This window comes from Bacteroides sp. AM44-19, from assembly GCF_003603395.1.
GTDB classification, from domain to species: Bacteria; Bacteroidota; Bacteroidia; order Bacteroidales; family Bacteroidaceae; genus Bacteroides; species Bacteroides uniformis.
Genome location: NZ_QTNB01000003.1, coordinates 173,015 through 288,357, shown reverse-complemented (window position 1 = coordinate 288,357; position 115,343 = coordinate 173,015). Strand labels below are relative to the sequence as shown.

89 protein-coding genes (2 of these 89 running past the window's edge) are annotated in these 115,343 nt (G+C 44.6%); 68 read left to right on the top strand and 21 right to left on the bottom strand.

Annotated elements, in window-relative coordinates; genetic code table 11:
• The 20 genes from DW947_RS21985 to DW947_RS21555 all read left to right on the top strand — a co-directional run.
• On the top strand, nucleotides 1–415 hold the 3' portion of the coding sequence (locus DW947_RS21985) for an acyltransferase family protein (RefSeq protein WP_119958478.1). It extends 32 nt beyond the left edge of the window; only the last 415 of its 447 coding nucleotides appear in the window; its start codon lies off the left edge, out of view; its stop codon occupies nucleotides 413–415.
• 10 nt (nucleotides 416–425) lie between these two features.
• A complete protein-coding gene (locus tag DW947_RS22100; protein ID WP_158561369.1) occupies nucleotides 426–947 on the top strand; it encodes an acyltransferase family protein in 522 nt (173 codons plus the stop codon).
• A gap of 12 nt (nucleotides 948–959) precedes the next feature.
• Complete coding sequence (locus tag DW947_RS07720) at nucleotides 960–1,199, top strand: acyl carrier protein (protein WP_117652659.1); 240 nt, start codon at nucleotides 960–962, stop codon at nucleotides 1,197–1,199.
• Nucleotides 1,200–1,203: 4 nt separating this feature from the next.
• Nucleotides 1,204–2,097, top strand: coding sequence for an aldo/keto reductase family protein (locus tag DW947_RS07715; RefSeq protein WP_227201711.1), 894 nt, complete (start codon nucleotides 1,204–1,206; stop codon nucleotides 2,095–2,097).
• Nucleotides 2,094–2,993, top strand: a complete 900-nt coding sequence (locus tag DW947_RS07710; protein ID WP_117652660.1) for a hypothetical protein — start codon at nucleotides 2,094–2,096, stop codon at nucleotides 2,991–2,993. Before DW947_RS07715 ends, DW947_RS07710 begins: the two co-directional genes overlap by 4 nt.
• A gap of 165 nt (nucleotides 2,994–3,158) precedes the next feature.
• A complete protein-coding gene (locus DW947_RS07705) occupies nucleotides 3,159–4,427 on the top strand; it encodes a glycosyltransferase (protein WP_117652661.1) in 1,269 nt (422 codons plus the stop codon).
• A 14-nt stretch (nucleotides 4,428–4,441) separates the two neighbouring features.
• Complete coding sequence (locus DW947_RS07700; RefSeq protein ID WP_117652662.1) at nucleotides 4,442–5,947, top strand: oligosaccharide flippase family protein; 1,506 nt, start codon at nucleotides 4,442–4,444, stop codon at nucleotides 5,945–5,947.
• The gene (locus DW947_RS07695) at nucleotides 5,944–7,089 is read left to right on the top strand and encodes a polysaccharide pyruvyl transferase family protein (protein WP_117652663.1); all 1,146 of its coding nucleotides are present in this window, start codon (nucleotides 5,944–5,946) and stop codon (nucleotides 7,087–7,089) included. Before DW947_RS07700 ends, DW947_RS07695 begins: the two co-directional genes overlap by 4 nt.
• Nucleotides 7,067–7,444, top strand: coding sequence for an acyltransferase (locus DW947_RS21560; RefSeq protein ID WP_165859463.1), 378 nt, complete (start codon nucleotides 7,067–7,069; stop codon nucleotides 7,442–7,444). Before DW947_RS07695 ends, DW947_RS21560 begins: the two co-directional genes overlap by 23 nt.
• 143 nt (nucleotides 7,445–7,587) lie before the next feature.
• Nucleotides 7,588–8,817: a glycosyltransferase gene (locus tag DW947_RS07685; RefSeq protein WP_117963434.1), complete on the top strand. Its 1,230-nt coding sequence runs from the start codon at nucleotides 7,588–7,590 to the stop codon at nucleotides 8,815–8,817.
• A gap of 1 nt (nucleotide 8,818) precedes the next feature.
• A complete protein-coding gene (locus DW947_RS07680) occupies nucleotides 8,819–9,913 on the top strand; it encodes an EpsG family protein (protein WP_117963433.1) in 1,095 nt (364 codons plus the stop codon).
• A gap of 42 nt (nucleotides 9,914–9,955) precedes the next feature.
• Nucleotides 9,956–10,759 (top strand): glycosyltransferase family 2 protein, encoded by an 804-nt coding sequence (locus DW947_RS07675; protein WP_117963432.1) that lies wholly within the window; start codon nucleotides 9,956–9,958, stop codon nucleotides 10,757–10,759.
• A gap of 141 nt (nucleotides 10,760–10,900) precedes the next feature.
• A complete protein-coding gene (locus DW947_RS07670) occupies nucleotides 10,901–11,725 on the top strand; it encodes a glycosyltransferase (RefSeq protein WP_117963431.1) in 825 nt (274 codons plus the stop codon).
• Between the two features lie 201 nt (nucleotides 11,726–11,926).
• Nucleotides 11,927–12,709: an acyltransferase family protein gene (locus DW947_RS22095; protein ID WP_410492089.1), complete on the top strand. Its 783-nt coding sequence runs from the start codon at nucleotides 11,927–11,929 to the stop codon at nucleotides 12,707–12,709.
• Nucleotides 12,710–12,957: 248 nt separating this feature from the next.
• Nucleotides 12,958–13,281 carry a hypothetical protein gene (locus DW947_RS07660; RefSeq protein ID WP_117963429.1) on the top strand — a complete coding sequence of 108 codons (324 nt, stop codon included), beginning with the start codon at nucleotides 12,958–12,960 and terminating at the stop codon, nucleotides 13,279–13,281.
• On the top strand, nucleotides 13,278–14,708 hold the full coding sequence (locus DW947_RS07655; protein WP_117963428.1) for an HD domain-containing protein: 1,431 nt from the start codon (nucleotides 13,278–13,280) through the stop codon (nucleotides 14,706–14,708). The genes DW947_RS07660 and DW947_RS07655 overlap by 4 nt, the downstream gene beginning before the upstream one ends.
• Before the next feature lie 91 nt (nucleotides 14,709–14,799).
• A complete protein-coding gene (locus tag DW947_RS07650) occupies nucleotides 14,800–15,453 on the top strand; it encodes a sugar transferase (protein ID WP_117963427.1) in 654 nt (217 codons plus the stop codon).
• A 28-nt stretch (nucleotides 15,454–15,481) separates the two neighbouring features.
• A complete protein-coding gene (locus tag DW947_RS07645; protein WP_117963426.1) occupies nucleotides 15,482–16,789 on the top strand; it encodes a DegT/DnrJ/EryC1/StrS family aminotransferase in 1,308 nt (435 codons plus the stop codon).
• A gap of 441 nt (nucleotides 16,790–17,230) precedes the next feature.
• Nucleotides 17,231–17,734, top strand: coding sequence for an HU family DNA-binding protein (locus DW947_RS07640; protein ID WP_005827604.1), 504 nt, complete (start codon nucleotides 17,231–17,233; stop codon nucleotides 17,732–17,734).
• Nucleotides 17,735–17,774: 40 nt separating this feature from the next.
• Nucleotides 17,775–17,867 carry a smalltalk protein gene (locus tag DW947_RS21555; RefSeq protein WP_005837261.1) on the top strand — a complete coding sequence of 31 codons (93 nt, stop codon included), beginning with the start codon at nucleotides 17,775–17,777 and terminating at the stop codon, nucleotides 17,865–17,867.
• A gap of 68 nt (nucleotides 17,868–17,935) precedes the next feature.
• Here the strand turns inward: DW947_RS21555 and asnB are convergent, their stop codons facing one another.
• From asnB to gltB, 3 genes are all read right to left on the bottom strand, one after another.
• Entirely contained in the window at nucleotides 17,936–19,663 is a 1,728-nt protein-coding gene (gene asnB, locus DW947_RS07635) for an asparagine synthase B (protein WP_117963425.1), read from the bottom strand.
• A 41-nt stretch (nucleotides 19,664–19,704) separates the two neighbouring features.
• Nucleotides 19,705–21,063 carry a glutamate synthase subunit beta gene (locus tag DW947_RS07630; RefSeq protein WP_035449289.1) on the bottom strand — a complete coding sequence of 453 codons (1,359 nt, stop codon included), beginning with the start codon at nucleotides 21,061–21,063 and terminating at the stop codon, nucleotides 19,705–19,707.
• An 84-nt stretch (nucleotides 21,064–21,147) separates the two neighbouring features.
• A complete protein-coding gene (gltB, locus tag DW947_RS07625) occupies nucleotides 21,148–25,701 on the bottom strand; it encodes a glutamate synthase large subunit (protein WP_374938692.1) in 4,554 nt (1,517 codons plus the stop codon).
• A 365-nt stretch (nucleotides 25,702–26,066) separates the two neighbouring features.
• Here gltB and glmS point away from each other — a divergent pair, with 365 nt between their 5' ends.
• The 5 genes from glmS (at nucleotide 26,067) to DW947_RS07600 (ending at nucleotide 35,066) form a co-directional block, all read left to right on the top strand.
• Nucleotides 26,067–27,911, top strand: coding sequence for a glutamine--fructose-6-phosphate transaminase (isomerizing) (gene glmS, locus DW947_RS07620; RefSeq protein WP_055288634.1), 1,845 nt, complete (start codon nucleotides 26,067–26,069; stop codon nucleotides 27,909–27,911).
• A 146-nt stretch (nucleotides 27,912–28,057) separates the two neighbouring features.
• Nucleotides 28,058–29,941, top strand: a complete 1,884-nt coding sequence (locus DW947_RS07615; RefSeq protein ID WP_119958476.1) for an amidophosphoribosyltransferase — start codon at nucleotides 28,058–28,060, stop codon at nucleotides 29,939–29,941.
• 8 nt (nucleotides 29,942–29,949) lie between these two features.
• The gene (gene carA, locus DW947_RS07610; RefSeq protein ID WP_005827621.1) at nucleotides 29,950–31,026 is read left to right on the top strand and encodes a glutamine-hydrolyzing carbamoyl-phosphate synthase small subunit; all 1,077 of its coding nucleotides are present in this window, start codon (nucleotides 29,950–29,952) and stop codon (nucleotides 31,024–31,026) included.
• A gap of 217 nt (nucleotides 31,027–31,243) precedes the next feature.
• The gene (carB, locus tag DW947_RS07605; protein ID WP_035448620.1) at nucleotides 31,244–34,480 is read left to right on the top strand and encodes a carbamoyl-phosphate synthase (glutamine-hydrolyzing) large subunit; all 3,237 of its coding nucleotides are present in this window, start codon (nucleotides 31,244–31,246) and stop codon (nucleotides 34,478–34,480) included.
• A gap of 37 nt (nucleotides 34,481–34,517) precedes the next feature.
• Entirely contained in the window at nucleotides 34,518–35,066 is a 549-nt protein-coding gene (locus tag DW947_RS07600; RefSeq protein WP_005837253.1) for a methylated-DNA--[protein]-cysteine S-methyltransferase, read from the top strand.
• Nucleotides 35,067–35,068: 2 nt separating this feature from the next.
• Here DW947_RS07600 and DW947_RS07595 read toward each other — a convergent pair whose 3' ends face one another.
• Complete coding sequence (locus tag DW947_RS07595) at nucleotides 35,069–35,962, bottom strand: helix-turn-helix domain-containing protein (protein WP_034529753.1); 894 nt, start codon at nucleotides 35,960–35,962, stop codon at nucleotides 35,069–35,071.
• Between the two features lie 191 nt (nucleotides 35,963–36,153).
• On the opposite strand from DW947_RS07595, the gene DW947_RS07590 reads away from it, so the two are divergent.
• From DW947_RS07590 to DW947_RS07565, 6 genes are all read left to right on the top strand, one after another.
• Nucleotides 36,154–37,416 (top strand): TolC family protein, encoded by a 1,263-nt coding sequence (locus tag DW947_RS07590; RefSeq protein ID WP_005827630.1) that lies wholly within the window; start codon nucleotides 36,154–36,156, stop codon nucleotides 37,414–37,416.
• Nucleotides 37,417–37,450: 34 nt separating this feature from the next.
• Nucleotides 37,451–38,341 (top strand): HlyD family secretion protein, encoded by an 891-nt coding sequence (locus DW947_RS07585; RefSeq protein ID WP_005827632.1) that lies wholly within the window; start codon nucleotides 37,451–37,453, stop codon nucleotides 38,339–38,341.
• Nucleotides 38,319–39,776 (top strand): ATP-binding cassette domain-containing protein, encoded by a 1,458-nt coding sequence (locus tag DW947_RS07580; RefSeq protein ID WP_005837247.1) that lies wholly within the window; start codon nucleotides 38,319–38,321, stop codon nucleotides 39,774–39,776. The genes DW947_RS07585 and DW947_RS07580 overlap by 23 nt, the downstream gene beginning before the upstream one ends.
• Before the next feature lie 47 nt (nucleotides 39,777–39,823).
• On the top strand, nucleotides 39,824–40,927 hold the full coding sequence (locus tag DW947_RS07575; protein WP_044468708.1) for an ABC transporter permease: 1,104 nt from the start codon (nucleotides 39,824–39,826) through the stop codon (nucleotides 40,925–40,927).
• Nucleotides 40,928–41,039: 112 nt separating this feature from the next.
• Complete coding sequence (locus tag DW947_RS07570) at nucleotides 41,040–42,155, top strand: ABC transporter permease (protein WP_117963423.1); 1,116 nt, start codon at nucleotides 41,040–41,042, stop codon at nucleotides 42,153–42,155.
• Between the two features lie 311 nt (nucleotides 42,156–42,466).
• Nucleotides 42,467–43,603 carry an acyltransferase family protein gene (locus tag DW947_RS07565; RefSeq protein WP_016273867.1) on the top strand — a complete coding sequence of 379 codons (1,137 nt, stop codon included), beginning with the start codon at nucleotides 42,467–42,469 and terminating at the stop codon, nucleotides 43,601–43,603.
• Between the two features lie 80 nt (nucleotides 43,604–43,683).
• Here DW947_RS07565 and DW947_RS07560 read toward each other — a convergent pair whose 3' ends face one another.
• A complete protein-coding gene (locus DW947_RS07560) occupies nucleotides 43,684–44,127 on the bottom strand; it encodes an Hsp20/alpha crystallin family protein (protein WP_005827646.1) in 444 nt (147 codons plus the stop codon).
• Nucleotides 44,128–44,373: 246 nt separating this feature from the next.
• Nucleotides 44,374–44,853 (bottom strand): hypothetical protein, encoded by a 480-nt coding sequence (locus DW947_RS07555; protein ID WP_057281028.1) that lies wholly within the window; start codon nucleotides 44,851–44,853, stop codon nucleotides 44,374–44,376.
• 46 nt (nucleotides 44,854–44,899) lie between these two features.
• Here DW947_RS07555 and DW947_RS07550 point away from each other — a divergent pair, with 46 nt between their 5' ends.
• Nucleotides 44,900–46,930: a recombinase family protein gene (locus DW947_RS07550; protein WP_229077958.1), complete on the top strand. Its 2,031-nt coding sequence runs from the start codon at nucleotides 44,900–44,902 to the stop codon at nucleotides 46,928–46,930.
• 99 nt (nucleotides 46,931–47,029) lie between these two features.
• On the opposite strand, the gene DW947_RS07545 is transcribed toward DW947_RS07550, so the two are convergent.
• Together DW947_RS07545 and DW947_RS07540 are read right to left on the bottom strand one after the other, a co-directional pair.
• Complete coding sequence (locus DW947_RS07545; RefSeq protein ID WP_117962558.1) at nucleotides 47,030–48,409, bottom strand: hypothetical protein; 1,380 nt, start codon at nucleotides 48,407–48,409, stop codon at nucleotides 47,030–47,032.
• A 361-nt stretch (nucleotides 48,410–48,770) separates the two neighbouring features.
• Nucleotides 48,771–49,013, bottom strand: a complete 243-nt coding sequence (locus DW947_RS07540) for a hypothetical protein (RefSeq protein WP_117962556.1) — start codon at nucleotides 49,011–49,013, stop codon at nucleotides 48,771–48,773.
• A 142-nt stretch (nucleotides 49,014–49,155) separates the two neighbouring features.
• On the opposite strand from DW947_RS07540, the gene DW947_RS07535 reads away from it, so the two are divergent.
• The 6 genes from DW947_RS07535 to DW947_RS07510 all read left to right on the top strand — a co-directional run bounded on the left by DW947_RS07535 (nucleotide 49,156) and on the right by DW947_RS07510 (nucleotide 54,689).
• On the top strand, nucleotides 49,156–49,455 hold the full coding sequence (locus DW947_RS07535; protein ID WP_165859462.1) for a hypothetical protein: 300 nt from the start codon (nucleotides 49,156–49,158) through the stop codon (nucleotides 49,453–49,455).
• 89 nt (nucleotides 49,456–49,544) lie between these two features.
• Nucleotides 49,545–50,213, top strand: a complete 669-nt coding sequence (locus DW947_RS07530; protein ID WP_117962554.1) for a recombinase family protein — start codon at nucleotides 49,545–49,547, stop codon at nucleotides 50,211–50,213.
• A 387-nt stretch (nucleotides 50,214–50,600) separates the two neighbouring features.
• Nucleotides 50,601–52,286, top strand: a complete 1,686-nt coding sequence (locus DW947_RS21795) for an energy transducer TonB (RefSeq protein WP_229077959.1) — start codon at nucleotides 50,601–50,603, stop codon at nucleotides 52,284–52,286.
• A gap of 34 nt (nucleotides 52,287–52,320) precedes the next feature.
• The gene (locus DW947_RS07520; RefSeq protein ID WP_117962552.1) at nucleotides 52,321–53,130 is read left to right on the top strand and encodes a WG repeat-containing protein; all 810 of its coding nucleotides are present in this window, start codon (nucleotides 52,321–52,323) and stop codon (nucleotides 53,128–53,130) included.
• Between the two features lie 132 nt (nucleotides 53,131–53,262).
• On the top strand, nucleotides 53,263–54,141 hold the full coding sequence (locus tag DW947_RS07515) for a hypothetical protein (RefSeq protein ID WP_117962550.1): 879 nt from the start codon (nucleotides 53,263–53,265) through the stop codon (nucleotides 54,139–54,141).
• Between the two features lie 17 nt (nucleotides 54,142–54,158).
• Nucleotides 54,159–54,689, top strand: coding sequence for a hypothetical protein (locus tag DW947_RS07510; protein WP_117962548.1), 531 nt, complete (start codon nucleotides 54,159–54,161; stop codon nucleotides 54,687–54,689).
• Between the two features lie 361 nt (nucleotides 54,690–55,050).
• On the opposite strand, the gene DW947_RS07505 is transcribed toward DW947_RS07510, so the two are convergent.
• On the bottom strand, nucleotides 55,051–56,352 hold the full coding sequence (locus DW947_RS07505; RefSeq protein WP_117681135.1) for a GNAT family N-acetyltransferase: 1,302 nt from the start codon (nucleotides 56,350–56,352) through the stop codon (nucleotides 55,051–55,053).
• A 205-nt stretch (nucleotides 56,353–56,557) separates the two neighbouring features.
• Here DW947_RS07505 and DW947_RS07500 point away from each other — a divergent pair, with 205 nt between their 5' ends.
• From DW947_RS07500 to DW947_RS07470, 7 genes are all read left to right on the top strand, one after another.
• On the top strand, nucleotides 56,558–58,216 hold the full coding sequence (locus DW947_RS07500; protein ID WP_008664452.1) for a DUF6377 domain-containing protein: 1,659 nt from the start codon (nucleotides 56,558–56,560) through the stop codon (nucleotides 58,214–58,216).
• Between the two features lie 249 nt (nucleotides 58,217–58,465).
• A complete protein-coding gene (locus DW947_RS07495) occupies nucleotides 58,466–61,468 on the top strand; it encodes a SusC/RagA family TonB-linked outer membrane protein (RefSeq protein WP_009038352.1) in 3,003 nt (1,000 codons plus the stop codon).
• Nucleotides 61,469–61,482: 14 nt separating this feature from the next.
• Nucleotides 61,483–62,973, top strand: a complete 1,491-nt coding sequence (locus DW947_RS07490; RefSeq protein ID WP_165859033.1) for a RagB/SusD family nutrient uptake outer membrane protein — start codon at nucleotides 61,483–61,485, stop codon at nucleotides 62,971–62,973.
• A gap of 19 nt (nucleotides 62,974–62,992) precedes the next feature.
• Nucleotides 62,993–64,489, top strand: coding sequence for a SusF/SusE family outer membrane protein (locus tag DW947_RS07485; protein WP_016273861.1), 1,497 nt, complete (start codon nucleotides 62,993–62,995; stop codon nucleotides 64,487–64,489).
• A gap of 13 nt (nucleotides 64,490–64,502) precedes the next feature.
• Nucleotides 64,503–66,308, top strand: a complete 1,806-nt coding sequence (locus tag DW947_RS07480) for a glycoside hydrolase family 66 protein (RefSeq protein ID WP_117962546.1) — start codon at nucleotides 64,503–64,505, stop codon at nucleotides 66,306–66,308.
• Nucleotides 66,309–66,342: 34 nt separating this feature from the next.
• Nucleotides 66,343–68,841: a glycoside hydrolase family 31 protein gene (locus tag DW947_RS07475; protein WP_117962544.1), complete on the top strand. Its 2,499-nt coding sequence runs from the start codon at nucleotides 66,343–66,345 to the stop codon at nucleotides 68,839–68,841.
• Between the two features lie 21 nt (nucleotides 68,842–68,862).
• Entirely contained in the window at nucleotides 68,863–71,016 is a 2,154-nt protein-coding gene (locus DW947_RS07470) for a glycoside hydrolase family 97 protein (RefSeq protein ID WP_117962542.1), read from the top strand.
• Between the two features lie 343 nt (nucleotides 71,017–71,359).
• On the opposite strand, the gene DW947_RS07465 is transcribed toward DW947_RS07470, so the two are convergent.
• From DW947_RS07465 to DW947_RS07440, 6 genes are all read right to left on the bottom strand, one after another.
• Nucleotides 71,360–73,027: a long-chain fatty acid--CoA ligase gene (locus DW947_RS07465; protein ID WP_057256487.1), complete on the bottom strand. Its 1,668-nt coding sequence runs from the start codon at nucleotides 73,025–73,027 to the stop codon at nucleotides 71,360–71,362.
• 115 nt (nucleotides 73,028–73,142) lie between these two features.
• On the bottom strand, nucleotides 73,143–74,594 hold the full coding sequence (locus DW947_RS07460; RefSeq protein ID WP_005827676.1) for a potassium/proton antiporter: 1,452 nt from the start codon (nucleotides 74,592–74,594) through the stop codon (nucleotides 73,143–73,145).
• A 94-nt stretch (nucleotides 74,595–74,688) separates the two neighbouring features.
• Nucleotides 74,689–75,996 carry a sensor histidine kinase gene (locus tag DW947_RS07455; RefSeq protein ID WP_117962540.1) on the bottom strand — a complete coding sequence of 436 codons (1,308 nt, stop codon included), beginning with the start codon at nucleotides 75,994–75,996 and terminating at the stop codon, nucleotides 74,689–74,691.
• On the bottom strand, nucleotides 75,986–77,356 hold the full coding sequence (locus tag DW947_RS07450; protein WP_035448589.1) for a sigma-54-dependent transcriptional regulator: 1,371 nt from the start codon (nucleotides 77,354–77,356) through the stop codon (nucleotides 75,986–75,988). Before DW947_RS07450 ends, DW947_RS07455 begins: the two co-directional genes overlap by 11 nt.
• 243 nt (nucleotides 77,357–77,599) lie before the next feature.
• Nucleotides 77,600–78,337: a hypothetical protein gene (locus DW947_RS07445; protein WP_044468800.1), complete on the bottom strand. Its 738-nt coding sequence runs from the start codon at nucleotides 78,335–78,337 to the stop codon at nucleotides 77,600–77,602.
• Nucleotides 78,312–79,118, bottom strand: coding sequence for a metallophosphoesterase family protein (locus DW947_RS07440; protein WP_034525553.1), 807 nt, complete (start codon nucleotides 79,116–79,118; stop codon nucleotides 78,312–78,314). Before DW947_RS07440 ends, DW947_RS07445 begins: the two co-directional genes overlap by 26 nt.
• 284 nt (nucleotides 79,119–79,402) lie before the next feature.
• On the opposite strand from DW947_RS07440, the gene DW947_RS07435 reads away from it, so the two are divergent.
• Genes DW947_RS07435 through DW947_RS07420 form a run of 4 tightly spaced genes read left to right on the top strand, consistent with a single transcriptional unit; the run spans nucleotide 79,403 to nucleotide 87,075 of the window.
• Entirely contained in the window at nucleotides 79,403–81,718 is a 2,316-nt protein-coding gene (locus tag DW947_RS07435) for an ABC transporter permease (protein ID WP_009038362.1), read from the top strand.
• A gap of 25 nt (nucleotides 81,719–81,743) precedes the next feature.
• Complete coding sequence (locus DW947_RS07430) at nucleotides 81,744–82,427, top strand: ABC transporter ATP-binding protein (RefSeq protein ID WP_008664472.1); 684 nt, start codon at nucleotides 81,744–81,746, stop codon at nucleotides 82,425–82,427.
• Between the two features lie 21 nt (nucleotides 82,428–82,448).
• Nucleotides 82,449–84,752, top strand: coding sequence for an ABC transporter permease (locus tag DW947_RS07425; protein WP_117962538.1), 2,304 nt, complete (start codon nucleotides 82,449–82,451; stop codon nucleotides 84,750–84,752).
• 19 nt (nucleotides 84,753–84,771) lie between these two features.
• The gene (locus DW947_RS07420) at nucleotides 84,772–87,075 is read left to right on the top strand and encodes an ABC transporter permease (RefSeq protein ID WP_117962536.1); all 2,304 of its coding nucleotides are present in this window, start codon (nucleotides 84,772–84,774) and stop codon (nucleotides 87,073–87,075) included.
• Between the two features lie 151 nt (nucleotides 87,076–87,226).
• Here the strand turns inward: DW947_RS07420 and DW947_RS07410 are convergent, their stop codons facing one another.
• Nucleotides 87,227–88,582: an MATE family efflux transporter gene (locus DW947_RS07410; protein WP_005827703.1), complete on the bottom strand. Its 1,356-nt coding sequence runs from the start codon at nucleotides 88,580–88,582 to the stop codon at nucleotides 87,227–87,229.
• A gap of 118 nt (nucleotides 88,583–88,700) precedes the next feature.
• On the opposite strand from DW947_RS07410, the gene DW947_RS07405 reads away from it, so the two are divergent.
• The 3 genes from DW947_RS07405 to DW947_RS07395 all read left to right on the top strand — a co-directional run bounded on the left by DW947_RS07405 (nucleotide 88,701) and on the right by DW947_RS07395 (nucleotide 91,204).
• The gene (locus DW947_RS07405) at nucleotides 88,701–89,348 is read left to right on the top strand and encodes an HAD family hydrolase (RefSeq protein ID WP_005827705.1); all 648 of its coding nucleotides are present in this window, start codon (nucleotides 88,701–88,703) and stop codon (nucleotides 89,346–89,348) included.
• Between the two features lie 76 nt (nucleotides 89,349–89,424).
• Complete coding sequence (gene panB, locus DW947_RS07400) at nucleotides 89,425–90,246, top strand: 3-methyl-2-oxobutanoate hydroxymethyltransferase (protein ID WP_025832138.1); 822 nt, start codon at nucleotides 89,425–89,427, stop codon at nucleotides 90,244–90,246.
• A complete protein-coding gene (locus DW947_RS07395) occupies nucleotides 90,227–91,204 on the top strand; it encodes an MFS transporter (protein ID WP_044467729.1) in 978 nt (325 codons plus the stop codon). Before panB ends, DW947_RS07395 begins: the two co-directional genes overlap by 20 nt.
• Here the strand turns inward: DW947_RS07395 and DW947_RS07390 are convergent.
• On the bottom strand, nucleotides 91,180–91,551 hold the full coding sequence (locus DW947_RS07390) for a diacylglycerol kinase family protein (RefSeq protein WP_005827712.1): 372 nt from the start codon (nucleotides 91,549–91,551) through the stop codon (nucleotides 91,180–91,182). The two genes, DW947_RS07395 and DW947_RS07390, sit on opposite strands and share 25 nt — an antisense overlap.
• 16 nt (nucleotides 91,552–91,567) lie before the next feature.
• On the bottom strand, nucleotides 91,568–93,787 hold the full coding sequence (locus DW947_RS07385) for a RelA/SpoT family protein (RefSeq protein ID WP_117962534.1): 2,220 nt from the start codon (nucleotides 93,785–93,787) through the stop codon (nucleotides 91,568–91,570).
• 105 nt (nucleotides 93,788–93,892) lie between these two features.
• On the opposite strand from DW947_RS07385, the gene DW947_RS07380 reads away from it, so the two are divergent.
• Both DW947_RS07380 and purT read left to right on the top strand, forming a co-directional pair.
• Nucleotides 93,893–95,410, top strand: a complete 1,518-nt coding sequence (locus DW947_RS07380) for a DUF4301 family protein (RefSeq protein WP_016273801.1) — start codon at nucleotides 93,893–93,895, stop codon at nucleotides 95,408–95,410.
• Nucleotides 95,411–95,548: 138 nt separating this feature from the next.
• Nucleotides 95,549–96,715 (top strand): formate-dependent phosphoribosylglycinamide formyltransferase, encoded by a 1,167-nt coding sequence (gene purT / locus DW947_RS07375; protein WP_005827720.1) that lies wholly within the window; start codon nucleotides 95,549–95,551, stop codon nucleotides 96,713–96,715.
• A gap of 69 nt (nucleotides 96,716–96,784) precedes the next feature.
• Here purT and DW947_RS07370 read toward each other — a convergent pair whose 3' ends face one another.
• Both DW947_RS07370 and ispE read right to left on the bottom strand, forming a co-directional pair.
• On the bottom strand, nucleotides 96,785–97,279 hold the full coding sequence (locus DW947_RS07370; protein ID WP_117962532.1) for a PepSY-like domain-containing protein: 495 nt from the start codon (nucleotides 97,277–97,279) through the stop codon (nucleotides 96,785–96,787).
• Nucleotides 97,280–97,362: 83 nt separating this feature from the next.
• Nucleotides 97,363–98,196: a 4-(cytidine 5'-diphospho)-2-C-methyl-D-erythritol kinase gene (ispE, locus tag DW947_RS07365; protein WP_016273799.1), complete on the bottom strand. Its 834-nt coding sequence runs from the start codon at nucleotides 98,194–98,196 to the stop codon at nucleotides 97,363–97,365.
• Between the two features lie 297 nt (nucleotides 98,197–98,493).
• Here ispE and dnaB point away from each other — a divergent pair, with 297 nt between their 5' ends.
• A complete protein-coding gene (dnaB, locus tag DW947_RS07360; RefSeq protein ID WP_008664493.1) occupies nucleotides 98,494–100,065 on the top strand; it encodes a replicative DNA helicase in 1,572 nt (523 codons plus the stop codon).
• A gap of 157 nt (nucleotides 100,066–100,222) precedes the next feature.
• Here dnaB and DW947_RS07355 read toward each other — a convergent pair whose 3' ends face one another.
• Nucleotides 100,223–104,695 carry a translocation/assembly module TamB domain-containing protein gene (locus DW947_RS07355; protein WP_117962530.1) on the bottom strand — a complete coding sequence of 1,491 codons (4,473 nt, stop codon included), beginning with the start codon at nucleotides 104,693–104,695 and terminating at the stop codon, nucleotides 100,223–100,225.
• Nucleotides 104,696–104,899: 204 nt separating this feature from the next.
• On the opposite strand from DW947_RS07355, the gene tsaD reads away from it, so the two are divergent.
• The 13 genes from tsaD to DW947_RS07290 form a co-directional block, all read left to right on the top strand.
• Nucleotides 104,900–105,922 carry a tRNA (adenosine(37)-N6)-threonylcarbamoyltransferase complex transferase subunit TsaD gene (tsaD, locus tag DW947_RS07350; RefSeq protein WP_005827731.1) on the top strand — a complete coding sequence of 341 codons (1,023 nt, stop codon included), beginning with the start codon at nucleotides 104,900–104,902 and terminating at the stop codon, nucleotides 105,920–105,922.
• Between the two features lie 15 nt (nucleotides 105,923–105,937).
• The gene (locus tag DW947_RS07345; RefSeq protein WP_117962528.1) at nucleotides 105,938–106,405 is read left to right on the top strand and encodes a CinA family protein; all 468 of its coding nucleotides are present in this window, start codon (nucleotides 105,938–105,940) and stop codon (nucleotides 106,403–106,405) included.
• A 121-nt stretch (nucleotides 106,406–106,526) separates the two neighbouring features.
• Nucleotides 106,527–106,787, top strand: coding sequence for a 50S ribosomal protein L28 (gene rpmB / locus DW947_RS07340; protein ID WP_004291052.1), 261 nt, complete (start codon nucleotides 106,527–106,529; stop codon nucleotides 106,785–106,787).
• A 20-nt stretch (nucleotides 106,788–106,807) separates the two neighbouring features.
• Nucleotides 106,808–106,996, top strand: a complete 189-nt coding sequence (gene rpmG / locus DW947_RS07335) for a 50S ribosomal protein L33 (protein WP_002560155.1) — start codon at nucleotides 106,808–106,810, stop codon at nucleotides 106,994–106,996.
• Nucleotides 106,997–107,010: 14 nt separating this feature from the next.
• Entirely contained in the window at nucleotides 107,011–107,169 is a 159-nt protein-coding gene (locus DW947_RS07330) for a DUF4295 domain-containing protein (protein WP_005827735.1), read from the top strand.
• A gap of 250 nt (nucleotides 107,170–107,419) precedes the next feature.
• Complete coding sequence (ftsY, locus tag DW947_RS07325) at nucleotides 107,420–108,379, top strand: signal recognition particle-docking protein FtsY (protein ID WP_117962526.1); 960 nt, start codon at nucleotides 107,420–107,422, stop codon at nucleotides 108,377–108,379.
• On the top strand, nucleotides 108,376–109,674 hold the full coding sequence (rimO, locus tag DW947_RS07320; protein ID WP_005837204.1) for a 30S ribosomal protein S12 methylthiotransferase RimO: 1,299 nt from the start codon (nucleotides 108,376–108,378) through the stop codon (nucleotides 109,672–109,674). Before ftsY ends, rimO begins: the two co-directional genes overlap by 4 nt.
• A gap of 78 nt (nucleotides 109,675–109,752) precedes the next feature.
• On the top strand, nucleotides 109,753–110,025 hold the full coding sequence (locus DW947_RS07315) for an HU family DNA-binding protein (RefSeq protein WP_005827742.1): 273 nt from the start codon (nucleotides 109,753–109,755) through the stop codon (nucleotides 110,023–110,025).
• A 26-nt stretch (nucleotides 110,026–110,051) separates the two neighbouring features.
• Nucleotides 110,052–111,233 carry an HU family DNA-binding protein gene (locus DW947_RS07310; protein ID WP_117962524.1) on the top strand — a complete coding sequence of 394 codons (1,182 nt, stop codon included), beginning with the start codon at nucleotides 110,052–110,054 and terminating at the stop codon, nucleotides 111,231–111,233.
• Nucleotides 111,234–111,426: 193 nt separating this feature from the next.
• Nucleotides 111,427–112,422: an AAA family ATPase gene (locus DW947_RS07305; RefSeq protein ID WP_005827745.1), complete on the top strand. Its 996-nt coding sequence runs from the start codon at nucleotides 111,427–111,429 to the stop codon at nucleotides 112,420–112,422.
• A gap of 168 nt (nucleotides 112,423–112,590) precedes the next feature.
• Entirely contained in the window at nucleotides 112,591–113,460 is an 870-nt protein-coding gene (locus DW947_RS07300; protein WP_005827747.1) for a DUF58 domain-containing protein, read from the top strand.
• 7 nt (nucleotides 113,461–113,467) lie between these two features.
• On the top strand, nucleotides 113,468–114,547 hold the full coding sequence (locus DW947_RS07295; protein WP_016273797.1) for a hypothetical protein: 1,080 nt from the start codon (nucleotides 113,468–113,470) through the stop codon (nucleotides 114,545–114,547).
• A 95-nt stretch (nucleotides 114,548–114,642) separates the two neighbouring features.
• Nucleotides 114,643–115,343: the 5' portion of a vWA domain-containing protein gene (locus tag DW947_RS07290; RefSeq protein ID WP_117681144.1), read on the top strand. Its footprint extends 283 nt past the window's final position; only the first 701 of its 984 coding nucleotides appear in the window; its start codon is at nucleotides 114,643–114,645; its stop codon lies beyond the right edge, outside the window.

Here is a 115,343-nt window from a genome sequence, read left to right as displayed (position 1 = left end):
TGGCATTGCCATACTTCTTGTGATTGCAATTCATACTTATCCAGGAGGAGATTTTGAGACTGCAGAAGGTTTTGTCAATATATGCTTAAGGGAATGTTGTAATGTGGCAGTACCTCTTTTTCTTGCAATATCTGGCTACTTTATTGGGAAAAAAGATTTAAGTACAAGAGGTAAATACATTTCTTTTCTAAAGAAACAGATTCCAAGAGTGTATTTTCCTTGTATTTTATGGTCTATACCAATATTAGTTTATGGAATATATGCTGGACGCTCTATTATTAGTGCTGCAGCAATATTATTTTCTTGTTCCGCATTTGCACCTTATTACTTTATTGCATTGATTATTCAGCTTTATATCTTAACAGTGTTTTTTAAGTTTTTAATAATCAGTGGGTTACGATTATGGGGGGGGTAGCGTCTTGTTTATGAACACGATAGCTGTAATCTTTCTTAATTATTTTATTATCGGCAAGTTTGAAATGCCTTTTGTTTTTCTGGTTGGTCCATTTTTCTATTGGATGTCATTTTATTATCTTGGTCTGTATATTTCTCAGAACCAAGATGTAATTATCTGTCGAAAGATGATTCTTTGGGCAATTATGGTATTATTTACTTTTCAGTTGTTAGAATGTTATCACATAGGTGTTGGAATAAAAGTGACTTCATGGGCTTGGGCCTTTTTAATCATAGTTGTCTTATTCAGTAATAAGTTGAGAGAATGGTTTAAGAATCACGAGAATAAGTTTACTCCATTCGCGTTCCTAGGTAAGTACTCTTTTGGTATTTATCTCAGCCATGTATATGTTTTGATAGTGCTTAATAAACTGCCTATAGAAACCTATTGGTTTGTTGATTGGCTATTTGTTACAATTGCGACATTTTTATTAGTTTGGTTGATGGGCAGAATACTGCCAAAGCAATATATTAAACTTTTTGGAATAAACTAAAATATTTTTACAATGAAAAAGAATGAACTTTTGATAAGATTGCAGGAGATTTTCCGTGACGTTTTTGATAATGAAGATATCGTGATATCTAATGATACTGTAGCTGAAGATATCGAAGAATGGGATAGTCTTGCACATATACAGCTCATCAAGGAGCTTGAGTCTGTATTTGGCATTAAACTCACATCAAAGGAGATTCTTTCGTGGGATAATGTTGGAGAAATGGTTGACGCTATTCAGGCTAAACGTTAATCATATGAAGCTTACAAACATAAAAGGTGTTGAAATTCCTATGATTGGTCTTGGTACTTTTCCTTTTCAAGGGAGAGTTATGGCTGATATGGTACTCAATGCTTCAAAAATTGGCTATCGGCTCTTCGATACAGCTGATGACTACAGAGGCGAATCAGGAATCGGTCTAGCAGTTTCTGAACTTGATTCCATTGGCCTTACACGAGAAGATTTATTTCTCCAAACTAAAATTTCAGATAATAATGCTCATACAGATGAACCTTTAAAAGGTATTTTCTTTAATCCCAACAGTAAGTTTATGAAACGTCATACTGTTGACGAAATTGTACGAGAGAAGATTGCAACATCACTTCGTGAAATGAAGACGAACTATCTAGATTCTCTTCTTATTCATTATCCATTTCCTGGTTATATTGTTGATATCTGGAAAGTAATGATAGAGTTGAAGAAAGAAGGATTGGTAAGGTACATTGGAGTTTCCAATTTTCATGAAAGGCATATTCAAAAGCTTATTGACGCGACAAACGTAGTCCCTGATATTAACGAGTGTTACATCAGTCCAATTGGCACGAAGCAAACATTAGTAGATTATTGTAATAGTATTCAGTGCCTTTTTATGACGTATTCGCCATTGATGGATATGGCGGCTGGAAGAGTCCAATCCGAACCAATCAATAACTTGACAGAAAAATACAGAAAAAGCGTTGCTCAAATTATTCTAAGATGGAATATTGATAGAGGTTGTTTGCCTCTTCCTAAAACAAAGAATGTTCAAAGATTGCAAGAGAACTTTGAAGTGTTCGATTTTGAACTGACTGGTGAGGAGGTTGATGCTATCTCATCACTCAACTTTGATTATCAATATATTGTTGAATCAAAAACATGTCCAGAGATATGATAAAACATATAATAAACAGTGTTATCCGCAAAGGATACTGGTTCAACAATGTATCTTTTGATGGATGCAGTAGGCTAATAAAATATAAAGTTTTTAATACAGATGTTGTGAATCTTGGATCAACCTCAGCAGTACATGCTTTTAATTATGAAGGTATGGGAATAAAAGGTGGTAATTGGGCTATGCCTCGCAATCCGCTTCTTGGTGATTACGCTATACTAAGGAATTATAGTAGTTTCTTAAAAAAAAAGGGATCCATAGTTATTATTTCTTTATGTCCGTTCAGTGCTTTTTCTGGAAGTTATGATTATTTAGATGATCGATTTTATACAATTTTATATCCTACTACTATTCCAAATTATTGTTATAGTCATGAATTACAAGTACGTTCAAGGTGGAATAATCCTTTATTAACTTATCCAATATTTGCACTATTCTTGGATATTTGGCATATATTCATCAGAGGAAGAAAAAAGAAAATCACTGAAGAAGAGTTGCAAAGAGATGCAGAATATCGAATGAAAAGTTGGATGCACGAATTTTCTATAAAAGATTTTTCTTTAGAATTATCATTGAAGAATAAGGATGCAATAGAAGATGCTGCAGGATATTTAAATAATATAATTGGTTATTGCCGAGATAATGGTGCATCGCCTGTTATTGTTATACCTCCTGTTTATCATACACTTAATGAAATGTTCTCTCCTAAAATTAAAACTATTTTGTTTGATAAATTGCTTGGTAAGATTGATGATAAGTCTGTTCCTTTTTTAAATTATATGGATTCAAAGCATTTTACTAATGATATTTCTCTATTCAGAGATAGTTTCCTTCTGAATAATTCTGGTGCAAAAAAGTTTACTAAACTTGTCCTTGAAGATTTAAGAATAATCTAATATTTCATACTGTACCATTAAAAATCATTAATGTTAAGCGACTGTTGGTAAGCATTCATTATTTGCAAAAATCTGTCAAGGAGAAAGATGAGAACTCGCATACTTTCATTCTTTGGTTAATTGTAACAATTTGGAGCATTTTACTGGGCAGTAGTAATTGTTGATATGAATAAAATAGTTATTATAAACCATGTTTTCACAAGTGAATATGTTAGAAAACGTTGGTTGTTATTTGCTAAAGAGCATAAAGATATTGATTTGACTTTAATTGCGCCCAAAGATTGGCAATATGGAGGAGTAGGTGCAATGGCAACTGGCGGTAAAGAATTGTTTTATTGTCCAAAAATTGACGATAATAATTATCATGTATTGCCTGTAAGTTATTCAATTGATAGAACTGGTTCTTGGCTGTCAACTGAAATGTTATGCGAAATCGAGAAAATAAAACCTCAATTAGTATATCATATAGGAACTCATCTTCAATCATCTTTATTCCCAGTTTTGAAGTTATCCAAAATACTACCCAATACTAAGTTTGTAACTTTTAGCATGAGGGGGCCAAATTGGGATGTTTTTTATAATTGGGAAAAACATCCAATAAAATCTATGCTTAAATTCTTTTACCACTTCAATCATTTAAGGTGCTTAAATAGTAATAGTGATGCTATTATATGTCATTATCCAGACGCAATAAAAAGTTTTAAGAAGGAGGGTTATAAAGGTCCAATTTATATGTGCACACAAGTTGGTGTTGATACTGACGTATATAAACCTAATGATGACTTTAGAACTGAAATCCGGGAAAAATACGGATTAGGGGATTCTTTTGTATTTGGGAGTGCAACAAGATTCACTGCTGACAAGGGACTTGATGATATAATCGACGCATTGCCGAAAGACAAGGATTGGAAATATCTGATGATTGGTGGCGGTCTCAAATCTGATGAAAACCGTTTATTGCAACATTTAAAAGCGAGAGGTATTAAAGACAAGGTTGTTATGACAGGACATATTAATCAGCAAGAAATGTGCAAATATTGGAATGCAATGGATTGTGCATTACACACACCTAGGACTGCTGATTGGGTTGAGACCTTTTCTGTCGCTCTTGTTCAAGCGATGGCAACAGGGCTTCCTGTTATAGGATCAGATTCAGGATCTGTACCTTATCAGTTAGGTCCTGATGCATTAATTGTTAAAGAAAGAGACACTATAGCTTTAAAAGATAAAATGCTTTGGGTGCTTAATAATCAAGATGAAGCAAAAAAAATTGGATTTAAAATGAAATGGCGAGCAGAACATTGTTTCTCAACTCATCATCTTAACGATTGTATCTATGATATATTCATGGATATTATCAATGGTACTTTTGATCCCAATAAGGTGGATCAAGCACAATATAAAGTGCCAGTAGGAAATTCGTCTATTATCTAGTAATTTGCTATTCAATGAAGTTAGATAGTAAAAAGCAGATAGCTTTGGGAGCTATTATGTCGTACATATCTATAGGAATAAATATTGTTACAGGATTAGTGTTTACTCCTTGGATGATTCATTCTATTGGAAAGGAGAACTATGGACTGTTTACATTAGCCCTCTCTGTAATTTCTCTTTTTGTATTTGATTTCGGGTTAAGTTCTGCGATTACTCGATTTTTGTCTATCTATATAGCTGATGGAAAGAAAGAGAAAATAGAACAGTGTCTTGGACTTGTACTTCGTATATATCTTGTTATTGACATATTCTTGTTTTTAGTTTTATGTAGTGTATATTTTTTTATTCCATATATATACAAAGAGTTAACCTTGGAAGAGATAGAAAAGTTCAAGGTTATCTATATAATGGCAGCTTCATTTTCTATTTTTTCTCTGCCATTTATTCCTGCAAATGGAATTTTAACAGCTAATGAGAAATTTGTGCAAAATAAGGTGTGTGACATAATTCACAAAATATTAGTTGTTTTGACTATGACAGTTGTATTGCTATATAATGGCGGTTTATATACCCTTGTTATGGTTAATATTTGGTCTGGGATGATTGCATATTTGGCAAAATTGTGGTGTATATATAGGTTTACAGATACAAGAATTGATTTACACTATTTTAATAGATTGGAAATTAAGGAAATACTCCAATTTTCTGGTTGGATTACAATTGTATCTATATGTAAAAGGTTAATTTTCACTATAGCTCCTACGATATTGGGTTTTTTTTGCGGTTCAGCCAGTATTGCAATATTCGGGATTGCTAATGCCATAGAAGGGTATGTGTTTTATTTTGCAGACGCTTTAAGTGGATTGTTATTGCCACGAGTTTCTAGGGTATATATTAAAGAACATGGAAATGTTCTGCCTCTGATGATAAAGGTTGGGCGTATACAACTTTATATAGTTTCCGCTATTGTTTTTGGATTTATAGTCCTTGGTCAAGATTTTTTAAATTTATGGTTAGGCGAACAGTTTGCCGATTCGTATATTTGTATAATATTGTTAATTCTTCCATGTGTATTTCAACTACCACAAGAAGTAGGATCTCACGCGATAATAGTTCAAAATAAGGTTAAAGAACAAGCGAAGGTTTTTATAATCATGGGATTGCTAAATATAGTATTTGGGGTTATATTAACTTCATTGTTTGATGTTTTAGGTATGTGTCTATCTATATTTATCTCTTCCTTTGTGAGGACAATAGGACTAGATATAATAATGTACAGGAGCCTTAAAATAGATGTTTTTAAGTTCTTTAAATCTACATTTATAAAACAAACGGCACCTCTTCTCTTGGCCATGGGAATAAGCATATACATCAATACAATATTTGAATGTAGTGGTTGGTTACTATTTGCTGTAGAGAGTTTGCTCTACTGCATATTATTTTCAGTCTGTTCGTTTGTTGTTATGAATGAAGACGAAAAAAGAATAGCCAGTAATTTTTTGTCTAAAGTAAAAATATGAAAATAGGTATTATGACAATGTGGAATGCTATTGATAATTATGGTGGCATTCTACAAACATATGCACTTCAACGATATTTGCGAGATTTGGGACATGATGCCTATGACATTCGGTTCACAAAAATAGAAGGAAAAAATGTACGTTTAAAATTCTACATTAAAAGAATAATATCTTTTTTACATATTAGATTGAGAGATGTGGATCGTGCTGAATATGATGCAAAAAAAAGACGATTTGGTGATTTTAGAAGAAAATACATAAACTTAAGTAAAGAGGCCTACGTCTCTCTACAAGAACTTCAAACGAATGTTCCTACCGCAGACGCTTATATAACAGGTAGTGATCAAGTTTGGGCCAGATCTTTGAAAAAATCTATAAATGAAAGAGCATGGTATTTGGATTTTGGATTAAAGAATACAATTCGAATTGCCTATGCTGTAAGTTTTGGACATAGCTATTGCCCAGTAGAAGATGATGTATTATTTAAACAATTGGTAAGTAGATTTTCCTATGTTTCTACAAGAGAGATAAACGGAATTCGATTCTGTCGAGAAAGAGGTATAAACGCAGAAAGATGTATAGACTCAACTTTTCTTTTGTCAGCAGATCATTATATAGGGTTAGCGACAAATAGGAAATATCAATCTGATTTCGCATACCTTTATTTATTAAACGTAGGGACTCCAAACGAAATCCATTTCAATGAGGTTCTCAAAGAAATTAATAAAAAAGGCTATAAAGCCATTTGTACGACAGCTTCTGGTTATAGTCCAGCAAAAGAGATTTATGAAGGAGTTGTCTATGATTATGCATCGGTAGAGGAATGGTTAAGTAATATTTTATACTCAAGTATTTTTTTTACCACATCATTTCATGGTATAGTTTTCGCACTGATGTTAAAAAAACAATTTATTTATTTGCCATTACAAACTAATGGTTCTGGTAATGACAGAGTGTTTGATCTATTGGATTGTGTTAAACTAAAGAACAGAACAGCATCAATAAATAATATTGTTGAATTGATGGAAAATTCAATAAATTATGATGATGTGGATTTTTCATCTATTATTTCAATGATAGCCCAATCTAAATATTTTTTAACTAAATCATTAAGCGTTAATGATAAAGAAAATTTTGATTAAGATATATAATAGAGTCTCTAACTTTCAATCCCTTTTGTTGACTATTTTGTATAAGAATATTTTCGGACAGGTCGGTTCTATTAGAATTTGGGGAAGTATAAAAGTTTTGTATCCTCAAAATATAAGCATAGGTGATAGATGTAGCATTAATCATGGCGTGTATTTAAATGCATATAATCCTATTATTATAGGAGATGATGTTACTATTTCTGCAAACTCAATGCTTGTTGCTACAGGTATAAATATTCAGTCATGGCTACGCAAAGAAACAGGTGACAAACACTTGCACAATACAACGATTAAGATAGGAAATAATGTGTGGATAGGTGCTAACTCATTGATATTAGGGGGGTAAATATTACTGGTAGTAATGTAGTCATTGCAGCCGGCTCAATTGTTACTAAGTCTTTTAGTGAATCCAATGTTGTTTTGGCTGGATGTCCTGCAAGGATAATCAAGCAAATTAATGAATAAATTAACAGTGTAATAAATGATAGTATGAAAGTAATACAAGTTAACTGTATGTATAAAAGGGGAAGTACAGGTAAAATTGTATTTGATTTACATAACGAATTGTTATCAAAAGGGTATCACGATTTAGTTTACTATGGTAGAGGAGCATCCTCCCAAAGCGATAATGTAAGAAAATTCTGTTATGAAATAGAAGCTCATATTCATCATTTTTTTGTTAAGTATTGTGGAATATTAAGATATGGAGGTAATTTTATATCAACTTATCGTGTAATAAAAGCGATTGAAGAGCAGAAACCGGATATAGTACATATTCATTGCATTAATTGTTATTGTATAAATATATATAGACTGTTGTATTATCTTGGTTCGAATGGCATCAAAACAGTTATTACGCATCATGCGGAGTTTCTTTATACGGGCAATTGCCCTCATGCATACAACTGTAATAAATGGCAGAAACCTAATGGATGTTTTGATTGTAATAATTTGGAGGAAGCCACAGGTACTAAGATAATAGATAGATCCCATATATCTTGGTTAAAAATGAAGAAAGCATTTGATTCTTTTCAAGAAGACAAATGTATAAATGTTGCAGTATCTCCTTGGGTGAAAAGCAGAATTAAATTATCAGTTATAGCGAAAAGGCTGAATTGTGTTGTAGTCAATAATGGCGTTGATACGGATATATTCAAATATAAGCCGGGTGGGAAATTGCATTTTGAGGGTGATTATGACGCAACAATCTTGCATGTAACATCATCGTTTTCTCTAGACAGAAAAGATCCTAAAGGAGGGTGGATGATTGTTCAACTAGCAAATATGTTGCCTAACATTCGTTTTGTTGTGGTTTGTTTGAATAATCAAGTAAAAGAAGATGAATTGCCAATCAACATTCATTTATGGGGGGCTGCAAAAAATCGAGAAGAATTAGCATCTTTGTATAGTGCTGCTAATGTTACTTTAGTGTTATCAAAAAGAGAAACTTATTCTATGGTAACGGCAGAGTCTCTTTGTTGCGGAACTCCAGTTGTGGGATTCTTGGCAGGAGGACCAGAGAGCATAGCAATAGAGAAATTCAGTACCTTCGTTGAGTATGGTGATTTAAATGCAATAAAGGAATCAATATGTAAAATTATTATTGCTAATATACAAAAAGCGGATGTTGAGCGTGAAGCAAAAAAAATATATGCAAATTCTACAATGCTAAGTAATTACTTAAGTATATATAATTCCTTATATAAAGCAGAACAATAAGATGAATTTTGATATATTTTTTTTTCTATTTCTGTATCTTATTCTAGTTGGTTTACTTGTTAGCAACGAGAAGAAAATATCAAAAATTATATTATTATGTCTTGGACCGGTTTTACTACAGTCCTTAAGATCTCCAACTTGTGGTACAGATGTTTGGGGTAATGGGTATGGCTATTATCAAAAATTTACATTAATAGGTGAAATACCATTAAGTGCAATATTTACTACAAAAATAAATAGTTTTGAACAAGGTTATGTCGTTTTTAACAAATTAATATCTTTCATATCTGATAATCCTCAGATATTTTTGGCTATAACGTCGTTATTTATTTTTTCCTTAATTGGTTATATATATTACCGTTTCTCTGTTAATGTTTATTTGTCAACAATTATTTTTGTATGTTTTGGTCTTTATACGTTTAGCTTTACGGGGTTAAGACAAGCTATAGCATTTTCAATAACATTCTTTTCGTTTAAATTTATTGTAGAAAGAAAAATCAAACATTTTTTAGTTAGCGTATTTTTGGCTTTTTCTATTCACTCTTCAGCTATTATTTACTTTTTTGTGTGGCCTTTATGGAACATAAGGCATACGAATAAACTTGCAATTAGTTTATTAGGTATTACACTTCTTTTATTGCCTTTCTATGGCGCAATATTTTCGTTTGTTGTACCATTATTATTTAGAGAAAAATACCTCACATATATGAATGGAGGAAGCGCTATTAATCTAATAATTTTATATTTGTTTATATATCTATTGCCGCTATTTATTAAGACTAACGATTTCTCTGTTAAAAATGATATTTATAAAAATAACTTAGAACTTCAAATAGAAAATTTTATAAGATGGATGGCATACTGTTCTTTTTTATTTCAGAGCTTAGGTTTAATAGGTGGAGATTCGATAACTCGTATTGCTTTTTATTTTAGCGTTTTTTTACCACTATATATACCGATAATCTTCAAACGTGCGAAATTCAAATCACTGATATATACATGTATAACAATATTATTTATAGCTTTTTTTTATCATGATACATCCAAGGAATTTTACAATATTGTTCCGTATATATTTTTTTGGGAATTAATATAACCATAATGAATAATAATCAATTTTTCAATAATTTCTTTTTGAATGTTTTTTTCAATAATAACAATTTGTTTTAATAGCGAAAGAACTATTGAACGCACAATAAGGTCAGTATTAACGCAGACTTTTACGGATTATGAATATATCATTGTAGATGGGGGATCAAAGGACTCAACTCTTGATATAGTCAAGAAATATGAACCTCTGTTTAAAGGTCGTATGAAATGGAAGAGTGAGCCTGATAGAGGAATATATGATGCCATGAATAAGGGTATTATGCGATCCTCTGGCATCATCATTGGTATTGTGAATAGCGATGATTGGCTAGAACCAGAAGCTCTGGCTTATGTATATAGAAAATTTGAGGACAATGGAAAACGAGAAGATGTAATTTATGCTGGTGATATGTATTTTCATCATAGAAATGGTAAGAAAAGTGTATTGAAAGCTAGTTTAAAGAAACTTGCGCAATATGCAAAAATAGGTGATATTGCAGGAATTCGGCACCCTGCAACTTTCGTTCCAATGAAATTATACGATAAATATGGAATGTTTGATATACGAATGAAGATTTCCGCAGATGCAGATTTCTTGTTAAGAATTTTTAGAGCTGCTGGCGTTGATGGGTATGTACTTATAAATCAGTGTGTTACTAATATGTCTGATTGTGGCACATCAAATACTCTTTCTTTGGATTTTATATCAAATAAGATGTTGCCAGATAGAAAATATCTTATGGGAAATATGAACTTTTCTAGCCTTAAGCAAATTTTTTGTATATCAATTTGGTATATAAAAATGATTGTGAAAGTATTGTTAAGTAATATTGGAGCATTTCATGTCAGGTAGGTTTCTGCTATATAATGAGGCGGTTTGCTTTGATTCAATTTTCGAAGGTCACCGTGGATTATACATCGTGAACTTGGATTAGGACGAACAGACTTCGATTAGTTCGGTATAAACGGAGTTGAAGAATCAATTACTTCAATCATGGAAAGAATAGCGGTAATATTACCAGTATACAAGAACGACAAAGTGCCTTATGTGCGCTTGTCTTTTGATAGTATTTTAAAACAGACTTACAAAGGATCCTTCAAACTTATCATTGGAGTAGATGGTCCTGTGGGAGAAGAACTGGTTTCTTGTTTGAAAGATTATGAAATCAAGGACAATGTATCAGTACAGTGGTTTCCTAAAAACAGAGGCTTAGCTATTGTGCTGAACGACCTACTTGATATCTGTTTCAAGGAGGGCTATGAATACATCGCTCGTATGGATGCGGATGACATCTCAATGCCTCAGCGTTTAGAGAAACAGATGGCGTACTTGTTGGCTCACCCTGAGATAGATGTGGTGGGTGGTGCCATTGAGGAAATTGACGAGAATAGCGAGAGTCGTGGTAAGGTGATTGTCTATCCTGAAGGTCCGAAGGAGTGCTATGAGTTCTTTGCTCGCAGAAATCCTCATGCGCATCCGGCGGTTCTGTTTCGCAAGAGCTTCTTTGATAAGGCTGGATGCAGGTATCGTCCAGAGTACCGACAAAATCAGGATACAATGTTGTGGCTTGATGGTATGAGGAAGGGAACTCAACATGCTAATGTACAAGATGTGATTCTTCGTTTTCGATTTACCAATGCTCTCTTCAAGAAGAGACGCAACGGTTGGGCTTTTGCCAAGAAACAACTCAAAGACCGCAAGATGATCAACAAGACTCTTGGCTATGGTTTTAGTGCTACGGTTTTCGGATATATGATGTTCATTATGCTGGTAAGCCCTGCATGGGTGAAAAAAATTGCGTATAAGGTATTCAGATGACAGATAAGTGCTCAATTTATGACTCAAAAAGGCCATTCCCATTTAGAAGTAGAATTTATAAATATGAAACGTGAATTGTTTAATAGACAGGATACTATATACTTACGTGGTTTAGCAATTATAGCAATTGTTCTTCATCATGTTTTTTAGTTTACATCTTCAAAATACGGAGTAGTATATCCGTTTTTTCTATCAATATTATTGAGTAATTTGGGAAATATGGGATGTGCTGTATTTTTCTTACTATCAGGATACGGTTTGTCTTGTTCTGTTGAAAAGAATTTTCCCATTTCTATATCATACGTTTATAAGCACTTAATAAAACTACTTGAACCATTTCTGTTTATTTGGTTAATAGATACATTTTTTGTTCATTATTTGGATAGTATTTCAATAACAAACCTATTTACTCTATCAATATATAGCAATCAATATTGGTTTCTTAAAGAGATATTGCTGCTTTACATAATATTCTTATGTCCTTGTGTGCTGTGTGAAAAAATTACCCCCCCCCCCCTAAAAATGACTATATTGCCAACAATCCTTGTAGTTGTTTTTATTATCCTCAAACCTGATAGTTTTTGGTGGAACACTACTTTATGTTTTCCAATGGGTGTGTTATGTTCATTATACAAAGAGAATATTGCCAACTTTTACATAAAGAATCGTGGTGCTTTAATATCATTATCATTTGTTCTCTTTATAATTTCATTTATTTTGTCACATTATGTTTCTTATTTTGAGATTTTGAGAGCGATTTCGTTTGCTACCTTTGTAGTAATGATTGTTCCCTACCGCAGATATAATATTAAGCTCTTTGAAATTTGCAGTACAGAGAGTTTGAAAATATACATTTTTCATGTATTCTTATTGCAGTTTTACGTCTTACAAAATCCAATTATATATTTCGCCATGGTTGTTGTTGGAACAATTATGCTTCTTGTAATTTATAATCTTATTGAAAGATGTATAGCACTAATATAATATCTCAGCTTATGGCACAAATTACAGTTTTGACAGATGATTTGAAGCATTTCAGACTGCGTGAGGAGGAAGCTCGCAATTCTAGTATTTAGGTGAGCTGATATAGAAATTTGTAGAGAAACCTGTGAATAAAACTCGCTTTATTTAGTATTATCAATAAAAGCTAATCCCAATCATTTATTTTTTTTAGTACTTCTGCAGCATCTCGATAAAAGAGATGGTTAAAGTAATGAATTCATCAAAATAGTATGTACAAGAATATTGAAATAGCTGATGTTATAGGCAGTGCGTTTTTTTATGGAAGAACAAAGACTCAGTTTACTTTTGAAGAAATTGAGATAGTATTTACAGAGATAAGGCAGAAAGATCAGTTTATCAGCATTGAAAACAAGAACAGATCACTTCGACATATAATGGATCTGATAGAGGTTGATAACATTGAAGTTGATAGAACTATTGTTCTCCCCAAGAACAAAGCTATACAAGATCGCTTTGAACGTCAGTTCTATCGTCTTGATATCGAAACGCGGGATTTGCTTTCTGAAATCGTTAAAAGCATTTTTGAATTATGAGAGAAAAGAAATTTTTAGACACAGTACATGGGTATATCTCGGTTCCTGAAACTTATTGTGATAAGTTGGTTGATACTCGATATTTTCAGAGATTGAGACGTATTGAGCAGACCTCAGCACGTTCATTATTTCCTTGTGCACGACATGACCGTTTTGTACATTCATTGGGTGTGTTTCATCTTGGCAGAAAGATTGTAGCTTCTATATTACGTCAGGTTGAGATACCCGAACCTCTTAAACACACATTTCAAATAGCGTGTCTTCTTCATGATTGCGGACATTCACCTTTCTCTCATACACTGGAAGAGCTGTTTGGAACACGTGAGGAACTTTTTGAAGCATATAAGCAAGAAATTCATGATAGAAAACTTGATGTAAGAATTGCGGATGTAGATATTGCGGATAAGGCATACGATACCAAGCAGCACGAGATTCTTTCTGCCCTTTTGAGTGTAACAGTCTTTTATGAAAGGATAATTGAATTAGGTGGAAATCCAAGCCTTGTTGGGCGTATGATTATGGGCATTCCTTACAATACAATTGAAGAATCTTTAGAAGATTGTTTTATTTCTTTGCTCCACGGAGATGTAATCGATGCTGATAAATTGGATTACATCTGTAGAGATAAATGGGCCTCTGGTTATTTAGCAGATTCTGTTGACTTGGATAGACTAATAGACTCAATTGTTTTACATAAAGGCATAGAAGGAAGATATAAAATCGCATATAGCAAAAGTTCTATCAATGAGATACAGGCTTTGATTGATAGTAAGAATTTTCAGACGAATTGGGTTTTCTTGCATCATCAAGTAGTTTACGAACAGAAGTTGTTAAAAGATTCTGTTACAGAACTTGTCAAGTGCTTACAGAATGATGGTCAGCTGCACCCCCAAGCCGTTTTTAATTACAAAGCATTCTATGAAAAGCAACTAATTTGTGGCAACCCAGAAAAAGGGTTTACAGAAATCTATATGCCAGCAGATGATGATATTGTTTATTTGATGAAAGTACATCATAATAAAATTCCTCATTTGGATGAATGGCTTTCTAGAAATTACAAGTATTTTCCGATGTGGAAGTCGCATCCTGAACTTGTGGCATTATTGGGTAACGAATTAAGCAAAAAACTTTTGACTGATAAAGGTGCAATTTATGATAAAATCTGTAACTTGATTGATGAACGATTCGGTTACACAGCTTTTGCTTTGGATGCAACTCCTCGAATAAAAGAGGTAAAGAAGGGACAGATTGATATTCAGTTCGCTGAGGATTCGTTCATTGATTATGCAGATCTTGGTCTACCCAAAGCTGAGAATGTATATAAGGATCAAACCTTTAAGTATCTGTTTGTTAAAAATGAAGTTAAGCCAAAGATGAAAGAAATAGTTGAAGGGATTAAGAAGCTCATTCAAGATTACGGCAAATAGTCCCCAAATATCTTTTGATGAATACTGACAGGCTTGATGTATACATCGCTATGGTGATGAAGTTTCAAAGTTTAAATAAATACAAGATAAAATGATACTGAAATGGTTCTTTGACCGAATAATTGCTTTATTCAGCCTGCTATTTCTTTGGCCTGTATTGCTTGTTGTGGCAATCATGGTGAAGGTGAAGATGCCCGGAGGTCCGGTATTCTTTGTTCAAAAGCGCGTGGGTAAAGATGGTAAGTTGTTTGCTTGCCATAAGTTCCGTACAATGACTGTCAAACATAATGGTTCTACTGTTTCTGTAGCAGGTGATAGCCGTATTACCCCCTTTGGTGTAACTCTTCGTCACTATAAGTTGGACGAGTTTCCCGGATTGTGGGATGTGCTGATTGGCAACATGTCTTTTGTGGGGCCACGCCCTGATGTGCCTGGGTATGCCGATAAACTGATTGGCGATGATAGGGATGTGTTGAAACTTCGCCCGGGTATTACCGGCCCAGCAACGTTGAAGTATCGACTGGAAGACGAAATGATTAGTGAATATGTGGCGAAACGTCAGGCGGAGGGGGATACTCGCCCTATGCAGGAGATTGCCATTGAATATAACGATACGGTTATCTATCCTGATAAGGTACGCCTGAACTGCTATTATTATCGTCATTATAGCTTTGTCAAGGATATTGAGATGATTTTTGCTACGGTACTTGGACTCAAAGTAAAATTTGCCGGTGAGGAAGTATAATTGATTGGAAATGAATAATCAAAATATGATGTCTACAGAAGAAAGAAAAACTATATACCTTTGTCTAGCACACATGTCAGAAGAAGGTTTTGAACAGAAATACGTAAAAGAAGCATTTGATACCAATTGGGTGGTTCCTATGGGCCCGAATGTGAACGCATTTGAGCAGAATCTTGCAGATTTTGCCAATGCAAATTTAGATGGCTCAAAGCTTGACCGAAAGGTGGTATGCCTTTCAGCCGGTACTGCTGCCGTTCACTTGGCATTGATTGCCTGTGGCGTGAAGGCGGGTGATGAGGTGTGCGTGCAATCGTTCACTTTCTGTGCTTCTTCGCACCCGATCACTTATCTGGGCGCGAAGCCGGTGTTCATTGACTCGGAGCGTGAAACTTGGAATATGGATCCGGAATTGTTGGAGAAGGCTATTGTTGAGCGCAAAGCTGTTACAGGTAAGTATCCGAAAGCGATAATCCCTGTAGCGCTCTATGGTATGCCATACGATTGTGAGCGGATTATGGCGATAGCGGACAAATATGGTATTCCTGTGATTGAGGATGCTGCCGAGGGAATGGGCTCTCGCTTCAACGGTCAGGTGTTAGGTACGTTCGGTCGCTTCGGTGTGTTGTCGTTCAACGGCAACAAAATGATTACGACTTCGGGCGGTGGTGCATTGATTTGCCGCAACGAGGAGGATGCGAACAACATTATGTGGCACGCTACTCAGGCACGTGATGCGTATCCTTATTATCAGCATACGGAAATCGGTTATAACTACCGTATGAGTAACGTGTGTGCCGGTATCGGTCGTGGGCAGATGACGGTACTTGATAAGCATATTGCGCATCACAAGCATGTGCAGGCATTGTATAAGGAGCTGCTGGAGGAGGTTAAAGGTATACATCTGCATGAACAGCCTGAAACCATGAATCCCAAAACCGGTGAACGCAAATTCGATTCCAATTTCTGGCTCTGTGCTGCCACTCTTGACGAGGATGTAAAGATTCAGGGGCAGGAGAGTGCTTACAAAGAAGTCATAAAGACTGCCGTGGGTGGTGCTGCGGGTGTGATTAAAGCGGTGGATTCAGCCGTAACCGATTGCCAGCCCAACGCCAATGTAGAGGCTCTTCGCGTGTTTATGCTTTCGAAAAGGATTGAATGTCGCCCCGTGTGGAAGCCGATGCACAAGCAACCGGTATATGCTGACGCTGTGGCATACGTGAATGGCGTGTCGGAAGAGATTTTTAAGGTTGGTTTCTGCTTGCCAGCAGGTCCGTATGTGACGGAAAATGATGTACGTTATATTGTAGATTGCATCAAGGAGGCGATTATCAATTAATATGAAACAGTTGCTTATAGGTGTTTGGCAGTTCATCAGCTATTTGTTTTGGCCTCAGAAGACGGATAAATCAAGGTATGATGTTGAATAGTTGATTATGATTTTACTATTATTCGTAAAATCAACACTTTATAAATCATTTTCAGAAAACAGCTCCTGCAGGGCTGTTTTCTTTGTTTAGTACCGGAAAATGAAGAACTATGGAAATAAAAGTAGCCGGATTGATAGACTTGTGAAATTTAGTATGATATCTGTTTCATGAAGAGGTTCTTTGTTCTGCATCAATTATCTTATAATTAATACTTTATCACTTTTCTCAGAAAAACTACTCCCAAGCACCTTTTTTCTTTGGCTACATAGTTTTTAATCCTCACCTTTGCATCGTTGATCAACGAAACGTGTGAATAGTAAAACGAATTTAAATCTCTAAAGAAAAAAAGTATGAGTGTAATTTTTAGGACGGTGGAGAGACCGTCGGACCCCAGGGTTGAAAACTCTCCCAAGAAGTATTATCCGCAGTTGGTGACATTGGGGCAAAGCGTGGATTTGGCATTTATTGCACAGAAGATGCAGGACCGCTCTTCTCTGTCTATCGGTGACATCAAGAGTACGATGCAGAACTTTGTGGAAAAGCTGAAAGAGCAGTTGCTGGAAGGAAAGACGGTTAATATAGCCGGGCTGGGTGTCTTTATACTGGCAGCCAAATCGAAAGGTGAGGAAAAGGCTGATGACGTGACAGCCAAGAGTGTGGAGAGCGTCCGTATCTGTTTTCAGGCGAATAGGGAACTGAAGATATCGAAGGCTGCTACCCGTGCTGGAGAAAGGCTGGATTTGGTGAGTTTGGATGATTATCTTAAGGGGAAGACTTCTACAGATGGCGGCTCCGGTTCGGAAGGAGGAGGCTCGGACTCGGATGGAGACCAAGGTGAGAATCCGCTGGGATAACGGTAGCTATGAATTATTAATCAGATAATGGATAATCTTTATGAAGAAAACGTGGAATGTGATTTTGAAACTTATTATTGCCGTAGCGAGTGCTGTGGCAGGTGTGATTGGCGGACAGACAATGATGTTTTAGTCCGATAGGATTTGATAAATAAAAAATGAGAAGAGCTGCTGGCAGGAAATCTGTCGGCAGCTCTTTTTTTAATCCTTGTATGCTTCTTCGTGTACCCCCGCTACTGCTCGTCCGCTGGGGTCGTTCTTTCCTTGGAAAGAGGCGTCCCATGCCAGCGCTTCGGCGGTGGAGCATGCCACACTGGGCACGCTGGGAACGCTTCGGGCCGCGCTTTCACTGGGGAAATGCTCTTCAAAGATGGTGCGATAGTAATACTCTTCCTTATTTTGCGGGGTATGTATCGGGAAGCGTTCGGCGGCATGTGCCATCTGTTCGTCGCTGACGGCAGCGGCAGTGATGGCTTTCAGCGTATCAATCCAACTGTAGCCCACACCGTCGGAGAACTGTTCTTTCTGCCGCCAGGCAACGCTCTGAGGGAGCATGTCGGCAAAGGCTTCGCGGACTACTTTCTTTTCTATCTCCTTGCCGGGGCACATCTTGACTGCCGGATTGATGCGCATGGCAACATCCAGGAATTCTTTGTCGAGGAAGGGGACACGTCCTTCCACTCCCCAGGCTGCAAGGCTTTTGTTGGCACGGAGGCAGTCGTACAGATGCAGTTTGGAGAGCTTGCGCACGGTTTCTTCGTGAAAGGCTTGCGGGGTGGGCGCCTTGTGGAAGTAAAGGTAACCGCCGAACACCTCGTCCGCACCTTCGCCGCTGAGTACCATCTTGATGCCCATGCTTTTGATGACACGTGCCAGCAGATACATGGGGGTGGAGGCGCGGACAGTGGTTATGTCGTAAGTCTCAATGAAATAGATGACGTCGCGAACAGCATCGAGGCCTTCCTGAACGGTATAGTTTATCTCGTGATGCACGGTACCGATATGACGGGCCACTTCGCGGGCTTTAATCAAGTCGGGAGCACCCTTCAAGCCGACGGCGAAGGAATGGAGCTGCGGCCACCAGGCATCTGCCTTGTTGTCTGTCTCGATGCGTTTGGCGGCATATTTCTTGGCGATGGCAGAGATGACGGAAGAATCGAGTCCGCCACTGAGCAGGACACCGTAGGGGACGTCGGACATCAACTGGCGCTGTACGGCGGCTTCAAGGGCGTCGTGCACAGCCGTGACTTGTGTGCTGTAGGCTGTCCGGCCTATCGAAGCCGGCGCGGCATTGCGTTCGGCGGCAGGGGTGTAGTTGTCTTTCACAGCGGCATAGTCCATCCAGTCGCGGGTGTACCAGCGGTGCATCTTGCCCTCGCGCCCACGGTAGTAGTGGCCGGGAAGGAAAGGCTCGTACTCGTCGCAGAAACCCTCAAGGGCTTTCAGCTCACTGCCGAAGTAGATGTGTCCATCCTTGTCGCGTCCTATATAAAGGGGGATTACGCCGATGGGGTCGCGAGCGATGAGGTAATCGTCCGTTTCTTCATCATAGAGGGCGAAGGCGAAGATGCCGTTCAGCTCTTCGAGGAAGCGGATGCCTTTGTCTTTGTAAAGGGCAAGGATGACTTCGCAGTCGGAACCTGTCTGGAAGGCGTATTTTCCGGCATAGCGGGCACGGATGTCGCGATGGTTGTAAATCTCGCCATTGACGGCAAGCACCTGTTTGCGGTCGGGTGAATATAAGGGTTGTCCGCCGGATTCCGGGTCGACAATGGAGAGGCGTTCGTGGGCGAGGATGGCGGAGCCGCCTACGTAGATACCACTCCAGTCCGGTCCGCGATGACGGATTTTCTGCGCCATCCGTAGCGCTTTGTTTCTCAACTCAGGAGTTTGAGACTGTATGTTGAAGATTCCTGCTATTCCACACATGAGAATTAAAAATTAAAGGTTAAAAATTAAAGAAAGGGAAATCATTTCTTGTTTTCTTTTAGAGGTTCGAGGTAACGATCTATTTCTGTTGCCACTCGTCGTCCGTCGGCCAAGGCACGTACTACGAGGCTGGCGCCGTGGGCGGCATCGCCTGCCACGAATACGTTCTCTGCAAACTTCGGTTGCTCGGGCTTGAGGAAACCCATGGCAAGAAGCACCATATCGGCTTCGATGACCTCTTTCTTACCCGTAGATTTCATGGTAGGGCGGTTACCGTCTGTTGCCGGAAGCCACTCCACTTCTTCCACTTCCACACCGCATACCTTGCCATTCTTCCCGATGAACCGGGTAGAGGCGAGGGACCATCGACGGGTACAGCCTTCTTCGTGGCTGCTGGTGGTTTTCAGTACGACGGGCCATTGCGGCCAGGGAGTATCCGGGTTGTGTCCTATGGGCGGTTGGGGCATAATTTCAATCTGGGTTACGCTGACGGCTCCCTGGCGGATGCTGGTGCCTATACAGTCAGACCCGGTATCGCCGCCGCCGATGACGAGTACCCGTTTGCCGCGGGCGTTGACGAGCTGGTCTTTCGGGAAGGTATCTCCATCCAGAATATGGTTCTGCTGTGCCAGCATGTCGAGGGCAAAGTAGATGCCTTTCAGCTCCCTGCCCGGAATGGAGAGGTCGCGGGCGGTGGGCGTACCGGTACAAATGGCGTAGGCATCAAATCCGGCAGGCAGTTTCTGTACATCGACATGGACTCCCATCTTGAACAAGATTCCTTCGGCCTCGAGGATTTTCATGCGGCGGTCGATGACGGCTTTGTCCAGTTTGAAGTTGGGGATGCCGTAACGCAACAGTCCTCCCGGCATCGGTTTGCTGTCGAATAGGGTAACTTCGTAACCTTTGGCGTTCAGCCGTACGGCAACGCTCAATCCGGCAGGGCCGGCGCCGATGACGGCTACTTTCTTTCCGTTGCGTTCGGGCTGGAGGGGGGTGATGTAGCCCTCGCGAAAAGCAGCCTCGGCAATGGCGGCTTCGTTCTCGCGGATAGTGACCGGTTCGTTGCACGAGAGTTTCAGTACGCACGACTTCTCGCAAAGGGCAGGGCAGATGCGTCCCGTAAATTCCGGAAAATCATTCGTACTGTTCAGTATTTGATAGGCTTCGCGCCATTTGCCCCGGTAGAGCGCGTCTTGGAATTCCGGGTCTTTATTGCCCAGCGGACATGCCCAGTGGCAGAAGGGTACGCCGCAGTCCATACAGCGCGAGGCCTGGAGCTTGCGGTCGTGGCTGTTCAGTGTCTGTTCCACTTGGCTGAAGTCTGTGATACGTTCGTGTATCGGACGGTAACCCGCCTCTTGGCGGGGGATATTGAGGAATGCTTTTGGATCTCCCATGATGAACAAATTAAAAAGTTAAAGAATTAAAGAATGAAAGGGGAATTTCCTCAGTCTTTCATTATTTCATTATTAATTCGCGATTCAATAATCGCGTTGCATTTCTGCAATCTTCTGTTGCAATTTCTGCATCTGCTCCTCTTGCAGTACTTTTTTGTATTCGATAGGGACTACCTGGATGAACTGGTCGGCATAGCGTGGCCAGTCATCGAGCATGGTGCGTGCCAGTTTGGAACCGGTGTACAGGTAGTGCTGGCGGATGAGCTCGTGCAGTTCCTTGCGGTAGGAGGCCTCTTCGATGAGACTCAGTTCTACCATTTCCATGTTGCAGAAATAGTCGAAGTTGCCGTCCCGGTTCCATACGTAGGCCACACCGCCGGACATGCCTGCGGCAAAGTTGCGTCCCGTCTGTCCGAGTACTACCACGCGCCCGCCGGTCATATACTCGCAGCAGTGGTCGCCTACACCCTCCACTACGGCTGTGGCACCGGAGTTGCGGACGGCAAAGCGCTCGCCTGCACGGCCGTTGATGTAAACTTCACCGCTTGTGGCGCCATAAAGCAGGGTGTTGCCTGCAATCGTGTTTTTCTCCGCCTCGAAGTTGCTCCGTACCGGGGGCAGGACGGCGATGCGTCCGCCACTCAGACCTTTGCCCAGATAATCGTTGGCCTCGCCTTCCAGCTTGAAGTTGACACCCGGGACAAGGAATGCCCCGAAACTCTGCCCGGCGGAGCCTTTGAACTTCACGTTCAGCGTATGTTCGGGCAGCCCTTTTTCTCCGTATTTTGCGGCAATGACACCAGAGAGCATGGCGCCGCAGGCACGGTCGGTATTGGCGATGGTGTACTCCAGCGAGATTTCCTTCTGGTTCTCTACGGCTTCGGCGGCGGCATGTAGCATCTCTACATCTTTCACATGGTCGATGCCATGCTGTTGGTCGGTGACGTGGCGGATGGCGGCTTCATTGTCTACGCGTGCCAGTAGTTTGTCGAAGCTTATCAACTGATGTTTCCTGATTCCGTCATCCGGCTTGCGGACGATAAGGTCTGTGCGTCCAATGATGTCATCCAGGCGTTCCACACCGATTTCTGCCAGGTATTCGCGTACTTCCTGCGCCAGGAACGTGAAGAAGTTCACCAGATACTCGCTGCGTCCGCGGAAGCGTTTGCGCAGTTCTCCGTTCTGTGTCGCCACCCCTACGGGGCAGGTGTTCTGGTGACATTTGCGCATCATTACGCAACCCAGTACAATCAGGGCACTGGTGGCGAAACCGAATTCTTCGGCTCCGAGCATTGCCATCAGTATGATGTCACGGCCTGTTTTGAGCTGTCCGTCCACTTGCAGCATCACTTGTCCGCGCAGGCCGTTCAGCACCAGTGTCTGTTGCGTTTCGCTCAAACCGAGTTCGGGCGAGATGCCGGCATAGCGGATGGATGATGCAGGAGAGGCTCCCGTACCGCCCTCTGCACCCGAGATGACTATCAAATCGGCCTTTGCCTTTGCCACCCCGGCGGCAATGGTGCCCACACCGCTTTCTGCCACCAGCTTCACGCTGATTTTTGCCCGTGGGTTCACGTTCTTCAGGTCGAAGATGAGCTGTGCCAGGTCTTCGATGGAGTAAATGTCGTGGTGGGGTGGGGGGGAAATCAGCGAGATGCCCGGAATGGAGTGGCGTGTCTTGGCAATCACTTCATCCACTTTGAAGCCCGGCAGCTGCCCACCTTCGCCCGGCTTGGCGCCTTGGGCAATCTTTATCTGTATTTCGTCCGCATTCACCAGATATTCTGCGGTGACACCGAAACGTCCTGAGGCCACCTGCTTGATGGCGCTGCGCAGACTGGTGCCGTCTTCGCGCGGCATGAAGCGTGCCCGGTCTTCGCCTCCTTCGCCCGTATTGCTCCGGCCATGCAGCTTGTTCATGGCAATAGCCATGGCTTCGTGGGCTTCGCGGCTGATGGAGCCGTAGGACATGGCGCCGGTGACAAAGCGCTGTACGATGTTCTCTACCGGTTCCACCCGGTCTATGCTGATAGGAGCGCGGCGGAAGTCGAGGAAATCGCGCAGGAAGATGGGAGATTCCTTGCTGTCTACCATGGCAGTGAACTCCTTGAATTTCTTATAGCTTCCCAGGCGTGTGGCAAGTTGCAGTGTGCTGATGGTTTCCGGGTTCCAGGCGTGCTTCTCACCATCCTTGCGGAAGGCATACAGTCCGCGGTTCGGCAATAGCTCCGCTTCCCCCTTCTTTTTAAGAACCTCCATCCCTTCCTTGTGGAAGGCGATGGCGTCGCGTGCCACTTCATCCAGGCGTATGCCTCCGATGCGTGAACTCAGTCCGCCAAAGTAGGCATTGCTCAACTCCTCGCTCAGTCCTACGGCCTCGAAAATTTTCGCGCCCCGGTAAGAACGGATGGTGCTGATGCCCATCTTGCTCATAATCTTGAACAAGCCTTTGCAGACGGACTTGATATATTTCTTTTCGGCAGTGGCGTAATCGAGCTGTATTTCCTTTTCGTTCACCAGTTTGTCGATGACGGCAAAAGCCATATACGGATTCAGTGCGCTGGCTCCGAAGCCCAGCAGCAGTGCGGCGTGCATCACTTCGCGGATTTCGCCGCTTTCTACAATCAGTGCCGTCTGCACCCGTTTGCCCACGGAGATAAGATGGTGGTGTACCGCCGACACGGCAAGCAGTGACGGAATGGCGGCATGGGCGGCGTCTACGTCGCGGTCGGAAAGCACGATGTAGTTCACTCCTTCGTTGACGGATTCTTCCGCCTGCTTGCAGAGGGTTGCCAATGCTTCCTGCAATCCCTGGCACCCTTTTGCCACTTCGAAGAGCAGGGGCAGTTTCACGGTCTTGAAGCCTTTGTACCGGATGTTGCAGAGAATATCCAGTTGGGCGTTGTTCAGGATGGGATGGTTCAACCTCACCATCTTGCAATGGTTTTCGCTGGGTGTCAGTATGTTCATGCCTACGGCTCCGATGTATTCGGTCAGCGACATTACCAGTTCTTCGCGTATCGGGTCGATAGGAGGGTTGGTGACTTGGGCAAACTGCTGGCGGAAATAGTTGTACAGTAGTTGCGGCTTGTCCGAGAGTACTGCCAGCGGGGTGTCATTGCCCATGGAGTTGATGGGTTCGGCACCGGTGGTACACATCGGGACAATCAGCCGTTCCACGTCTTCTTTGGAGTAGCCGAAGATGCGCAGCATGCTGTCGTAGTTCTCCACGCTATGGGAGACTTTGCGACCGCTTTTCAGTTCGTCCAGCTCGATGCGGTTGCCGGCCAGCCAAGTGCGGTATGGTTTGGCTTCGGCAAGTTGTTTCTTCAGTTCGCCGTCATAATATATTTCGCCTTTCTCGGTGTCTATAAGCAGTATCTTGCCCGGTTGCAGGCGTCCTTTTTCCTTGATGTCTCCCGGCTCGAAATCCATCACGCCGACTTCGCTGGCCACTACCATCATGCCGCCCTGCGTAATCAGGTAGCGTGCAGGGCGCAGTCCGTTTCTGTCGAGCATGCCGCCTGCATAGCGCCCGTCGCTGAAAAGCAGTGCCGCCGGTCCGTCCCACGGCTCCATCAGGATGGAGTGGTATTCATAGAAAGCTTTCAAATCTTCGCTGATGGGATTCTTTTCGTTGAAGGATTCCGGTACGAGCATGGTCATGGCGTGCGGCAGGCTCAGGCCCGACATGATGAGAAACTCGAGCACATTGTCCAGTGAGGCACTGTCGCTCATGCCCGGTTGCACGATGGGGCGTATCTCCCGGATGTCTCCCAGGGTGGGAGAGGAGAGTACACTCTCACGGGCTTCCATCCAGCCGCGGTTGCCGCGGATGGTATTGATTTCGCCGTTGTGTGCCAGCAGGCGGAAAGGCTGTGCCAGTCCCCAGGTGGGGAAAGTGTTGGTGCTGAAACGGGAGTGCACCAATGCCAGCCCGCTGGTGAAGTAGCTGTTGGTGAGGTCGGGGAAGTAGTTGCGCAACTGCAAGGAAGAGAGCATGCCCTTGTAGACGATGTTCTTCGTAGAGAGCGAGACGATGTAGAAATCCTCGCGGGTGGGGATGTCCGACTTGCGTATTCTGTTCTCTATCCTTTTCCTTATTATATAGAGTTTGCGGTCGGCGGTTTCGCTTTCCGTAAATCCGGTGATGAAAATTTGCTTGATGTCCGGTTCGTTGGCAAGAGCCGCTTCTCCCAATATTTCGGGGCAAGTGGGCACGTTGCGCAGATGCATCAGGGTCAATCCCTCCTTTTCAATCTCTTCGATAATGACGCTCAAGATGACAGCCTGGTCTTTTCCGTCTTTGGGAAGGAAAAGCAGGCCGGTGCCGTATTTTCCTTTCTCGGGAACGGGAATGCCCTGCAACAGAATGAATTCGTGCGGTATCTGCAGCATGATGCCGGCACCGTCTCCGGTTTTGTTGTCCGCCCCTTCCGCTCCACGGTGGCGCATGTTTTCCAGTACCTTCAATGCCGATTCTACCAGTTCATGTGATTTTCCTCCCTGGATATTGACCAGCATGCCTACTCCGCAGGCATCGTGCTCATGGGATGCCTCATACAAGCCCAACTGTTTGGGCTGTCGCTGGTAATCCTCTGCTTTTGTTTTGTTGTTAAAAAGTTCTTGTTTCATGATTATAAGCTTTCTTTATTGCTGTATAATATTGTTTGTGGTTTCAAAATGTTCGGCAAATATATGGTATTAATTGCAAAATGCTAATATGTATTCCTGCCTTCTTTCTTGCAAAATTCCTGCGATAGAAGATGAAGTTATGAATTGATAGAAAACACCCTCTGTTTTCTTTTAATCCTAAATCAAAATCAGACGGTTTGATTTGGATTTATAAATTAAGCCTTTTGCTTTTAAAATAATACTTTCTTTAACTTTTTGATGTAAAAACAACTTTTTTCTATTCTTTTGATAAATAAATAGTGGAAAGATTAACTTTATGTTCTTAAGAATATGTATATTTGCAACGCAAAATCAAATACTGATACATTATGTGTGGAATAGTAGGCTATATAGGTCAAAGGAAAGCCTACCCCATTCTTATCAAGGGTCTGAAGCGGTTGGAGTACCGTGGATATGATAGTGCGGGGGTAGCATTAATCAGTGATAACCGACAGTTGAACGTGTACAAAGCGAAAGGTAAGGTTTCGGAACTTGAAACTTTCGTTGCTCAAAAAGATATTTCCGGTAGCATTGGTATTGCACATACACGTTGGGCCACTCATGGAGAACCTTGTTCCGTCAATGCCCATCCCCATTATTCCTCTTCCGAACGCCTCGCCCTCATCCATAACGGCATTATTGAAAACTACGCCGTCCTTAAAGAAAAACTTCAAGCCAAAGGTTATGTATTTAAAAGCAGCACTGATACCGAGGTGCTGGTACAGCTCATTGAATACATTCAGGTGACAAACCATATTGACCTGCTGACGGCGGTGCAACTTGCCTTGCAGGAAGTGATTGGGGCGTATGCCATTGCGGTGCTCGACAAGGACAATCCGGATGGGATAATCGCTGCACGCAAGAGCAGTCCGCTGGTGGTGGGCATCGGTGAAGGAGAGTTTTTCCTGGCTTCGGATGCCACGCCGATTGTGGAATACACGGATAAGGTGGTGTATCTGGAAGACGAAGAGATTGCCCTCATCCGTCGGGGAGAGAAGCTGAAGGTTGTTAACCTGAAGAATGTGGAATGTCCGCACGAGGTAAAGACGGTAGCGCTCAATCTCGGCCAGCTGGAGAAGGGCGGTTATCCGCACTTCATGCTGAAGGAAATCTTCGAACAGCCCGGCTGCATTCACGACTGCATGCGCGGGCGTATCAATGTGGAGGGTACGAACGTGGTTCTTTCTGCAGTGATTGATTATAAGGAACGTCTGCTGGCGGCCAAACGCTTCGTCATCGTGGCATGCGGTACGTCATGGCATGCCGCCCTCATCGGCAAGCATTTGATTGAAAGCTTCTGCCGTATTCCGGTGGAGGTGGAGTATGCCAGTGAGTTCCGTTACCGCGACCCGGTGATTGACAGCAACGATGTGGTGATTGCCATCTCGCAAAGCGGTGAAACGGCCGATACGCTGGCTGCCGTGGAGCTTGCCAGAAACCGTGGGGCATTTATATACGGCATCTGCAATGCCGTCGGTTCCAGCATTCCCCGTGCCACGCACACGGGTTCCTATATCCACGTGGGACCGGAAATAGGGGTGGCATCCACCAAAGCCTTCACCGGGCAGGTAACGGTGCTTACCATGCTGGCCCTGACACTTGCCAAAGAGAAAAAGACGATGGACGAAGGGCAATACCTGGCAATTGTCAAGGAATTGGGACATATCCCCGACAAGATGAAGGAGGTCTTGAAACTGAACGACCGTATAGCGGAACTTTCCAAGATATTCACCTATGCACACAACTTTATCTATCTGGGACGCGGATACAGTTATCCCGTAGCCTTGGAAGGCGCCTTGAAGTTGAAGGAGATTTCGTATATCCATGCCGAGGGCTATCCTGCCGCCGAAATGAAGCACGGCCCCATTGCCCTGGTGGATGCCGAAATGCCGGTAGTGGTCATTGCCACCCGGAATGGGCTTTACGAAAAGGTGCTGAGCAATATCCAGGAAATAAAGGCGCGTAAAGGCAGGGTTATCGCCATTGTGACAAAGGGAGATACGGTCATCAGTAAAATAGCCGACACTTGCATCGAGCTTCCCGAAACAATGGAGTGCCTTGATCCGTTAATAACTACGGTACCTCTGCAATTACTTGCCTATCACATTGCCGTGTGCAAGGGAATGGATGTGGACCAGCCGAGGAATCTTGCGAAGTCGGTGACTGTAGAATGAGGACATGTACAATTTACCATTTACAATGTACAATGGGGCTGCGCTTGGGAGGGGTAAATGTAAATGGTAATTGTATGCTATAATAAGGAAAAGAAAATTGTACACTTAAAATTGTACATTGTAAATGGTAAATTGTAAATAAATAGATGGAACAACTGAAGCATGAATGCGGCGTCGCCATGATACGCCTGCTGAAACCGCTGGAGTACTATGAAGAGAAGTACGGAACATGGATGTACGGACTCAACAAGCTCTATCTCCTGATGGAGAAACAACACAACCGTGGGCAGGAAGGTGCCGGACTGGCCTGCGTGAAACTGGAAGCCAGTCCCGGCGAGGAATATATGTTCCGTGAGCGTGCTCTCGGCTCGGGCGCCATTACCGAAATTTTCGGTACGGTGCAGGGCCACTTCAAGGACTTGACCAAGGAACAGCTGCACGATGCGGACTATGCCAAGCGTGTGCTGCCCTTTGCAGGGGAGGTCTATATGGGACACCTGCGTTACTCCACTACCGGAAAGTCCGGCATCTCGTACGTGCACCCGTTCCTCCGGAGAAACAACTGGCGTGCCAAGAATCTTGCCCTCTGCGGCAACTTCAACATGACGAATGTGGATGAAATCTTCGCACGCATTACCGCCATCGGCCAGCATCCGCGCAAATATGCCGATACCTACATCATGCTGGAGCAGTTGGGACATCGCCTCGACCGCGAAGTGGAGCGCCTCTTCAACCTTGCCGAAGCGGAAGGGCTGGCAGGCATGGACATCACCCGTTATATAGAAAACCATATCGACCTTGCCAACGTGCTGCGCACTTCGAGCAAGGAGTGGGACGGGGGATACGTGATGTGCGGACTTACCGGCAGCGGAGAGACTTTTGCCGTACGCGACCCATGGGGCATCCGTACAGCCTTCTGGTATCAGGACGACGAGATAGCGGTGCTTGCCAGCGAACGTCCCGTGATACAGACAGCCCTTAATGTTCCTGTCGAATCCATCAAGGAGCTGCAACCCGGACAAGCCATGTTTATCAACAAGGCCGGCAAGGTGCGCACCGTGCAAATCAACAAGCCGCGCGAGGTGAAACCTTGTTCCTTCGAGCGCATCTACTTCAGCCGGGGCAGTGATGTGGACATTTACCGGGAACGTAAACTGCTGGGTGAGAAACTTGTACCCAACATATTGAAAGCCATCGACAACGATGTGGACCATACCGTCTTTTCCTTCATCCCCAATACGGCAGAAGTTGCTTTTTACGGAATGCTGCAAGGATTGGACGACTACCTCAACGAGGAGAAGGTGCAGCAGATTGCCGCCTTGGGGCATAGTCCCAGCCACGACGAACTGGAGCATATCTTGTCGCGGCGCATACGGAGCGAGAAGGTGGCAATCAAGGACATCAAGCTGCGTACCTTCATAGCCGAAGGAAACAGCCGGAACGACCTTGCCGCCCATGTGTACGACATCACTTACGGAAGCCTTGTCCCGGGAGTGGATAATCTGGTCATCATCGACGACTCGATAGTGCGCGGAACCACCCTGAAGCAGAGCATCATCGGCATCCTTGACCGTCTGGAGCCAAAGAAGATAGTCATTGTAAGCTCTTCACCGCAGGTACGCTATCCCGACTACTACGGCATCGATATGGCTAAGATGAGCGAATTCATCGCCTTCAAGGCTGCTGTGGAACTGCTGAAGGAGCGCGAGATGCGCGATGTGATTGCCGCCGCCTACCGCAAGTCCAAAGAGCAGGTAGACCTGCCCAAAGAGCAGATGGTGAATTACGTGAAGGAGATATACGCTCCCTTTACCGACGAGGAAATCTCTGCCAAGATGGTGGAACTGCTCACTCCCAAAGGGACGAAAGCCAAAGTGCAGATTGTCTACCAGCCTCTCGAAGGGCTGCATGAGGCCTGCCCCAAGCATCCGGGTGACTGGTACTTCAGCGGCGATTATCCTACGCCGGGCGGTGTGAAGATGCTGAACAAGGCATTTATTGATTATATAGAACAAGTTTATCAATTTTAATTGAATCAATGAGAAATGTAACTCTAATCCTCGACGACGGGAGCCGCTTCCACGGCAAGTCGTTCGGCTTTGAAAAACCGGTAGCGGGAGAGGTGGTCTTCAACACAGCCATGACGGGTTATCCCGAAAGCCTGACCGACCCTTCGTATGCCGGACAGCTGATGACGCTCACCTATCCGTTGGTGGGCAATTACGGTGTGCCGCCTTTTACTCTCGAACCGAATGGGCTTGCCACTTTTATGGAGAGCGAGCATATCCATGCCGAAGCCATTATTGTAAGCGATTATAGCGAAAATTATAGCCATTGGAATGCGGTGGAAAGCCTCGGTGACTGGCTGAAACGCGAACAGATTCCGGGCATCACGGGCATCGATACCCGCGAACTGACAAAGGTGCTTCGCGAGCATGGGGTGATGATGGGACGTATCGCCTTTGATGATGAATCGGATGAAATGCCTGAGGCCTCTTATGCCGATGTGAATTATGTGGATAAAGTTAGCTGCAAGGAGGTTATCCGTTACAACGAAGGAACCGGTAAGAAGAAAGTGCTCCTTGTGGATTGCGGCGTCAAGCATAACATCATCCGCTGCCTGCTGAAACGTGACGTGGAAGTGATTCGCGTTCCCTGGGACTATGATTATACTGGGATGGAGTTCGACGGGTTGTTCATCTCCAACGGCCCTGGCGACCCCGATACCTGCGATGCTGCCGTGCAGCATATCCGCAAGACAATGCAGAACGAGAAACTGCCCATCTTCGGCATCTGTATGGGAAACCAGTTGCTTTCCAAAGCTGGGGGCGCCAAGATATACAAATTGAAATACGGCCACCGCAGCCATAACCAACCGGTGCGTATGGTGGGTACGGAACGTTGCTTCATCACCTCACAGAATCATGGGTATGCCGTAGACAACAACACGCTGACAGAAGACTGGGAACCGCTTTTCATCAATATGAACGATGGTTCTAATGAAGGAATCCGCCACAAACGCAATCCCTGGTTCTCCGCACAGTTTCATCCCGAAGCTGCCAGCGGGCCGACGGATACGGAGTTTCTTTTTGATGACTTTGTGAAGTTGCTTTAGTAAGAGAATTTTATCAAGAATGGTTGCGTTCGTAATCTCTTGATAATCAGTATGTAAAAGACGGTATAATGAGTCCCGTACTGAATGTCATTCAGTCCCAGAGTGAATACCTTTCAGTCCTATACTGAATGCCATTCAATTAGTGACTGATTGTGTAAGGTAAGAGAAAGATAAGGTTTTATTACTACTATTACATTTTTAATAAACAGATATGCAAATGAAAGAAAACAATATAAAGAAAGTCTTGCTGCTTGGTTCCGGCGCACTGAAAATCGGTGAAGCAGGAGAATTTGATTACTCCGGTTCGCAGGCGCTCAAGGCATTGAAGGAGGAAGGCATCTACACGGTTCTCATCAATCCGAACATTGCCACGGTACAGACCTCGGAAGGAGTTGCCGACCAGATTTACTTCCTGCCCGTCACTCCTTACTTCGTGGAGAAGGTGATAGAGAAGGAGCGCCCGGACGGCATCATGCTTGCTTTTGGCGGACAGACGGCACTGAACTGCGGTGTCTCCCTCTATAAAGACAAGATTTTCGAGAAGTACGGCGTGACGGTTCTCGGCACTCCCGTGCAGGCCATCATTGACACGGAGGACCGTGAAATCTTTGTGCAGAAACTGAATGAGATTGATGTGAAGACCATCAAGAGCGAAGCCGTGGAGAATGCGGCGGATGCCCGTCGCGCAGCCCGGGAACTGGGATACCCGGTCATTGTCCGTGCCGCATATGCGCTTGGCGGACTGGGTTCGGGCTTCTGCGACAATGAAGAAGAGCTGAATGTGCTGGTGGAGAAAGCCTTCTCCTTCTCCCCACAGGTGCTGGTGGAGAAATCGCTGAAGGGATGGAAGGAAGTGGAATACGAGGTGGTGCGCGACCGCTTCGACAACTGCATCACGGTCTGCAACATGGAGAACTTCGACCCCCTGGGCATCCATACAGGTGAGTCCATCGTTATTGCCCCGTCACAGACGTTGAGCAATACGGACTATCATAAATTGCGTGAACTTGCTATCCGCATTATCCGTCACATCGGCATTGTGGGAGAGTGTAACGTGCAGTATGCCTACGACCCGATGAGCGAGGACTACCGGGTAATCGAGGTAAATGCACGCTTGAGCCGTTCGTCTGCACTTGCCTCTAAAGCAACGGGTTATCCGTTGGCGTTTGTAGCGGCAAAACTCGGCTTGGGCTATGGCTTGTTCGACTTGAACAACTCTGTGACAAAGACTACAAGCGCTTTCTTCGAACCCGCCCTGGACTATGTGGTCTGCAAGATACCGCGTTGGGATTTGGGCAAGTTCCACGGGGTGGACAAAGAGCTGGGTTCAAGCATGAAGTCGGTAGGCGAGGTGATGGCTATCGGCCGTACTTTCGAGGAAGCCATCCAGAAGGGGCTTCGCATGATAGGCCAGGGCATGCACGGCTTCGTAGAGAACAAGGAACTGGTGATTGCCGATTTGGACAAGGCTCTGCGCGAACCTACCGACAAACGTATCTTTGTCATCTCCAAAGCCTTCCGTGCCGGGTATACGGTGGACCAGGTGCACGAATTGACCAAGATAGACCGTTGGTTCCTGGAGAAGTTGATGAACATCATGGATACCAGCAGGGAACTGCACTCTTTTATGGCTGATGGAGAGTTGCCAATGATTCCCGTGGACTTGTTGCGTAAAGCCAAAGTACAAGGCTTCTCTGATTTCCAGATAGCCCGTGCCCTCGGCTTGGAACAAGCAATGGACGGCGAAGAAGCCATCCTTGCCGTCCGCAATTTCCGCAAGAGTGCAGGCATTCTGCCCGTAGTGAAGCAGATAGATACCCTTGCCGCCGAATATCCCGCACAGACCAACTATCTCTACCTAACGTATAGCGGCACGGCAAATGATGTCCGTTACCTCGGCGACCACAAGTCCATCGTCGTATTGGGCTCCGGCGCCTACCGCATCGGTTCTTCCGTAGAGTTCGACTGGTGCGGCGTGCAGGCCCTGAACACCATCCGCCAGGAAGGCTACCGCAGTGTCATGATAAACTACAACCCCGAAACCGTGTCTACGGACTATGACATGTGCGACCGTCTTTACTTCGACGAGCTCACCTTCGAGCGCGTGATGGATATTCTCGAACTGGAGAATCCCCACGGGGTGATTGTCTCTACCGGTGGTCAGATACCGAATAACCTTGCCCTGCGCCTCGATGCGCAGAAGGTACCTATTCTCGGCACAAGCGCCAGGAGCATCGACAATGCCGAAGACCGTGACAAGTTCTCCGCCATGCTCGACCGCATTGGTGTAGACCAACCCGAATGGCGGGCGCTGACCTCCCTGGAGGACATCAACGCCTTTGTGGATAAGGTGGGCTTCCCGGTATTGGTCCGTCCTTCCTACGTATTGTCCGGCGCTGCGATGAACGTCTGTTCCAACCGGGAGGAGCTGGAACGCTTCCTGAAGCTGGCGGCGAATGTCAGCAAGAAACATCCCGTAGTGGTGAGCCAGTTCATTGAGCATGCCAAGGAGGTGGAGATGGATGCTGTGGCGCAAGATGGAGAGATTATCGCGTACGCCATCAGTGAGCATATCGAGTTTGCCGGAGTGCATTCCGGTGACGCCACTATCCAGTTCCCGCCACAAAAGTTGTATGTGGAGACGGTGCGCCGCATCAAGCGCATCAGCCGCGAGATTGCCCGTGAGCTGAACATCTCCGGTCCGTTCAATATCCAGTATCTGGCACGCGAGAACGACATCAAGGTGATTGAGTGCAACCTCCGTGCCAGCCGTTCGTTCCCGTTTGTCAGCAAGGTGCTGAAGATAAACCTTATTGAACTTGCCACGAAGGTGATGCTCGGCATTCCGGTACAGAAGCCGGACAAGAATCTGTTCGATTTGGATTACGTAGGCATCAAGGCGAGCCAGTTCTCCTTCAACCGTCTGCAGAAGGCCGACCCGGTACTGGGTGTGGATATGGCAAGCACGGGCGAGGTGGGTTGCATCGGCAGCGATACTTCCTGCGCCATTCTCAAGGCGATGCTCTCCGTGGGATATCGTATTCCAGAGAAAAATATCCTGCTTTCTACCGGTACTCCGAAGCAGAAAGTGGACATGCTTTCTGCCGCGCGTATGCTTCAGAAGAAGGGGTATAAGATATTTGCCACGGGTGGTTCCAGCAACTTCCTTACGGAGAACGGTGTGGAGAATACGCGCGTCTACTGGCCCAGCGAACCCGAACGCCAGCCGCAGGCACTCGACATGCTGCACCGCAAGGAGATAGACATGGTGGTCAATATTCCGAAGAACCTCACCGCAGGCGAGTTGGATAACGGCTACAAGATACGCCGTGCCGCCATCGACCTCAATATTCCGTTGATAACGAATGCCCGTCTGGCAAGTGCGTTCATCAATGCATTCTGCACGATGATGCCGGATGATTTGGCTATCAAGTCGTGGGCGGAGTACAAATGATGATTTAATTTGCTATCTTTGCTGAAAACTAAGTTCGATGGAAACAATTTTGACCCAATACTATCAATCTCCTTATGGCGAGTTGCTCCTCGGCTCTTTCGGCGATAAACTCTGCCTATGCGACTGGATGCTGAACGAGAAACGTAGAGTACCCGTTGATAAGCGTATACGGCAGGCGCTGCATGCCGATTATGAGGAAGGCACTTCGGAAGTGATTGCAAGGGCAATCATTCAGTTGGATGAGTATTTTGCCTGTAAGCGGACCATATTCGATGTTCCACTGCTTGCAGTCGGAACAGAATTCCAGCGGACGGTGTGGCAGGAGTTGCAGAACATCCCTTACGGAAAAACAGTGTCCTACGGCGAGCTTTCACGAAAGCTGGGCAATCCGAAAGCCGTACGTGCGGTGGCGGCTGCCAATGGGGCAAATGCCCTCTCCATACTCATCCCCTGCCATCGTGTGGTGGGCAGCAACCATACGCTGATAGGCTATGCCGGTGGACTGGCAGCCAAACAAGGGATGCTGGCATTGGAAGCGGACTCTTGCGACGGACCGTCAGGCTCCCGTATAGGACAGCTGTTTTGAGGTCAGGTTTGTTTCTGGTATTCCGCCGGTGTCATCCCCGTCATACGTTTGAAGAACTTCGAGAAGAACGACGGATTGGGAAAGTTCAGTTCGTCTGATATTTGAAACACCAGTAGATTACTGTGTTTCAGCAATACTTTGGCTTCGAGGATAACTGCTTGATTAATCCATTGCATCACGGTTTGTCCGCTTGTTTCACGTATCACCGAGCTCAGATAGTGCGGTGTCAGGCATAGTTTGTCGGCATAGAAGTTGACGCTGCGTTCGTGCTTGCTGTGTTGGTTCACCAAAGCGATGAAGCGGCGGAATAGCTCTTCCTGGCGTGAAAGGCGTGCCGGAGTTGACTTGCATGTGTGCTCGTGGATATACTTAAGGTTATAGAGAAGTGAGACAATCAAGTGCTGTACAGCTCCGCGGCGGTAGGGCAAACAATGTAGTATATTCCACAATAAAGAGAAGAAGCTGCTGATGTGTGCCCATTCCTCGTTGTTGCATGAAAGGCGGATTCCGTTTCGTGTATAAGCTTCCGAAAGAATGGAATTCTGTAGTACGGGCAGAAAATTGGCAGTGGGCATGATGACTTGGAATTCGTAGTCGGGACTGACTTCCGATATTTCTATCAGCGAATTGTCAGGGATGATAATAATATCGTGGGCTGTAGCTTCATATTCGATAAGATTGATGGAGATTCGGCCCTTACCTTGCATGATGCGTACAATCCTTCCTTCTTTGGCACGATAAGGTTGCTGGGTGCGGAATAGCCTGAATCCCATTGCTTGAAAACTGATGACCATTCCCAAATCGTCGTTTATAAATCTGTATTCGGAATGTTCTATAAAATCCGGATTGTTGCGGATGTCCTCGAATGCGACGCTTATCGGTTTGTTCTTTTCCATATCTTTCCCTTTATGAATAATGTATATTTCCACCGCAAAGATAATAAAGTGTTCCTATTATTTGTCTTTTTCTACGAAATGTCGTACTATTAGAACATCTTTGCGCACAAATGGATTGTAAGGTTATAGGGTTATGCCTTTATCTTTGCATGTGTATAGAACAAAACCATGTAGAATAAACAAGAAACAGAATGGATATGAAACGAACCGTTTTCTTTTTTACCCTTTCTCTTGCCGCCATGCTGGCACATGCCCAGCTCACGTTGGAAGAGTGCCAGCGCCGGGCGCAAGACAATTATCCGTTGGTCAGGCAATACGGACTGATAGAAAAGGCACGCGGGTACGACCTCTCCAATGCCGGAAAAGGTTACTTGCCCCAGTTTTCCCTATCCGGCAAGGCCACGTACCAGAGTGACATCACCCGGCTACCGGTCGAAATCCCTAATCTCGACATCAAGACTGCTTCGAAAGACCAGTACCAGGTGATGCTCGAAGTGCAGCAGACCCTCTGGGATGGTGGGGATATACGTTCCAGAAAACGATTGACGCGTGCCGCCTCGGAAGTGGAACTGGAAAAACAGCATGTAGACATGTATGCCTTGACTGACCGGGTGAACCAGCTCTTTTTCGGCATCCTGCTGTTGGACGAACAGCTGAAACAGAACAGCCTCTTGCAAGAAGATTTAGGAAGAACCCACAAGCAGGTAGCCGACTATATAGCCAATGGCATCGCCACCCTGAGCGACCTGGATGCAGTCAGCGTAGAGCAACTGAACACCAGGCAGCACCGTGTGGAATTGGAGACCACCCGCCGTGCATACCTCAGCATGCTTGCTGCCTTTACGGGCAAGGATCTCTCTTCCGAAACGGTTTTATTGAAACCGGCTGCCGAAGAAAACATAGACCGGCAGATGAACAACCGCCCCGAACTTCGTTGGTACGATGCGCAGGGAGAGCAACTCCGCCAGCAGGAGGCAGCTTTGAACACCCGGTTGATGCCGCGTTTCGGCCTTTTTGTACAAGGGGCATACGGCAATCCAGGGTTGAATATGCTGAAGGATGAATTCAACGCCTATTACATGGCGGGGGTGCGCATGTCCTGGAATTTCGGCAGTCTGTATACATTGAAGAACGACCGCCGCAGGATAGACAATACCCGCCAACAGATAGAAACCGGCCGGGATGTGTTCCTTTTCAACATTCGCCTGCAGGCTACGCAGCAGGATGCGGGCATTGTATCCATGCGCCGCCAGATGGCGGATGATGACGAGATTATCCGTCTGCGTGGGAATATCCGCCGTGCAGCCGAGGCCAAGGTGCAGAACGGGACAATGACCGTGACCGATATGCTGCGGGAGATTACCAATGAAAGTATGGCACGACAGACCAAGGCATTGCATGAGGTGCAGTTGCTGATGAACATCTGGCAGCTGAAATATACGCTGAACAATTAATGACTATAATCCGTAATTTATAACTTGAAATAGTATGAAATCATTGAAATTATTTCCTTTTTTATTTCTCCTTGCCGCCTGTACCGGCGGTACTCCGAAATATGATGCGACGGGAACGTTCGAGGCTACCGAAGTCATCGTTTCTGCCGAGGCGTCCGGAAAACTGCTGAGTTTCGACATCGAGGAAGGTACGACACTGATAGACGGGCAGGAAGTAGGCATTATAGATACCGTCCAACTCTATCTGAAGAAACTCCAGTTGGAGGCCAGTGTCAAGTCCGTGGAAGGCCAGCGGCCTGATATCCTGAAGCAAGTAGCCGCCACTCAGGAACAGATTGTGCAGGCACGGCGCGAGCGCGACCGTGTGTCCAACCTGCTCCGTGTGGGTGCCGCCAACCAGAAGCAACTGGATGATGCCGAGTCCCTTCTCGAAGTCCTCCGCAAGCAGCTCGACGCACAGAACTCCACCCTGCGCAACAGTGACCGGAGCCTGACGTGGCAAAGTTCCTCTGTCGGCATCCAGGTGGCGCAGATAGAAGACCAGTTGCGCAAATGCCACATCACCTCTCCGCTGACGGGAACCGTCCTTGCCCAATATGCCGAAGCCGGAGAACTGGCTGCTCCCGGCACCCCTCTTTTCAAAGTGGCGGATATGGAGCAGATTTACCTCCGTGCCTACATCACCTCCGAGCAGCTTGCCGAAATCAAGCTGGGGCAGCAAGTGAAGGTTTATGCGGATTATGGAAAGGAAGTGCGGAAAGAATACCCCGGCATCGTCACCTGGATTTCCGATACGTCCGAATTCACTCCAAAAACTATCCTGACGAAAGACGAGCGCGCCAATCTGGTCTATGCCGTAAAGATTGCCGTGAAGAATGACGGGATGCTGAAAATAGGAATGTATGGAGGCTGTAACTTTAACTAATATCTCCAAACGTTACGGCAGCGTGGAAGCCCTGCGGGGTGTCTCTCTGTCAGTGGCTCCCGGTGAGCTTTTCGGCATCATCGGGCCGGACGGTGCGGGCAAGACATCGCTTTTCCGCATCCTCACCACTTTGCTGCTTGCCGACGGAGGCTCGGCTTCGGTCTGCGGTCTGGATGTGGTGAAGGACTACAAAGCCATCCGCAGGCGGGTGGGGTATATGCCCGGACGCTTCTCCCTCTATCCGGACTTGACGGTGGAGGAGAATCTCAATTTCTTCGCCACCGTCTTCCACACCACCATCGAGGAGAATTATGATTTGGTGCGCGACATTTACCGGCAGATAGAACCTTTCCGCAAGCGCCGCGCCGGAGCGTTGTCCGGCGGCATGAAGCAGAAACTCGCCCTTAGCTGTGCCCTTATCCATAAACCGGATGTCCTCTTTCTGGACGAACCCACTACGGGCGTCGACCCCGTGTCCCGCAAGGAATTCTGGGGAATGCTTCGCCGACTGAAGGAGCGGGGTATCACCATCATTGCTTCCACCCCCATCATCGACGAAGCGCGCCAATGCGACCGCATCGCCTTCATCAACGAAGGAGAGATAAAAGGCATCGATACCCCCGACCGTATCCTGACACGCTTTGCGGGCATCCTCTGCCCTCCGGGCTTGCAGCACGAACGGGTGGAAAACCACGAAAACAAGGTGATTGAAGTGGAAGGGTTGACCAAGCGGTTCGGTAATTTCACCGCTGTAGACCACATCTCCTTCCAAGTCCATCGGGGCGAGATTTTCGGTTTCCTGGGAGCCAACGGGGCAGGCAAGACCACCGCCATGCGCATGCTTACGGGACTTAGCCGCCCCACCGGCGGCAAGGCATGTGTGGCAGGTTTCGATGTGGCTTCCCAACCCGAAGAAGTGAAGAAGAACATCGGCTACATGAGCCAGAAATTTTCCCTTTACGAAGACCTCAAGGTGTGGGAGAATATCCGCCTCTTTGCCGGTATCTACGGCATCCCCGAAGCGGAGATTGCCCCCAAGACGGATGAGCTGCTCCTCCGCCTCGGGCTGGAAAAGGAACGGGATACACTGGTGAAAAGCCTTCCGCTGGGCTGGAAGCAGAAGCTGGCCTTCTCCGTCTCCATCTTCCACCGTCCCAAGATTGTCTTTCTGGATGAGCCTACGGGTGGGGTGGACCCTGCCACGCGCCGCCAGTTCTGGGAGCTGATTTACCAGGCTGCCGACGAGGGCATCACCGTCTTTGTCACCACCCACTTTATGGACGAGGCGGAGTATTGCGACCGCATCTCCATCATGGTAGACGGCGTCATCCGTGCACTCGACACTCCCGGGGAGCTGAAACGGCAGTTCAATGCCACTACGATGGACGATGTATTCCAACAACTGGCTCGTCAAGCTGTGCGAACCGCCGACTGAAAATCCGTGAAATCCGCATTATCCGAGCCTAAATATAAATATAGACAATGAAACAATTCATATCTTTCATCCGAAAAGAGTTCTTCCATATCTTCCGCGACCGGCGCACGATGCTGATTCTGCTGGGCATGCCCATCGTGCAGATAATCCTTTTCGGTTTTGCCATCACCACCGAGGTGAAGAACGTGCGTGTGGCGGTGCTCGACCCGTCGAATGACGTAGTTACCCGCCGTATCATCGACCGCATGGATGCAAGCGAATACTTCACCGTCATCCGCCGCCTGCATTCTCCCGCCGATATGGAGGCTTCTTTCGGAAGAGGGGAGATTGACATGGCGCTTGTTTTCAGCGAGCGTTTCTCGGACAAGCTTTATACCGGCGAGGCGCGCGTGCAGCTTGTCTCCGACGCCACAGACCCCAATATGGCGACTATGCAGGCAGGCTATGCCGCAAACATCATCTCCTCTGCCGGGCAGGAGATGCTTCCGCCGGGAGTGCATGCCGCTGCCATCGTACCCCAGCTCAAGCTGCTGTACAATCCGCAGATGAAGAGTGCCTACAACTTCGTGCCGGGTGTCATGGGGCTTATTCTGATGCTGATTTGCGCCATGATGACCTCCATCTCCATTGTGCGCGAGAAGGAGACGGGGACGATGGAGGTCCTGCTGGTTTCTCCCGTCAAACCGCTTTTCATCATTCTGGCAAAGGCGGTGCCCTATTTTGTGCTGTCGTTTGTCAACTTGACCACCATTCTTCTGCTTTCGGTCTATGTGCTCGATGTTCCCGTGGCGGGCAGCTTGTTCTGGCTGGTGGTGGTGTCGCTGCTATTCATCTTTGTCTCCCTGGCGCTGGGGCTGCTGATTTCCACAGTCACCCGGACGCAGGTTGCCGCTATGCTGGTGTCCGGACTGATGCTGATGATGCCCACCATGCTGCTTTCGGGCATGATATTCCCCATTGAGAGTATGCCCGTTATCTTGCAGGCCATTTCAGCTGTGCTTCCTGCACGCTGGTATATCCAGGCGGTGCGTAAGCTGATGATTGAGGGAGTGGATGTTTCGCTTGTGCTGATGGAGGTCGGCATACTTGCCACGATGGCGGTATTGCTGATAACGGTGAGTTTCAAGAAATTCAAGCATCGGCTTGAGTAAAGAGCGGATATGAATTTTATATTAATTATTCAGGCAGAAGAACATAAGGACAAAAGGATACGGGAAATCTGTTCTTTTGTTCTTATGTCTAAAATCTTTAAAATATCGTCTTATGATAAAGTTTCTCATTGAAAAGGAATTCAAGCAGTTGTTCCGCAACTCCTTCCTGCCCAAGCTGATTTTCATTTTCCCGTGCATGATTATGATACTGATGCCCTGGGCCGCCAATCTGGAGATAAAGAACATCAATCTGAATATAGTGGACAATGACCACAGCGTCTTGTCTCGCCGTCTGGTAGATAAAATCGGTGCATCCACTTATTTCCGCCTGACAGCGCTTCCCGATACATACGATGAGGCTTTGCTGGCCATTGAAGCAGGTTCGGCAGATGTCGTGCTGGAGATTCCCCGTGATTTCGAAAAGGATTGGGTGAAGGGAGAGGCGCCTCGTCTGCTGGTGGCGGCCAATGCCGTGAACGGCACGAAGGGCAGTCTGGGAGGATCCTACTTGTCTTCCATCATCAGTGACTATACCCGTGAACTGGGTTCGGAGTCGTCTTCGCAAGGGCTTGCCGGGAAGCCGCTTCCCCGGGTGGACATCACTACGCAGAATCTTTACAACCCCACGCTGAACTACAAGCTTTTCATGATTCCTGCCCTCATGGTAATGCTGCTGACGCTGATTTGCGGTTTTCTCCCTGCCCTCAATGTGGTGGGCGAGAAGGAGGCGGGCACCATCGAGCAGATAAATGTCACCCCCGTCGGCAAGTTCACTTTCATTGCCGCCAAGCTGATACCTTACTGGCTGATAGGTTTTGTGGTGCTGACCATCTGTTTCGTTCTGGCATGGGTACTTTACGGCATTCTGCCGGCGGGACATTTCCTCACTATCTACGGCATGGCGCTGTTTTTTCTACCGGTGGTGTCGGGGTTCGGGCTGGTCATATCCAATCATTCGACCACGTTGCAGCAGGCCATGTTTGTCATGTGGTTCTTCATGCTTATCCTTATTCTGATGAGTGGTCTTTTCACCCCTATCCACAGTATGCCTGAGTGGGCGCAATGGATTACGCGCATCAATCCGCTACGCTATTTTGTGGAGGTGATGCGTACCATCTATCTCCGTGGTGGCGGATTTGCCGAACTGCTTCCGCAACTGGGAGCCGTGTTGGTCTTTGCATTGGTCTTCAATCTGTGGGCGGTAAAAAGTTATAAGAAAAGTAGTTAACTGATTTTTCTTTATTATTATCCTATTTGGCTCTCTTTTTTGAAGAAGGGCTACACCATTTGCCTTGGATAGCTACACCCTTTTGTGTTTAAGGCTACACCATGAGGAGGAAAAGGTGTAGCCCTTTTATTATGGATAATAAAAGCTGTTTTTTGTGCGGAAAAAGAGTACAAGTAGTGATATGTATCTAATGATAAAGACAACTGTTATACTTGTCAATTAATTGATAGAGTTTATATGATATTTATCAGTTTCATTATTGGAGAAAACTCTTATCTTTGCACGCGAATAAATAAATATCTTATACCAAAATGAATACACAGACTACTTATCTTGCCTCGAAACCGCATTATGAGATTCTTGACGGACTTCGTGGCGTGGCGGCTGTCATGGTTATTATCTTCCATCTTTTTGAAGCACATGCAGGCGGCAGTCATCTTACTCAAATTATCAATCATGGCTATCTGGCAGTGGATTTCTTTTTCATGCTTTCCGGTTTTGTTATCGGTTATGCTTATGATGACCGTTGGAACCGGATGACCGTGGGCACTTTCTTCAAACGCCGTATCATTCGCCTGCATCCTATGGTGATTATGGGAAGCATTGTGGGCGCTGCCTTTTTCTATTTTCAGGAGTCGCCTTGTTTTCCACCTATCGAGAATACGTCCGTTGGAACCATGCTGCTGGTAATGTTACTGGGCTGTACTTTGCTTCCCCTTCCGCTGAAGTTTGACATTCGTGGCTGGACGGAAATGCATCCGTTGAATGGCCCGGCGTGGTCGCTCTATTATGAATATATCGGTAATATTCTGTATGCGTTGTTTGTACGCAAGTTCAATAAGGTGGCCCTGTCGGTGCTGGTATTTGTGGCAGGGTGTTTTACGGTATACCGTTGTCTGACTGCTCCTGCCGGCGATATTGTGGGTGGTTGGGCCTTGAACTGGGAACAGCAGTATGTGGGTATGGTCCGGCTGATGTATCCGTTTTTCGGCGGATTACTTCTGTCACGCCTCGGCTGGCTGATACGGCTTGAAAAGCGTGCTTTCTGGTGGTGCAGCCTGCTGATTGTGGTGGTTCTTTCCATTCCCCGTATCGGAGGTGAGGACGGCTACTGGATGAACGGGCTTTACGAGGCTTTCTGCATTATCTGCGTCTTCCCGGTCATTGTTTCAATGGGAGCGGGCGGCAAGGTGACCGGTAAGCGCTCTACTGCCGTATGCAAGTTCCTGGGAGACATTTCCTATCCGATTTATATTACCCATTATCCATTGGTATATACTTATACGGCTTGGGTATGCAACAATAACGCTACAATGGTGGAAGGTATCCCTTATATGATACTTACTTTCGTGGGAGCCGTTGTCCTTGCTTATGCTTGTTTGAAACTCTATGATGAACCGGTGCGCAGGTGGTTGACAGACCGTTTTCTGAAAGGGAAAAAGAAATAGTTCCGCATAGCTATGGATATAAAAAATCTCCCGTTGCATTATCTTGTGCAGCGGGAGATTTTCTTTTTAATGGTCGGGCGTTATTTTACGTCGATGAATTTCTTGGCCTTTTCTTTTTCTGCTTCTGTAAACTTAGGCAATGTAATGTTCAACACGCCGTTTTCTACATGGGCACCAATCTTTTCCTTATCGACATCGTCCGGAAGAATCATGGTTTGCTGGAACTTGGTGTATGAGAATTCGCGGCGCAAGTAGCGGCCTTCCTTCTTTTCGTCCTTGTTGTTCTCTTCCTTGCTTTCTGTTTTCTTTTCCATGCTGATGACCAGGTTGTTTTCTTCGTCGATGTGAACGTTGAAGTCTTCTTTTGTCATACCGGGAGCAGCCAATTCAACTTTGTACTCTTTTGCTGTTTCGAATACATTGATGGCAGGGGCGGTGGCATTTGCTTTTACCATCCAATCATTGTCAAAGAAATCATTAAAAATACTCGGTAACCAATTTTGGTTTCTTCTTACAGGCATCATAGTTATAGTCTCCTATTGTTTAAGTTAAACATGCTATTTAGTTTTGAACTCCGGTTCTTTGTCTTCGGGTGTCTGCCTTTTGGGCTTTTCACCGTCCGTTTCTTGAACCGTCGTTCGCTAACTATATTGCAAACCTTATGCCAACCGGTTTTTGTTGACTCTATTGACTATTTGTCATTAAAAATCTGACTTATTTGCTTGTTTAATGCCATTTTGCTATCTTATTTATTTAAAATTGATAGATTTTCAGACTAATTTAAAACGCATTCTCCAACGCTTGGCTTCTTCGTTCCAATCGTGGCTGATGATTTTGAAGGTTCCGATTTCTGATGTATTCTCCACATGTACTCCGATGCAGAGGCATTCGTCGTAATCGCCTACTTTTACGACACGTACCGTTTCCGAAGCACCATCGGGCAGGCGTTCCAAGTCGAAACGTCCTTGCGCTTCCTCTTGCGTAATGAATTCTGTTGTGACGGGCAGCTGTCGGGCGATAACCTCGTTTACGACCTCTTCCAGCTTCTTTATTTCTTCTTCCGTGGGGCAGGCGGCAAGACGGTAGTCCAGCTTGCTTTTCTTCCGTTCTATGTGTGCTGATATGGAGCGGCCGCAACCGAATAACCTTATCATGGTTTGGTTGATGATGTGCTCCGTTGTATGCATAGGTGCGATTGACACATCCTGAAACTTGGGACTTGGTTTATTTATTTCTATATTTGTTTCCATATTAATTGATATTGATGTAATTAACAGCGCAAAGATAATGAATAATATGGATAAGAAGGTACTAATCTATTGTCGTGTTAGTACGCAACAACAGACAACTGATAGACAAAAAGAGGAATTGTTGAAGTTTGCAGCAGAAAACCATTGGAACGTTGAAGAAGAGGATATTTTCATAGATGTTATTAGTGGTTTTAAAAAGGGAGAGTTCCGTCCTGAATATGTGAAGATGCTTGAAAGAGTTGAATATGGGGATATTGATATAATTTTATTCTCTGAATTTTCTCGTCTTGCAAGAAATGCTACAGAGTTATTAGAACAAATCAAATTGTTTATAGATAAAGGTATTAACTTGTATTTTGATAAACAAAAATTGTGGGTAAGAGATAGTAATAAAGATGTAGGTAGTATTATTTTATTGCATGTGCTTGCTGTTATGTCAAGCTATGAGATAGAATTGTTTGTTGAACGTTCATTAAGTGGCAAGATAACAAAAGTGCAAGCAGGTCATGGAGGCGGGGATGAACGTGCGTATGGTTATATGCACAATGAAAATAAACAGATTGTTATAAATCCTATCGAAAGTAAGATTGTTACTCGTATTTTTGAAATGTATGTTGGTGGATATTCTTCAATTCAAATATCAGAGATATTGAATGCTGAGAAAGTACCTGCTCCATACGTAAGAAAATTGAATGAGTACAAGAAGAATAGAGAAGCAAAAGGATTGGAGGTGAAAGAGTATAAATTTGATACAGATAATTTAAAATGGCGTATTTCTACAATAAACAGACTTATGCACAATGAGTTATATAAAGGTAATCGTAGAATAACATTTTATAAACCAGACCCTACCAATCCACTTCCGTTATCCGAAAGGCAAGATAGAGAGATTGTTTATGAATATTCGGAACATGTGGAAAGTCTGCGAATTGTATCAGACGAGTTGTTTCAGCAAGCCCAAGATAAACTTTCCAAAGCGCATTATAATAAGAATAATGCAGTCAGGCATGAGAATTTATTGAAACATTTAATGGTATGTGGCGAATGCGGTGCTAATTTTTCTGTAGGGAAATCAAATGAAACATCTAAAAATTATATCAGTGGTGGACGTACTTACAAATGTTATGGTAGAGTGAATCGTAAAGATAAACCACGAACATGCACGAATGGGGCAGAACTTCGACAATGGAAATTGGATGGGCTTGTTTTACAGTTGTCAATTCAAATGTTTGCTGAGATTAATATTCAGCAGACCAATATTTTAAAGATAGAAAATTTAGGGAAAGAAATCGAAGAGTTGGTTCAAATAAAATCATCAAAGAATACAGAATTGGTTGAAGCGGAGAATCTTTATAAAAAGACACTTAAACGTCTTATTGCGATTGAAGACGATGAGGTTGCAAAGAATTTGATTTCAGATGCAAAACATAAATATGATGAAACTAAAAACGTGTTGAACAAAACTATGGATAAATTGTCACGAGAAATCACAACAAAGAGAATTACTATTGATAATTTGAAGCGTTTGAATGCCAATCCTTTGTTGATTAATAAAATGGATGAGATTAGGAAAAATAGGGATTTGATAAAGACTATGGTTGATGAATATATTGATAAAATTACTATATTTCGTTTACATGAACTTTGGTTGTTGGTTGTAGTATCTTATAAAGGAGGTGAGGAGATGTGGGGAACAATTAAATGCGCTCGTTATAAAAAGGAGGAGATGTTTTACAGTGAATTGCATTGTCATTATGGTGTTGAATTTCAGGGGTGGTTACTTAATAATACGGAACATTGTTTTTCGTATGATAAAAGTACACGTATTATTACTTATCATGGTGGAAGTAAAATATATGTGGAGTTTAAATCAGGTGAGTATGATTATGATACATTTAATCAAATGATACAAGAAACAGGATGGATGGGATGTTTCCCTTTTTATGCTTATGAAGATAGTGATAAAAATTTAAGCGTACCTTTTAATGAAGAATTTAGAAAATCTTTACAAGAGAACAGAATTGATTGGAAAGCACACAATGACAAGGTCTTGGAACGTTTATTATCCAAGTCATAAATAATAATATTCCTACCGCCGTAACCCCTCACTCAGGGGGAGGATTTTTGTAGTCCCCCCCCCTATAGTTTGTAACGGGTGGATTTCTATAGTGGAATCCTATCCTGCTATTGCCGAAATAGGGTTATACAGATATAAGCCAACAGTATTTTTAGTTGATTGATTATTTTTTATATTGGTTGGAATGTTGTTTTCTTTACACCATTCATATAATTTACTTTTTCCTACTTTTAAATTCAGTGCTTTAAAGGTTGATAGATTTTCTTTTAGGGATTTGGAACAATCATAATATAAGCCAATTAATTCATTATTGATTTTCCCTTTTACCATATTTCGTACAGTCTTAGCTGAAAGATTGTATTTGATGCAATATTGAGGGTTTATTATCCATTTTCTTTTTTCTGTCTGCTGTTGTTTAATCATTGTTGAGTATTTGTCAATGTTTTCATTATATGCATTTTCTGCGATATCATATAATTCTTGTTTGCTTATTGGGTCCTTGCTGTTATTGATGTAATAGTATAGTTCGTTGGCTAAACAGTGCAGCAAATGTTCAAATTCAATTTGTGGGTACATATATTTGCGTACTATAGCATTTAAAAAGAGTTTTTTTCTACGCCCGTTCCCGTCTTTAATTTTACATACTCTATTGGAGTAAACACAATTACCATTATTAAGTTTTGTTTTTTCCTTGAACCAATATCTTTTGATACAGCAATAGTTTTCAGGTATTGTAATATATGGAATATCTTCATTGGCTTCTTCCAAATTATTTTCAAAGAATGGATATTTTTCTCTGTATTTTTCTATTAAGTCTTTATGGGAAAGGTTCCAAAAATTGGTAATATATTCATGGTCCTTTATTTCAACTACAACTTTATCTCTCTTTTCCATTTGTAACTGTATATTGTATGGTGTTGGCTTTTCTTTTATACTGTTAGAAATGGAAATATCATCATAATTATAAATGATAAGATTGTTTATAAGTTTACAATTTGCGTAGCTCCCTAAATAAAATTGGTAGATTGCTCTATTATGATTATCTAATTCTATATTTGTTATAATATTATCATATAGTATCTGATATTGATTTTGATTTAGTGGTGTATTGAAAATGTATAGAAGTCTATATCTGTTTCCTTTAGTAATATGTGAAAATGTGGTATACGCAATGCTTGGCTGATATTTCAATGTTACTAATAATTCATCGAATGATAATAATGTATTATCAATATCAAATACTATTATGTTAGTATGTAAAGCCCTTTCTTTCTTCTTATAACCAAAGAGGGATTTTATTTCCTTGTCAATATATGTGCAGGAGAATATATATCCTTGTTTTATAAATTGCTCCAATTCAGAAATAGTAATTTCCTTTTCTTCAAAGGATATTTTGTTGTAGTCTTTACTGGTAGGTTTTTCTGTGTAACCATTGACGGAAATCATCAATTTAAAAGAGAATTTTTCATTTTTGTACATGTTAAGGTTGATATTATTGTGTGACTTGTACGTGTCACTTATTTAGGATGTTAAGGTTTGATAGTTGAACAAAGGAAGCAATGTAACCTTAACAAACCATTACTTCCAAGTATACCTACTTTCAACTATATAATATAAGTATATTTTGTTTATGCAAATATACGACTTTCTAATGTCTATTACCACCTTTTGATAAGAAATTTTGCCTGAAAAGCCCTCAAAAAGTACAAGTATGGTATAAAGTGTCTTATTATTATCTGATTTTTGTGAGGTGTTATCAATTTGTTGTAATACAATGTGTTATATGAAATATAAGTGACTGGATATATATCCGAATGTTAGGTAGCACACTGTTTGCTATTTATTTTTTGCCCCTATTTCCCGATTTTGACAAAAGGGTTCCTTTTCGAATGATGCACTTTGAGTTTTGAAAAGTTTTTTCGTTGGATAATCCGTAATTTCGTAAAGAACCGTAGGAAATCCCAAGTATATTAGGCGAAAAATATTCAAAAACATTGGCTATGCTTCCGAAATAGTGGTGGGTGTCGTTCTCTTTTATATAAAGATGAATAACTGTTCGTTCTTTTTTCTCTTTTTCTTCCATAATTCAATAGTTTTACTGCAAAAATAAGAGTTATATGGCATAAAATGAATAAATGTCATATTTTTAACTATTTCTAGCGCAAATAAATTGCATGTATTAAGTATATGTCATACATTTGCATTGTAATTAAAACGAAGACGATATGAAACAATATAATAAACAACAAGTGATGAAGGACGCTCACAGAATTTATAAGAATGATTTCCAACGTAGAGGGCGCACATGGTCGGAGTGTTTGACAGCGGCTTGGCGTTGGGAAAAAAATGCTGTTAAGACACGAGCAGAAAAAAAAGCTAAACTTGACGCTATGATTGCCGTAAGTTGGGCGACATATAATGCACGCAAAGATGAAAAGTCCAATAAAAACGAGTTTGAAGGTTTATCACCTGATACAGTTTCTTATGCGATGGGTTATGGGCGGAACTTGTATTGCGGAGATTAAAAAAGTGTGAAATCAGCTATTTCTGATAGTAACTTACATTTATTGAATGGTCGTTTAGTAACTGTAAGTAATTAACTAAAAGTAGAATTATGGGTAACTATGTGGCATATTTGAGGCAATCTACTACCAAACAAGAAAAAAGCGGGCTGGGGATTGAGGCGCAAAGAAATATTATTCATTCTTTTGTGAAAGAAGGTCTAATAATAGCTGAATTTGTGGAAACCGAAAGTGGAAAAAAGTCAGACCGCCCTAAATTACAAGAAGCATTGGCTCTGTGCCGAAAAACAAATTCTATCCTTATTGTGGCGAAACTTGACCGATTAAGTCGTAATGTAGCTTTTACCTCAAAGTTATTGGAAAGTGATGTTGAAATTACATTTTGTGATTTTCCCCAAGCGAATCGCTTGATATTACACATTATAAGTAGTATTGCGGAATATGAAGCCAACTTGATAAGCCAACGTACACGATTGTCATTGAAGGCAAAAAAGGAACGAGGTGTTCAGCTTGGAAAAAGTGAAAATCTAATGAAAAAACATAATGAGGCAATTGCACACAGCAATCAGACCAACAGAACCAAAGCGCAAAATAACGTCAACAATATGCGTGCTGTTGCATTGCTTCGTTCAATGGTAAAAGAGGAATTAACACTATCGCAAATGACAATTCGACTGAATGAACAAGGTTTTGTTACCTCTAAAGGCTGCAAGTTTCAGATTGTTCAAGTTCAACGATTGATACAAAGATATATAGTGTAGTGTTTTATCTTGCTTTAAAACACTACCTTTGTGAAAAATAAACAGCTCTAAAAGGATGTTCTTTACTAAATTCTTTCTATTTTTGCATCGTTGCAGTTGCAACAGACATATTTTAGGAAGCGTTTCGTAATTATTCCACTTTTGATGAACTTCGACAACTCATTAATGTGTGTTTGGAATAGTAAAGAGAACGTTCTCCTTTGGCTTGTTATTATCCTAACTCGATATAACGGTCAAAGTGGGGCTGTTTTTCTTTTTATTCATCACACAAGGCAGTCGAAGGCCCATCAAGAGGAATAAAATGGAATTTTGGCTCCACTTTCTTTTTTATGCCCAGGTATTAATTCAAATTGTACTCTTAGAGCCATGGTGTACTATAAATAATTTATGGCACAATTTAACTGTGATGGATGTGGTTGTAAGGTTTCAGATGTAGATGTACAATGTCCTAAATGTAATGCTCCGATTGGTAAGCTGCAAATAGTTTGTAAAGTTTGCGGATGTGTGCTTTTTGAAAGAAATGCTACTTTGCTTGAAAATAACGTTTTTTCCAAAGAGACAGAAAACTATTCTTGTCCTAATAGTTGTAACGGTGAAATACAAACTGTATTTCAATACCCCAATAATGGCAGGAATAAATATGATGTAAATCATTCATATCTTGATGAGGCAAAGAGACTTTTTATTTTTTTATTTGTTTTGATGCCCTTGTCCTCTTTTTTTTCAATATCTGCACAAGTAATCGGGATGACTGGTTGGGATGGCATTACTTATGATTTTTATTGGAAAAACCTACCTAATAAGGCTGATGATTTTGACAAATTTGACATTATATCAACTTATATGCATGGTTTTAGTGATTATGAAGGCAATGTAAATTCAATGACTATATCACAATATACAAATGATAGACGATTGTTGAAAGAATCAATTTTTCATTTTAATTCAATGCAAAAATTAGTAAGTTATAAAGAGAGGAATACAACGGTTAATTATATGTATAATGGACCTCTTTTACAGTCGGTTAGTTTGGATTTAGATAATAATTTAAATTCAGTAAGCTGTTTTCTTGGTAATTATTATGTGTATAATGGAAGTAAATTGTTGCAAGCTAGAACAAAATATGGTGCAATAGTTTCGTATAAAAGAGATGCGAATGGTAGAGTTATACAAGCTGATTATAAGATAAAGAACTATGCTCAATGGATTTTTAGGTATGAATATGGCATAGATGATAATATTATGACAATTAAAGCCTATGATGCAAATGGAAAGTATCTTGATGCCAAAGTAGAATCAGTATATGATGATAAAGGAAGGTTGATAAGCCGTTTGATGAAAAAAAATTCCGAAATTCTATATAAGTACCAATATGATGATAAAGACAATTTAATTTATGAGGAAGAGTATTCGGCTTATGATATACATCCTAGGATTTACGATTTTCATAAATATGAGAACACTTATGATTCTAAAGGACATTTAATATCTGTTCTTAGATACACGGGAAGCTATAAAAGAAATATGCGTTTGGAAAATCGTAGAGACCTTGTTACTATGGGAGAAAAGGCAATGAAAATAGAAAGAAAAGATTATACTATAAGTGGTAAAGCTAGTTACAAGTATGATACAAATGGTAATTGGATTGAACAAAAAACTAATTTTTCTGGGCGGGAACAAATCATTTACCGATTATTTCAATATCGTGAAAATGCTCTTTCGGAAAATCAACACAAAGAGGAAAGACAAAGTTTGTTGAATAATGATACCCAATGTAAATCGGTTACAGAACCGCAATATCCCGAAGGTAAGGTAGCTCTGTTTCGTTTCTTGGCAAAGAATATAAAATATCCTACATTGGCGCAAGAAAATAATATTAAAGGAAGGGTTGATGTACGGTTTGTTGTAAATGAGGATGGTAAATTATCCAATTTTGAGGTTGTTAAAGGTGTGCATCCTTATCTTGATAAGGAAGCATTGCGTGTTGCTAAGTTGTTACCTTACTTTATTCCTGCATTAGATAAGCAAGGTAATCCAGTCCGTGCTTATAGTACGGTATCTTTTACTTTTTGAGTAATTTAACAAATTTAATCATAAATCTTTTTCAATGGAAATAATGAAATTTTTATCGTTGAGTTCGCACCTCTTTAAATCAATGGTGGTATCTAATACTGTTGAGAATAAAAAAAGTGTAGTTGTACTATGTGGTAGTAGCTGTAAATATACCTATTATTTGTTGTCGTTAATTTCATGTTTTAGAGTGATAATGGCATTTTTATTATTTTTTGGGGTATTGGGGTGTTCTTCCAATTCGACTAAAAAGAAAGCGGAAAAGGAAAAAGAGTATTCTGCAATAGAGAATGTGGTGGCACGTACCTCTTCGGAAAAATATAATTTGGTAAAATGTGAAGGAAAATGTGGAATTTATGATGTGGATGAAGTTGAAATATTGCCGTTACGCTATGATGAGATTTTGTGTACGATAGAAGATGGTAATAATGATTTTTTTATTGTAGAATTGGATGGAAAAAAAGGAGTTCTTCTATCACATGAAACTCCATTTGTTTCTATCGAATTTGATAATATATATTATGATGATGGGGTGTATCAGGGTTTCTTTGAAGTTGAATTGAATGGTAAGGTAGGGCTGTTTGACAAAAATGGTAATAATGTGGTTCCTTGCCGATATGATAATGTGCAATTGAATCGGATTGGGTATCCTTATGGTATATTTATTGTACGTCAAGGTGATAAGTACGGCTGTGTTATTAATGGTAAAGAAATGATTCCTTGTAATTATTATAGCATTATTATTACAGATGATTATATAATGACAAGTCTTCATGGTGAATCTTCTCAGGTTGCTATGAATATATCCAATAAATATCAAGTATATGAGAATGGTTATATGAGATAAGAAACTATATTACTCTGAATAGTTTCTCTAATTCATAATTATTCAGAGTAATTAAGGTAGTAGGGCTATTTTTGTGTTGCTGCATAATTTTTAGTGCATGGTATATAAATGGATTTTGCAAAAATATAGGATATGAAAAAGATACTTATTATAATTGTTTTAATAGGTGTTATGGGAGATTTATTCGCTCAAAGAATTAATAGTAGAGGTGAGTATATGGTAAAATCTGCCATTGTTGAATCTTATGGTGGACGAGATTTTTCTTATAAACTTGATTTTGAGTATGATACTTCAAACGATTTGGTAAAAGTAACACGAAGCGGTTATCACGGGAATGATAAATATGTTCATGTATATACATTTCGTAGTGGGAAATATTCTGATGAAAAGTATATATATTATACTGGGTATAAAAATGGAAAGGTGTTTGATACTAATAAAAATAAGCCTTTGTGTTGGTTAGAGAAAACATATTATAGTTTAGAGCGTAAATCTTATAATAGATTTTTTGTGGTTAAAAAAGAAGCGTATGGCGATGATGGCTTTTGTGAAACGACTGATTATATATATCGTGATGGAGAACTACAAGCAATTCATAGAGGGACAAACAGTATTGGTGACAATGAAATAATGATGCTTACTTGGAGAAAAAGAAATATAGTGTCTGAAAGAATGGAAGGGGGTGGAAATTGGAGTAACGATTTGGAATATTATATGGAATCGGAAGTTGTAAATAATACCAATTTGAATATAAATTTCTTCAACTTAGGAGGTACGGGTAAAACATACAAGGATGAAAATATCGGGTTTACAGAATGGTTTGGGCTTAATACGTCAATGGCGTTAAGAGGGAATAAAGATGGTTCAGGATATGGCAGTAGTACGATAAGCCCACATTATGAATATGAATTAGATGGAAATTTAATTAAGAAAGTCAGATATATTCATCTAATTGCAGGTAAAGAACATGATTACATCTACAGAACACTGACTTTGGAATATGTGTATTAATTATTAATACGTTAGTTATGAACTTTATACAGAAAATATTCAACATTTCTACTACTAATAATAATCCTCTAATTCCATTTGATGAAGTGGTGGCGAAAAAAATGTGGCGATATTTACGACATGGATTTGTGCTAATAGGAGTTAATGATATTGATTGCGTAGAGAAAGGAGTAATACAAGAACTGCAAGCAGATATTATAGAAAAAGATTTCCGTTATATTCCAATATTCGGTTGTTGCATGGATGGTGGCTATCTACTATCCTTTGCTATTGTTAATTTGAATAAGACTAAAGAGCAGCGTAATTTTACTGCTTTAAAAAGTTTTGTGACTGAAATTTCGGTTAAATATAGGCAACAAGTATTTATCTGTGAAAACTCTTCATATACTTCCATAAATTCTTTGATTGATAGTTTCTTTGAAGCTTGCTTAAAAGAAACTGGTTTGCCTCACGTATGTAGGGGTTATTATCTCAATCCTTCACCGATGTCTTATTCGGAAAGATATATGCGTGATATGAAAATGAATGAGATATTTATTGATATATGACAATGGGTAAGATTGACTTATTCAAAGTTGTATATGATTCTTTAAGTACTAGAGAAGTATGGTGATACTTCTTTATTCATTATCTTTTTTGAGGGAGTAATCTCGTTTTTCGGGGTTACTCTTTTTATTGTCTTTGCGCAAATTTAGGTGCGTAAAAGAGTGCGTAAATTGATTTGCGTAAGATAAATGCGCAATTATGATTTTTTTAGTATATGTTTTAATGCTCTGTATTATAGTTGATTAATTAAGGATGTGTTCATTTCGACTGTATGCATAGGAGGGTACTCCTGCTTGTTGTGGTCATTGAGATGAGGTTGTTGTTCCATGTATAATTTCAATAGTTGATATATAATTTGATATTTTATCGTTTGAGGTTGGCCAGCACTTCTTCTTTCAAGATGCTGTATATATGTATGTCTGTATATTCTCCAGAAGCCAGCAGTTCTCCGCAACGTTCTGTTCCCTCATGGATGAAACCGAGGCGAACCGGTACCGCGTTACTGGCTGCATTGCCCACGGCACAGCGAATTTGTATCCGCTTTATCTCTTTTTCTTGTACGGCCCACAGACACAGCTTGCGGACACTTTCAGTAATGATGCCCCGGTGCTGGTATTCCGGCAGTAGCCAATAGCCGAGTTCTGTACGGTGGTTGTCGAAATCGGAGAAATGGAAACCTATCAGTCCGCAGATTTCATGCTGCTGGTTCCAAATACCGAATATAGGTTCATTTCGTTCGGCAGGAGCAGATAGTACCTGACGTAAAAAAGCTTCTTCATCAGCTGTTGTGCGCATATTATCCACAAATGGCAGCCATGTTCTTAAGTAATCCCGGTGTGTGTCGATGGCATGGTAGATGGCTGCGGCATCTTCTATTCTGATTTCCTGCAGATAAATGTCCGGAAGGATGGGGAAGGAAATGGGAGAGGAGAGGATATGCACGTCCCTTGATTGGGAAAGCTGTATCCTTTCCCTGATTTTTCCCCAGGCATGTGTATCGAACAGACAGCTTTCACGCATGGTGTGATACATCTCCTTGAACCGGGACATGGGGATAGTGAAGCTCAATAAGTCCGCTTCGAAGTATGGGCGGACGGAGGGGTCGAAGAATCCCAGGAAAGTGCGTTTCCCTTGTTTCCGGTTTTCAATGATGGTTTGGGTAATGACGGAGCAACAGCCGGAGCCGAATGGGGCTGCCACGGCATCCGATGCATTGTTGTCGAAGAAGGTCCATGTCGCCAGTCCGGATAGAATGTCGGGAGTTGGCAGGAACAGCAGTCCTTCCACTTCATCAAAGGAAGGTATCTTGTCTATGCGGGCAAAATGCAGATAGGTTTTGTCAGTTCTGGAAATCTGTAGCTCATTGACAAAATCTACCACCATTTCGGGAGTCTTCTTGTATTTCTCTTTCAAGGAGACAAAACCCGGGACGCGCTCGGGCATTTCTGTAAATCCGGTATAGAACTTGCCTCCTCCGCAGGTGATTGTTTCGTTGCTGAGACTGACGGTTTTGCCGTCTCTGACTTGTTTCATGCATTTGAAGAGACAACCGGTTACTTTCTCTGTAGATGCCCCCATTCGGTCTGAATACCAAAAGGCGATGGGGAGTTCGGCGTGTTGGCCGAAAGCTTCCTGATAATTGGCAATAAATGTGTGTATATTCATGATGCTCGGATGATATTATGATATGGTCTTTCTTTGGATTTTCCGTAAAGGTAATTCAATATTTTGATTCTTTTGCTTGCAGTATGCCTTTTTATCACTCTGCTTTCGAGCTTTTAATGATAGTAGAATAGGTTTTTATGGTATTTTAATTACTTTTGCATGAGGATTCTCAAAAAGTATTGCCTTTAACTAATCGGAAAGCCGGATGAAAAATATAATCATATTCTTGTGTCTTTGCACCATCTGTATGTGCCGCCTTCATGCTGCAGACAGCAGCCGGGCGGATTCTTTGCTGCTGAAACTGGACCAGGCGATAAAGGAGCGTCCCATATATATGGAGCAGAAAGAGCTGAAACTGGTGGAACTGAAAAGACAGTTGCATCGACAGATACCGGATGAAGAACGTTTTGCCATTCTTGGCACATTGCTGGATGAGTACCGTTCGTTCAATACGGATTCTGCATTGCACATGGCCGAGGAAAGGGAACAGATAGCCATACGTCTTGGAAACCGGGAATACATAGACAATGCCCGCATGAATAAAGCAGATGTTTTGGGAATGACCGGTATGTATAAGGAAGTTATGGATTTGATGCGGAATATCCATATAGACCGGTTGCCGGTGGATATCCATCCATATTATTACCATATCTACCGTACGGTCTATGGCCTTATGGCCGATTATGCCGTGACGGCATATGAAAAGAAGCTTTATACGGAGCTTACGGACAAATATCGTGATTCGTTGCTGTTGGTCAATAAAGATAATCTTCTGATACATACCTTGATTCAGTCCGACCAGTATAATGTACGCAATGAATATGACAAGGCCATCCGTTTGCTGACGGATTATCTGGCGCTGCAGAAGGACTATGAACACGACGTTGCGATTTGTGCCTATACTTTATCAGAGTCTTACCGGCTGAAAGGGGACAAAGAGAAGGAAAAGGAATACCTGATTGTTTCTGCTATGGCGGATATGAAAACCGCTGTCCGTGAATATATCTCTTTACGCAAGCTCGCCGTACTGCTTTACCAGGAAGGAGACATCGAGCGTGCCTATTCTTATGTAAAGATATGTATGGAAGATGCAGCCGCCTGCAATGCCCGGTTGCGCAAGCTGGAGATTCTGGAAATCTTTCCCATCATTAATGATGCTTACCAGCAAAAGACGGAGAAGCAGCAGGAGCAGATGAAATGGGCACTGGTATCTATCAGCCTGCTTTCACTTTTTCTGTTACTTGCCATATTTTATGTATACAAGCAGATGAAGAAAGTGGCTGCCGCCCGCAGGGAAGTGATTGACGCCAACAAACGGTTGAAGGAGCTGAATGATGAGCTTCACCTTTCCAATGCACAACTCAAGGAGGCCAACCACAGCATTGCCGAAAACTCCTATCTGAAGGAGGAGTATATCGGCCGTTATATGGACCAGTGCTCGGTCTATTTGGAAAAGATGGACAATTACCGCCGGTCGCTGGGAAAGATTGCCGCTACCGGAAATGTGGAGGAACTCTACAAGAACATCAAGTCTTCTAAATTCATAGAGGGGGAATTAAAGGAATTCTATACCAACTTTGATAATACCTTCCTGCAGCTGTTTCCTACTTTTGTAGAAGACTTCAATGCCCTGCTTGCCGATGATGAGCAAATATCCTTGAAAGCCGGCGAACGGATGAATACAGAGTTGCGCATCTTTGCATTGATACGTTTGGGCATTACTGACAGCGTGAAGATAGCCCAGTTCCTTCGGTATTCTGTTACCACCATTTATAACTATCGTACGAAGGTTCGCAACAAGGCTGCCGGTGACCGCGACTTGTTGGAACAGGAAGTGATGACAATTGGCAAGTCGAAGAACTGAGAATAGGGGTTTTGAAGCTTGGAAGTGTCTCTTTTACCCTTATATTTTCACTACTTTTTTAGTTGGGTAATAATTTTATATATTATTGATATATAGTGGTTTAAGCCTTTTTGAATGATGTAAACCACTACTTTTTTACTCTTTCCTCCACTATTGGCTTCTCTTATCTGATACATTTGCATTGTTCCTCTTCGGAAAGAGTGACACATGTGATTTATGTTTTTATTATTAACTTTAAATTCTTATATTATGCAAAAGTACAAAATGCCAATCAGCAGGCTACGGATGATGGTTTGTCTGATAGGAATGTTACTTCCGATGTGCATGTTCGCACAGCAAATTACAGTACAAGGTGTAGTGAAAGACCAGACCGGTGAAACGGTTATTGGCGCCAGTGTAATGGAAAAAGGAACCACAAATGGGACAATAACCGGTATTGACGGTGATTTCTCTTTGAACATGTCTTCGAACGGTACTCTTGTCGTTTCATTTGTAGGCTATAAGACTCAAGAGGTGCAGGTGAAGGGACAGAAACAGCTTCAGGTAGTTTTGTCTGAAGATGCCGAAATGCTGGATGAAGTGGTGGTGATAGGGTATGGCACCATGAAGAAAAGCGACCTTACAGGAGCAGTGTCCTCCATCGGTAACAAGGATATCAAGGATTCCCCCGTATCCAATTTGGGACAAGCCATCCAGGGAAAAATCTCAGGTGTGCAGATTGTAGATGCCGGTAAACCGGGAGACAATGTATCCATCAAGATTCGTGGTTTGGGTTCTATCAACAACTGCGACCCGCTGGTCGTGATTGACGGAGTGCCTACCGACTTGGGCTTGTCTTCCTTAAATATGGCCGATGTGGAACGTTTGGATGTATTGAAGGATGCTTCGGCCACAGCCATCTACGGTTCCCGGGGAGCTAATGGAGTTGTGATGATTACCACCAAACGCGGTACGGAAGGAAAAGGAAAACTTGCTGTATCTGCCAATTACTCTTTCCAGAATGCTACGAACGTACCTTCTTTATTGAACGCGGCGCAGTATGCCGAGTTGAGTAATGACATGATGGTGAACAGTGGACGCAATCCTAATCCGGAATGGGCCAATCCTTCTGAATTGGGTGCAGGTACCGACTGGATGGATGAATTGCTCCGTACGGGTGTGATGCAGAACTATACGGTAAGTTATTCCGGCGGTAACGAGAAATCCCATTATTATGTGTCCGGTGGTTTTCTGGATCAGTCCGGTATCGTGAAGAGTGTGAATTACCGTCGCTTCACATTCCAGTCCAACAGTGATGCGCAAGTCTTGAAATGGTTGAAGTTCTCCAATAACATTACGTTCAGTGCCGATACGAAGAAGTCGGGCAGCTATAATATAGGTGATGCGCTGAAAGCGCTCCCCATTTATCCGGTGAAGAATGAAGATGGCAGTTGGAGTGGTCCTGATGGTAACTCGGAATGGTATGGCAGCACGCGCAACCCCATTGGACCGACGGAACTGAACAAGAGTCAGACTGATGGATATAACTTCCTGGCCAACTTGACGGCAGAACTTACTTTTACCAAATGGCTTAAGTTTAAAAGTACTTTCGGCTACGATGCCAAATTCTGGTTCATAGACAACTTTACCCCCAAGTATAACTGGAAACCCACTCCCACAGAGGAGACTTCACGTTATAAGAGCGATAACAAGTCGTTCACTTATTTGTGGGACAACTATTTCCTATTCGACCATACTTTTGCAGAAAAACATCGTGTGGGATTGATGGCCGGTATGTCTGCCCAATGGAACACCAACGACTACCTGAATGCGCAGAAGAATGTGTTTATGTTCGACAATGTGCACGAAATGGATAATGGCGAGGAAATGTATGCCATCGGTGGAAACGAGACAGAGTGGGCATTGCTCTCTTACATGGCACGTGTCAACTACTCTTACGAAGACCGCTATTTGCTGACTGCAACCATTCGTCGTGACGGTTCCAGCCGTTTCGGTAAGAAACATCGCTGGGGTACTTTCCCTTCCGTATCTGTGGCATGGCGTGCCTCTCAGGAAAAGTGGTTTCCAAAAAACGACTATATCAATGACTTGAAAGTGCGTGCGGGATACGGTGTGACCGGTAGCCAGGCAAGTGTTGGAAACTACAGCTATCTGGCATCCTACAATACCAGTGTATATCCTTTCGGCATTTCGAGCGGCAATCAGACAGCGCTGGTTTCTTCTACTCTCGCCAACCCGTATATCCATTGGGAAGAGGTGGCACAAACCAACATCGGTTTTGATGCCTCACTGTTCAATTCACGCGTTATGTTCTCGTTCGATGCTTATCTGAAGGAGACGAGAGACATGCTGGTAAAGGCGTCTATCCCCATCACATCGGGATTTGAAGATACTACAACCACGTATACCAATGCCGGAAAAGTACGTAATCAAGGTATTGAAATGAGTCTGCATACCATCAATCTTACCGGTGAACTGGGATGGGAAACGAACCTGACCGCCACTTACAACAAGAATAAAATTAAGGATTTGAACAGCGACGTTCCTTATTACATTAACCAAATCAATAACTCCTATGTAACGATGCTGGCAAAGGACTATCCCATTAATGTCTTCTACGGCTATGTTACGGACGGAATCTTCCAGAACCAGTCTGAAGTGAATACACATGCCGTGCAGCCGGGAGCTGAGCCGGGTGATATCCGTTTCAGGGATTTGAACAACGATGGTGTCATTAATGATAGTGACCGTACCGTCATCGGTAACCCGAACCCAAGTTGGCTGTTCTCCATGAACAATAGCCTTTCCTATAAGGGTTTCGAACTTTCTGTTTTCTTACAAGGTATAGCCGGAAATAAGATATACAATGCCAACAATATCGACAATACCGGTATGGCAGCTGCCTATAACCAGACTACCGACGTACTGAAGCGTTGGCAAGGAGAGGGGACCAGCAATTCGATGCCGCGTGCCGTGTTCGGCGACCCCAATCAGAATACACGCGTGTCAGACCGCTTTGTGGAGAATGGTTCTTATCTGCGTTTGAAGAATATCACACTCTCATACACTTTCCCGAAGCAGTGGTTACAGAAAGCCCAGATTGAGAATGCACGCCTTTCCCTATCTTGTGAGAATGTGGCTACCATCACCGGATATTCCGGTTTCGACCCCGAAGTGGGTATTAACGGAATAGACCAGAACCGTTACCCCATTTCCCGTACGTTCAGCTTAGGATTAAACTTTAACTTTTAATGATTGACTCGGATATGAAAAAGATAACAAATTTACTATATATGCTGGCAGTATTGCTGCTGGCTTCCTGCAGCGACTTTCTGGACAAGTCTCCTAAAAATACGGTTGACCCGGAAACGACGGTGACCGATGATGTGGCCATTGCTCTGACCAATGCCTGCTATCGCACCCTTCAGTCTTCCAATATGTACAACCAGCGTATCTGGACACTGGATATTGTGGCGGGTAACAGTCTGGTGGGTGCCGGTGGCGGTACCGACGGCCTTGAAACGATACAAGCTTCTAACTTCATAACGCAGAGCGACAATGGCATGGCATTGTACATGTGGCGTTCTCCCTGGGTGGGGATAGGACAATGCAACATTGTGTTGAATAGTCTTCTGGAGGCTGAAGCCGTGTCAGAGAGAATCAAGAACCGCTGTCTGGGAGAGGCTTATTTTCTCCGTGCACATTATTACTATGTATTGGTACGTCTGTACGGTGGTGTTCCACTGCGTTTGGCTCCTTATAATCCGGGAGAACCGACAGACATTGCACGCGCTACAGTCGAAGAGACTTATGCTCAGATAATTTCCGATTGTAAAAATGCGGTTGACCTGCTTCCTGCCAAGTCTTCTTACGACGACGAGAACGTGGGACGTGCCTGCAAAGATGCAGCTTTGGCCATGTTGGCAGATATTTATCTGACGCTGGCTCCTAATCATACGGAATATTATCAAGAGGTGTCTGATTTGTGTGATGAGATAACAAATTTGGGGTATGACCTTTCTTCCTGCAAGTATGAGGACAATTTCGATGCATTGGTCAATAACGGGCCGGAATCTTTGTTCGAGGTCCAGTATTCGGGCAATACGGAATATGATTTTTGGGGAAACAATCCGCAGTCTTCCTGGCTTTCTACTTTCATGGGTCCCCGTAATTCGGACTTTGTTGCCGGCAGTTATGGCTGGAACCAGCCTACAGAAGAATTTGTGGGTCAATATGAGAGCGGTGACAAACGTAAGGATTTGACCGTGCTTTATGCCGGATGTCCGGATTTTGACGGTAAGGCTTACAAAAGCTCTTATTCCAATACGGGATACAATGTACGCAAGTTTCTGGTGTCGAAAACGGTTTCTCCGGAATACAATACCAATCCTGCCAACTTCGTGATTTATCGTTATGCGGACGTCCTGCTGAAGAAGGCCGAAGCTTTGAATGAAATGGGACGCCCTGACCAGGCTGCCGTGCCTTTGAATATTGTACGTAAGCGTGCCGGACTGCCGGAGGTTTCGGGCTTGTCACAGGAAACCATGCGTGAAAAGATTATCCATGAGCGCCGCATGGAACTAGCTTTCGAAGGGCATCGCTGGTTCGACATGATTCGTGTCAACAATGGAGAGTATGCCATTAAATTCCTGCATTCCATTGGAAAGAGCAACGTGAACAAGAACCGCTTGCTGTTCCCTATTCCGCAGACGGAGATGGATGCTAATACCTTAATGGTGCAGAACCCGGGTTATTAATTAATTTAATCAGAAGAATATGAAGAAATATATTTCACACCTTGTATTTGCCTTACTGGGCTGTGCAGCCTTATCTGCTTGTGTAGATGATGATTACATGGAATTGGATAAAGGACAGAATGAACTTGTACTGACGGCCAGCAAGACGGAAGTTGTTTTGAATGAGCAGGCACATGCCGATGATGCCCTGGAGCTTTCCTGGACTACGGGAACCAATTATGGGACGGGTAATAAAATTTCTTATACGCTGGAATTGGCCAAGACCGGCAGTGATTTTGCAGATTCTTATGTAGCTGTGGAGAATGCCGTACAAGAATACTCATGGAAAAAGAGCGTGGAGGAATTGAATGACATCCTGCGCAACCATTTTGGGGCAACTGCCGGGGAGAACATTTCGTTGGAAGCGCGCTTGACAGCTACTGTAACGGAACGGGACGAAAAACAGGTGTCTACCACTGCTTTCAGTGTTACAGCCTATAAACCGCTCACATCCACCCTTTATCTGATAGGTAGTGCCACTCCGGGCGGCTGGAGTGCCGATGATGCGACAGAGATGACCCGCAAGGACAATGGTATCTTTACATGGACGGGCCGGCTTGTGGCCGGTGAATTTAAGTTCATCACGACCTTAGGCTCATTCCTGCCCTCTTACAACAAAGGAACAGATGGATTGCTGGTTCTTCGTAGCAGTGATGACCAGCCGGATGAACCTTTTGTTGTCGAAGAAGACCATAATTACATCGTCGAGGCCAATCTGTTTACCGGTGTTCTTACATTGACCCAGACAGAGACGTTGGCACCTGCCTACGACCAGCTTTATTTTGTGGGTAACGCTACGGATTGGGGATTCGTGAAGATGAAACAAGATGTGCTCGACCCATACTTGTTCCGCTTCGGCAAGTTCTTTGAAGTGGGCAAAGGAGGGGAATTCAAGTTCGGAACCTCCGATGGAAGTTGGGAGAACATGTATAAGGCCAAGAATGCCGATGCTGCTTATACCGATACAGAAGTGGTGTTTGTGAAAGGGTTCGACCCGGACAATAAATGGGTGCTGAAAGACGGGGAATGCGGCAAGGCCTACAAGATTTGCATGGATATCCGTAGTGGTAAGGAACGCATGATGATGAGCGAATTTACTCCGTATGAGATGATTTATATGGTAGGTGATGCTACTCCGGCCGGTTGGACGATTGGTGATGCTACGCCGATGCAGACAACGGATAATCCGTATGTGTTTACTTGGAAAGGTACGCTGAATGCCGGTGAGTTGAAATTTACTTGTGATAAGCAGGAAGATTGGAATGGAGCCTGGTTCATGCCGGCTGTAGCAGACAAACAGCCTGCAGGAGAAACAGAACCGATGCTTTTCCTTGATAAATCAGACGAAGCGTTCAAAGCGCAATATCTGGACGTGATGGTAGGCGGCATCGACCAGAAGTGGAAGATTACGACAGCAGGTTCCTATCTGATTACTTTGAATCAGCTGGAAGAGACAATTTCAATCGTGAAACAATAGGTATCTACAATAGATGAAGAAGATAGTTTATACAACACTGGTAGCCTTGCTGCTGGTTGCATGCAGCAAGGAGAGTGATGATACCGGTAGCGGTACCGGTGGAGGCGGAGAGAGTGGAGGGGTTACGGAAGTAACCCCAGTCACCTCGGACTTGACGGTCAACCTCACTACCGACAAGGCATGTTACCGGCCGGGCGAGAGTGTTTCTTTTACAGCTGACGCCCTTCCTGCCGGAGCTAAAATCCGCTACCGGACAATGGACAAGGTTGTATCGGAGCAGGCTGCTGTCGGTACTACTTGGACTTGGACTGCTCCGGCAACCGATTATACCGGTTATCTGGTGGATGTATACCGTACAAAAGAGAATGGAACAGAGGTTATTCTTGGTACTATTGCCGTAGATGTATCCAGTGACTGGACACGTTTTCCACGTTATGGTTTCGTTGCCACTTTTGATGCTTCGAAAAAGATGGATGGAGTGATAGAGAAGGAGATGGCTTTCCTGAACCGTTGCCACATTAACGGGGTACAGTTTCAGGATTGGCACAACAAGCATCATTGGCCGTTGGGCGGTACGCGTGAGCATCTGGACGAGGTCTATAAGGACATTGCTAACCGGGAGGTCTATACCGAGGTAGTGAAGAAGTATATCTCTACACAACACAGCCTGGGCATGAAGTCCATGTTCTACAATCTATGTTTCGGAGCTTTGGACGATGCCGTTTCCGACGGGGTAAAGGAAGAATGGTACATATTCAAGAACACGGGACGCATGGATAAGGATTCGCATGACTTGCCCTCCAGTTGGAAAAGTAATATCTTCCTGCTCAATCCCGCCAATACGGAATGGCAGGCATATATTGCCCAGAGAAACGATGATGTTTATGCCAATCTGGACTTTGACGGTTATCAGATAGACCAACTGGGAAACCGGGGTGACCGCTATGACTATGATGGCAATAAGGTAAATCTGCCTAAGGGATATGCCTCGTTCATCGAAGCCATGAAACAGAAGCATCCGGACAAGCGTTTGGTGATGAATGCCGTCTCCAGCTATGGAGCTTCCCAGATAGCTGGTACGGGTAAAGTGGATTTCCTTTATAATGAAGTATGGGGCGATGAGGCAGGCTTCAAGGATCTGCACACCATTATCAAAGCGAACGACCAGTATGGCAACCATGCCTTGAAAACGGTGTTTGCCGCATATATGAACTATGACAAGGCAGGTAGCAGTACCGGTGAGTTCAATACACCGGGTGTGCTGCTGACGGATGCTGTGATATTTGCTTTGGGAGGCTCTCATTTGGAATTGGGTGACCACATGCTATGCCGCGAGTACTTTCCAAGCACGGCTTTGCAGATGAACGATGTACTGAAAACAGCCATGATTCGTTATTATGACTTTATGACGGCTTATCAGAACCTGCTTCGTGATAAAGATACGGAGGCGGAGATTTCCGTTTCTCTGAACTGTACGGATGCTGCGCGGAATCTTTCTCTGAATGCATGGCCGCCGCAGAAGTCTGCCATCACTGTATATGCCAAGAATGTAAATGGCAGGCAAGTCATTCATCTGCTCAACTTCCTCAATGCGGATAACTTAAGCTGGAGGGATTTGAACGGAACAATGCCCGAACCGCGTCTGGTGTCCGACGTGCCGTTGAAGATGAATGTTTCCGGTAAAGTGAACAAGATATGGGTTGCATCGCCCGATTTCCATGCCGGTGCTTCGCAGGAACTGTCATTCGAACAGAAGGACGGCACGGTTACCTTTATCTTGCCCTTGCTGAAGTACTGGAGCATGCTTGTGATGGAATAAGAGTATCCAATAAAGGAACAAACAGATTATAGTAATGAAGAAATATATATTTTTATTTTTTGCCGTCTGTGCATTTTCAGTATATGCGAATGCACAGAACCGCACCGGAGACTGCACTTCCTATACCAGTGACGACCGGAGTGTGACCTTCTATTTAAATGACAGTTCTGCCATACAATTACGTCTGTGTAGCCAGTCTACGGTACGTATATGGTTTTCTCCCGACGGTAGTTTCCAGCGGAATAATCCTTCCTTTGCCGTCGTCAATGAGGACCTGGAGGATGTCGGTACCGTCCATGTGGACGAACAGAATGCCTGCTACGAGATTTTTACCCCTAAACTCCGTATCCGGGTAAACAAGTCTCCGTTTAACTTACAGATATTCGACAAGTATCAGAAACTGCTGTTCAGTGATTATGCCGATAAGGGGCATATCAGTAACGGGCAGCGCAAATTGGAATACAAGACCCTCCGTCGTGACGAACACTTCTTCGGCTTGGGAGAAAAGACCGGCAAGCTGGACCGTCGCGGCGAAGCCTACAAGATGTGGAACAGTGACAAGCCTTGTTATAGTGCCGTTGAGGACCCGCTCTACAAGAGTATTCCGTTCTTTATGAGCAGTTATCGTTATGGTATTTTCCTGGACAATACGTATAAAACCGAATTTAAGTTTGGTACGGAAAGCCGCGATTACTACAGTTTCGAGGCTCCTGGGGGAGAGATGATTTATTATTTCATCTTCGGGAAGGATTATAAGGAAATCATGAAACAATATGTCGACCTAACGGGAAAACCCATAATGCCTCCTAAATGGGCATTGGGCTTTGCACAATGCCGGGGACTGCTGACGAGCGAGAAATTGTCTTATGAAATAGCTGAAGGCTATCGTAAGCGTGGAATTCCTTGTGATGTTATTTACCAGGACATAGGCTGGACACAGTATTTGCAGGATTTTGAGTGGCGGAAAGGGAACTACGAGAATCCGAAAAAGATGCTTGCAGACCTCAAGGATATGGGCTTCAAGGTGGTGGTTTCGCAAGATCCGGTCATTTCACAAGCCAATAAGCGGCAATGGGAGGAAGCCGATAGGTTAGGGTATCTGGTAAAGGACTCCACCAACGGCAGGAGTTATGACATGCCCTGGCCCTGGGGTGGTAATTGTGGAGTAGTGGACTTCACCCTTCCTGCTGTGGCAGACTGGTGGGGAGCTTATCAGCAGAAGCCCATTGATGATGGCATTGCCGGTTTCTGGACTGATATGGGTGAACCTGCCTGGAGCAATGAGGAGCAGACGGAACGCCTGGTGATGAAACACCATTTGGGCATGCATGATGAGATTCACAATGTTTATGGTCTTACGTGGGATAAGGTGGTGAAGGAGCAGTTTGAAAAACGGAATCCTAACCGTCGCGTATTTCAGATGACACGTGCCGCTTTTGCGGGCTTGCAACGCTATACTTTCGGCTGGACCGGTGACTGTGGAAACGGTGATGACGTGACGCAGGGCTGGGGACAGATGGCCAATCAGATTCCGGTACTGTTGTCTGCCGGTTTGGGAATTATTCCTTTTACTACTTGTGACATTACCGGTTATTGCGGAGATATAGAGAATTATCCTGCGATGGCTGAACTTTATACGCGGTGGATACAGATGGGCGCTTTCAATCCCCTGAGCCGCATTCATCATGAGGGCAACGTGGCTGTGGAGCCGTGGCTGTTCGGCGAAGAGGCCGAGAAGAATGCCAAGGCAGCCATCGAATTGAAGTATCGTCTTTTGCCTTATATCTATACGTATGCCCGCGAAGCACACGAAACGGGGTTGCCTCTCATGCGACCGATGTTTCTGGAATATCCGGCAGATATGGAAACGTTCTCTACGGATGCCCAGTTCATGTTTGGCAGCGAACTGCTGGTTGCTCCGGTGGTAAAGAAAGGAGCGCGAAACAAGAATGTGTATCTTCCTGAAGGAACTTGGATTGACTACAACAACAAACACACAGCATATAGCGGTGAGCAATGGATGACGGTGGATGCTCCCCTCAATACTATTCCTATGTTTGTAAAGCAGGGAAGTATCATGCCTCAAATGCCGGTCATGAACTATACGGATGAGAAACCGGTCTATCCGGTTACGTTTGAGATATTTCCTGCTGCAGCGGGCAGTGAAACTACCTTCTCGCTTTATGAAGATGCAGGAACTGATTTAGGATATTTGCGTGGAGAGTTCATGCGCACTCCTATTACTTGCCAGACTACCGACACAGGCTATACGCTGAAAGTAGGTACACGAACCGGTGAGAAATATAGCTTACCCGGTCAACGAAACCTGATGTTCTGCATCTATACGGAACAGATGCCGAAAACAGCTTTGCTGGACGGTCAGAAAATCAAGAAAACGAATGTCGGAAAGCTGGAAGAAAATCGGGAGACAGAGTTTACGATAACTGCCTGGTGTCCTGACAAGAAGCTGGGGACTTGCCTGCTGAGGTTGCCGGATGATGGAAAGGAACATATCATTGAGTTTATCTATTAACACAAAAAACATATCATTATTATGAAGAAATTTGTACTTAGCGCGGCTTTGCTTTTTTCTGCCCTGGCGGGGAATGCTGAAGGCATTTCATCCCCTTCGGGCATGGTGAAGCTGGATTTTGAACTGACAAAAGACGGGAGACCAGCCTATCAGGTGGATTATAAAGGGGTTCCTGTCATCAATCCCAGTACGTTGGGATTGGAACTGAAAGGAGCTACCAGCCTGATGGATGGTTTCAAAGTAGTAAGGACTTCTACTTCCACTTTCGATGAAACCTGGCAACCGGTGTGGGGGGAAACAAAAGATATCCGCAACCACTACAACGAATTGCTGGTAGAACTTGAACAACCGTCTACCACTCGTTTTATGAATATCCGTTTTCGGGTATATGATGACGGCGTGGGATTCCGTTATGAGTTTCCGCAACAGAAGAATCTGGTTTATTTTGTGATAAAGGAAGAGCATTCCCGGTTTGCCATGACCGGCGACCATACTGCCTGGTGGATTCCGGGAGATTATGATACCCAGGAATATGATTACACGGAGTCCAAACTCTCTGAAATCCGTGGACTGCTGCAGGGAGCTGTGAGTGACAATGCGTCACAAACTGTCTTTTCGCCGACGGGTGTCCAGACTTCCATACAGCTTAAAACAGCTGATGGAGTGTACCTTAACCTGCACGAGGCAGCCTTGGTGGACTACTCTTGCATGCATCTCAACCTGGATGACAAGAACCTCGTTTTTGAATCCTGGCTGACTCCGGATGCTCAAGGAAATAAAGGGTATATGCAGTCTCCCTGCCATACTCCCTGGCGTACGGTCATAGTCAGTGATGATGCCCGCGAGATACTGGCCTCCAATTTGATTCTCAATCTGAATGAGCCTTGTAAGTATGATGATACCTCCTGGATTAAGCCGGTGAAATATGTCGGCGTATGGTGGGAAATGATTGCAGGGGGAAAGCCCTGGGCATATACTTTTGACCTCCCTTCTGTGAAACTGGATGATACGGACTATTCCAAGGTGAAACCGAACGGCATTCATCCGGCCAACACGGCTAATGTGAAGAAGTACATAGACTTTGCTGCCGAACACGGTTTTGACCAGGTATTGGTGGAGGGTTGGAATACGGGTTGGGAAGACTGGTTCGGTAATTCCAAGGATTATGTTTTCGATTTCGTGACTCCTTATCCCGATTTTGACATCAAGTATCTGAATGAATATGCTCATTCCAAGGGTGTCCGTCTGATGATGCACCATGAAACATCGGCTTCCGTCCGTAACTATGAGCGGCACATGGAAGCTGCCTACCGTCTGATGAATAAATATGGATATAATTCGGTAAAGAGTGGCTACGTAGGCAATATGATTCCCCGTGGCGAGCATCACTATGGACAATGGATGAACAACCATTACCTATACGCCGTGACCGAAGCTGCCAAACACAAGATAATGGTCAATGCCCATGAAGCGGTACGTCCGACTGGTTTATGCCGTACCTATCCCAATCTGATAGGCAATGAATCTGCCCGAGGCACGGAGTACGAGGCTTTTGCTGGTAACAAGCCCTTCCACACAACGGTACTTCCGTTTACCCGTTTGCAGGGTGGTCCGATGGACTATACGCCCGGTATCTTTGAAATGGACATCAATAAGTTGAATCCGAACAGCCATACGCATGCCAATACTACCTTGACGCGTCAGCTGGCACTTTATGTCACTATGTACAGCCCTCTACAAATGGCTGCCGACCTTCCTGAGAATTATGAGCGTTTCATGGACGCTTTCCAGTTCATCAAGGATGTGGCTGTGGATTGGGACGACAGCCGCTATCTGGAAGCTGAGCCGGGACGTTACATCACTGTTGCCCGTAAGGCAAAAGGTACGAATGACTGGTTTATCGGTTGCACCAGCAGTGAGCACGGACATGCTTCAACTCTGAAACTGGACTTCCTGGATGCAGACAAGCAGTATATTGCAACCGTCTATGCCGATGCAAAAGATGCCGATTATAAAACAAATCCGCAAGCTTATGTTATCCGTAAAGGTATCGTTTCTCCCAAAACGGTCTTGAAACTGAAAGCTGCCTCCGGTGGCGGCTATGCCATCAGCATCATGGAGGTGAAAGATAAATCTGTATTGAAGGGACTGAAGAGGCTTTCCGGGAATATCTGATTTACGGGCATAAAAAAAGGAGTACCGCTGTACTCCAACCTTTGTTAACCTTAAATCTAATACTATGAAAAACACATTGCAAAGATACGGACTTCTGATAAATTTGCAAATTATCCAACTAAAAAAGTGTGTTTTATAACACTTGTTAGCCGTTTATTCCTTTGCTTCTATTTTTGTTAACAAAAAGGATGCGAATGTGTCAAAAGCACATGAAGACTTTTATAATGTTATAATATTAGGCGCGGATTACGCGGAATAACGCGGATTCAATAAACTGAATCCGTAAAATCTGCGTTATCCGCACCTAAAATAAAGCGTTAAAGAAGGTTTTGACATATTCCCCTTACCCTTTTACTTCCTGATACATAAATCTTTTAATGCTCTTCTTTGCCGTTTTCTCGAACTCCTCGAAGTGTATCTTGACTTTTGTTATCTGGCAGTAGGCCGGTAATTGCAGATTCAATTCATTCCGATTGTCCTCCATAACCTTTTCGATGTCCGATTGTTCCATACCGTGGGCGAATGCATCGTCAAAATCCGGATAGATAAGAGCCACGAGCTTGTCTTTCTGCAATACGATCAGTGATTCGGACACATAGGGCATGTTGTTCAGTTTGCTTTCAATCTCCTCGGGGTAGATGTTCTGACCACTGGCTGTGAGCAACATGTTTTTGCTGCGTCCGCGGACAGTGACATATCCTTCGGTATCCATCGTTGCAAGGTCGCCGGTGTGCAGCCAGCCGTTTACATCGATGATTTGGGAAGTCGCTTCGGCATTTTTGTAATAGCCCAGCATCAGATTGGCACCTTTACAGATTATTTCTCCTGCCACGTTCTGAGGGTCGGGAGAGTCTATCTTTACTTCCATGCGGGTGGTTGCCTTGCCACAAGAGGCCAGTTTCAATGTTTCCCAGCGGCTGGAACAAATGATGGGGCCGCATTCCGTCATTCCGTATGCAATGGTATAGGGGAAGCCTATCTGCTTCAGGAAGCGTTCCACTTCGGCATTGAACGGTGCTCCTCCGATGATTATTTCATCGAAATTACTGCCGAATACTTCCATTGCCTTTTTGCGCATGTCAGCCTTGATTTTATCGTTGACAATGGGCATCCGCAATAGCAGCTTGCCTATTTTATTGTCTATCCGGGGCAGGATATCCTTCTTGATAATCTTTTCTACGATAAGCGGTACACACGAAATGACCCGTGGCCTGATTTCGGAGAATGACTGTGCAATAATCTTGGGAGACGGCATACGGGTAAGGAAATACAGATGGGCGCCTGCGGAAAAACCGTATAGAAAATCGTACACCATACCAAAGACATGTCCCAGAGGCAGCATGGATACAATATGGTCGCCCGGACGTACAGGAAGCATCTCATGGCAATATGCAACATTGGACCAAAGGCTGCGATAGGGGAGCATGACCCCTTTGGAATATCCCGTGGTGCCCGAAGTATAGTTGATGACAGCCAGTTCTTCGGGTGATTCCTCCTTGCGGTAGCTGATATGCTCGGGGCGGAAATTCTTGGGGAAACGTGTGCCATAGAGGACGTTGCGATGTTCGAAAGCCTCCATCAGCTGCTCGTTGCGGCAAACTACCGGAGTGAAGTCCGTCAGCAGTACGATACCCATCAGCAGGGGCATTGCCTCTTCATTGAGGTTTTCCCATGCCCGGTCGCCGACAAACAGCAGCTTGGCTTCGGAATGGTTGACGATGTTGTGGATATTGTCGGCCTTGAACTCATGCAGAATGGGAACAATGACAGCTCCATAGGTAACCGTCGCCAGAAAAGCGACTGCCCAATGTGCACTGTTACGTCCGCAAACGGCAATCTTGTCACCGGGCCTAATGCCGGCGCTTTCCAATACGATATGGAATTTGGCTATTTTCCGTGCTACATCTTTGTATTGCAGTGTAATTCCTTTGTAGTCTGTCAGGGCGTTGCGATCCCAGTTTTTAATAATGCTTTGTTCTATATAATCGATGAACCCTTGTTCTTGTTCCATTCAGCTGTTGCACACTTTAGTTAAAACTGCGCAAAGATAGGTCTTATAGTGATGCAAAGCAAATAGTTTCCACTTTTTTCTTGCCCTGAAACGGATAGAAACTTATCTGTAATTCTTATTCCTTGCTATTTTCCGAAATAAGAAGCAGCTTGTCACCGGCATGAAGTTTTAATGTTCCGTTCGGAATGAGGTACTCATCGCCACGTTTTACAATCATCACCAGTGTGCCTTTGGGCAGGTTCATGTCTTTCAGGGTGTCTGCCTGCTCCAGCATTTCTTGTGTAATGGTCATGTCGTGCAGGTTGGAGTCAATCTCTTCGGGCAGTTCAACTCCGAAATCATTTCCGGTCTTTTCCAGCGGGGTGGAGAGGCCAAGCAGCCGGGCTACCCAGGAGACTGTGGTACCCTGGATGACCAGTGAGACGATGGTTATAAAGAATACTATGTTGAAAATGACATGGGCGCCGGGCACATTAGCCACCACGGGATAAGTGGCAAAAATAATGGGTACTGCGCCACGTAATCCTACCCACGATACGAATAGCCGTGACTTGAGGGTGATTCTCTTGCCAAAAGGCAGCAGGCAGAGAAAAACACTGAGAGGACGTCCCACGACAATCATGAATACGCCGATGAGCAATGCCACGACTGCAACTTCCAGCATCTCATGGGGGTTGACAAGCAGACCGAGGCAGAGGAACATGATGATTTGGAAAAGCCAGGTCAGTCCGTCCATAAAAGTATAAATCTCTTTCCGGTGCATGATTTTGTTATTGCCTACCATCATTCCGGCGATATACACGGCCAGGTAACCGTTGCCTTTCAGCAGGTCGGTGATGGAGAAGGTGAAGAATACAAAAGACAGCAACAGGATAGGATAGAGTGCCTGGTTGTCTATATTCAGCCGGTTCAGCATAAGGATAGCCAGCTTTCCGAGGAAATAACCGGTTGCGGCACCGACAATGAACTGTATGGCAAAAGAGCCCAATATCTGGGGAACTCCCATTCCGGAGGACTGGATGAATTGAATCAGCACGATTGTCAGCATATATGCCATCGGGTCGTTACTACCGCTTTCCAGTTCCAGCATGGGGCGCAGATTATGCTTCAGGTTCATTTTTTGTGAACGCAGAATGGCGAATACAGAGGCTGAGTCGGTAGATGACATGGTGGATGCAAGCAAAAGGGAGGTTATTAACGGCAGGTGGATGTTGGTCCAGCTCATGCCGGACAGCCACCAGATAAATAATCCGGTAAAAAGGGCCGTGAGCAGCACTCCTGCGGTTGACAAAACAATGCCGGGAGTCAATATGGGCTTTATCTCCGTAAACTTGGTGTCCATGCCACCGGAGAACAGAATGATGCTGAGTGCAACCATGCCGATGAACTGTGCTTCCTTGGCGTTGTGGAACTGCAATCCCAATCCGTCACTGCCGAACAGCATGCCGACGACAAGAAAAAGCAATAATGCAGGCACTCCGAAACGGTAGCCGGTCTTGCCGACAATGATGCTGACGAAAAGTAATATGGAACCTATAAGTAGTATGTTTCCTGCTGTAAATATCATAAATTCTATGCTATATAGTTTGAAATGTGATGTTTCTTATGTCTAATAGTACAAAGATATGCAATGTGTTTAACAAATACAAATCTAAAATAGTTCAATTGAATTTTAAAATAAAGGTGGTTTCTTTACCAGGCAATAAGGATAAATTTCCGCCGGAAAGCCTCATTATTTGCCGGGAAATACTCAATCCAATACCGCTTCCGCCCTCTTTGGTCGTAAAGAAGGGGATAAATATGTGTTCGGCAATGTCATTGGGAATGGCAGGTCCGTTGTTGGAAATTTCTATCAGTATGGCTTCCGCTTCGTTGCAGTAGGCACGTATGTTGATATGTCCTTCTTTATCTGTATCTTTATCCGATTCGATGGCTTGTATGGCATTTTTCAGTAAGTTGATGACTACTTGTGATACCAGGTTCTCATCGGCATATAGAATAAGGTCGCTTGGCGCGATGTCCGTATGAAAGGTGACCCGGACATCGGGGTGCTGGTGACGGGCGAGTTCGACCATCCGCTCGATAAAACTTTTTACATAGAACAAGGATGGTTCGGGGGTGGGAATACGGGTGAATTTCCGGTATGATTCCACAAAAGAGAGCAGGCCCTTGCCCGTGCTGCTGATAGTCTGCAGGCCGTTTCTGATTTCTTCTTTGGAAACTTGCGCTTCGGTCAGTCCCAGCAGTGTATCGCTTAGGGAGGTTATGGGAGTGACGGCGTTCATTATTTCGTGCGTCAGTACGCGGGTAAGCCTAATCCAGGAATCTATTTCCTTTTCATCCAGCTCGTTGTTGATGTCGTTCAAGGCGAGGATGCGCAGATGTTCTTTACGGACTGTGATGTCGCTGACGCGGACAGACATGTTGACAGTGCCTCGCTCGTTGTTGAAAGGCATTTGCAATTTGTCTCCCGGGCGGCAATTGGCAAGAAGGGACGAAAGACGCGGATCCACGCGGTTCAGCTGGCTGACGTGGGTAAAGACATTGAGGCCCAGCAAACGGAGGGCTTCGCTGTTTTTCTGATATACGGCACCATTGTCGTTCAGGACAAGGATACCGGTATTCACGCAGTCCAGGATGAGTTCGTAGTATTTTTCTTGCTGGGCTGTTTCACTTTTCACATTATAAAGTATATGGGCAACCCGGTTCAATGCACGGTTTACGAGGCGTGCGTCGGCAGTGTTTTCCGTTTCGGAGAAGTGGATGGCATTGTCGTTGTTTTCGATGGCGTCGAGCATGAAAAGCACTTTCCGCACATGATGGCGGTATAACTTCTGCTGCCAGTACAAGGCTATGGGAAGCAGCGCGGTACAGAGCGCGCCCCAAAATACGTCCACAGTCCACATCACCCCTGCAAGGAGCGCTACTGCCAGACTGACGGCAACACGGAATGAATAATTAAAGGCCATACTTCTTCATTTTGTTGTACAACGTCTGGCGGGTGATACCCAGCTGTGCGGCGACGGCAGAGAGATTTCCGCTACATTTGTCGAGCGTCTTCCGTATCATCTGCATTTCCATTTCTTCGAGCGTGGATGCGGCTGCTTCGGGAGTGCCGGTTCGCCGTGCCAGCTGGAACAGTTCTGCGGGAAGGGTTTCGTTGTCACAGATGATAATGGCTTTTTCGATGGCATGTTCCAGTTCGCGGATATTGCCGTACCAGGGGTGGAGCGTAAGTTTCTCGCAGGCGCCGTCCGTCAGCTTGACAGGGGGCTTGTCATATTGCTTGCAGAAGCGGGCGATGAAAAGTTCTGCAAGGGGGATGATGTCTTCGGGCCGCTCGCGCAACGAGGGTATCTCGAGATGTATCGTGTTGATGCGGTACAGCAAGTCCTCGCGGAATTCGCCTTTTGCCACCATCTCGGGCAGATTGCGGTTTGTAGCGCAAATCAGCCGTATGTCTACGGGAATGGGAGTGTTGCTGCCTACACGGACAATGCTGCGGCGTTGGATGGCGGTCAGCAGTTTGGCTTGCAGATGGTAGGGGAGATTGCCTATTTCATCGAGAAAGAGGGTGCTGCGGCTGGCTGCTTCGAACTTGCCGGCACGGTCGGCATGGGCATCGGTGAAAGAGCCTTTCATGTGGCCGAACAGTTCGCTCTCGAAAAGGCTTTCGGTGACTGCACCCATATCCACACTTACCATCTCCTGCCGGTTGCGCGGTGAAAGGGAGTGAATTTCGCGTGCCAGCATCTCTTTACCGGTACCGTTCTCGCCCGTAATAAGGATATTGGCATCGGTAGAGGCCACTTTTTCCACCAAAAGGCGGAGCTGCTGCATGGCGGGGCTGTTTCCCCAATACATGTTGCGGGTATCTGCAAACAGGTGGCTACTTTCTGCCGTACGTCCGGCATTTGGGCCGTTGGCCGGAGATTTTGTTTCAGAAGCTGATACGGCATTCAGCAAGGTTTCCACCAGTTTCTGGTTGTTCCAGGGTTTCACGACGAAGTCTGTGGCTCCTTCCTTGATTCCCCGTACGGCAAGGTCAATGTCGGCATAAGCGGTGAACAGCACTACGGGCAGGGTGGGACATTGCTTCTTTATTTCATGGAGCCAGTATAGTCCCTCGTTGCCGGTATTGATGCCCGAGGTGAAGTTCATGTCAAGAAGAACCACTTGCCATGACCTTTCCCGCAATACGCTGGGCAGGGTTACGGGAGAGGGAAGTGTGATTATCCCTTCAAAATATGGCTTCAACAAAAGCTGCAAGGCGGTAAGTACGCCTCGGTTATCATCGACAATCAGGATGTTTCCGTTTTTTTTTGCCATAAACTATTTCTGTTTTCTGCAGGCAAAGTTAATGATTTATCTGTATTATATGCTTTATTCTATATTTTTGCTTACTAAGAATTAATCGTCCGACAGCTGTTGAATTATCGTCCGATAACTGTCGGACGATAATTCAACAGCTGTCGGACGATAATATAACGATTGTGGGACGAATAGATTTAAGTAAAACAGAAATTAGTTTGTAGCAACTTCAGTAAGAGCTCATGGCGGTACTGAAAAAATTTATAGCAGTTGCAGTTTGATGCCAAATGACAAGCTCAGATAATCCTTGGGTTTCAGATACTTGTTGGTGAAGGCGCTGACTACATATAGGTCACATGTACTTATTTCATAGAAGAAAGTGATTTCTTTGGCCGTGAACCGTCGTTGTGGGTCGATGTCGTAAGTGATGCGCTGTCCTAAGAATACATGGATGCGTACCTTGGAGGAGAAACCATAATATCCTTTAGGGTAGCGTTCCGGCTCATTGACCCAGAACTCATCGCCGAATACCGTGTTCAGATACATGCCGCAAGCCAGCGGTTCTACAGAAAAACGGCTCTGTTTTATTTGCAGGCTCCAGGGAAGGTAGTTCTGCTTGACAGTGAATGTCAGCTTGGTACGTTTGGAGTCATATTTGGGCAATACTCCGAAGAATACGTCTGTTTCCCATTGGTTTCTTCTGCCGTAATCCCATCCGGTACCGAATGACAGCAACCCCATATTGCCGGCAAACTGAATTTTGGTGTGCGTCGGAATCAAGGCCTCCCAATGCCTGCGGTAGCGGTGTACGCGGCGGTCATAACGGTTCTCCCTGGTTCGGCTTTCAATGACGGCATCCGGTTGCGGGTCCATCCATACAGTATCGTGTTCTATGATGAAGATGGTATCTCTCTCTTGTGAAAAAGCAGAAAAAGAGCATACCGACAAGAAGACGACGGCGCATGCCAGGTGATTAATAATATGCCACTTCGCGTTCATATCCGTCGGGGGTTATGGTGAATATATAGTAATTGCGGTTCTTCATGCAGTCGCTCATGTAATACATTATCCCATCTTCAAAGAGGTCTTTCTCGAAACGATGGTGTTCGTGTGCGGATGTACAGAACTGCAGTCCGGGAAATTCCTTGATGTAGCGCTGGAATACGTGTGCCACATTATTGTTGAACTCGTTGCAGAACGGGCGTATATGCATGGACACAACGGTTTTATCGAATTCCTCTTCACGGTCGCGTATCTGTGCGGCAAGAAACTCGAAGTCGGGAATGGGGCGGGAGTAGTCGAATTCGATGGCGTTGGTATTCAGGCAGACAAACTTTACCCGTCCTGCAATGAAGGAGAAATTGGGGTCTCCGAATATTGCACGATAAGTCTCTTCGCCCGTGCCCAGGCAGTCGTGGTTGCCGAGAAGTACCACATAGGGTATCTTTAGCTTGTTCATAATGTCCCGTTGCCAAAGGAACTCGTCTGTTACACCGAAGTCACTGACGTCTCCGCCATGAATGACGAAATCTATGTCGTCCCGCTTGTTGAGGTGGCTTACAAAGTCGTCGGTCTCGTCATACCAGCGCTGGGAATCACCCATTGTTACGAACCGGATTGTTGTCTTGTTCTGGCAGTTCTGCTCTATTTGGGCAATGTTGTGGGCATTGACATCGGTTTCACCGCTGATGTGTACATCGTAAGGGTGATAATCTATCATGTCGCAGCCGGCTATAAGCAGGCATAGGAATGAAGGATATAAGAGTTTGGGGAATTTCATGTGCAGGTGCTTCATTTTACGTTTATACTCTATCTTTAGAAAACTGTGGGCAAAGGTAAAGTTTTCATTCTTATGGATTCTTTTCTAATTTCCCTTTTTTTTGTTCTATGAGGCTGAACAGAGATTCGGCCTCTGTCTAATTTTTAGACGGGAGTGTCTAAAAATTAGACACCTTTGTCTTCTTCTGAAATACGATATGCGCTGATAATCAGGTTTGTGCATTCTTTGGCACGCTTTCTGCAATATGAAAAGCAAGAAAATAAATCTAATAAACGATAAACGGAATGAAACAAATCTATTATGTAATTCAGACTTTACTGCGGGGACGCGGTTCGAATATCATCAAGGTCATTTCTTTGGGATTGGGATTGACGATGAGTATTCTGCTTTTCTCCCGCGTGGCATATGAACAGAGTTTTGACACTTGCTTCAAGGATTATGATAACTTGTATCAAGTATGGTCGATATTCTCGGTGAAAGGAGAGAAGTTTGAGCCTCAGGAGTGGAATTGCGGTCCCGTGGCAGGGGCTATTTTGGAGAACTTCCCCAAAGAGGTGGAGTCGGCGGTAAGTTTGAGCACGTCTATGGTATCTGCTCCCCTTTACAATGGAAGCGTGCGTCTTGACGACAGGAAGATTGCAGCCGATTCGCTGTTCTTCCGTACCATGGGTATCGACGTCCTGAACGGGAATCCCGAAAAGGACTTGGTGCAGAAGGATATTATTTTCTTGAGTGAACGCTTTGCAAGGAAAGTGTTCGGTGAGGAGAATCCTATAGGGAAAACGCTTAATTATGACCATCAGTTTGACCTGACGGTGAAGGGAATCTATGCCAATTTGCCTGAGAACGCCACAATCAATCCGGAAGCGGTTATCTCGATGCCTACCTTGTGGAGCCGCAACTGGAATAACTACTCGTGGAGCGGGGGAGACAGTTGGGTAGAGTTTATCCGTTTCCGTCCCGGTGCCGACAAATCTGTTGTCAATGCGCGTATTGATGCCATGATAGACAAATATCGCCCGGCAGAAGATAAGAAAGAGTACGGTTACACGGCTTTTGTGCAGCCCATCCGTGATACATACCGCAATTATGATGATGTGCAGCGGATGCGTGTCATCATGAGCATTCTTGGTTTTGCCATTCTTTTCATTGCGGCGTTGAACTATGTGCTGATTTCCATTTCCTCTTTGAGCTACCGCGCCAAGTCGGTAGGCGTACATAAATGCAGCGGTGCGAGCGGTGGCACGGTTTTCAGCATGTTTTTGCTGGAAACGGGTATCATCATTGTGGCGGCATTGCTGCTGATGGCGTTGATAATGCTCAACTTCCGCGATTTTGTGGAAGACACGGTCGTTGTAAAGCTCTCCACCTTGTTGGCTCCGGAGCGTATCTGGGTACCGTTGTCGGTAGTGCTTCTGCTGTTTATAGTGGGAGGCGTGTTGCCGGGTCGGCTCTTTGCGCGTATTCCCGTATCGCAGGTGTTCCGCCGCTATACCGAGGGGAAGAAGGGCTGGAAGCGTCCGTTGCTGTTTGTCCAGTTTGCAGGCGTGGCATTCATCAGTGGATTGATGTGTGTGGTGATGTCGCAATATCAGTATGTACTGAAAAAGGATATGGGGTATAATCCCAAGCAGATAGCCATAGGCAATGCCTACTGGGATAATGAAGCGACGCGTGACGCGGCTTATCAGTTTTTCAAAGGATTGCCCTACGTGGAAGCGGTGTCCAGTGCCAACAGCACACCCATTAGCGGATATAGCGGTTCGATGATTCATAGTGAGAGCGGGCAGGCACTGTTCTCTTGCCGCTCTTCTTATTTCATGCGCGAGGACTTTCCTGCCTTGATGGGCATGACTATGAAGACGGGACGTATGGCGCGCGATAAAGAGGAAGTCGTGGTGAACGAGACCTTTGCCGAGATGATGCGTTGGGGAGACGACGTCGTAGGCCGTACGGTATATACCGAAGGGAATACATTCAAGGTCGTAGGGCAGTTGAAGGATTTCCAGATAGAGAGTTTCAGAACCGAGAAGATGCCTTTCATAGCCCGGGGAAACAAGAATTTTTATGGAACGGTACATGTCCGTTTGAAAGAACCCTTTACCGAAAATCTGCAGAAGCTGAACCACGATGTAGCCGAGGCTTTCCATGACCAGACTATTGACTTTACCGGCTATGAGAAAAGAATAGAGAATAGTTATAATTCTGTCCGTGTATTCCGCAATGCCACTTTGATGGCGGCAGTGACCATGTTCTTCATCATGCTGATGGGGCTGATTGGGTATACCACCGATGAGGTGCGCCGCCGCAGCAAGGAGATTGCCATCCGCAAAGTGAACGGCGCAGAGGCTTCTGGCATCTTGGAAATGTTGTCAAGGGATATACTCGTTGTGGCAGCTCCGGCAGTTGTCATCGGTACGGTATTGGCATGGTATGTCAACGGAATGTGGATGGAACAGTTCGCGGAGCGTATTCCCGTCAGTTGGGCAGTATACGTACTGGTAGTGATGGCCAATTTGGTGATTATCGTAGCCTGCGTACTTTGGAAGTCCTGGCGGATAGCGAACGAGAACCCGGTAAACAGCATTAAGAGCGAATGATAATAATATTAATACATAGAATATCATGATTGAAATTAACAACATCAGCAAAGTATTCCGTACTTCGGAAGTAGAGACAGTAGCATTGAACCACGTCAGCCTCGATGTAAAGGAGGGGGAGTTTGTAGCCATTATGGGACCGTCAGGTTGCGGCAAGTCCACCTTGCTGAACATCCTCGGGCTGCTGGACAATCCTACGGAGGGCAGTTACAAGCTGCTCGGTCAGGAAGTAGCGGACTTGAAGGAAAAGGAACGTACCCGTGTGCGCAAGGGCAAGCTGGGATTCGTGTTCCAGAGCTTCAACCTGATAGACGAACTGAACGTCTACGAGAATGTGGAACTTCCCCTTACGTACCTCGGCGTGAAGGCAAGTGAGCGCAAACGCATGGTAGAGGATATTCTGAAGCGGATGAACATCAGCCACCGTGCCAAACACTTCCCGCAACAGCTTTCCGGCGGTCAGCAGCAGCGTGTGGCGATAGCCCGTGCGGTCGTAACCAATCCCAAGCTGATACTCGCCGATGAGCCTACCGGTAACTTGGACTCCAAGAACGGAGCTGAGGTGATGAATCTGTTGACAGAACTGAATAAAGAGGGTACTACGATTATTATGGTGACCCACAGCCAGCACGACGCCTCGTTTGCACACCGCACGATACATCTTTTCGACGGTAGTGTGGTGGCAAGTGTGGCAGCGCAGGATTTGTAACGGACTTTTAAAACAACTTCCATGAGACAACTATATTACACTCTCCAGACATTGATACGAGGAAAAGGCTCCAACCTCATCAAGATTGTTTCCCTGGGACTGGGGTTGGCAGTCAGTATCCTCATTTTTTCCCGTCAGGCATTCGAGCTCAATTATGATACCTGCTACAAGGACCATGAACGTTTGTGTCTTGTCAAAACAGTATGGTATTACAACAACGAGTATCATCCTTCGCATATAACTCTTGGACCGGTGGCTGGTACCATTGCCGAAAACCTGCCTGACGAGGTGGAGAGTGTTACCGTCACCCAGCAATGGTGGAGCAATTCGGCTTGGTTTGCCAATGAACGCCGTTTCCAGACCAATGCCATGACGGCCGATTCTTGTTTCTTTGCCACTATGGGCATTGATGTTGTCAGTGGAGACCCTCGCGAGCTGAATAATCCGGAGGTGGTCTTCATCAGCAGGGAGCTGGCCGGCAGCATGTTTGCCGATAAGAATCCCATCGGGCAGACGGTGGTCTATAACAAACAGATGCCAATGACCGTGAAGGGCATTTTTGAAGATTTTCCCGAAAACTCCAGTTTCTATGGAAGTGGTGTCGTGATGTCTCTGGCTACCTCCTTCAAGCATCATTGGGGATACTGGGGGTGGGGAGGTGGAGACAGCTATATGTCCTTTGTCCGTCTGCGCCCGGGGGTGCAATTGGACGATGTGAACACCCGAATAGAGAAACTTGCCGAGCAGGTGCGCAAGAGCGATGATGTGTTTATCAGTCTGGTTCCGATAAAGGACTACCGTATGGAATTTGGTATCAGTACCATGCGTATGGTATGGATTCTGTTGACGCTGGGAACCGCCATACTTTTTATTGTGGCGATGAATTATGTGCTTATTTCCATCTCAGCCATGAACCGTCGTGCCAAAGCTATAGGCGTACATAAATGTAGTGGGGCAAATACGGGAACTATTTTCGGTATGTTCTTATGGGAGACCGGAGTCATCATGCTTTCTTCCTTGCTGCTTGTAGCGCTGCTTCTATTTAATTTCCGTGAGCCGTTGGAGGACATGCTCGACGTTAGTCTTGCCGGTCTTTTCTCTTGGGAAAACATTTGGGCACCGCTTTCAGTGATAGTCATTTTGTTTATGATAGGCGGCATGTTGCCCGGGCAGCTTTTTGCCCGCATTCCGGTGACGCAGGTTTTCCGCCGGTACACCGAAGGCAAGAAAGGCTGGAAACGTCCGCTCTTGTTTGTGCAGTTTGCCGGTACCTCCTTTATTTTCGGTTTGTTGGGGCTGGTGCTTATGCAGAGCCATTACATCACCAATAAAGAACGTGGATTCGATTACCACCGGGTGGCTTATGCTTCGGGCATATCCTTTGACTCGGATGCGGAAAGCGATGCCAATCGTAGTGTGATGCTTTCTTTGCCTTATGTGGAAGATGGAGCTTGTAGCGGTAATCTTCTTACAGACGGATTGAGTGGAGAAGGGGTTACGACTGATAACGGGCAGTGGATGAGCATGCGTTGGGTGGAATTTGGCAAGGACTATGCCCCGTTTATGAAGTTGGAATTTGCGGAAGGCAAGAATATGGATGCCCCTGGGCAGATATTGGTCAATGAAACATTTTTGAAAATGATGCATTGGGAAGATAAACCGATAGGCAGGCAAGTGCGCAACGGCGATCGCATAGCGGGCAATATTGTAGGTGTACTGAAAGACTTTGCCACATCCAATGCCGCTTATGTGGCGGTGCAACCTATGTATGCAACTTATCTTGACCGATTTTCCGGAAACATCCAATTACGTCTGAAAGAGCCTTTTGACGATAACCTCAAGCGTTTGAACGAAGATATGGAAAAGCTGTTTCCTACCCGTGACATTGTATTTTCCTCGTTCCAAAAGGTCATTGACGACCAGAACAGTACCGTCACGGATTTCCGTAATGCAGCTTTACTGGCTGCCATAACCATCCTTTTTGTTACGTTAATGGGGTTGATTGGCTACATCAATGACGAGATACAACGCCGCAGCAAGGAAATTGCCATCCGTAAAGTGAATGGTGCGGAAGCGTCATCCATTCTCCGGCTTTTCTCGAAGGATATATTCTGGATATCCTTGCCGGCCGTTTTTCTTGGAGGGCTGGGAGCCTGGTATATAGGCGGTGTCTGGATAGAGCAGTTTGTGGAGGGAGTGGATTTTGGTATCTGCGGATTCTTGCTTATTGCATGCATTGTACTATTGCTCATCATCGGTTGTGTAGTATTCAAGGCATGGCGGATTGCCAATGAGAATCCGGTAGACAGTATCAAGAGTGAATAAAGAATAACTTCAGGAAATTATGAGGCGGCACATTTATTATACATTACAAAGCTTGTTGCACAAGCAAGGTTCCAATGCCATTAAGATTATATCTTTGGCATTGGGACTGCTGATGTCTGTATTTCTATTTGCACGGATTGCATTCGAGTTGAGTTTTGATAACTTTTATCATGATTCGGATAACCTTTATATTGTGAAGACGGGTTGGTTAAAAAATGGAGTGTTGGAAGGTAACGAAAGTCGCTTTACCATCATTCCGATTCCGGCTGCCATTGCCGAAGAGTTTCCGGAACAAGTGGAAAGTAGCACAGTGAGCTGTTCTCTTTTTGATAATAGTTTCCAGTTGGGTGAGCGCCAATTAGATATGTCCACGGTGATGGCAGATACACTTTATTTTTCTGTACTCGGTTTGGAGATGATAGAAGGCAATCCACAGGATTTGGCGGGTCCGGATGTCGTATTCCTTTCTGCCAAGTCAGCAAAGGAGGCCTTCGGTGACGAAAATCCGATAGGGAAAACACTGCGTTATGATTTTTGGGGATATCAGACTACACTGCTCGTGAAGGGTATCTTTGCCGATATTCCGTTGAACACTTCTTTGGAGAGGCGTCCAGAGGCAATCATTTCCTTTCCTACTATAGGGCGGCATCTGAAGTGGAACCTAGGTTGGCAAAGCGGCGGAAACTACGACGGTTATCTCAGGCTGCGCAGCCCGCAGGATGCTGATTGGCTGAATGAGCGTATGTCCATAGCTATTGCCCGTCATATTCCACCGGAAAGTGGTTTAGAATTGAGCGTACGTATTGTCCCTATCTATAATCTGCATATCGAGACTCCTCAAGTACGGAAGATGATTTGGATTATGTTCTTCCTGGGTATCGTGCTGCTTTTTACGACCGCATTGAATTATGTACTCGTTTCCGTGGCTTCGCTGACACAGCGTGCCAAGGCCATCGGTGTACACAAATGCAGCGGTGCTTCGGGAAGTAGCATCTTTTCCATGTTCATGGTAGAGACTGCTATAGTAGTAGGGCTTGCCTTGCTGCTCATTGGACTGCTGGTGTATATTTTCCACGAAAAAATGGAAGAATTGGCAGCTGTACCTCTCAGTGCTCTTTTTGACTGGCAGAATCTTTGGGCACCATTGTCGGTGATACTGTTACTGTTTATTTTAGGTGGTTGCCTGCCTGCCATGCTTTTCGCTCGTATTCCGGTGACACAAGTGTTCCGCCGCTACACTTCCGGGCGTCGTGGCTGGAAACGGGTACTGCTTTTTGTTCAGTTCATCGGAGCGGCATTCATTCTGGGGATGATGCTGATGGTCGTTTCACAGTACAGTTATGTAACGACGCGTGACCGTGGTTGGCGTCCTGAACGTGTGGCATATACCACCCAGCGGGAAGTGGATGGCAATAGCCTGCGTAGTCTTGTCGGCAGTTTGCCTTATGTGGAAGGGGTTGCTTCGGCAGAACGCCCTATATTGTGGTTCGGTTCTAACCAGCCAATTCTTGACAATCAGGGTAACGAGCTTTTCTATCCTCGTAATACCTGGTTCGACAGTGATTTTCTTCCTTTCATTGGTCTGAGACTGAAAGAGGGGCATAACTTGACGGGAGAAGGTCAGTTGCTTGTCAACAGTGTCTTTTGTGAGAAGATGAATTGGACAGACAGCCCCATAGGCAAGCGGGTGAATGATTATGGCACTGTTGTCGGGCTGTTAGACAGTTTCAGTTTTGCCGATATGCCCAACGATAATTTGCCGGTGATGGTGGAATGGACGGGGAAGACAGCTGCCACCCTGCATGTTCGCCTCAAAGAGCCATTGGATGAAAATCTCGCCCGCCTCAATGAAGAGATGCATCGGATTTATCCTCAGAAAAGCCTCGTATTCCGTTCGGTGGAGCAGGAAATGCGCAGTTATGCCGAGTCTGTACGGGTATTTCGTGATGTCACCCTGCTGGTTTCATTGACCATACTCTTTATCATTCTGATGGGACTGATAGGCTATGTGAATGATGAAATCCGCCTGCGTTCAAAAGAGATTGCCATTCGTAAAGTGAATGGAGCGGAGACGGAAAGTATTTTGCTGTTATTGTCAAGAGATGTGCTTTGGCTGGCCATTCCGTCTGTCGCCATAGGTATTGGGGGAGCATGCCGGGCCGGAAAGCTTTGGGCGAGCCAGTTCTCTGATGTTGTGCCATTCCCTATAGGCGGATATATTCTTGTAGGTTGTCTGTTGCTGTTGTTTATCGTTGCTACCGTGGTATTGAAGGCATGGTGCATTGCCAATGAAAATCCGGTAAAGAGCATCAAGAGCGAATAAAGTTGCCGCAACATACATCATGCGTTTGGGGTAGACAGACCATCTGTTTGGGGCGAATAGATGATGTGTTTGGGCTGAATGAATGATATATTTTCGAACAATTTGTTTGTTATAACATAAAATGCAATATTTGCAGTAGAATAAATCACTTTCACCTCGCTTTTTCGGTAATTCCTGTGGGTAATCTTTTTACATATATCCACAGTGCCACCGCTGCCGTTACAAAAGCAAAGAAGTCCGATACCGGCATACATATCCAGATGCCGTCCAGCCCAAAGTAATGCGGGAATATCAGTAGTCCCGGCAACAGATACAGTAATTGGCGTGTCAGCGACAAGAAGATACTGATTTTCGCCTTCCCGATGCTTTGGAAGAAATTGCCGATGACAATCTGTGCACCTACCAGCGGGAATATGGCTACGGCAATGCGTACGCCTCTGGAAGCAATATCTATCAACTCTTCATCACTGGTAAAGATGGCAGATATGGCATGGGGGAACAATTCGCAGATAAGGAAGCCGGTACTGGTGATACATACTCCGGCAATGATGGTCAGGCGCAGGGTAGCCTTCACACGGTCGTGCTTTTGCGCACCGAAGTTATAGCCTACAATCGGTTGCATTCCCATCGTCAGCCCCAATACAATCATTACATAGAGTACCAGCAGTCGGTTGATAATGCCATATGCCCCGATGGCCATATCGCCTCCGTACTGTTGGAGGCTGTTGTTTACGATAATCACAATGACACATGCCGTGACGTTCATCAGAAACGGTGACATACCGATGGATAATATACTACTGATGATACGTTTCTTCATCTTCCAGAACCCCCGTTGCAGACGTACCACACTTGTCTTTTGCAGGAAATGGCTCACTACCCACACCATGCCGATGAACTGCGAGATGACCGTTGCCGTTGCAGCTCCCCGTATTCCCCAGTCAAATTGGAAGATGAAAATGGGAGCGAGGATTATGTTGCAGACTACCGTTACCATAGACGTGAGCATCGCTTTCTTGGGATATCCCGTGGCACGCATGATATTGTTTAGGCCAATCATGGTATAAGTGACGGGGGTACCCAGTAATATCACCTGCATAAAGTCGCGGGCATATGGCAACGTATCATTGCTGGCACCGAAGAAGCGCAGGATGTCATCCAGAAAGATGAATGAAACACTGCCGAATATGAATGCGTTGACCAGGCAGAACATCAGTGTGTTTCCCAATACTTCCGTTGCTCCGTCCAGGTCTTTCTGTCCCAACCGGATGGACGAAATGGTGGAGCCACCTGCCGATACCATCGTACAGAAAGCCACGACCAGATTCATCAGAGGGAAAGTAATGGCGAGTCCGGCAATGCCCATAGGACCTACGCCATGACCGATGAAAATGCTGTCGATGATGTTGTACAACGAAGTAATCGTCATGCCTATAATGGCCGGAATGGAGTACTGCACAAGCAGTTTGCCAATACGTTCGGTTCCTAATATATGCGCGTTGTTCATTTGATATGAGTCAATTAAGGAGCACAAAGGTATAAAATATTTGTTTGATTCGCAGATTATTCCCACCTTTGTACGCTATAATGTTTTGGTATTAACAGATTTAGGTAAAAGAAAGTTTATGGACACAACAAAAGCAACCGCCGTACTTTTTGATTTTGACGGCGTGGTGGTAGACACGGAAACACAGTACAGTCACTTCTGGCATGAAATGGGAAAGCAGTATTTGGGTATGGATGATATTGAAGGCAGGGTGAAGGGCCAGACGCTGGTCTATATTTATGATACCTTTTTTCCGGGCATGGCGAAGGAACAGGCCGAAATTACCGAACGGCTGAACCGCTTTGAACAGGAAATGTCATTCGACTTTATTCCCGGAGTGCTTGACTTCATTGCCGACCTACACCGGAATGGGGTGAAGACTGCCGTAGTGACCAGCTCCAACGAAGCGAAGATGGCAGCTGTCTATCGGGTTCATCCCGAAATAAAGACTCTTTTCGACCGTATTCTTACGGCCGAGATGTTTACGGCTTCCAAGCCTGCACCGGATTGTTTTCTGTTGGGTATGGAGGTTTTCGGCACAACTCCCGACACCACATATGTATTCGAGGATTCTTTTAACGGGCTGAAAGCCGGCATGGCTTCAGGAGCTACCGTTATAGGGCTGGCAACCACCAATTCCCGTGAAGACATAGCTCCGTTGTGTCATTATGTATTGGATGACTTTCAGGGATTCACTTACGATAAATTAACTCAATTGCACAAGTAATCAGAAAAAGGATTACCTTTGCGCCGAAAATTAAATTGAGTAATTGTAAATTGTAAATTGCCAAATTGTAAATACTATCATGGGTTATATTTCAGACGACACTCGTAAAGTGACTACACATCGCCTTGTTGAAATGAAGCAAAGAGGCGAAAAGATATCAATGTTGACATCTTATGACTATACTATGGCGCAGATTGTGGACGGTGCCGGGGTAGACGTGATTCTGGTGGGAGATTCCGCTTCCAATGTAATGGCAGGCAATGTCACCACGCTTCCCATCACGCTCGACCAGATGATTTATCATGGCAAATCCGTGGTTCGCGGTGTGAAGCGTGCCATGGTCATTGTCGACATGCCTTTCGGCTCTTATCAGGGCAACGAACTGGAGGGATTGGCTTCCGCTATCCGTATTATGAAAGAAAGCCATGCCGACGCCCTCAAACTGGAGGGAGGCGAGGAAATCATCGGTACGGTGAAGCGTATCCTCAGCGCCGGTATTCCCATCATGGGACATCTCGGACTGATGCCCCAATCCATCAACAAGTATGGAACATATACGGTCCGTGCCAAGGATGATGCCGAAGCCGAGAAACTGGTACGCGATGCGCATTTGCTGGAAGAAGCCGGATGCTTCGGACTGGTATTGGAGAAGATTCCTGCCGCATTGGCTGCCCGCGTGGCAAGCGAGCTGACTATACCCGTTATAGGCATCGGTGCCGGTGGCGATGTGGACGGCCAGGTGTTGGTGGTTCAGGATATGCTGGGTATGAATAACGGTTTTCGTCCCCGTTTCCTGCGTCGCTATGCCGACCTGCATACAGTGATGACGGATGCCATCAGCCGTTATGTATCCGATGTGAAGAATTTAGATTTCCCGAATGAGAAAGAACAGTACTAACAAACTCATGACACTCAATTTTTGGCGGATGTGTACGGCAAATCTGTTGCTGTTCATATCCGTCTATATGCTTTTCCCTTTGCTTCCTTTTGTGATGGGAGAGCAGTTGGGTGTTTCCGTCGGGCAGGCGGGCAGCATGTTTCTGGTCTTTGTGGTGGCCATGTTTGCTGTCGGTCCTTTCCATGCCTATCTGGTCGATGAATATAAAAGGAAACACGTGCTCCTTTACTCCGCACTCATTATGCTGGCGGCTGTTCTGGGATATGCCTTTGTGGATGGTTATACGAAATTTCTGCTGCTTGCCGCTGTGCAGGGAGCATGTTTCGGGCTGGCAACCACAGCGGGCATTACGGTGGCCATCGACATAACGACTTCCGCGCGCCGCAGCGCAGGAAACATGGTATATGCATGGGCTGCACGCTTGGGCATGCTGGTGGGTGTTGTGTTGGGCATTGGAATGTATAAGATGTATGGTTTCCGTATGGTGACCTATCTGTCCGTAGCGGCCGGACTGGCTAGCATATTTTTCGCATCGAGGGTATATGTGGCTTTCCGTGCTCCGATAGGCGTGTCGTTGTGCAATATGGACCGCTTCTTATTGCCGCGTGCATGGGTACCTGCCATCAATATGCTACTGATTGCTTTTGTACCGGGAGCGTTGCTGCCACTGATGTTTGTGGGCGATTACTGGTCATTGGCGGCATTGGCTGTATTGGTGTTCATTACAGTCCCGTTCATGAAGATGTTCGTCAAGCTGTCGCACCATTGCCAGCGTGGAACGGCAAACACCACTTGTCATTTGTCTATGGAGGCAGGGCTGCTGGTGGGCATGGCTGTGGCTTGCCACCTGATGGACAAAGCGCAGATATACCATGTGGCGTCTGTTGCTGCTATGCTTGCCGTATTTTTCTTTGTACTTCTGACCTATCCTTATTATAAGAAGAAGCGGGTGAGGTAAGGGATAAATACAATCAATCCTATAATGGCCGCCGTTGCAGCACATACCAGTACTGCTCCGGCGGCTATGTCTTTTACTTGCCCTGCCACGGGATGCTGTTGGGGAGACACCAGGTCGACCAGCTTCTCAATGGCGGTATTGAACAGTTCGGCTGCTATCACCACTCCGATGCAGAGAATGATTATCATCCACTCCATGCGGGTAATGCCTAAAACGAATCCTGCAATGACTACCACAGCCGTAGCTATCAGATGGAAGCTCAGGTTCTGTTCTTTTCCTATGCAACACCGGATACCTTTCCAAGCATATCCGAAACTGCGCAACTGCTTTTTAAAGTCGTACTTCATGGATTATAGTTGTTGCTTAATTCCTTGAAACCTGTTTCACTCCCTTTACTGTTCTCAGTTTCTTGACAAGTGCTTCCAGATGTCCCGTATCGCTCACCATGATGGTCAGTGTTCCGGAGAACAGCCCGTCATGCGAGTCAATGCCGATGCTTCTCAAAGTAATACCCGTTTCTTTGGAAATGATGGAAGTGATGTTGGTCACGATGCCGATGTCATCGTGTCCCACTACGCGCAGGGTGATGGGGTACTGTGTACCTTGTGACTTTCCGGCCCAGCGTGCCTTCACGATACGGTAGCCGAAACGTGAGTGCAAATCACTGGCATTGGGACAATCGCAACGGTGTATCTTGATACCTCCCGTCACACTGACAAAGCCGAATACATCATCTCCATAGATGGGATTGCAGCAGCGTGCCAACTTGAAATCCAATCCTTTCAGATTTTGATCAATGACCAGTACATCTTCTTTGGTACCTATCTCTTCCGGTATGCCTTGTTGAAGGTTATAGCCTTCAGCACTGCGGTAGACAATATCGTCGCGCGTATCATTTTCCCGTCTTTGCTGTTCCTGGTATTTGTCTATAATCTCGTTGACATCCAGTTCTTCATCGGCTATGGCTTGATAGAAGTCGGTCACTATCTTGAAACCGAGGCGCTTGATGAGGCGCATCATGGTTCCTTCATCATACTCTATCTTCCGGTTCTTGAACTTGCGTTCCAGGGTTTCCTTAGCGAAGGCGTGCTGGCGTGCAGCCATTTCCTTCAATGCCTGGCGTATTTTGGTGCGTGCCTTGGAGGTGGTTACGATGTTCAGCCAGTCCTGCTTGGGCGTCTGCGTATTCGATGTCATTATCTCCACCTGGTCACCGCTATGCAGCATTTGCTTCAGCTGTACATTCTTGCCGTTCACTTTTGCACCGATACATTTGCAGCCCAGTTTGCTATGGATGTGGAACGCAAAATCGAGCACGGTGGAGCCTTTGGCAAGTTTGAACAAATCACCTTTGGGGGTAAATACAAATACCTCGTCTTCGTACAAATCCAGTTTGAACTGGTCCATCGTTTCCAGTCCGTTGCTGTCCGAGCTCTCTAAGGCTTCGCGTACGGAAGTCAGCCATTCGTCAAGACCAGATTCACCTTTCACTCCTTTGTATCGCCAATGGGCGGCCAGGCCTCGTTCGGCAATATCATCCATGCGTTCGGTACGTATTTGTACTTCCACCCATTTGCCTTCGGGGCCCATCACGGTGATGTGCAGTGATTCATATCCGTTGCTTTTAGGTACGGACAACCAGTCGCGTAGCCTTTTCGGGTTAGGCTGGTACATATCTGTTACGATGGAGTAGGCCTGCCAACATTCCAGTTTCTCCTTTTCCAGGCAAGAGTCCAGGATGACGCGGATGGCGAACAGGTCATACACGCCTTCGAAGGGGCATTTCTGCTTCTTCATTTTCTGGTAGATGGAGTGGATGGACTTGGTGCGTCCTTTGATATGGAACTTCAGTCCGGCTTCTTCGAGCTTCTTCTGTACCGGTGCAATGAAGGCGGCAATGTACTTGTCACGCGATGCCTTGGTCTCATTCAGTTTTTCCTTGATATGGTAGTAAACTTCCTTTTCTGTGTATTTCAATGAGAGGTCTTCCAGTTCCGACTTCAATTTGTACAGACCCAGCTTATGGGCAAGGGGTGCATAGAGATAAGCCGCTTCGTTGGCTACCTGCCGACGGGCTTCGTCATTTTCGCAGTCCTTGATTTGCCGCATGATGTTTACGCGGTCGGCAATCATGATGAGAATGACACGCATGTCCTCGGCGAAAGTCAGCAACAAGTTGCGGAAATTCTCGGACTCGATGGTAGGGCTTTTGGAATAAAGTTCGTTTACACGTATCAATCCCCGGATGATGCCTGCCACATCCTCGCCATAGATTTGCTCTACTTCAAGAGCAGTGCAAGTGCCGCAGCGCACGGAGTCGTGCAGCATGAGCCCCAGGATAGAAGCACGCTTCATTCCGATTTCTTCCGCTACAATGACAGCCGTCTGCATATCTTTGATGACGGGATTCAAACCGAATATATCACGCTGGATACGGTTGTTCTGTATAGTATTGACAAGATGTGTTTTCAGCTTTTTGCAGTCCCCCTTCTGGAGGGTTTCTCCGGAAAGTTGCAACAGTTTGCGGTAGAGCGAGAAGAGTAAATCTTTCTCTTTGATAGTGAAAAATTCATCAGTTTCCATAATCGTCCGTATTTTATGCTTCAAAGGTAAGTTTTTTCTTCATTTTCTTGACGGCAGTTCTGCTTTTTTTGTATTTTTGGGCATGAATTAATAAAACAAGATATTATGATAACACCGCAAGACAAAGAGTTGCTCGAAAATAAAGGCATCTCCGAAGAACAAATAGCTGAACAGTTGGCTTGTTTCGAAAAAGGTTTTCCATACTTGAAGCTGTCTGCCGCTGCTTCTGTAGAAAAGGGTATACTGGCTCCGGATACGGATGAACAGAAGAAATACCTGGATGCGTGGGAGGCATATACACAAACCGATAAAGTGGTGGTGAAGTTTGTGCCTGCTTCGGGTGCTGCCAGCCGTATGTTCAAGAACTTGTTTGAATTTCTCGGGGCAGACTATGACACTCCCCAGACAAACTTTGAAAAGACTTTCTTTGAGAAAATAGAGAAGTTTGCCTTCTATGATGACTTGAATACCGCTTGCCAGAGGACTGCCGGAAAGGATATACCGACTTTGGTTGCCGCTGGAAACTACAAGGCGGTTGTTGCTGCCTTACTCGAAGGGGCCGGACTGAACTATGGTGCTCTGCCCAAAGGATTGCTTAAGTTCCATAAGTATGAAGACGGTAGCCGCACGCCGCTGGAAGAGCACTTGGTAGAAGGAGCATTGTATGCTGCCAATAAGAACGGTAAGGTGAATGTGCATTTCACGGTTTCGCCCGAACATCGTGCCTTGTTCAAGGCTTTGGTAGACGAAAAGGCTGCCGCTTATGCAAAGAAGTATGGGGTGGATTATAACATCTCTTTTTCGGAACAGAAGCCGAGCACCGATACCATTGCCGCCGATATGGAAAACAAACCCTTCCGCGACAATGGCAAATTGTTGTTCCGTCCCGGCGGTCATGGCGCCTTGATTGAAAACTTGAATGACCTTGATGCGGATATTATCTTCATAAAGAATATAGACAATGTGGTACCCGACAAGCTGAAAGGTGACACCGTATTATATAAGAAACTGATTGCCGGTGTGCTGGTAGCGTTACAGCAGAGAGCGTTTGCTTATCTGCAGTTGCTTGACAGCGGGAAGTATACACACGAGCAAATTCTTGAAGTTCTGCAATTCCTGCAGAAACAACTCTATTGCAAGAATCCGGAGACAAAGAATCTGGAAGATGCCGAGTTGGTTATATATCTGAAAGAGAAGCTGAACCGTCCGATGCGTGTTTGCGGTATGGTGAAGAACGTAGGCGAACCGGGCGGAGGTCCGTTCCTGGCATACAACAGTGACGGTACTATCTCTCTGCAGATTCTGGAAAGTTCGCAGATTGATATGGACGACCCGGAAAAGAAGGAAATGTTTGAAAAAGGTACCCATTTCAATCCGGTGGATTTGGTTTGCGCCGTACGTGACTATAAAGGACATAAGTTCAATCTTGTGAAGTATGTGGATAAAGCGACAGGCTTCATCTCTTATAAGTCCAAGAACGGCAAGGACCTGAAGGCGCTTGAACTTCCCGGTTTGTGGAACGGGGCCATGAGTGATTGGAACACAGTATTTGTAGAAGTGCCTCTGACTACATTCAATCCGGTAAAGACGGTGAATGACTTGTTGAGAGAACAACACCAATAAGAGGATTTACTATTAGACGATTTACGATGTACGATTGGGATTGCTTTGGCTTGTGGCGGTTTATTGTCTAAAGTAACTCTAATCGTACATCGTACGTCGTCAAATCGTAAATATATAAAATTGTAAATAAAAGAATTGATGAAAAAGATTTTATTGTTAGGTTCCGGTGAGTTGGGCAAGGAGTTTGTTATTTCCGCCCAACGTAAGGGCCAGTATATCATTGCTTGCGACTCGTATGCCGGAGCGCCTGCCATGCAAGTGGCAGATGAATGTGAGGTATTCAGCATGCTCGATGGAGATGCTTTGGAACGTGTAGTACGCAAACACCAGCCGGATATTATTGTTCCGGAAATTGAGGCTATCCGTACAGAACGTCTGTATGATTTCGAGAAAGAAGGCATTCAGGTAGTGCCCAGTGCACGCGCCGTGAACTTTACCATGAACCGTAAAGCAATACGTGACCTTGCAGCTAAAGAGCTGGGATTGAAGACTGCTAAATATTTTTATGCCAAATCTTTGGATGAACTGAAAGCTGCTGCTGAAAAGATAGGTTTCCCGTGTGTGGTGAAACCGCTGATGTCCTCTTCCGGTAAAGGCCAGTCTCTCGTAAAGAGTGCCGACGAACTGGAGCATGCCTGGGAGTATGGCTGTAATGGTAGCCGTGGAGACATCAAAGAACTTATCATTGAAGAGTTCATCAAGTTCGACAGTGAGATAACACTGCTCACCGTAACGCAGAAGAATGGTCCGACCTTGTTCTGCCCGCCTATCGGCCATGTACAGAAGGGTGGGGACTATCGTGAAAGCTTCCAGCCTGCCCATATTGACCCTGCCCATCTAAGGGAGGCGCAGGATATGGCAGAGAAAGTGACCCGTGCCTTGACCGGTGCCGGATTGTGGGGAGTGGAATTCTTTCTCAGCCATGAGAACGGTGTCTATTTCTCCGAACTCTCTCCACGTCCGCACGATACGGGTATGGTAACCCTGGCCGGAACCCAGAATCTGAATGAGTTTGAATTGCACTGTCGTGCGGTGCTTGGTCTGCCTATCCCTGGCATCAAGCAGGAGCGTATAGGAGCCAGTGCTGTCATCCTTTCTCCGATAGCCAGTCAGGAACGTCCCAATTATCGTGGCATGGAAGAGGTTACGAAAGAAGAGGATACTTATCTGCGTATTTTTGGTAAGCCTACTACCCGCGTAAACCGCCGTATGGGTGTAGTGCTGTGTTATGCACCTCTTGACAGTGATCTTGACACGCTGCGCGACAAAGCGAAGCGTATTGCTGATAGGGTAGAGGTATATTAATGATTAGTGATGAATGATTGGTGATTTGTTGATGAATGGATACCATCAACAAATCACCAATCGTCAGTATTAATCATTGAAAAAGAGTCCGGGATAAATCTCTCCTCCAAGTTCTGTTACATCGAGGCTTTGTAATAGTTTTCCATCCGGAGCATAGAACAGTTGGAATTCTTCATCGGAATTGTATTGTTCCACCTCAATTATTATCACTGTGGGATGTTTGGGAAAGGTGATGATTCTTATATCCCTTAATCTCATGCCGGTCATTGTACTGCTCATGAATGCTTCTGCCACGGGAGCCGGCACTTTTTCCAGTGACTCTACATCCGTTTCAGTCATAACCCACTCCGCTTGTTTATTGAACCAGACATCAATTTCCTGACCATCTGCAATAAATTCTGCCACGTAGCAACCGGCGATTTGCTCCCATTCCACATCCGTTGCTTGAGGATAGAGCGTTTGAAAAGCTGTTTGTATATTTGCAGGAAGACGTCCTTCCGCAAAAGCGGACACCGACAGCAAGGCAAGTAGTCCTGCCAGAATACAGAATTTGAACTTTTTCATAATCAAGGTTGTTTTGAGTTTTCTGTAAGAACAACCTTGTTGTATTTTTGTTTCCGGAAATCAGTATATTGGTTGATGCATTTTTAAATATCAGTGAACTGGCCTTTGTATACAAAAGTTTTTTCTCCGAAATCCACTTCCGGTAATACGGCATCTTCCTTGAATAATCCGTAAACAGATGACCCCGAACCACTCATGGAGGCATATACAGCTCCTTGCCGGTACATCTCTTCCTTGATTTCTCCAATAGCCGGGAATTGGGGGAATACGCTTTCTTCAAAGTCATTGACCATTCGTCCGTTCCATTCTTCTACGGGAAGTTGGGCAATTTCTTTCAAGGACATTTCCGGATGATGCGGTTTTATTTTTGCAAAGGCATCCCGTGTAGAGACGAAAATGTCCGGCTTCACCAACCATATCCGATATCCTTTCAGTGAGAGGGGAAGGGGAGAAAATATGTTTCCGATACCTTCTGCGTAAGTCGGACGGTTTTTGATGAAGAAGGCACAATCGGCACCCAGCTTGGCGGCATACTCTTCCAGAGTGTCATCCGGCAGTCCGAGTTCAAACTTATTATTCAGAAGCTTCAGCATGAAGGCTGCATCGGCCGAACCGCCACCCAGTCCGGCTCCCGAGGGAATATGCTTGAAGAGATGAATATCTACCGGAGGAAGGTTGAACCGGTCATCCAGTAACTTGTAGGCTTTCACTACCAGGTTACTCTCTGCTTCTCCCTCAATTTCCAGACCTGCTTGATGCAGACGGAACTTTCCGTTTCCTTCGTTCAAGATATTTATTTCCAAAGCATCTTCTATGGGAACCGGATAGAAAATGGTTTCCAGATTATGGTATCCGTCCGGACGCTTTTCTGTGATATTCAGTCCCAGGTTTATTTTGGCATTTGGAAAAGTCAGCATGGCGTTGAAAATTAAGAATTAATAATTTAAAATTAAAAGGAGAAGCTATTGGAGTGCAGCTTCCGAAGACAAAGTTAGTGATTTCTGTTCATAGTAGATTGAAAACTTAACAATGATTTATTTACTGCTTATAAATAAATTCGCTTATCTTTGCCATACGAGCGAAGATAGGCTGCACCTCAACATAACTTTTTCATGCAAGCATGAAAGTTATGTATTCGGTTTGCACTATCTTTGCTTTCCCTTTCTAAAAGGGAAATTCATTTAATTTTTAATTTTCAATTTTTAATTCTTAAAGTGGCAGAACAAAGAAGAACATCCCGTACTCCGAAAGGAAAGGCACCACAGCCCGTAACAGACTACGGACGTATCCAGCCGCAAGCGCCGGAGCTGGAAGAAGCTGTCTTGGGAGCCTTGATGATTGAGAAGGACGCTTATTCGCTGGTAAGTGAAATTCTTCGTCCGGAGTCATTCTATGAGCATAGACATCAGTTGATATATTCCGCTATTACCGATTTGGCCGTGAATCAGAAGCCGGTCGATATCCTCACCGTGAAGGAGCAGCTTTCCAAGCGGGGAGAATTGGAGGAAGTGGGCGGCCCGTTCTATATTACCCAACTTAGCAGTAAGGTGGCATCTTCTGCACACATCGAATACCATGCACGTATCATTGCGCAGAAAGCTTTGGCACGTGAATTGATTACTTTTACCAGCAATATCCAGAGCAAGGCTTTCGACGAGACGCTGGATGTGGACGACCTGATGCAGGAGGCCGAAGGAAAACTGTTCGAGATTTCCCAGCAGAACATGAAGAAGGATTATACACAAATTAATCCTGTCATTGCCGAAGCCTATGATTTGATTCAGAAAGCTGCTGCCCGTACCGATGGTTTGAGTGGCTTGGAAAGTGGGTATACCAAGCTGGACAAGATGACTTCCGGATGGCAGAAGTCCGACCTCATCATTATTGCAGCCCGTCCTGCCATGGGTAAAACGGCGTTCGTACTTTCCATGGCGAAAAACATTGCCGTGAATTTCCGCAATCCTGTAGCGCTGTTCTCGCTTGAAATGAGTAACGTGCAGCTGGTGAACCGTTTGATATCCAACGTGTGCGAGATTCCGAGTGAGAAAATCAAGAGTGGCCAGTTGGCAGACTATGAATGGCAGCAGTTGGATTACAAACTGCGTGACTTGCTGGATGCTCCGCTTTATGTGGATGATACGCCTTCTTTGTCGGTATTCGAACTCCGTACGAAGGCACGGCGTCTGGTACGTGAGCACGGAGTAAAGATTATCATCATCGACTACCTTCAGCTGATGAATGCAAGCGGAATGTCTTTCGGTAGCCGTCAGGAAGAAGTTAGTACCATTTCGCGTTCATTGAAAGGTTTGGCCAAGGAGCTGAACATTCCTATCATCGCTCTGTCGCAGTTGAACCGTGGTGTGGAGAACCGTGAAGGCGAGGAAGGCAAGCGTCCCCAGTTGAGCGACCTTCGTGAATCCGGTGCCATCGAGCAGGATGCCGATATGGTGTGCTTCATTCACCGTCCCGAATATTACAAGATTTATACTTCTGCCGATGGCAGTGACTTGCGCGGTATGGCGGAAATCATCATAGCAAAGCACCGTAACGGTGCCGTGGGGGATGTGCGTCTGAGGTTTATCGGACAGTACACCCGTTTCCAGAATCCCGAGGATGATATGGTTATTCCACCTCCGACGGAGGGTGGAGGAGCTACATTCGGTTCACGTATGAATGCGCCTATCGGAAGTACGGCAACACCGCCACCTCCATCGGCTGCTGATTTTCCGCCACAGACGGACAACCCGTTTGGAGGTGTGGGGTCGGACGGGCCATTACCTTTCTGATGTATTTTTATGGCTACACCCTTTGCCTTGAATGCCTATACCATCGTAGAGTGATGGCTACACCTTTAGGTACAAAGGGTGTAGCCATGTTAAATACTGTATTTGAGCCTATTTACTTATTCTAAAATCTTCAATGTGGACAGTAAGAACGTCAATCTTACTTTTGCTCCCTTTTCCGTTTTGATTGTGCCTCGGGCATCTGCTGTTCTGTGTTTATTTTATCAGAGGATAGAGTATCTTGTTTTATTTCTTGTTCCTTTCTCAGCCGGTTGAGTTTCCATCTGTTCCAGAAAAGGAGCTCACTCCATTTGTTGAAATCCTTTTTGAAGATAATGCCAATACCTTGTGTTGTCAGATTTGTCCGGGTGTAGTAGCGGTCGTTTGTTTCGTTGTACGCTTTCAGGCGGATGTCTCCGGAACGGTTGACGAGCCATTCTGCTTCAAAGTCTCCCACAAAATTGGTATTTGCCATCGGATTGTCACGATAGCCAAAATTACCATTGATAAGTAGTCGGTTATTCAATAATTGTCCCGAAAGCATGGTCTCGAACTCCATGTCTGTCCAGCCTCTTTCACCGGTACTGAAATTGGTGCCGAAGTTCCAGTTATTGACATCGAGAATGTTTGATAAAGCGTTATTCAACTGTCCGGAAAGGGTGGATGAAACAACACTGGACATCATATTCGAATTCTGGGTGGCTCCCAAGTTTTCCGGGGTATAGAACTTGCCGATAGCCAACAGATAGAGTATCTGCATGTTCATTTGCTCGTCAGTAGGAATATAGTTACGGACAATGGCCTGCACTTCATCGCGTTCGTTGGGCAGCTCGATGTCGAATTTTACATCGGGTGAAGTCAATTGTCCGGTAAGGTCCATCATACAGTTCACTTTTACATTTGTCTGGCTGATGTAGCCGGAGGTTGCCTCGTTGGGCATCAGGTCATTTAAGGATGCTGAGTTGACCGTATAGCCTGCTTTTATGTCCAGAGTGGCATCCAGCGGCGAACCGTTGAATGTAATGGTACTTCCATCCCTGATAATAAAGTCCTTTCGGATAACCTCTTGCAGACTGAATTTATAGACTCCCTGGCTTATTCGGTAACTGCCGAACATCTTTACATCTCCTTTATTGAAGAACTCAGTACGGATATTTCCGGTTCCCCGTCCACTGATATAGTCGCCGGCGATAGGGTCCATGATAATCTTCATGGTAGCGTCGGGGGTGGCGTCTACCAAGAGATTCAGCCGGATGTCAGTGTCGCTCTCTTTCTCTTCCTCGATTTCCTTTTGGGCAATCTCGTAGTCGGAAAGGCGGACAGAGTCTTGTACGGCACGGCGTGGCGTCTTGTCCACAAACTTGATGAACTGGTTGCTGACCGCTGTAGATACGTTATCCTTTATATAGGTAAAGGTGGTGTTACGATTGGTAGTCATTGCAACGTCAATGTTAACGCCATCTTGGGCATTACCGGCAATAGTGGCATTCCCCGTACCGTAGACGGTGCCGTAGAAGGGATAGTCTGGTGATTCTTTGGTATTCATCACCAGCATGTCGTTGACATTGAAATTGAAACGGTACTCCAGGTTCTTGAAATGCTGATAGTGCAGATAGCCGCTCATGCTGCCTTGATGCCCTTGCGTGTCGAAAATGCGGTTGTTGCGGAAGGTCAACCCGCCGGGCTCGATGTAGATGCTGTCTTTGACGGAGAAAGTGGTGTTGAGCACGTCTACCTTCATGGAAGCATCGCCGAATACACGCCCTTCCATGGTGAGAGCCTTGAATTTGCCATAGAAATGTACATGGCCGGTGGCACGTCCGTTGAATTCGGGCGTGATGCTGCTCATATAATGATGTATAAACTTCAAGTTGGTACCGCCCGCTTCAATTTGGAGATCCAATGAACTGGTGGGCTTCAAGGGATAGACATAGCCATACACATGGCTTTTGGCGATATCTTTCTCCCGGATATGGGCATCCAGATAGATGCCCTTCACGTCGTGGTGCCATTCTCCGTGTATGTTGGCATCACCCAGCAAGCCTTCGTTCAATCCGAGATTGCGGATAAACAAGTCGGTGCTCATGACGGGGGTTTCCAGTACTCCGCTGGCGAAAGCCGGACCGGTGGCTTCTCCTTTGAAATTGACTCCGAGGTCTGCAATGTCGAACACATAACCGATGTTGATTTCCTTCAAATCCAGACGTACTGTATCTTCGGGTTGTGGTGAAACGATACCATTGATACGCAAGTGCCGGTCTTTATGGCTGAAGTAGAAATCATTGACATACACTTTGCCGGAGTCGAGTACCACTTGGGAGGGATGTATATCCCATAGCGTATCGTTCAGTATCACGTTGGTGGGCTGGACATCAATGACGGTTTTTAAGGGGGGAAGTTTCCTCTTGTTTTCATTCGCTTCTTTCTGTTCACGGATGAAGTGGGCGACGGCGGCGAGTTTCCCGCTGTAGGTTACAGTGCTGCTGTTACCCCAGTTCAGCGTGGTCTGTATGCTGTTGTTCTGGGCTTGCGCTTCTAAAGCTATATTGACAGCGCCGCTTGATTTGCGGTTGCTGAAGCGTAGGCGTGTATGGAACTGGTCACCGGGATTCTCGCAAAGGAACATTCCGGATTCGATGAATTTGTTTTCATAGCGGAGACGGGGAAAATAGCCTTCTACACGGAGTCGCTGTGCCTTGTCATTGAAGTATCCTTTAATGGTGGAATGGGTATATACTTTTACCGGAATCTGAAAGACAGTGGAGAGTAGTTCCGTATTGTAAATGTGCATGTCGAAATGGAAATTGTTCTCCGTCTCTATGGGTTTCTTGTCTGGCAGAATCAAGGCGGGGATATAACGACGCATGATATTCAGTACACTGGCAGGCAGGGTACGATAAGAATAATCGCCTTCTATGCTACCTTGGAGAAAGTTGGATTGGATGGTCAGCCGTTTCTGGTCTTCGCTTTCTCTGATGGCGGATATCTTCAGATTGTCCAGGAAGTATTGTGTTTCCGGAGCTGCGAACAGTAAGCTGTCAACGTTGATTTCACCGTTCATCTCGTCAATGGAACCGCCGGTGAAGTCAGCCTTGACTTTGACTGATATTTCCGTATCTTCATAGTTGGGTGTCAGATGTAGGGCATGAGGACGAAATTTGTCGATGCTTGCCTGAAAGTTGAAAGTCGGTACCCGACTGGCGGTATTGATGGTACCGTTCAAAATAACAGAACCATTGGTGTCATCCAAGGCGACTTTTCCCGTGAAGCCTCCCTGCTTGTATTCTCCATCCAGGGTGATATTTTCGTAATTGTAGTCGCTGTAATCAATGGAGGCAACCAGCCCTTTCAGCAGTACGGATGGGTATTGGTTTTCGTAATGGCTGCTGTTGACATCCAGATTGAAAGTTACTTTACCCAGTTTTTTGTTACCCAGCATCTTGCCCAGCTCAAACTCTTTGGTTTTCACTGCACCGGAATAGGCAAAATAACCTTTATCTTTGTTAGAACTTAGTTTTACGTCAGTTTGGATGGTTCCGATGTCAGTGCGTACTTGTCCGTAAGTTACGAGGTCTGTGAAGTAGCCCGATACTTCTCCACGGAAGGAAACCGTTCCTAAGTGTTGCAGGACGGGAGGTACTCCATTATAGTTCTTGCTGAAATTCCGGACAAAGAAGGCAATTCCTTCCGGGGCTGCGTACAAATTGGACAAATTGCCGAATATATAAGCATTTTCCGGATGGGAAAGGTCTTGTAGTGATACGTCTCCCCTCAGATAAAAATGATTTCCGACAGAGACGGAAAGGTGCGGGCAATTCAGTTGATTGACAGTGCCGTCTGTCTGTACCTCTACTTGCAATTTTTCCTTAAAAGAACCAAAAGCCGGAACAAAAGCCGATAAATCCTGCAAGGCGATTTGAGAGGGCAGCAAATGGAATGAGAAACGGACATCTTGGGCAAGATTGTCAAACGCCCCCAGACTGTCATAATCCATGTGTATAGTATCCATTGCCAAAGAGGTGTTGGGGAGGTCGATGGCGAAATTTTCGATTTTCATCCGTTGGTCATTACCGATAACCTTTAGGCTTAGTTTCTTCAATTCAAATCCGGAATGTTCTTCTTCGATGCTCAGACGCTTGATGGCAGCATTGATAGAATCATTTTGCAATGCTTTTAGGGAGATGTTTGCAATAATGTTACGCAAGCGGAGATGCTGTGGATTGAACTTTCCCGGAGTCTCTTTCTCGGACAGCACATCATATGAAACCTTTCCGCGGCGTATCAGTAAGGAATTGATACGGAGATCCAGGTTGTTTTTCTTTTGAACCGTATCTTTGGATGCGAATGCGTCGAGTACAAACTGAAAATTAGGTTTATCCTTGGGAGTCTGCTTGTTCAGATTGATGTTAAAGCCGAACAATTGTATGTTACTGATGGATATTTTGCCGCTGAATAGGGGGAGAATATCGAATTTGGCAGAAAGACGGGTCACCTTCAGCATTTCCTTGCCGGACTGGTCGTCCAGGAGCAGATCGTCGATGATGATGCGGTTCAGCAATCCTATGTTTATTCGCCCAATGGAAATCTTGCTGTCCAGTATGGAAGCCAGTTCATTGGCAACAAATACAGACATTTGTCGCTGAACGGATGGAATGTTTAGCAACAATATGGTACCGATATACAATCCCAATACAATACCGAGTACCCAGCGTACTGTTTTTTTTAGCTTTCTGATAGGCGGTTAATTTTTATAATCAGCCAACAAAAATATGAAATAATACGTTATGAATCGTACTTTTATCACTACTTTTGCAGCGTTTAAACGTAAATAAACATTATGAGTACAATAATCTTGGGAATAGAATCTTCTTGTGATGACACTTCTGCAGCTGTCATCAAAGATGGTTATCTGCTTTCGAATGTGGTGGCCAGCCAAGCTGTGCATGAAGCATACGGCGGGGTAGTGCCTGAACTGGCTTCCCGCGCGCACCAACAAAATATAGTTCCGGTAGTGCATGAGGCATTGAAACGCGCCGGAGTAACCAAAGAGGAATTGAGTGCTGTGGCCTTTACGCGTGGACCGGGATTGATGGGGTCGTTGTTGGTGGGGGTATCTTTCGCCAAAGGGTTTGCCCGTTCATTAGGTATTCCTATGATTGATGTTAATCATTTGACTGGTCATGTGTTAGCTCATTTCATTAAAGCAGAAGGTGAAGATAATGTGCAGCCGGAATTTCCTTTCCTCTGCTTGCTGGTTTCCGGTGGAAACTCACAGATTATCTTGGTGAAAGCCTATAACGATATGGAAATTTTGGGGCAGACCATTGATGATGCCGCCGGTGAAGCCATTGACAAATGCTCGAAGGTAATGGGATTGGGATATCCGGGTGGTCCGATTATTGACAAACTGGCTCGGCAAGGTAATCCTAAAGCCTTCTCGTTCAGCAAACCGCATATTCCAGGGTTGGATTATAGTTTCAGCGGACTTAAGACCTCGTTTCTTTACTCTCTGCGCGACTGGATGAAGGACGACCCCGATTTCATCGAACATCACAAGACGGATTTGGCGGCATCGCTGGAAGCTACCGTAGTAGATATCTTGATGGATAAGTTGCGCAAAGCCGCCAAGCAATATAAAATAAAGGAAGTGGCTGTTGCCGGAGGTGTTTCTGCCAATAACGGATTGCGTAATGCTTTCCGTGAGCATGCCGGGAAGTATGGTTGGAAAATATTTATTCCGAAGTTCAGCTACACAACGGATAACGCTGCCATGATTGCCATTACCGGATACTTCAAGTATATGGATAAGGATTTTTGTCCGATGGAAGCACCTGCTTATTCGCGTGTGACTTTAGGATAATATATATAATAAGGTATGAAGCTGGAAGAAAAGGTAGGAGAGTTGCTGAAAGCAAAGAAATTGTCCCTTTCCACCGCAGAAAGTTGTACGGGCGGAGGAATTTCCGCTTTGATAACTTCCGTTCCTGGCAGTTCGGAATACTTTAATGGTGGTATAGTGGCGTATTCCAATGAAATAAAGATGTCTTTGCTGCATGTATCTGCCGAAACATTGGAAAAACATGGAGCGGTAAGTCGTGAAACTGTTACAGAAATGGTGAAAGGTGCGATGAAAACGCTGAAAACAGATTGTGCAGTGGCTACTTCCGGTATTGCAGGTCCTGGAGGTGGGACTCCGGAAAAACCGGTGGGTACGGTGTGGATAGCCGCTGCCTATAAAAATGAAATCGTTACCATGAAGCAGGAGGGAGACGAGGGAAGAAAGGGAAATGTGGAAAAAGCAATTCAAAATGCCCTTTTGTTGCTTTGTGAGAAGCTGAAATGAGGAAAAAATGCTATCATACAGTGAATTATTTTAAGAAAAACTTGTTTGGTAACGATAAAAGTGCTTACTTTGCGCTCTGTTTGAAATAGGCAAAAAAGAAAACTATAAAATTAAGATAGAAATGTCAAAGATTTGTCAAATTACCGGAAAGAAGGCCATGATTGGCAACAATGTTTCACACTCAAAGAGAAGAACAAAGAGAACCTTTGATTTGAACTTGTTTAACAAGAAGTTCTACTATGTAGAGCAGGATTGCTGGATCAGCCTTAGCATTTGCGCTAATGGTTTGCGCATTATTAATAAGAAAGGACTGGACGCTGCTTTGAAAGATGCGGTAGCTAAAGGTTATTGTGATTGGAAAAGCATTAAAGTTATTGGCTAAAGTAGAGGAGAATACTGATTATGGCAAAGAAAGCAAAAGGTAACAGAGTACAGGTGATTCTGGAATGCACAGAACACAAGGATAGCGGTATGCCGGGTACTTCTCGTTATATTACGACGAAGAACAGAAAGAATACCACAGAGAGATTGGAGTTGAAGAAATACAACCCGATTCTGAAGAGAGTGACAGTACATAAAGAAATTAAATAATAAATCTATAACTTATGGCAAAGAAAGCGGTAGCAACCTTGCACGAAGGAAGCAAAGAAGGACGTTCTTATACAAAGGTTATCAAAATGGTGAAGTCTCCTAAGACTGGTGCTTACATCTTTGATGAACAGATGGTCCGTAATGAAGATGTTCAGAACTTCTTTAAGAAATAAGATAAATACAGTGGCTGTAAAGCGCTGATGACTTATAAAGGTCCCCTTGTCGGTATTTCCGGTAAGGGGATTTCTTTTTAAAAAGAGGACGAAGTTTTTAATATTCGTCAGTTTTGTTATATCTTTGCTGAAAATGCGAAGATAGGCTGCACCTCGGCATAAAAAATGAACGGGTTCATTTTATTCTGCATCCGGTTTGCACTATCTTTGCAGGGAATGCGAAAACAGGTTGCATAAAAATAATTAGTGTATGGGATTTTTTAGTTTTTTCTCCAAGGAAAAAAAGGAAACATTAGATAAAGGATTATCTAAGACCAAAGAAAGTGTGTTTGGCAAGATTGCGCGTGCCGTGGCAGGAAAGTCAAAAGTTGATGATGAAGTATTGGATAATCTGGAAGAGGTGTTGATAACTTCGGATGTGGGCGTGGAAACGACACTGAAAATTATTGAACGTATCGAAAAGCGTGCAGCAGCCGACAAATATATGAATGCCACTGAGCTGAATCATATTTTACGTGATGAAATCGCAGCGTTGCTTACAGAGAATAATTCGGAGGATGTGGATGACTTTGAAGCACCGATTGCGAAGAAACCATACGTCATTATGGTAGTGGGCGTCAATGGTGTAGGGAAGACTACTACGATTGGCAAACTGGCTTATCAATTCAAGAAAGCCGGAAAGTCTGTTTATCTGGGTGCTGCCGATACTTTCCGTGCTGCTGCTGTGGAGCAGTTGGTGATATGGGGTGAACGGGTAGGTGTACCTGTTGTAAAGCAGAAAATGGGTGCTGACCCGGCTTCTGTCGCTTTTGACACACTGAGTTCCGCAACTGCCAATAATGCCGATGTGGTAATTATAGATACAGCAGGACGCCTTCATAATAAAGTCGGTTTGATGAATGAACTGACGAAAATCAAGAATGTGATGAAGAAGGTTGTTCTTGATGCTCCGAATGAGGTGTTGCTTGTGTTGGATGGCTCAACCGGACAGAATGCATTCGAACAAGCCAAGCAGTTCACTCTGGCAACGGAGGTTACGGCAATGGCTGTTACAAAGTTGGACGGAACAGCCAAGGGTGGCGTAGTCATCGGCATTTCAGACCAGTTTAAAATTCCGGTTAAATATATTGGATTGGGTGAAGGAATGGAAGATTTGCAGGTGTTCCGTAAAAAGGAATTTGTTGATTCACTGTTCGGGGAGAATGCATGAAACGGAAGACTATAGATATCATTACTTTAGGATGTTCTAAAAACCTGGTGGATTCGGAACATTTGATGCGTCAGTTGGAGGAAGTGGGATTCCATGTGACACATGATGCGGAAAGACCGAAGGGACAGATTGCCGTAATCAATACTTGCGGTTTCATCGGTGACGCCAAGGAGGAATCCATTAATATGATTCTGGAATTTGCGCAGGCCAAGGAGGAAGGAAACTTGGAGAAGCTTTATGTAATGGGTTGCCTTTCGGAACGTTATCTGAAGGAATTGGCCGTTGAAATTCCCCAGGTGGATAAATTCTATGGTAAATTCAATTGGAGAGAGTTGTTGCAGGATTTGGGAAAGGCCTATCATGACGAGCTGCACATAGAGCGCACATTGACCACTCCCAAGCATTATGCCTATTTGAAGATATCCGAAGGGTGTGACCGTAAATGTTCTTATTGTGCTATTCCCATCATTACGGGACGGCATGTGTCGCGCCCGATGGAGGAGATACTTGACGAGGTGAAGTATCTGGTTGCACGGGGTGTAAAGGAATTCCAGGTTATAGCCCAGGAGTTGACCTATTACGGAGTAGATTTATATAAGAAGCAAATGTTGCCCGAGCTTGTTGAGCGGATTTCGGATATTCCCGGAGTGGAGTGGATACGCTTGCATTATGCCTATCCGGCACATTTTCCGGCTGATTTATTCCGTGTGATGCGCGAGCGTGACAATGTATGCAAATATATGGATATTGCCCTGCAACATATCAGTGACAATATGCTGCAAAAGATGCGTCGCCATGTGACGAAGGATGAGACGTATAAGCTGATAGAACAATTCCGTGAGGAGGTTCCCGGTATTCATCTCCGTACTACACTGATGGTGGGGCATCCAGGAGAAACTGAAGCCGATTTTGAGGAGCTGAAAGAGTTTGTCCGTAAAGTGCGTTTCGATAGAATGGGGGCTTTTGCGTATTCGGAAGAAGAAGGGACGTATGCCGCTGCTGAATATGAGGATTCTATTCCCCAGGAAGTGAAACAAGCGCGCTTGGATGAGTTAATGTCTATTCAACAAGGCATTTCAGGGGAGTTGAGTGCGGAGAAAGTAGGCAGGCAGATGAAAGTAATCATTGACCGGCTGGAAGGCGAATATTATATTGGACGTACAGAATTTGATTCTCCCGAAGTGGATCCTGAGGTTTTGATTGAGCGTGGAGACAGGGCGTTGCATATAGGTAACTTTTACCACGTAGAGATAGTAAATTCCGATGATTTCGACCTTTTTGGACGAATAATTTAAAGATTTTTCCTTATCTTCTTGCATATGTGAAGAAGATTTGCTAATATAGCACCGTAGTTCAATTTAAAGGCTTACATTTTGAATAACAAAGAGTTTACTTCTGAATTGTCGCGGAGGTTAGGGTACACATTGAAAGATACTTCTGAGCTGGTTGCTTCATTGCTGGCAGATATGACACGGCAGTTGGAGGAGGGGAATATTATCTCTATACAAGGGTTCGGTACATTCGAAGTGAAAAAGAAGGCAGAGCGTATATCTGTGAATCCGACTACAAAGCAACGTATGCTGGTGCCTCCCAAATTGGTGTTGACCTATAAGCCGAGTACATTGTTAAAGGATAAGTTTAAGTAACCGGCTTTTAAAAAATCTCCCGTATTATGAATGAGAAACTGAACATACAAGACCTGATTGACACGCTGGCTGAAAGGCATGGCATGAGCAAGAAGAATGCGGATAGTTTTGTGAAAGAATTCTTCCAGCTGATTGAGGAGTCTTTGGAGAAGGATAAATATGTGAAGATACGAGGTTTGGGGACTTTCAAGCTGATAGATGTCGGGAGTCGTGAAAGCGTTAATGTGAATACGGGGGAAAGGTTTGAGATACAAGGGCATACAAAAGTGTCGTTTACACCGGAACCGGCTTTGAAAGATATTATCAATAGACCATTTTCGCATTTTGAAACTGTAGTTTTGAATGACGCTACGGTGCTTGAGGACACCCTGCAGGAAAATGACAGTGAAGATGATGAAGATACTGAAATCAAAACTCCGGAACAAGAGGTGGAGGAGAAGGTTGCCTTAGTGGAAGAAGCCACGATAGAAGAACCTTTGGTGGAAACTGTAGTCGAAGAGCCGTTAGTTGAGCCCGAACCGGAAGTTGAAGAGGAGAAACCGGAAAAAACTGAACCTGAAGCAATGCCTGAAAATATAGTTGCTGTTGAACCGGAACCGTTTGAGCCAGTGATAAAAGATACGGCAGATTCTTCGACTATGAAATATTTTATAGGCATCGTTGTATTTGTAGTGTTGTTGTGTGGTGGTGCCGTAGCTTTCATGTATTATCCGGACTTGCTTGACAAACTTACTGCAAAGCCTCTTGTAGAAGAGGTTGCAGACTCGGATGTGAAGGAATCTGTTACTGAAAAGGTGGATGTCCCTGCCGGTCAAGACAATATTGCCTTGACAGACAGCATTGTTTCAAAAGATGTTGTAGTTCCTGCCCGGACAGATACTGTGGCAGAAACTGTTGCTACAACAACTCCTGCGCTTACAACAACTCCAAAGGAAAATGTACAGGCACAGTCTCCCGCTCCTAAAAAAGAGCAGAAAAAGACAGTTGCACCGTTTGAACCGGATTCTGTGGGGTATACGATTGTGGGAACAGAAACCACTTATACCATCAAGGAAGGGGAAACGCTGACTAGGGTAGCGCTTCGTTTTTATGGGACAAAAGCGCTTTGGCCTTATATCGTGAAGCATAATCCCGGCGTAATCAAGAATCCGGATAATGTACCTTATGGTACCACTATCAAGATACCGAAATTAGCCAAGAAGCAGTAAAAAATTACTGCTTCTTTTTTGTTAAATACTAAACTCTATGAAAGTAGTTTAATCTAAAAGGTTTCGCATAGTTTTTTAATAAAAATTAGTTGGTATGGTTAATTTATTCCCGTACTTTTGGGAGCGAAAAAAATAATTGCCGGTTCAAAACCGGATAAATGAAGAAATTAAACATTAAAAAATAGATTGATTTATGGCTGAAACAATTGACATCCGCGAACTGAATGAGCGGATTGAAAGACAAAGTGCTTTCGTTACCAATCTTACCACAGGTATGGACCAGGTCATTGTAGGACAAAAGCATCTGGTAGAGTCGTTGTTAATTGGTTTGTTGTCCGATGGACATGTGTTGTTGGAAGGTGTGCCCGGTTTGGCAAAGACTTTAGCTATCAAGACGCTTGCTTCGTTGATTGATGCGCAATACAGCCGCATTCAGTTTACGCCTGACTTGTTGCCTGCCGACGTAATAGGTACAATGGTTTACAGCCAGAAGGATGAAACGTTCCAAGTAAAAAAAGGTCCGGTCTTCGCAAACTTTGTTTTGGCCGATGAAATCAACCGTGCTCCGGCCAAAGTACAGAGTGCTTTGCTGGAAGCCATGCAGGAACGTCAAGTTACTATCGGCAATGAAACTTTCGGGTTGCCCAAACCATTCCTGGTGCTTGCCACACAGAATCCTATCGAGCAGGAAGGTACTTATCCGCTGCCCGAAGCGCAAGTGGACCGTTTCATGCTGAAAGTCGTAATAGACTATCCGAAGCTGGAAGAGGAGAAACTGATTATCCGTCAGAATATCAATGGTGATAAATTTGAAGTGAAGCCCATTTTGAAGGCAGACGAAATTATTGAGGCTCGTAAAGTGGTTCGCCAGGTGTATCTGGATGAGAAAATAGAAAAATATATTGTTGATATTGTATTTGCTACCCGTTATCCGGAAAAATATGATTTAAAAGAACTGAAAGACATGATTGGTTTCGGCGGTTCGCCCCGTGCTTCCATCAACTTGGCCTTGGCTGCCCGTAGCTACGCGTTCATCAAGCGTCGCGGTTATGTCATTCCGGAGGATGTGCGCGCTGTGGCACACGACGTACTTCGCCACCGTATCGGCTTGACTTACGAGGCGGAAGCCAGCAATATGACATCTGATGAAATCGTCAGCAAGATACTGAACAAGGTTGAAGTGCCCTAACGCATAATAGAGGTTTTCGTAAACTTGAGGTTTACAATCCTATACCTGAGGCTTAGCGTCGTAAACCTTAGGGTTGAGTACCGAAAACCTCACCCCTTTTCATAGGGAAGTTTCTGTTATAAACTAAATTGCGCTTGTGTGCTTAAATGAGATTATTAAAATAAATCAATGGAAACAACAGAACTTTTGAAGAAAGTCCGTCAGATTGAGATAAAGACGCGCGGATTGTCCAACAATATCTTTGCCGGGCAGTATCACTCTGCCTTCAAGGGTAGAGGTATGGCATTCTCCGAGGTGCGCGAGTATCAGTTTGGCGACGACATACGCGACATTGACTGGAATGTGACCGCCCGCTTCAACAAGCCTTACGTCAAGGTGTTTGAGGAGGAGCGCGAATTGACAGTGATGTTGTTGGTAGATGTTTCCGGTAGTTTGGAATTCGGTACGGTAAAGCAGATGAAGAAGGATATGGTGACGGAAATTGCCGCTACACTGGCATTCTCTGCCATTCAGAATAATGACAAGATTGGTGTCATCTTCTTTTCGGACCGGATTGAGAAGTTTATTCCGCCCAAGAAGGGACGTAAGCATATACTTTACATCATCCGCGAACTGATAGATTTTCATGCGGAAAGCCGGAGGACGAACATCCGTTTGGGATTGGAATATCTGACGAATGTGATGAAACGCCGTTGTACGGCATTTGTCTTGTCCGACTTCATCGACCAGGAAAGTTTCAAGAACGCCATGACCATTGCCAATCGTAAGCATGACCTGGTTGCCGTTCAGGTGTACGACCGTCGTGTGGAAGAATTGCCACCCGTGGGACTGATGAAGATTAGGGATGCCGAGACGGGACATGAGCAGTGGATTGACACCTCCTCGCGTGCCGTGCGCCGTGCCCATCATGATTGGTGGGTGAACAAGCAGGCGGAATTGAATGAAACGTTTACCAAGAGTAATGTCGACAATGTGTCGGTACGTACCGACCAGGATTATGTCAAGGCATTGATGAATTTGTTTGCGAAACGAAATTAATCGGAAAATGAAAAGATATTTATTTCTGATAGCGTTATTGATAGCATGGTCGGGAAGGGTAGTAGCCCAGTCGGTAACGGTAGATGCTACGATTGACTCTTTGCAGATTCTTATTGGAGAGCAGGCAAAGATAAAGCTTCAAGTATCTCTGGATGCCGATAAGCGTGCCATATTCCCGGTATATACCGATACGCTGGTGAATGGGGTTGAAATTATTGATGTGGCCAAGCCGGATACGCAACTGCTGAATGATGGCCGGCGTGCATTGATAACTCAAGAGTATACAGTTACCTCTTTCGACTCGGCTCTTTATTATCTGCCGCCTATGGAAGTGACAGTGGATAATGAGAAGTATCGCTCCAAAGCGTTGGCCTTGAAAGTATATTCGGTGAATGTCCCGTTAGACCCGGAGAATCCGGAACAGTTCTTCGGTCCCAAAACAGTGATGCAAGCGCCTTTTGCCTGGGAAGACTGGTATGGTCTTATGGCTTGTGGTGCGCTGATTATCCCGATAGGGATATTACTTGTCTATCTGATAATGCGCTTCTTCGACAATAAGCCTATTATCCGTAAGGTGAAGGTAGAACCTAAGCTGCCTCCCCATCAGTTGGCTATGCAGGAGATAGAACGTATCAAGAATGAGAAGGTATGGCAGAAAGGGGAGCCGAAGGAATATTATACGGAATTGACTGATGCTCTTCGTACATATATAAAAGACCGCTTTGGTTTCAATGCTTTGGAAATGACTTCTACGGAAATCATAGATAAGTTGCTGGAAATGAAAGATAAGGAAGCAATATCGGATTTGCGTGAATTGTTCCAGACTGCTGATTTGGTGAAATTTGCCAAGCATAATCCATTGATGAACGAAAATGACGCTAACCTGATTAATGCCATTGACTTTATTAATGAAACCAAGGAGAAAGAAGAGGAGAATGCCAAGCCGCAGCCTACGGAGATTACCATTATCGAGAAACGTTCTTTGCGTACCAAGATTTTGCTGGGAACGGGTATTGTAGTGTTGGCTGTAGCCCTTGTCAGTTCATTGATATATATCGGATTGGAGTTGTATAATTATTTTGCTTAATACAGGAAAAGTGACTTCAATCGGATATACATGAGTGAAAAATGAGGGATGTTTGGAGCGAAGCTGAATTGTAAATCGTTAAATCGTACATAAATATGGTTTTTGCCAATATTGAATATTTATTTTTGCTGCTGTTGCTTATACCTTATATAGTATGGTATATTATGAAGCGGAAGAGTAGTGAAGCTACGCTTCAGATTTCGGATGCCCGTGTGTATGCCCATACCCCTAAAAGCTATAAGAACTATTTGTTGCATGTACCGTTTGTATTGCGGATAATTGCCTTGATACTGATTATTCTTGTTTTGGCACGTCCGCAAACCACAGATAGCTGGCAGAACAGCGAGATTGAGGGTATTGATATCATGCTTGCTATGGACGTTTCTACCAGTATGCTGGCCGAAGACCTGAAACCTAACCGGTTGGAAGCGGCGAAGGATGTGGCGGCAGAGTTTATTAACGGACGTCCGAATGATAATATAGGTATAACTTTGTTTGCTGGAGAAAGCTTTACGCAATGTCCGTTGACAGTAGACCATGCCGTATTGTTGAACTTGCTTAAAGATATGAAGTGCGGGCTGATTGAAGACGGAACGGCAATCGGTATGGGTATTGCCAATGCCGTTACCCGTTTGAAGGATAGCAAGGCAAAGTCGAAAGTCATTATTCTGCTGACGGACGGTGTCAATAATAAAGGTGATATTTCTCCTTTAACGGCTGCTGAAATAGCCAAGAGTTTTGGCATTCGTGTTTATACTATTGGGGTGGGAACCAATGGTATGGCTCCTTATCCTTA

Bases quoted from the DNA above. Each gene is read 5' to 3' on its own strand.
- DW947_RS22100 (WP_158561369.1), top strand. From the start codon at position 426: ATGAACACGATAGCTGTAATCTTTCTTAATTATTTTATTATCGGCAAG.
- DW947_RS07720 (WP_117652659.1), top strand. From the start codon at position 960: ATGAAAAAGAATGAACTTTTGATAAGATTGCAGGAGATTTTCCGTGAC.
- DW947_RS07715 (WP_227201711.1), top strand. From the start codon at position 1,204: ATGAAGCTTACAAACATAAAAGGTGTTGAAATTCCTATGATTGGTCTT.
- DW947_RS07710 (WP_117652660.1), top strand. From the start codon at position 2,094: ATGATAAAACATATAATAAACAGTGTTATCCGCAAAGGATACTGGTTC.
- DW947_RS07705 (WP_117652661.1), top strand. From the start codon at position 3,159: ATGAATAAAATAGTTATTATAAACCATGTTTTCACAAGTGAATATGTT.
- DW947_RS07700 (WP_117652662.1), top strand. From the start codon at position 4,442: ATGAAGTTAGATAGTAAAAAGCAGATAGCTTTGGGAGCTATTATGTCG.
- DW947_RS07695 (WP_117652663.1), top strand. From the start codon at position 5,944: ATGAAAATAGGTATTATGACAATGTGGAATGCTATTGATAATTATGGT.
- DW947_RS21560 (WP_165859463.1), top strand. From the start codon at position 7,067: ATGATAAAGAAAATTTTGATTAAGATATATAATAGAGTCTCTAACTTT.
- DW947_RS07685 (WP_117963434.1), top strand. From the start codon at position 7,588: ATGAAAGTAATACAAGTTAACTGTATGTATAAAAGGGGAAGTACAGGT.
- DW947_RS07680 (WP_117963433.1), top strand. From the start codon at position 8,819: ATGAATTTTGATATATTTTTTTTTCTATTTCTGTATCTTATTCTAGTT.
- DW947_RS07675 (WP_117963432.1), top strand. From the start codon at position 9,956: ATGTTTTTTTCAATAATAACAATTTGTTTTAATAGCGAAAGAACTATT.
- DW947_RS07670 (WP_117963431.1), top strand. From the start codon at position 10,901: ATGGAAAGAATAGCGGTAATATTACCAGTATACAAGAACGACAAAGTG.
- DW947_RS07660 (WP_117963429.1), top strand. From the start codon at position 12,958: ATGTACAAGAATATTGAAATAGCTGATGTTATAGGCAGTGCGTTTTTT.
- DW947_RS07655 (WP_117963428.1), top strand. From the start codon at position 13,278: ATGAGAGAAAAGAAATTTTTAGACACAGTACATGGGTATATCTCGGTT.
- DW947_RS07650 (WP_117963427.1), top strand. From the start codon at position 14,800: ATGATACTGAAATGGTTCTTTGACCGAATAATTGCTTTATTCAGCCTG.
- DW947_RS07645 (WP_117963426.1), top strand. From the start codon at position 15,482: ATGTCTACAGAAGAAAGAAAAACTATATACCTTTGTCTAGCACACATG.
- DW947_RS07640 (WP_005827604.1), top strand. From the start codon at position 17,231: ATGAGTGTAATTTTTAGGACGGTGGAGAGACCGTCGGACCCCAGGGTT.
- DW947_RS21555 (WP_005837261.1), top strand. From the start codon at position 17,775: ATGAAGAAAACGTGGAATGTGATTTTGAAACTTATTATTGCCGTAGCG.
- asnB (WP_117963425.1), bottom strand. From the start codon at position 19,663: ATGTGTGGAATAGCAGGAATCTTCAACATACAGTCTCAAACTCCTGAG.
- DW947_RS07630 (WP_035449289.1), bottom strand. From the start codon at position 21,063: ATGGGAGATCCAAAAGCATTCCTCAATATCCCCCGCCAAGAGGCGGGT.
- glmS (WP_055288634.1), top strand. From the start codon at position 26,067: ATGTGTGGAATAGTAGGCTATATAGGTCAAAGGAAAGCCTACCCCATT.
- DW947_RS07615 (WP_119958476.1), top strand. From the start codon at position 28,058: ATGGAACAACTGAAGCATGAATGCGGCGTCGCCATGATACGCCTGCTG.
- carA (WP_005827621.1), top strand. From the start codon at position 29,950: ATGAGAAATGTAACTCTAATCCTCGACGACGGGAGCCGCTTCCACGGC.
- carB (WP_035448620.1), top strand. From the start codon at position 31,244: ATGAAAGAAAACAATATAAAGAAAGTCTTGCTGCTTGGTTCCGGCGCA.
- DW947_RS07600 (WP_005837253.1), top strand. From the start codon at position 34,518: ATGGAAACAATTTTGACCCAATACTATCAATCTCCTTATGGCGAGTTG.
- DW947_RS07595 (WP_034529753.1), bottom strand. From the start codon at position 35,962: ATGGAAAAGAACAAACCGATAAGCGTCGCATTCGAGGACATCCGCAAC.
- DW947_RS07590 (WP_005827630.1), top strand. From the start codon at position 36,154: ATGGATATGAAACGAACCGTTTTCTTTTTTACCCTTTCTCTTGCCGCC.
- DW947_RS07585 (WP_005827632.1), top strand. From the start codon at position 37,451: ATGAAATCATTGAAATTATTTCCTTTTTTATTTCTCCTTGCCGCCTGT.
- DW947_RS07580 (WP_005837247.1), top strand. From the start codon at position 38,319: ATGGAGGCTGTAACTTTAACTAATATCTCCAAACGTTACGGCAGCGTG.
- DW947_RS07575 (WP_044468708.1), top strand. From the start codon at position 39,824: ATGAAACAATTCATATCTTTCATCCGAAAAGAGTTCTTCCATATCTTC.
- DW947_RS07570 (WP_117963423.1), top strand. From the start codon at position 41,040: ATGATAAAGTTTCTCATTGAAAAGGAATTCAAGCAGTTGTTCCGCAAC.
- DW947_RS07565 (WP_016273867.1), top strand. From the start codon at position 42,467: ATGAATACACAGACTACTTATCTTGCCTCGAAACCGCATTATGAGATT.
- DW947_RS07560 (WP_005827646.1), bottom strand. From the start codon at position 44,127: ATGATGCCTGTAAGAAGAAACCAAAATTGGTTACCGAGTATTTTTAAT.
- DW947_RS07555 (WP_057281028.1), bottom strand. From the start codon at position 44,853: ATGGAAACAAATATAGAAATAAATAAACCAAGTCCCAAGTTTCAGGAT.
- DW947_RS07550 (WP_229077958.1), top strand. From the start codon at position 44,900: ATGGATAAGAAGGTACTAATCTATTGTCGTGTTAGTACGCAACAACAG.
- DW947_RS07545 (WP_117962558.1), bottom strand. From the start codon at position 48,409: ATGTACAAAAATGAAAAATTCTCTTTTAAATTGATGATTTCCGTCAAT.
- DW947_RS07540 (WP_117962556.1), bottom strand. From the start codon at position 49,013: ATGGAAGAAAAAGAGAAAAAAGAACGAACAGTTATTCATCTTTATATA.
- DW947_RS07535 (WP_165859462.1), top strand. From the start codon at position 49,156: ATGAAACAATATAATAAACAACAAGTGATGAAGGACGCTCACAGAATT.
- DW947_RS07530 (WP_117962554.1), top strand. From the start codon at position 49,545: ATGGGTAACTATGTGGCATATTTGAGGCAATCTACTACCAAACAAGAA.
- DW947_RS21795 (WP_229077959.1), top strand. From the start codon at position 50,601: ATGGCACAATTTAACTGTGATGGATGTGGTTGTAAGGTTTCAGATGTA.
- DW947_RS07520 (WP_117962552.1), top strand. From the start codon at position 52,321: ATGGAAATAATGAAATTTTTATCGTTGAGTTCGCACCTCTTTAAATCA.
- DW947_RS07515 (WP_117962550.1), top strand. From the start codon at position 53,263: ATGAAAAAGATACTTATTATAATTGTTTTAATAGGTGTTATGGGAGAT.
- DW947_RS07510 (WP_117962548.1), top strand. From the start codon at position 54,159: ATGAACTTTATACAGAAAATATTCAACATTTCTACTACTAATAATAAT.
- DW947_RS07505 (WP_117681135.1), bottom strand. From the start codon at position 56,352: ATGAATATACACACATTTATTGCCAATTATCAGGAAGCTTTCGGCCAA.
- DW947_RS07500 (WP_008664452.1), top strand. From the start codon at position 56,558: ATGAAAAATATAATCATATTCTTGTGTCTTTGCACCATCTGTATGTGC.
- DW947_RS07495 (WP_009038352.1), top strand. From the start codon at position 58,466: ATGCAAAAGTACAAAATGCCAATCAGCAGGCTACGGATGATGGTTTGT.
- DW947_RS07490 (WP_165859033.1), top strand. From the start codon at position 61,483: ATGAAAAAGATAACAAATTTACTATATATGCTGGCAGTATTGCTGCTG.
- DW947_RS07485 (WP_016273861.1), top strand. From the start codon at position 62,993: ATGAAGAAATATATTTCACACCTTGTATTTGCCTTACTGGGCTGTGCA.
- DW947_RS07480 (WP_117962546.1), top strand. From the start codon at position 64,503: ATGAAGAAGATAGTTTATACAACACTGGTAGCCTTGCTGCTGGTTGCA.
- DW947_RS07475 (WP_117962544.1), top strand. From the start codon at position 66,343: ATGAAGAAATATATATTTTTATTTTTTGCCGTCTGTGCATTTTCAGTA.
- DW947_RS07470 (WP_117962542.1), top strand. From the start codon at position 68,863: ATGAAGAAATTTGTACTTAGCGCGGCTTTGCTTTTTTCTGCCCTGGCG.
- DW947_RS07465 (WP_057256487.1), bottom strand. From the start codon at position 73,027: ATGGAACAAGAACAAGGGTTCATCGATTATATAGAACAAAGCATTATT.
- DW947_RS07460 (WP_005827676.1), bottom strand. From the start codon at position 74,594: ATGATATTTACAGCAGGAAACATACTACTTATAGGTTCCATATTACTT.
- DW947_RS07455 (WP_117962540.1), bottom strand. From the start codon at position 75,996: ATGGCCTTTAATTATTCATTCCGTGTTGCCGTCAGTCTGGCAGTAGCG.
- DW947_RS07450 (WP_035448589.1), bottom strand. From the start codon at position 77,356: ATGGCAAAAAAAAACGGAAACATCCTGATTGTCGATGATAACCGAGGC.
- DW947_RS07445 (WP_044468800.1), bottom strand. From the start codon at position 78,337: ATGAACGCGAAGTGGCATATTATTAATCACCTGGCATGCGCCGTCGTC.
- DW947_RS07440 (WP_034525553.1), bottom strand. From the start codon at position 79,118: ATGAAATTCCCCAAACTCTTATATCCTTCATTCCTATGCCTGCTTATA.
- DW947_RS07435 (WP_009038362.1), top strand. From the start codon at position 79,403: ATGAAACAAATCTATTATGTAATTCAGACTTTACTGCGGGGACGCGGT.
- DW947_RS07430 (WP_008664472.1), top strand. From the start codon at position 81,744: ATGATTGAAATTAACAACATCAGCAAAGTATTCCGTACTTCGGAAGTA.
- DW947_RS07425 (WP_117962538.1), top strand. From the start codon at position 82,449: ATGAGACAACTATATTACACTCTCCAGACATTGATACGAGGAAAAGGC.
- DW947_RS07420 (WP_117962536.1), top strand. From the start codon at position 84,772: ATGAGGCGGCACATTTATTATACATTACAAAGCTTGTTGCACAAGCAA.
- DW947_RS07410 (WP_005827703.1), bottom strand. From the start codon at position 88,582: ATGAACAACGCGCATATATTAGGAACCGAACGTATTGGCAAACTGCTT.
- DW947_RS07405 (WP_005827705.1), top strand. From the start codon at position 88,701: ATGGACACAACAAAAGCAACCGCCGTACTTTTTGATTTTGACGGCGTG.
- DW947_RS07395 (WP_044467729.1), top strand. From the start codon at position 90,227: ATGAGAAAGAACAGTACTAACAAACTCATGACACTCAATTTTTGGCGG.
- DW947_RS07390 (WP_005827712.1), bottom strand. From the start codon at position 91,551: ATGAAGTACGACTTTAAAAAGCAGTTGCGCAGTTTCGGATATGCTTGG.
- DW947_RS07385 (WP_117962534.1), bottom strand. From the start codon at position 93,787: ATGGAAACTGATGAATTTTTCACTATCAAAGAGAAAGATTTACTCTTC.
- DW947_RS07380 (WP_016273801.1), top strand. From the start codon at position 93,893: ATGATAACACCGCAAGACAAAGAGTTGCTCGAAAATAAAGGCATCTCC.
- purT (WP_005827720.1), top strand. From the start codon at position 95,549: ATGAAAAAGATTTTATTGTTAGGTTCCGGTGAGTTGGGCAAGGAGTTT.
- DW947_RS07370 (WP_117962532.1), bottom strand. From the start codon at position 97,279: ATGAAAAAGTTCAAATTCTGTATTCTGGCAGGACTACTTGCCTTGCTG.
- ispE (WP_016273799.1), bottom strand. From the start codon at position 98,196: ATGCTGACTTTTCCAAATGCCAAAATAAACCTGGGACTGAATATCACA.
- DW947_RS07355 (WP_117962530.1), bottom strand. From the start codon at position 104,695: ATGTCTGTATTTGTTGCCAATGAACTGGCTTCCATACTGGACAGCAAG.
- tsaD (WP_005827731.1), top strand. From the start codon at position 104,900: ATGAGTACAATAATCTTGGGAATAGAATCTTCTTGTGATGACACTTCT.
- DW947_RS07345 (WP_117962528.1), top strand. From the start codon at position 105,938: ATGAAGCTGGAAGAAAAGGTAGGAGAGTTGCTGAAAGCAAAGAAATTG.
- rpmB (WP_004291052.1), top strand. From the start codon at position 106,527: ATGTCAAAGATTTGTCAAATTACCGGAAAGAAGGCCATGATTGGCAAC.
- rpmG (WP_002560155.1), top strand. From the start codon at position 106,808: ATGGCAAAGAAAGCAAAAGGTAACAGAGTACAGGTGATTCTGGAATGC.
- DW947_RS07330 (WP_005827735.1), top strand. From the start codon at position 107,011: ATGGCAAAGAAAGCGGTAGCAACCTTGCACGAAGGAAGCAAAGAAGGA.
- ftsY (WP_117962526.1), top strand. From the start codon at position 107,420: ATGGGATTTTTTAGTTTTTTCTCCAAGGAAAAAAAGGAAACATTAGAT.
- rimO (WP_005837204.1), top strand. From the start codon at position 108,376: ATGAAACGGAAGACTATAGATATCATTACTTTAGGATGTTCTAAAAAC.
- DW947_RS07310 (WP_117962524.1), top strand. From the start codon at position 110,052: ATGAATGAGAAACTGAACATACAAGACCTGATTGACACGCTGGCTGAA.
- DW947_RS07305 (WP_005827745.1), top strand. From the start codon at position 111,427: ATGGCTGAAACAATTGACATCCGCGAACTGAATGAGCGGATTGAAAGA.
- DW947_RS07300 (WP_005827747.1), top strand. From the start codon at position 112,591: ATGGAAACAACAGAACTTTTGAAGAAAGTCCGTCAGATTGAGATAAAG.
- DW947_RS07295 (WP_016273797.1), top strand. From the start codon at position 113,468: ATGAAAAGATATTTATTTCTGATAGCGTTATTGATAGCATGGTCGGGA.